At 47.0% G+C, this 84,896-nt stretch carries 61 protein-coding genes and 1 CRISPR repeat array; of the genes, 32 read left to right on the plus strand and 29 right to left on the minus strand.

Annotated elements, in window-relative coordinates; genetic code table 11:
• Positions 1-264 precede the first annotated feature (264 nt).
• Entirely contained in the window at positions 265-1,005 is a 741-nt protein-coding gene (locus QUA02_RS05865) for an HAD family hydrolase (RefSeq protein WP_333025994.1), read from the plus strand.
• A gap of 154 nt (positions 1,006-1,159) precedes the next feature.
• Here the strand turns inward: QUA02_RS05865 and QUA02_RS05870 are convergent, their stop codons facing one another.
• Both QUA02_RS05870 and tsaD read right to left on the minus strand, forming a co-directional pair.
• Positions 1,160-1,651, minus strand: a complete 492-nt coding sequence (locus QUA02_RS05870) for a GNAT family N-acetyltransferase (RefSeq protein ID WP_333025995.1) — start codon at positions 1,649-1,651, stop codon at positions 1,160-1,162.
• A gap of 130 nt (positions 1,652-1,781) precedes the next feature.
• Positions 1,782-2,855, minus strand: a complete 1,074-nt coding sequence (tsaD, locus tag QUA02_RS05875; protein WP_333025996.1) for a tRNA (adenosine(37)-N6)-threonylcarbamoyltransferase complex transferase subunit TsaD — start codon at positions 2,853-2,855, stop codon at positions 1,782-1,784.
• A gap of 330 nt (positions 2,856-3,185) precedes the next feature.
• Here tsaD and QUA02_RS05880 point away from each other — a divergent pair, with 330 nt between their 5' ends.
• The 5 genes from QUA02_RS05880 (at position 3,186) to QUA02_RS05900 (ending at position 6,567) form a co-directional block, all read left to right on the plus strand.
• Entirely contained in the window at positions 3,186-3,674 is a 489-nt protein-coding gene (locus tag QUA02_RS05880) for a Photosystem I reaction center subunit III (protein WP_332985161.1), read from the plus strand.
• Between the two features lie 119 nt (positions 3,675-3,793).
• Positions 3,794-3,922, plus strand: coding sequence for a photosystem I reaction center subunit IX (psaJ, locus tag QUA02_RS05885; RefSeq protein ID WP_333025997.1), 129 nt, complete (start codon positions 3,794-3,796; stop codon positions 3,920-3,922).
• Positions 3,923-4,238: 316 nt separating this feature from the next.
• A complete protein-coding gene (locus tag QUA02_RS05890) occupies positions 4,239-5,051 on the plus strand; it encodes a carbon-nitrogen hydrolase family protein (RefSeq protein WP_333025998.1) in 813 nt (270 codons plus the stop codon).
• Positions 5,052-5,560: 509 nt separating this feature from the next.
• A complete protein-coding gene (gene ilvN / locus QUA02_RS05895; protein WP_096828017.1) occupies positions 5,561-6,079 on the plus strand; it encodes an acetolactate synthase small subunit in 519 nt (172 codons plus the stop codon).
• Between the two features lie 122 nt (positions 6,080-6,201).
• Positions 6,202-6,567, plus strand: coding sequence for a four helix bundle protein (locus QUA02_RS05900; RefSeq protein ID WP_333025999.1), 366 nt, complete (start codon positions 6,202-6,204; stop codon positions 6,565-6,567).
• Between the two features lie 71 nt (positions 6,568-6,638).
• Here QUA02_RS05900 and QUA02_RS05905 read toward each other — a convergent pair whose 3' ends face one another.
• Complete coding sequence (locus QUA02_RS05905; RefSeq protein ID WP_333026000.1) at positions 6,639-10,169, minus strand: sensor domain-containing protein; 3,531 nt, start codon at positions 10,167-10,169, stop codon at positions 6,639-6,641.
• 135 nt (positions 10,170-10,304) lie between these two features.
• On the opposite strand from QUA02_RS05905, the gene QUA02_RS05910 reads away from it, so the two are divergent.
• Together QUA02_RS05910 and QUA02_RS05915 are read left to right on the plus strand one after the other, a co-directional pair.
• Positions 10,305-11,306 (plus strand): zinc-dependent alcohol dehydrogenase family protein, encoded by a 1,002-nt coding sequence (locus QUA02_RS05910; protein WP_333026001.1) that lies wholly within the window; start codon positions 10,305-10,307, stop codon positions 11,304-11,306.
• 33 nt (positions 11,307-11,339) lie between these two features.
• The gene (locus QUA02_RS05915; RefSeq protein WP_333026002.1) at positions 11,340-12,503 is read left to right on the plus strand and encodes a patatin-like phospholipase family protein; all 1,164 of its coding nucleotides are present in this window, start codon (positions 11,340-11,342) and stop codon (positions 12,501-12,503) included.
• A 272-nt stretch (positions 12,504-12,775) separates the two neighbouring features.
• Here the strand turns inward: QUA02_RS05915 and argJ are convergent, their stop codons facing one another.
• The 4 genes from argJ to QUA02_RS05935 form a co-directional block, all read right to left on the minus strand.
• A complete protein-coding gene (gene argJ, locus QUA02_RS05920; RefSeq protein ID WP_333026003.1) occupies positions 12,776-14,017 on the minus strand; it encodes a bifunctional ornithine acetyltransferase/N-acetylglutamate synthase in 1,242 nt (413 codons plus the stop codon).
• A 312-nt stretch (positions 14,018-14,329) separates the two neighbouring features.
• On the minus strand, positions 14,330-14,470 hold the full coding sequence (locus QUA02_RS05925) for a hypothetical protein (protein ID WP_333026113.1): 141 nt from the start codon (positions 14,468-14,470) through the stop codon (positions 14,330-14,332).
• Between the two features lie 60 nt (positions 14,471-14,530).
• On the minus strand, positions 14,531-14,725 hold the full coding sequence (gene gifA / locus QUA02_RS05930; RefSeq protein WP_006631905.1) for a glutamine synthetase inactivation factor IF7A: 195 nt from the start codon (positions 14,723-14,725) through the stop codon (positions 14,531-14,533).
• Positions 14,726-14,838: 113 nt separating this feature from the next.
• A complete protein-coding gene (locus tag QUA02_RS05935) occupies positions 14,839-14,970 on the minus strand; it encodes a hypothetical protein (protein WP_333026004.1) in 132 nt (43 codons plus the stop codon).
• Positions 14,971-15,481: 511 nt separating this feature from the next.
• Here QUA02_RS05935 and QUA02_RS05940 point away from each other — a divergent pair.
• Both QUA02_RS05940 and QUA02_RS05945 read left to right on the plus strand, forming a co-directional pair.
• Positions 15,482-15,676: a hypothetical protein gene (locus QUA02_RS05940; protein ID WP_333026006.1), complete on the plus strand. Its 195-nt coding sequence runs from the start codon at positions 15,482-15,484 to the stop codon at positions 15,674-15,676.
• Positions 15,661-15,993 (plus strand): type II toxin-antitoxin system PemK/MazF family toxin, encoded by a 333-nt coding sequence (locus QUA02_RS05945; RefSeq protein ID WP_333026007.1) that lies wholly within the window; start codon positions 15,661-15,663, stop codon positions 15,991-15,993. The genes QUA02_RS05940 and QUA02_RS05945 overlap by 16 nt, the downstream gene beginning before the upstream one ends.
• Before the next feature lie 140 nt (positions 15,994-16,133).
• On the opposite strand, the gene QUA02_RS05950 is transcribed toward QUA02_RS05945, so the two are convergent.
• Positions 16,134-16,577: an aspartyl protease family protein gene (locus tag QUA02_RS05950; protein ID WP_333026008.1), complete on the minus strand. Its 444-nt coding sequence runs from the start codon at positions 16,575-16,577 to the stop codon at positions 16,134-16,136.
• A 1,057-nt stretch (positions 16,578-17,634) separates the two neighbouring features.
• Here QUA02_RS05950 and QUA02_RS05955 point away from each other — a divergent pair.
• Both QUA02_RS05955 and QUA02_RS05960 read left to right on the plus strand, forming a co-directional pair.
• Positions 17,635-21,015: a PAS domain S-box protein gene (locus tag QUA02_RS05955; RefSeq protein WP_333026009.1), complete on the plus strand. Its 3,381-nt coding sequence runs from the start codon at positions 17,635-17,637 to the stop codon at positions 21,013-21,015.
• A 4-nt stretch (positions 21,016-21,019) separates the two neighbouring features.
• On the plus strand, positions 21,020-22,159 hold the full coding sequence (locus QUA02_RS05960; protein ID WP_333026010.1) for a hybrid sensor histidine kinase/response regulator: 1,140 nt from the start codon (positions 21,020-21,022) through the stop codon (positions 22,157-22,159).
• A gap of 95 nt (positions 22,160-22,254) precedes the next feature.
• Here the strand turns inward: QUA02_RS05960 and QUA02_RS05965 are convergent, their stop codons facing one another.
• Positions 22,255-23,436 carry an NAD(P)/FAD-dependent oxidoreductase gene (locus QUA02_RS05965; RefSeq protein ID WP_333026108.1) on the minus strand — a complete coding sequence of 394 codons (1,182 nt, stop codon included), beginning with the start codon at positions 23,434-23,436 and terminating at the stop codon, positions 22,255-22,257.
• 211 nt (positions 23,437-23,647) lie between these two features.
• Between QUA02_RS05965 and QUA02_RS05970 the strand changes: the two genes are divergently transcribed.
• Both QUA02_RS05970 and QUA02_RS05975 read left to right on the plus strand, forming a co-directional pair.
• Positions 23,648-23,926 (plus strand): hypothetical protein, encoded by a 279-nt coding sequence (locus tag QUA02_RS05970; RefSeq protein ID WP_333026011.1) that lies wholly within the window; start codon positions 23,648-23,650, stop codon positions 23,924-23,926.
• A 51-nt stretch (positions 23,927-23,977) separates the two neighbouring features.
• A complete protein-coding gene (locus QUA02_RS05975) occupies positions 23,978-24,514 on the plus strand; it encodes a DUF2231 domain-containing protein (RefSeq protein ID WP_333026012.1) in 537 nt (178 codons plus the stop codon).
• Between the two features lie 451 nt (positions 24,515-24,965).
• On the opposite strand, the gene cutA is transcribed toward QUA02_RS05975, so the two are convergent.
• From cutA to QUA02_RS05990, 3 genes are all read right to left on the minus strand, one after another.
• Positions 24,966-25,298 carry a divalent-cation tolerance protein CutA gene (gene cutA / locus QUA02_RS05980; protein ID WP_333026014.1) on the minus strand — a complete coding sequence of 111 codons (333 nt, stop codon included), beginning with the start codon at positions 25,296-25,298 and terminating at the stop codon, positions 24,966-24,968.
• A gap of 52 nt (positions 25,299-25,350) precedes the next feature.
• A complete protein-coding gene (locus QUA02_RS05985) occupies positions 25,351-26,247 on the minus strand; it encodes a pentapeptide repeat-containing protein (RefSeq protein WP_333026016.1) in 897 nt (298 codons plus the stop codon).
• 384 nt (positions 26,248-26,631) lie between these two features.
• Complete coding sequence (locus tag QUA02_RS05990) at positions 26,632-29,148, minus strand: VIT domain-containing protein (protein WP_333026017.1); 2,517 nt, start codon at positions 29,146-29,148, stop codon at positions 26,632-26,634.
• Positions 29,149-29,463: 315 nt separating this feature from the next.
• Between QUA02_RS05990 and QUA02_RS05995 the strand changes: the two genes are divergently transcribed.
• The 3 genes from QUA02_RS05995 to QUA02_RS06005 all read left to right on the plus strand — a co-directional run bounded on the left by QUA02_RS05995 (position 29,464) and on the right by QUA02_RS06005 (position 33,068).
• Positions 29,464-30,420 (plus strand): Rpn family recombination-promoting nuclease/putative transposase, encoded by a 957-nt coding sequence (locus tag QUA02_RS05995; protein ID WP_333026018.1) that lies wholly within the window; start codon positions 29,464-29,466, stop codon positions 30,418-30,420.
• Between the two features lie 105 nt (positions 30,421-30,525).
• Complete coding sequence (gene pyrG / locus QUA02_RS06000) at positions 30,526-32,184, plus strand: CTP synthase (protein WP_333026020.1); 1,659 nt, start codon at positions 30,526-30,528, stop codon at positions 32,182-32,184.
• 458 nt (positions 32,185-32,642) lie between these two features.
• Positions 32,643-33,068, plus strand: a complete 426-nt coding sequence (locus tag QUA02_RS06005; RefSeq protein ID WP_333026021.1) for a hypothetical protein — start codon at positions 32,643-32,645, stop codon at positions 33,066-33,068.
• A gap of 239 nt (positions 33,069-33,307) precedes the next feature.
• On the opposite strand, the gene QUA02_RS06010 is transcribed toward QUA02_RS06005, so the two are convergent.
• The 4 genes from QUA02_RS06010 to QUA02_RS06025 form a co-directional block, all read right to left on the minus strand.
• Positions 33,308-34,204 (minus strand): ROK family protein, encoded by an 897-nt coding sequence (locus tag QUA02_RS06010; RefSeq protein WP_333026022.1) that lies wholly within the window; start codon positions 34,202-34,204, stop codon positions 33,308-33,310.
• Positions 34,205-34,281: 77 nt separating this feature from the next.
• Positions 34,282-34,782: a hypothetical protein gene (locus QUA02_RS06015; protein ID WP_333026023.1), complete on the minus strand. Its 501-nt coding sequence runs from the start codon at positions 34,780-34,782 to the stop codon at positions 34,282-34,284.
• A gap of 56 nt (positions 34,783-34,838) precedes the next feature.
• On the minus strand, positions 34,839-36,041 hold the full coding sequence (gene mltA / locus QUA02_RS06020; protein WP_333026025.1) for a murein transglycosylase A: 1,203 nt from the start codon (positions 36,039-36,041) through the stop codon (positions 34,839-34,841).
• A gap of 13 nt (positions 36,042-36,054) precedes the next feature.
• Positions 36,055-36,312, minus strand: a complete 258-nt coding sequence (locus QUA02_RS06025; RefSeq protein WP_333026027.1) for a hypothetical protein — start codon at positions 36,310-36,312, stop codon at positions 36,055-36,057.
• 260 nt (positions 36,313-36,572) lie between these two features.
• On the opposite strand from QUA02_RS06025, the gene QUA02_RS06030 reads away from it, so the two are divergent.
• A complete protein-coding gene (locus tag QUA02_RS06030; RefSeq protein WP_333026029.1) occupies positions 36,573-36,848 on the plus strand; it encodes a hypothetical protein in 276 nt (91 codons plus the stop codon).
• A 586-nt stretch (positions 36,849-37,434) separates the two neighbouring features.
• Positions 37,435-40,746 carry a carbamoyl-phosphate synthase large subunit gene (gene carB, locus QUA02_RS06035; RefSeq protein WP_333026031.1) on the plus strand — a complete coding sequence of 1,104 codons (3,312 nt, stop codon included), beginning with the start codon at positions 37,435-37,437 and terminating at the stop codon, positions 40,744-40,746.
• 111 nt (positions 40,747-40,857) lie between these two features.
• Here the strand turns inward: carB and QUA02_RS06040 are convergent, their stop codons facing one another.
• Both QUA02_RS06040 and QUA02_RS06045 read right to left on the minus strand, forming a co-directional pair.
• Positions 40,858-41,097 (minus strand): DUF6737 family protein, encoded by a 240-nt coding sequence (locus QUA02_RS06040; protein ID WP_333026033.1) that lies wholly within the window; start codon positions 41,095-41,097, stop codon positions 40,858-40,860.
• A gap of 52 nt (positions 41,098-41,149) precedes the next feature.
• The gene (locus tag QUA02_RS06045; protein ID WP_333026035.1) at positions 41,150-41,752 is read right to left on the minus strand and encodes a Uma2 family endonuclease; all 603 of its coding nucleotides are present in this window, start codon (positions 41,750-41,752) and stop codon (positions 41,150-41,152) included.
• 266 nt (positions 41,753-42,018) lie between these two features.
• On the opposite strand from QUA02_RS06045, the gene QUA02_RS06050 reads away from it, so the two are divergent.
• From QUA02_RS06050 to QUA02_RS06075, 6 genes are all read left to right on the plus strand, one after another.
• Entirely contained in the window at positions 42,019-42,681 is a 663-nt protein-coding gene (locus tag QUA02_RS06050) for a vWA domain-containing protein (RefSeq protein ID WP_333026037.1), read from the plus strand.
• 138 nt (positions 42,682-42,819) lie between these two features.
• Positions 42,820-43,605, plus strand: coding sequence for a PP2C family serine/threonine-protein phosphatase (locus QUA02_RS06055; RefSeq protein WP_333026039.1), 786 nt, complete (start codon positions 42,820-42,822; stop codon positions 43,603-43,605).
• A gap of 150 nt (positions 43,606-43,755) precedes the next feature.
• Positions 43,756-44,490 (plus strand): hypothetical protein, encoded by a 735-nt coding sequence (locus QUA02_RS06060; RefSeq protein WP_333026041.1) that lies wholly within the window; start codon positions 43,756-43,758, stop codon positions 44,488-44,490.
• Positions 44,491-45,048: 558 nt separating this feature from the next.
• Positions 45,049-46,041, plus strand: coding sequence for a ribonuclease III domain-containing protein (locus tag QUA02_RS06065; RefSeq protein ID WP_333026042.1), 993 nt, complete (start codon positions 45,049-45,051; stop codon positions 46,039-46,041).
• Positions 46,042-46,073: 32 nt separating this feature from the next.
• Complete coding sequence (locus tag QUA02_RS06070) at positions 46,074-46,811, plus strand: Uma2 family endonuclease (RefSeq protein ID WP_333026043.1); 738 nt, start codon at positions 46,074-46,076, stop codon at positions 46,809-46,811.
• Between the two features lie 194 nt (positions 46,812-47,005).
• The gene (locus QUA02_RS06075) at positions 47,006-49,123 is read left to right on the plus strand and encodes a helix-hairpin-helix domain-containing protein (protein ID WP_333026044.1); all 2,118 of its coding nucleotides are present in this window, start codon (positions 47,006-47,008) and stop codon (positions 49,121-49,123) included.
• Between the two features lie 279 nt (positions 49,124-49,402).
• Positions 49,403-59,285: a CRISPR direct-repeat array (repeat unit 37 nt; unit sequence GCCGGAAAAACCCTAAATCCCTATCAGGGATTGAAAC).
• Between the two features lie 408 nt (positions 59,286-59,693).
• On the opposite strand, the gene QUA02_RS06080 is transcribed toward QUA02_RS06075, so the two are convergent.
• On the minus strand, positions 59,694-60,794 hold the full coding sequence (locus QUA02_RS06080) for a precorrin-8X methylmutase (RefSeq protein ID WP_333026045.1): 1,101 nt from the start codon (positions 60,792-60,794) through the stop codon (positions 59,694-59,696).
• A gap of 308 nt (positions 60,795-61,102) precedes the next feature.
• Between QUA02_RS06080 and QUA02_RS06085 the strand changes: the two genes are divergently transcribed.
• Together QUA02_RS06085 and QUA02_RS06090 are read left to right on the plus strand one after the other, a co-directional pair.
• Positions 61,103-63,016, plus strand: a complete 1,914-nt coding sequence (locus QUA02_RS06085) for a heavy metal translocating P-type ATPase (RefSeq protein ID WP_333026047.1) — start codon at positions 61,103-61,105, stop codon at positions 63,014-63,016.
• 297 nt (positions 63,017-63,313) lie between these two features.
• Complete coding sequence (locus QUA02_RS06090; protein ID WP_333026049.1) at positions 63,314-65,374, plus strand: elongation factor G; 2,061 nt, start codon at positions 63,314-63,316, stop codon at positions 65,372-65,374.
• 93 nt (positions 65,375-65,467) lie between these two features.
• Here the strand turns inward: QUA02_RS06090 and QUA02_RS06095 are convergent, their stop codons facing one another.
• The 6 genes from QUA02_RS06095 to petP form a co-directional block, all read right to left on the minus strand.
• Complete coding sequence (locus QUA02_RS06095; RefSeq protein ID WP_333026051.1) at positions 65,468-65,857, minus strand: HEPN domain-containing protein; 390 nt, start codon at positions 65,855-65,857, stop codon at positions 65,468-65,470.
• Positions 65,854-66,522 (minus strand): hypothetical protein, encoded by a 669-nt coding sequence (locus QUA02_RS06100; RefSeq protein ID WP_333026052.1) that lies wholly within the window; start codon positions 66,520-66,522, stop codon positions 65,854-65,856. Before QUA02_RS06100 ends, QUA02_RS06095 begins: the two co-directional genes overlap by 4 nt.
• Before the next feature lie 20 nt (positions 66,523-66,542).
• Positions 66,543-69,149 carry a CHAT domain-containing protein gene (locus QUA02_RS06105; RefSeq protein WP_333026053.1) on the minus strand — a complete coding sequence of 869 codons (2,607 nt, stop codon included), beginning with the start codon at positions 69,147-69,149 and terminating at the stop codon, positions 66,543-66,545.
• Complete coding sequence (locus QUA02_RS06110) at positions 69,146-69,604, minus strand: hypothetical protein (RefSeq protein WP_333026054.1); 459 nt, start codon at positions 69,602-69,604, stop codon at positions 69,146-69,148. Before QUA02_RS06110 ends, QUA02_RS06105 begins: the two co-directional genes overlap by 4 nt.
• A 213-nt stretch (positions 69,605-69,817) precedes the next feature.
• Positions 69,818-70,912, minus strand: a complete 1,095-nt coding sequence (locus QUA02_RS06115; protein ID WP_333026055.1) for a Get3/ArsA fold putative tail anchor-mediating ATPase NosAFP — start codon at positions 70,910-70,912, stop codon at positions 69,818-69,820.
• 235 nt (positions 70,913-71,147) lie between these two features.
• A complete protein-coding gene (gene petP, locus QUA02_RS06120) occupies positions 71,148-71,348 on the minus strand; it encodes a cytochrome b6f subunit PetP (protein ID WP_333026056.1) in 201 nt (66 codons plus the stop codon).
• A gap of 670 nt (positions 71,349-72,018) precedes the next feature.
• Between petP and QUA02_RS06125 the strand changes: the two genes are divergently transcribed.
• Positions 72,019-73,122, plus strand: a complete 1,104-nt coding sequence (locus QUA02_RS06125; protein ID WP_333026057.1) for a FecR family protein — start codon at positions 72,019-72,021, stop codon at positions 73,120-73,122.
• A 471-nt stretch (positions 73,123-73,593) separates the two neighbouring features.
• Positions 73,594-75,408: a CHASE2 domain-containing protein gene (locus QUA02_RS06130; protein WP_333026058.1), complete on the plus strand. Its 1,815-nt coding sequence runs from the start codon at positions 73,594-73,596 to the stop codon at positions 75,406-75,408.
• Between the two features lie 182 nt (positions 75,409-75,590).
• On the opposite strand, the gene glsA is transcribed toward QUA02_RS06130, so the two are convergent.
• Entirely contained in the window at positions 75,591-76,517 is a 927-nt protein-coding gene (gene glsA / locus QUA02_RS06135; RefSeq protein ID WP_333026059.1) for a glutaminase A, read from the minus strand.
• A gap of 370 nt (positions 76,518-76,887) precedes the next feature.
• Between glsA and QUA02_RS06140 the strand changes: the two genes are divergently transcribed.
• Positions 76,888-77,247 (plus strand): hypothetical protein, encoded by a 360-nt coding sequence (locus tag QUA02_RS06140; RefSeq protein ID WP_333026060.1) that lies wholly within the window; start codon positions 76,888-76,890, stop codon positions 77,245-77,247.
• Here the strand turns inward: QUA02_RS06140 and QUA02_RS06145 are convergent.
• Complete coding sequence (locus QUA02_RS06145) at positions 77,244-78,236, minus strand: YdcF family protein (RefSeq protein ID WP_333026061.1); 993 nt, start codon at positions 78,234-78,236, stop codon at positions 77,244-77,246. The genes QUA02_RS06140 and QUA02_RS06145 overlap by 4 nt on opposite strands.
• A 353-nt stretch (positions 78,237-78,589) precedes the next feature.
• A complete protein-coding gene (gene pap / locus QUA02_RS06150) occupies positions 78,590-80,077 on the minus strand; it encodes a polyphosphate:AMP phosphotransferase (protein ID WP_333026063.1) in 1,488 nt (495 codons plus the stop codon).
• A 708-nt stretch (positions 80,078-80,785) separates the two neighbouring features.
• On the opposite strand from pap, the gene QUA02_RS06155 reads away from it, so the two are divergent.
• A complete protein-coding gene (locus tag QUA02_RS06155; protein WP_333026064.1) occupies positions 80,786-81,745 on the plus strand; it encodes a GNAT family N-acetyltransferase in 960 nt (319 codons plus the stop codon).
• A 120-nt stretch (positions 81,746-81,865) separates the two neighbouring features.
• Positions 81,866-83,050: a flagellar assembly protein H gene (locus QUA02_RS06160; protein ID WP_333026065.1), complete on the plus strand. Its 1,185-nt coding sequence runs from the start codon at positions 81,866-81,868 to the stop codon at positions 83,048-83,050.
• 70 nt (positions 83,051-83,120) lie between these two features.
• Here the strand turns inward: QUA02_RS06160 and QUA02_RS06165 are convergent.
• A partial coding sequence (locus QUA02_RS06165; RefSeq protein ID WP_333026066.1) for a calcium-binding protein occupies positions 83,121-84,896 on the minus strand: 1,776 nt, incomplete at its 5' end.

The raw sequence follows: 84,896 nt of genomic DNA on the forward strand, positions 1-84,896 counted from the left end.
TGTTAAATGCCTCGCATAAAGTTGGTCAATAGCCTTCATAGCCTTGATTTCGCCTCTCGACAATTAATCCACCCTGCCTAACCCCCCTTAATAAGGGGGGGACAAGAGTACGATCGGGCATCTCGTAATAGTTAAGGTCCGATCCCCCCTAGCCCCCCTTAATAAGGGGGGGACAAGAGAGTTATGTTGCGCTAAAAACAATTGCTAAAAATAGCACAATATGAGACCATACAAAAAAATATAAAAATTACGGAGTTCAGATTCTTGGTAACTATTAAATGTCGGGGCATTACCTTCTCGAATATCCAAGCCGTAATCTTTGACAAAGACGGCACTCTAGAGGATTCTCAAGAATTTTTGAGACTTTTGGGGATGAAGAGAGCGCGCCTCGCAGACGCTCAAATTCCCGGCGTTGGAGAGCCTTTACAAATGGCTTTCGGCATCGAAGGTGGCAGCATCGACCCCACAGGCTTGCTAGCAGTCGGTAGTCGCAGGGAAAATGAGATTGTGGCGGCGGGATACATCGCCGAAACCGGCAGGGGATGGTTGGAATCTTTAACTATTGCGCGCCGCGCTTTTGATGAAGCTGACGAAATGTTTAAAAATAGTGCTGTTTCTCCTTTATTTGTCGGCAGTTTGGAAGTGCTGAAATATCTTTCGTCAGCGGGTTTGAAGCTGGGAATTCTTTCGGCTGCTACGACGGAGGTTGTGCAGAAGTTTGTGAAACACCACGCATTAGCTGACTGCATTCAGTTAGAAATGGGAGTTGATTCAACGGTTCATAAACCAGATCCGAAATTGTTTTTGCAAGCTTGTGAGAAACTTGGAGTAAATCCCGCCGCAACTTTGATGGTAGGAGATTCAGCGGGCGATATTCAAATGGGTAAAAATGCGGGCGCGGCTGGTTGTATCGGGATTTGTTGGGGAAAGGCCGAGGTTAGTCACTTGGAAAAAGCTGATGTGGCGATCGCATCTTTGGATGAAATTAAAATTTTAGCAGATTGAGCAAACATCACATCAATTCCGGTTGTACCGGAATGATATAGAGGACACGGCAGTGCCGTGTCCCTACCGAAAATAATAATATTGTAGGGACACGGCATTGCCGTGTCCTAATTTTGGCTAATAATCCCGATGCTACCGGAAACGATATCAGTTCCTACAAACAACGCAAACCCAGAATTACGACATCTCTTTCAACGCCGTCAAGTTCGGCGATTTGCGGCAGATATCCCCACCGCTGAAAGCCAAATTTCTCGAACAATCTTAAACTCGGCTGATTGTGTGCAAAAATTATGCCTATGAGTGTTTTAAGTTGCAATTCAGGACTCCGCACAATTGCCGATTGCAATAATTTTTGTCCGATTCCGCAGCGTTGGCGATCGGGTGCGACGTAGATGCTAACTTCTGCTGTATGCTGATAGGCTGCGCGTCCGTAGAAAAGCTGAAAACTCAGCCAGCCAACAATATTTTCTTCTGATTCGATTACCCAAATGGGCAACGAATTGGGGGAGTGTTCTCTGTACCACGCGAGGCGGCTTTCGACTGAGACTGGTTTTAAATCTGCTGTGGCCATTCTCCCTGGTATTGCTGCGTTGTATATTTTGACAATTGCTGGCAAATCGCTTTCTACTGCATCGCGGATTTTCATCGTTTGGTTGACGGTTGACAGTTGACGGTTGACGGTTGACAGTTGACAGTTGACAGTTGACGGTTGACAGTTGACAGTTGACGGTTGACGGTTGACGGTTGACGGTTGACTGTTAACTAATGACTAATAACTAATGACTCTTGTACAGTTCCATAATATCGCTGACAGCCATCCGCGAATTTGCTCCCAAAGTCAGCGGTGATGTGTGTCCTCGCTGCAAGTGTTCTGCCGCCGCACAGCCGATCATTGCTGCATTGTCTGTACAATATTTTAATGGCGGAAACAATACCCGCAAGTTGTGTTTTGCTGCTGCCGTTTGTAAGTGTTTTCGCAGTCCGCTGTTTGCTGCAACTCCGCCACCGACTACAATAGTGTTAAGTCCGAAATTTATGGCGCAGTCGATCGCTCTTTTTGTTAAACCCTTAGCTACAGTTTCCTGAAAGCTGGCCGCAATATCATTAATTGTAGAGGCAGGCAAGATGCCTTGTTCACCCACATTGTTATTTTGTTTTTTGAGTTTCTGCACTAATTGCAAAACTGCTGTTTTCAACCCGCTAAAACTGCTGTCGTAGGGATGGTAGCCGCCTCCCGGCAGCGAAATTCTGCCTTCTGGTAGAGGGTATGCTTGGGGATTGCCAAGGGCGGCCAATTTGTCAATCAGCGGCCCGCCGGGATATCCTAGCTGCAACAGTCTCGCAACTTTATCAAAAGCTTCACCGGCGGCGTCGTCGCGCGTTTGTCCTACAGTTTCGTAAACCCCGCAATCTTTGACGTAAATAAAGCTAGTGTGTCCCCCGGAAACTAACAAACACAAAAACGGCGGCTGCAAGTCGGGTTCGCTAAGGTAAGAAGCGTAGATGTGCCCTTCGAGGTGGTGGACGCCTAAAAAAGGTTTTTGATGAACTATTGCCAAGCTTTTCGCCGCTGTCAGCCCGACTAACAATGCACCTACTAAACCGGGGGCACAAGTCGCTGCAATGCCGTCAATTTCTGACCAACTGAGGTTTGCTTCACCGAGACACTGGGCAATTACCTGATTGAGCATTTCTAGGTGACTCCGCGAAGCCACTTCCGGTACTACCCCGCCATACTGCTCGTGGATTTTAATTTGCGATGCTACAACATTGCTGCAAACTTGACGATTCTTAACAATTGCTGCTGCTGTTTCGTCACAACTTGTTTCGATTGCGAAAATGGTTGCCATTAACTGGTAATTTTATTTGATAGGTTAGCTATTGCTAGCTTAACTAATTCGGCGCAAGTCCCCTGCTATACCTGTACTCAGGTTATTGTTAAGGGATATTTGCCCGATCGACAGGTAAGACCATCATCGAATGCAAGGAAGGAATATCCTCGCGGTATTGCTAGCTCAGCATTGACCTATGAAAACGGGAATCCCTCATTCTATTGGGCTTTGCCGCATCAATGATGGATAATTTACACTGTCAACAAACACGATAATCTGGATTCCAGATCGGCAAGTTGAAATGCTTGTAAAAAAACTTATTGTTTTGTAACAAAAGGAAACAATTCCATGCGACGATTGTTTGCTGCAATTTTAGTGTTGAGTGTCTGGATCAGTTTTGCTCCAGTTGCTTCGGCTTACAATTTAGTGCCGTGCAAGGACTCTCCCGAATTCAAGGAACTGGCTAAAAATGCGCGTTCTACGAATGGCGACCCGGCATCTGCGAAAGCGCGGTTCGAGCGCTATTCTCAAGCTTTGTGCGGCCCGGAAGGATACCCGCACTTAATCGTAGACGGCAACTTGAGCAAAGCAGGGGACTTTTTGATTCCTAGCATACTGTTCTTGTATATTGCTGGTTGGATTGGTTGGGTGGGCCGTTCTTATCTGCAAGTTACCAAAAAATCAGCAACCCCAGAGGAAAAAGAGATTATTATCGACGTTCCTTTGGCAATCAAATGTATGCTGAGCGGCGTTTTATGGCCTCTGGCAGCTCTCACATCAATCACCAGCGGTGAAATGTTTGCCAAGGACGACGAAATTACTGTTTCCCCCCGCTAAAATTGGGAAATGGAGAAGAGCTAATAGCTAACAGTTAAGTAATTAACTAGAAATTAGCAATTAGCGCGCTAGACCGATCGGCAATTACCAACTGTCTCAAATTTTCAGGAGCAGAATTCATGCAATACTTTCTTAAGTTTCTCTCGACCGCACCAGTATTGGCTATCCTTTGGATATCAATTCAAGCTGCGGGTTTGATTGAATTTAACCGCTTTTTCCCAGACCTGCTTTTCCATCCGATGCCTTAAGATTTGAGGGAAATTAGGTTGCAAAACCTATGACGGTTGATGGTTGACGGTTGACGGTTGACGGTTGACGGTTGACGGTGGAGAAAAAAGTTGAGAGTTTTGAGTTTTGAGTGATGAGTTACAGGTTAATTTAAAGCTCAAACATCAAAGCTCTCAAACCAGATTAGTTGGTGCAAGACCAGCGAATAAATGGGGAAAAAACCAAGAATCTCAACTATTTAGTGCTCAAATTAGTTGCCAATGACTAATGACTAATGACTAATGACTAATGACTGATGACTAATGACTAATGACTAATGACTAATATTGTGAATCGATGAAGTCTTATCTCGCCGCAGCAATTCAAATGACTAGCTTGCCTGACCTGCAAAAAAATTTGGTTCAGGCAGAGGAATTAATCGACCTGGCAGTGCGTCAAGGTGCGGAGTTAGTTTCCTTACCAGAAAATTTCTCGTTTATGGGAGAAGAGGAGGAAAAAATTGCCTCTTCAGAGGCGATCGGGCTCCAAAGCGAAAAATTCCTCAAAACGATGGCCCAGCGGTTCCAGGTAACGATTCTGGGCGGCGGATTTCCGGTGCCGACGGAGGGAGGGAAGGTATACAATACTTGTTTGCTGGTAGACCCAAACGGTACTGAAGTGGCAAGGTACAAAAAAGTACATTTGTTCGATGTGAATGTGCCAGACGGCATTACTTACAGGGAATCGAACACTGTGAAAGCTGGTGAAGATTTGCCACCGGTTTATGTGTCGCCGGAGTTGGGGACGCTGGGACTTTCTGTGTGCTATGACGTGCGGTTCCCGGAAGTGTACAGGCATTTGTCGTACAAGGGGGCGGATGTTTTGTTCGTGCCGGCGGCGTTTACGGCTTACACTGGCAAGGATCACTGGAAGGTGTTGCTGCAAGCTAGGGCGATCGAGAATACTTGCTACACGATCGCCCCCGCCCAGACTGGACACCACTACGGCCGCCGTCAAACTCACGGTCACGCGATGATTGTAGACCCTTGGGGTGTGGTTTTGGCGGATGCTGGAGAGGAACCGGGAGTGGCGATCGCAGAAATTAATCCCGATCGGCTAGAACAAGTCCGCCGCCAAATGCCGTCGCTGGAACACCGGGTTTTTCTGTGAAGGAATTTTGAGACCAATTGGTCTCAAAATTTCAGTCCCCGTCAGGGACAAGACCTGAAAACTTTTTATTCGATGGAGTAATTGTGTAGGTTCGTACACAAAAAAACTTAGATCGCGTGCGTGCGATCGACAACAATAAGCGGGTGGGGGCGGATTTACGCTGATCTATGAGTGATATTGTCGATCGGACGTGACTCTGGCCCCCACAGCTTAAATATATTGTTTTTTCCCGCAGATGAACGGCCAATAATATCAAATCCCTTAGCATCGGAATAGTAAATTTGAGTTCACTGTTCACGGCGTTGAGTGTTCACGGCGTCAACAGTCAACAGTCAACAGTCAACAGTCAACAGTCAACAGTCAACAGTCAACAGTCAACATCATTCCGGTGTAACCGGAAATGATATAACTCGCGATAAAATATCTAAGGCAGGTTCAATGGGCGTGCACTTCTGCTAAAAGGCGAATTGGCGAAAGTAGAATTGCACGAAATGCGTCTTTTTGGAGAAATGAAACACACTCTTTCGGTTTTAGTTGAAGATGAAGCGGGTGTCCTCACTCGAATTGCTGGTTTGTTTGCTCGTCGGGGTTTTAATATTGAAAGTCTGGCCGTCGGCCCGGCGGAGCAAGTGGGAGTGTCTCGGATTACGATGGTTGTACCGGGAGATGACCAGATTATCGAGCAGTTGACCAAGCAACTGTACAAGTTGATTAACGTGCTTAAAGTTCAGGATATAACGGAAATTCCCTGTGTGGAACGGGAGTTGATGTTGCTGAAAGTTAATGCAGCTACCGGGACGCGATCGGAGATAATTGAGTTAGCTCAGATTTTTAGAGCGCGAGTGGTGGATATTGGTGATGATACGCTGACATTGGAAGTTGTGGGAGATCCGGGTAAAATGGTGGCGATCGTCCAGGTTCTGAATAGATTTGGGATTAAGGAAATTGCTCGGACTGGTAAAATTGCCATGACGCGGGAGTCGGGAGTAAATACTGAGTTTCTTAAGTCTTTGGAAGCGAAAGTTTAAGGAAGTTGACTGTTGACGGTTGACGGTTGACTGTTGACGGTTGACTGTTGACGGTTGACTGTTGACTTGTATTTATGGGTCATTAATCAATTGTTAGCTATCAATTGTTGAAAGGAGTTAATATGGAAAGCTTTCAACAGCTACAAGTTTATCAATTAGCTGAAAAAATATCAAACGAAATATGGTTTATTGTTAAAAAATGGGACGAGTTTACGAAGGATACGATGGGCAAACAAATAGTGCGATCGGCTGATAGTGTTGGTGCTAATATTGCAGAAGGACATGGACGTTATAGCTGCCAAGATAATCAGCGTTTTGTGAAAATTGCCCGAGGTTCCTTAAACGAAACAAGACACTGGTTAAGACTTGCCTACGCCCGCAATCTTTTAACTCAAGAACAGAGCGATCGCCTGCATCCCTTATTAAATGAACTTTCACCAAAACTTAATGCCTATCTTAACTCACTAAAACAAAAACCCAAAAGTTAATAATCAACAGTCAACAGTCAACAGTCAACAGTCAACAGTCAACCGCTAACAGTCAACAGTCAACAGTCCAATTACCATTCAGGTTGACTTTCTATCAAAAGTGTGGCGGCGATGCTGTCTACCGCCTTCGAGAAAAAGTATCCCTGTCCGTACTCGCATTGCAGGGCTCTGAGTAAATTAAGCTGTTCGATGGTTTCGATTCCTTCAGCAATTACATCCATACCTAAATGACTGGCTAAAATTAAAATAGTCTGTACAATCGCTTCGTTTCCTTCATCTTCAGTCATGCGGCTGACAAAAGCTCGATCGATCTTTAAAGCGTCAGTGGGAAAAGTGTGCAGGCGACTCAAAGAAGAATAGCCCGTGCCGAAATCGTCAATATATAATTGAATTTCTAAACTTTTCAATTCCGCTAGGATAGCGGCTGCTGATTCCGCATTTTCCATGATGACACCTTCAGTAATTTCTAACTTTAAAGTCCGGGGGTCAAGCTGAGTTTCTTGTAAAATTTCGCGAAGGCGATCGATTAAATCCGGCTGTTTAAATTGTTGGTTAGAAAGGTTGACGCTGACAGTCAGCGGCGGAGTTTTTGGGAATTTTTGGTGCCACTGGTGGATCTGACGGCAAGCCGATCGCATCATCCACCAACCAATAGGTACAATCAATCTAGTTTCTTCTGCTACTAAAATAAACTCGCCGGGAGATACTACACCCCGCTGGGGGTGAGACCACCGCAGCAGCGCTTCAAAACCGCTGATTCTACCGCTTGTTAGAGAGACGATGGGCTGGTAGTAAAGCCGAAATTCCTGAGAGTCTAGAGCGCGCCGCAAATCGTTTTCCAGTTGCAAAAGGGCGACGGCGCTAGTGTGCATACTTAAGTCAAAAACTTCGTGGCGAGCTTTGCCCAATGCCTTAGCGTGATACATGGCCGCATCTGCATCTCGGAGCAATTCTTCCGGTCGATCGTACAATATTTGGAATGGAACCAGGGGAACTGGGGAGTCGGAAGATAAGCAAGACAAAGAAGTTTCCCGATCGATATTTTCCAGATTTCCGGGGCTCAACAGTTCGCTGCTTTCCCTTGGAGGCTGCCGCAAACCAGAACAAACAATGCCAATGCTAGCACTGGTAAAAACTTGATATTCGTTGAGGTAAAAAGGCTCTGCCAGTTCCGCTTGCACTCGTTCGGCAATGTGCGTCGCATCCTCGATGTTTTTGATATTTTCCAGCAAAATAGCGAATTCGTCGCCGCCGAGACGGGCAACGGTATCTCCAGCGCGCAAACAGATTTCCAGGCGCTGCGCGATCGCGATCAGCAACCGATCGCCCACTAAATGCCCCAAACTGTCGTTAACAACCTTAAAGCGGTCGAGATCGATAAACAGCACCGCAAACAAAACTTCGGGACGGCGTTTTGAAAGCTCGATCGCGTGTCCCAAGCGATCCATAAATAAAGATCGGTTGGGCAAACCCGTTAGCATATCGTGCAAAGCATCGTGTACTAACTTGTCTTCTGCTATTTTGCGGAGGGTAATATCTTCGACAGTGCCTTCGTAGTAAAGCAAATTGCCGCCAGCGCCGCGAACAGCCCGCCCGTTCTCGGAAACCCAGATGGCGGTTCCGTCAGCCCGGTAAACTTGAGACTCAAACTCAGACACAAAACCGTCTTTTTCGATCTCGCGCAAAAACTCGCTGCGGCGGTTGGGATCGACGTAGAGTTGGCGGTCGATGTCGCGGATGTTTGCGATCAGTTCGGCGGCCGAGGAGTAGCCGTAAAGTCTGGCCAAAGCAGGGTTAGCGCTGAGGTAGCACCCCTCGGGCGTTGTCTGGAAAATGCCTTCGCTCGCGTTTTCAAAGATGCTGCGGTATTTCTCTTCGGCCTGTTGCAGCGCGAATTCTGCCTGCTTGCGATCGCTGATATCGGTCAGCGTACCGAGATAGCCCAGAACTTCCCCGTTTTTGGCAATTTCCGGGACTGCTTGCCAAAATACCCAGGTTGTGAGGTCGCCGTTGCAAAAGCGGTACTCTAACTTACAAGGCAACTTCTCTTTGACAGCGCGATACCACTGGCTCAAAACGCGCGATCGGTCTTCGGGATGCAAACTTTGCGCCCAACCTTCGCCCAGTGCCTTTGGCGCAGTCAGTCCCGCCATCTCCAAAAATCGCTGGTTGACGTACAAGCAATCTCCAGCAGCGTCGGCGCGGAAAATCCCGACCGGCAGTATTTTTGCCAAGGTGTAATAGCGATATTCGCTTTCTAGCAGCGCGCTGGCAGCTACTTTAGTTTCCGTGATGTCAAACATTGCACCTTGAAGGATGACGGACTTGCTTGCTTCATCGCGAACTGCGATGGCTCGATCGCGGAACCAGACAACTCGGCCGTTGCGGGCGATCGCGCGGTATTCTGAAACCAGCGGCCCGTCGCAAAATATCTCTTCTCCACAGGTGAATTTCTGTGTGGCGTTTTCAACTAACACGCGGTCGCGGTCTTCTGGGTGAACGAGTTTCAGCCACAGGCCGGGGTCTGCCCGCCATTCAGCTACAGAATAACCGAGAAAAGTCTCGATTTGCGGGCTGATGTAAAGTTTGGCAGCGTTGCGGTTGAGGGGAGAAATGTAGGTGACAGCCGGCATTTGTTCTACAAGGGCGCAGTATTTCGCTTCTACGGTGCTGAGTGCTGCTTCTAGGCGCTGCCGCTCTAATTCGGCGGCGGCCCGTCCGGCAAAGATGCTGAGAATTAGTCGGAATTTGGCAAGATGTGCTTCCAGCAAGGGTCGATCGTGGAAAATACAAATAATCCCTAAAGGTTCGCCGTAAGAATTTTTGAGCAAGGCTCCCAGGAAACTGCGCGCACCTGTAACAACCTGTCTGCGGTCTTCTGGGAAGGTTTCCAGGAGGCCGTCTGGACAGGAGTACATTGCCTGCTCGAACACCAGCGCTTCGGGAGTATTGGCGGTGTCGCATTCAAAGTTTGGCTGCCGTTGTCCGCCGCTCCAAAAACTGATAACTTGCAGTCGATCGGGATTAGCATCGGCGCGTTCGATCGACTTAATCAATTTGGAAGCAACGGCGCTGCGAACTCCGAGTGCTGAGGCTAAGTGACGAACTAAGGCGTCAAAGAATTCTGCTCCCCCGGGCGAGTCAGTACCTGCTAGGATGTCGCCCAGCAAGTCTTCTTCTAATTGCCCGGAAGCGCTGACTTTGGGAGGGCGAGATCGATTTTCCCCGATCGAACCTTCCATGCTCAGACTTATGATTTTGCTCGTTGCAGGTCCGACAAGAGGCAAAGAATTCACAGTTGAGCGCTGTTGCTGGCCGCGGAATAGAGCGTCGCCAATACCTAAAACTTTACCCAAGAAGCTGTCAGATTGCCGCAACAAATTTGAGTTAGGGAAAATCAAAAAGTTTTTCCTAATTTTTAATCCTGTAGATAAATCGTCGGGGTTTAATTCTGGCCACTGTTGTTGTTCTTGTCCCTGCTGCAGACTGGGGGGCCTTCGCTGCACTTTAAGATAAATCGCGATCGCCAAGGCTAAAGTCGCCGATAATCCTAGAAGGTATGCAAGAATCTTAAAGTAAAGGAATAAATCTAGATCGAACATCGATTAGCACCGCTCGACAATTGTTGTAGTTACCTGAAGCAAATCTCTTTAAAAATAAGTAAGTATCGTCACAAATGAGTAACGCATACAAGGTAGGATCGCAGGTGAAGGCGACAATGCAAGTTAATAACAGCTATGAAAGCGATCGTTTTTGAAACTCCCGGAAGCCCGTCCGTATTGAGACTGCAAGATATCCCCGCTCCTACTATACAAACAGAAACTGAAGTTTTGGTACGGTTGCGGGCAGCGGGAATCAATCCCATAGATACTAAGTTGCGATCGCGCGGCACTTTTTACCCCGAGAAAATTCCTCACGTTTTGGGGTGCGACGGTGCTGGAGTCGTAGAGGCTGTCGGTGCTGCTGTGCAAAGTTTCCAAGTCGGAGACGAGGTTTTTTTCTGCAATGGGGGTTTGGGCGGGTCGATCGGTACTTATGCTGAGTTTGCCGTTGTAGACGAACGTTTTCTCGCCCTCAAGCCTGCTGCTTTAAGTTTTGCTGAGGCTGCGGCTGGGCCGTTAGTTTTAATTACAGCATGGGAATCGCTGTACGATCGAGGGCGCTTACAAGCCGGCCAAAAAGTGCTGATTCAAGCCGGTGCCGGCGGTGTCGGCCACGTCGCGGTACAGTTGGCTTCGTTGCACGGTGCTGAGGTTTGCACGACTGTTAGTTCTGAAGCAAAAGCCGAATTTATAGGGCAGTTGGGTGCAGATTTAGTTATTTTATACAAAAATACCGATGTTGTCGATGAGGTTTTGACTTGGACTCAAGGACAAGGAGTTGACTTGGCTTTCGATACAGTCGGGGGAGAAACTTTTTACCAAACTATTCCGGCTGTGAAAATTTATGGAGATTTGGTAACAATTTTGGAACCCGACCCGGCTTTGGGCAATTTGAAAACAGCGAGAATCCGCAATCTGCGAATTAGTCTGGAATTAATGTTAACACCGATGCTGGAAGGTTTGGTGGAGGAACAGCAACAGCAGGCTCATATTTTGCAGCAGTGTGCTCGTTTGTGCGATCGCAACTTGCTCAAAATTCACGTCAGCCAAACTTTCCCCCTGGAACAAGCCGCTTCCGCGCATGAATTGTTAGAAACAGGTTCTGTTACCGGGAAAATAGTTTTGCTAATTTCCTAAATCTCAAATCCTAAATTTTAAATCTAAAATCGCATGACTGACAGCAAACCCTATTCGATACTTTCCTGCGACGGCGGCGGGATTCGCGGCTTGATATCCGCCATTATCCTAGAAAGATTGGAACAAAAACTCCGGCAAAAATTCCCCAACAAACAACTGAGAGATTATTTCGATTTAATAGCAGGCACGTCAGCGGGAAGCCTGACTGCTTGTGCTGTAGCTAGAGGCATCAATGCCAGCCGGATTAAAAAACTTTATCTGGAAAGGGGAATTGAAATATTCCCTCCTTTCAATAATGTATTTAGGAGTTTTATCAACCGTCTGGCGCTCGGTTTTTTCACCCAGCCCATCTACGACGGCATCGGATTGAGACAAGTTTTGCAAGCATTATTCGGTCAAGGCGAAATCAATTTTGAAAAATTGCCACAACCGATAAAACCCGAAAACTTGCCAGCCAAACCTTTACTATTTCAAGACTTGCCCAAACCAGTCTTAATTACGAGTTACGACACTTACAACCGGCAACCCGTTGTGTTCAAGAATACCAAAGTTGCCCACGAAACAATCCCCGTCTGGGAGATTTGCCGATCGTCCGCAGCCGTACCGGTAGCCTTTCCGGCGCACATAATGACCAACCCAGAATTCCTGAAAAACTGGCAGGAAGAAGGCAATCAAATCCCCGTAGCGGGCAGTATCAGAGGCATTCCGTTAATAGACGGCGGATTTGTGGCCAGCAACCCGGCACTTTGTGCGATCGCAGAACGCTTGAGGTGGAATACCAACCCGCCAGCCAATCCGAAATGGCGACAAAATCCTGCTAGCCCGTGGCGCGATACAGTGGATATCAAAGATATTGTCGTGACATCTTTAGGCACCGGTCAAAACGTGAAACAAATCGGCATTGTCGAGGCGCAAAGTTGGGGCGCTGGAGAATGGATCAATCCGTTTAACGGGATTCCGATTCTCGATGTATTTTCTGACGGTTCGTCGGACGGCATCATCTATATTATCAATCAATTAATGGCTGCCAAACAACAGATTCGGTTTCAGCCGATTTTATCTAAGAATTATCCGGCTTTTAACGCTAACCCGCAATTGCTTTTGGAAATGCAGCAAGAAATTGAGAAGTCTTTTTTGACGAATAAGCAGGAAGATGAAAAGCTCAATAAGCTGGTCGAAGTTCTTTTGTCTCGTTAAATTTTAAGAAAAATAAAAAAAATTGCCTTTTTTTTACGGCCAAACACTTGACTTTGAATCTTTAATAAAGTACCATTAGATAATGGAAGTGGTGGCAAAAATATTATTTTTTCACCACTCCTATTATTTAAATAATACTCCAAGAAATCAACTAAAGTCAATAGGTAATCCTTCTTTTTTAGGGCCGATCGCTTATAGCGCAGAGTCAGCGATTTTTGATAGTTAGAACCCCGACTGCTTGAAGAAGTCAGGATTCTAACAGAAAATGACGATTAAGTCGTATACTCCGCATTAATCTTCACGTAGTCGTAGCTCAAATCGCATCCCCAAGCTTTCGCAAAACCGCCATTATTCCCGACGCCAACCTGAATTAAAACCGTGTCTCCCTTCAAATATTCGCCCGACGCCGCCGCTTTCATGTAATTACTCGCAGCAGATTTATCAAACTCCTTCGGTTGCCCGTGTTCCATCATCAAAAAATCCCCCAATTGAATCCGCAAATTCTCTTGATCGAAAGGTACGCCCGCACGCCCAGCCGCCGCCGCAATTCTGCCCCAATTCGGATCGCGTCCGAAAATAGCGGCTTTCACCAAAGAAGAACCGACAATTGTTTTGGCAATTTTACTCGCAGAAACTTCATCCGGCGCGCCGCTAACTTGCACTTCCACCAAACAAGTTGCACCTTCGCCGTCGCGGGCGATCGCCTTTGCCAAATGCACGCAAACTTCTGTCAGCATCGCCTCTAATTTTTCAGCATCCGGGCCCATCTCGGTAATTGCGGGCGTCCGAGATTGACCGTTCGCCAAAGCAATTAGCGAATCGTTGGTACTGGTATCGCCGTCAACAGTAATTTGATTGAAACTCCTGTCAGCCGCCCGACTCACCATTTCCTGCCACAAATGCGACGACACTGCTGCATCGCAAGTTACAAATGCTAGCATTGTTGCCATATTTGGATGAATCATTCCCGAACCTTTGCAAATGCCGCCGATACGCACCGGTCGATCGCCAAACATGGTTTCCAGGGCGATCGTTTTCGGCACTAAATCAGTCGTACAAATAGCCTTAGCAGCCGCATCGGAACCAGTTTCTGAAGCCTCAGCAACTAATTTCGGAATTCCCGCCCTCAGCGGCTCCATTTTAATCCGCTGTCCGATTACTCCAGTGGAGGCCAAAAGAATCGATTCGGGAGGAATATTCAGCGCTTCGCCCAACAATTTCGCGCTTTCGATGGCATCTGCCCAACCTTCAGAGCCAGTAGCAGCATTAGCTTGTCCCGCATTGCACAAAATTGCTTTGGCACTGGGTTTAGCTTGCAAGCGCTGGCGGCAGTAGTCCACGCAAGCAGCCCGGACTGTGGATGTGGTGAAGACTCCCGCGGCGATCGCATCCACCTCTGACAAAATTAAACTTAAATCCGGCAAGCCTGAAGGCTTCAAGCCCGCTGTAATTCCCGATGCTCGATACCCTCTCGGTGCTGTAATTCCGCCGTCAATTACTTTCCAGTCCGACATGATGACCTCCCTAGTAGCCTTGTCTTCTATTGAGAGGGGATTATATCATTTTAGTTTTTAGATTTTAGATTGCGAATAACTGACTTTGTAAGGGTTCTTCCTTTTCTGGTTCCCCGGCTATGGGTGGAAATGCAGTTAAGCGAGGCTCTGCCTCACTTTTTGTGTTTAACCAACCCAATAAAATTAATCGCGACTTCCTCGAAGAGTGCTAGAACTCAAGAAGAAGTCGCGACGGTTTTGTAACTAACATGATTAATTTTTAGCTGGCAAACAACAAACTCGATTCAACTGTCTCACCGTTGAAAAAACGAGTTATTTGCGATCGATACTCGCCTGAGAACCAGCATCTAAACCAACTTCAGCAGCCACACGGCTCAGCATGGATTCCTGACGGTTTTTGACGACGTGTTGGTGGCGCATCATCAGGCTGCGGGCTTGTTCTTGAGTTGACATAACTGGTTTCTCCAAATATAGGTAATAACTTTTTAGGCAATTGGGGAATTTGAGCTTGGTTTAGCTCATGGTGGCGTTGCTGCGATCGTAACTGGCTTGAAAGCTGGGCTGCGGTTTGCCTTGAATGTGACCCCAGTAGTGCGTATCTTCCATCCCGACTTCGGTGGCGGTGCGGTTGAGCATGGACTGCTGCCGGTTCTTCACCAGTTGGTGGTGGCGCATCATCAGAGAGCGAGCTTGATTTTCGGTAGACATATGCGGTTCCTTCGTGTTGCTTGATTAAATTTGGGCTGGGCTTTTGTTCCCTGTTTTTAATATAACAGATAATTCTGTATCTAAAGCTACTAAAATGAAATTGTAATAAAAATTTACATAAGGGCGGTGCGATCGAGGGTGCGATCGCCCTTCCCGACAAAAACACTCGCAACCAAAAGGGATCTCGATCTTTGTGGAATGGCGATCGCAGACCGACTCGACGGTAACAGTTGTAGAATAGACATACTAGGCAAGCGCAAAAAGTGAAAACCAGTAGTCCTGATACTAGAGTCTGCAAAGCCCAACGCTAAGCGAGTCGAGACAACTGGCGATCGCCATTTCAACGACAGCTTCTATGGCATACTCAATAGCCGCGCGGGTAACGAGGGCGATGCGGATGCGATCGGGTAGGTAAGCGAGGATGGATCGATCGTCAGCAGCAAATAATTGCTCCTTGTTAGCGGTCTGGATGGATCTACTTCTCAGTCGGAATTTGGCGGGCTGCTTGCGGTTGTCCGTCGGTCATTCGATTTTAGATTTTAGATTTTGGATTTTGGATTGACCCCACGAATAAATTCGGGGGCTTGAGGATTTTAGATTTGAGATGCTTTCGATTGATTCCACGGATAAATCACGTGGCGGGGACCATCAAGAAATTCTTGGTCATGAACATTGGGAGCGATCGCAACTGAGCGCTGCTAATCTCAAGGATGCTATCATAAATTAATAGTTACTATGGCTTTATAGGTAAATGACATGAACGCTAAAGAATTGCTCCTTAAAGAAGTGGATAATATTCCAGAATTTATATTAGAAGAAGTTTGGGATTTTCTGCAATTTCTCAAAGAAAAGTATGATAAAGATAAGTTAGAAGGAAGCCTCCTCAGCGAATCTTCTTTGCAAAAAGACTGGTTAAAGTCAGAGGAGGATGAAGCATGGCAGAATTTGTAAAAGGTGATGTGATAGTTGTTCCGTTCCCATTTTCAGATTTAACACAAGCCAAGCGCCGACCGGCTTTAGTCATAGCAACTTTGGCAGGAGACGATATAATTCTTTGTCAAATTACTAGCCAGAGAATCGCCGATCGCTATGCTATTACCCTTGAAAGTAGTGATTTTAGCGAGGGCGGACTTAACCAAACTAGCAACATTAGACCTAATCGCTTGTTTACCGCTGACAGAGGAATTATACTTTATAAAGCTGGTAAGCTTACACCTGAGAAGTTGAACGAGGCGATCGCTAAGATAGTTGAAATTATTCACCAGTAGTTCTCTATTGTCAAGCGTTCCTCTACTCAAAATGACGTTTGACTGCATTGTGTTGTGCGATCGCACCTTTTGACTCATTCCAAAAAAGCGATCGCCCTTCCCATCCCCATTCATGCGATCGCCCGACGGGAGAATAACAGCTACATAATTGTCAAGTAAGTATCTACAGATTCGGAGGGTAAAACCCTTAAAGTTTGGTTGCGCAGATCGGGTTCTAATCCCAGAGCTTCTAGAGGAATTACCCCGATTAAAGCATCTCGGCCTCCCGGTAATTGCAAACATTCAAAAGTGCCTTCTCGACCGCATAAAGATATTTTAGCATCCTGAAAGATGCGTGCTTTGCTAAGTCCTGTGGCGGTGGCGACATCGACTTCTTTGAGTAGTTCAAGACCGAGTTGTGCGATCGCAAAAGCTGGTAAGCATAATGTAGTTGCACCGGTGTCTACCAAAACGTTATCTAGCGTGAGGGAGCGTATTTGCTCGGTTGGAATGAATCCTCGTGCAGCAGCAGACTGGTCGGCACGATTTGTAACGGTCAGCGTTGTTAAAACTTTACCCATTGATTGGTCGGAAGTTGCGTACATTGCGATCGATCCTCCTCCTTCTCTGTATTTTAAATTATGGCACGTTTGGCATCTGGTACATATAAAAGCCGATCGCTCTTCCCTGCAAAAACACTCGTAACCAAAAGGGATCTCGATCTCCACCCACAATTACAATGATTAAGGAGTTATAGGGAGTTTGTCAGGAGTTATTGGGTTTGATTGAGCGTCATAGTTGGGGCCAGATCCCCGGCGTCTCCCGATCGAAGCAGGGTGGATTTATTGTCACAGAATAAATGTATCGTAGAAGAGGCGAGCGGGTCTGACCCAGGGGAAAACTATCCTTACTCCGTGCATCATTAATCAATTTAATTGAAGCACTTAAAGCAGTGCCAGACCATCGACACCAGAGAGGAATTAGACATCCTCAGCGGCTGATACTGACGAGAAGGGAGCATCCCATTTTTGCTTTTAGCTCGTGGACGGTTGCATCAGAATAAAATATTTGGATCGTATTCAGTGCGAGCGTCTCGCTCGCGATCCCTACCGTTCGCTATGGACGCTCGCACTCCTAAAAAACGCTTTTTACCAAATTGGGATGCTCCCGACGATAATTTTATTAGGCAGTTGTACGACGGGATATTGGGGGTATAAGTATGAGGGTTGATTTTACAAAAAATCATCGAGCAACTCTCATAAAACTGTTCGACCTTCCGTCAAATATTCGCTTCCCGTCAGACTCAACTTTGAGAAAGGCAATTCACTCATTAGATTTTGAGATACTTGCGGTTCTTTTTAATATATGGTCACAACAGACATTACCTGTCAATCCTGGAGAATTGATGGCAATTGATGGAAAAAGCATCAAAAGTACCTCAGTAGCCGGAATTCCTATGATATGATATAATGTCCGCTAAAACGACGGCAATCAAATAGGTTCGCAGTGAGGATTTTAGTTCTCATAAAACTCGCTCGGACTGAAGTCCTTACTACTTGGCTTATAACGGTTATTTTACAGGAAATGATATGACTTGTGACTGCTGGCCGCTCGGTAAAAGTGTTGCTAAAGTTAATTAGGAATACTTTTAGGTCAAGACTTATGGAACTTGCTAAGTTGCCGGCAAATTTACGATCGCCCGACGAAGTTGTCGATCGCCATCCTGTGACGGTTGCGCCCTCAACATCGCTCGCAGAGGCGATCGCCCTGATGCGTCGGGCGATCGACCCTTGTCGGCTGCCGAATTCACCGCCGCACTCAAACGCAACGGTAAAAGCATCGATTAGTTGCGTCTTAGTTGTCGATGAAAATCAGCTAGTCGGACTGCTAAGCCCGGGAGATGTGCTGAACTTAGCCGCCGCCGAATACGGATGGCAAGGCATGAAAGTTGCCGACGCAATGACACGGAATTTAATTGTTTTAAAAGAATCAGAATTTACAGATATTTTGACCGCATTTAAGCTATTTTGTCAATACTCGATCGATTGCTTGCCAATTGTGGACGAACGGGGTCAGCCCGTAGGTTTAGTCAGCGAAAAAAGGATACGCCCAGCAATGTATAGCTGGATGGAGGCACTGCACCAAGAAGCGGCAAAACTCCCGGAACAATCCGAACTGTTAGACGGCAATTGTGAACTAGAAAAACAAGTCAGCGATCGCCAAAATGCCGAAAATGCCCTGCGGGAGAGCGAAGCCCGCTACCGGGCAATTGTGGAAGACCAAACCGAACTGATTTGCCGCTACCTCCCCGACAGCAGAAGGACATTTGTCAATCAAGCTTACTGTCGTTATTTCGGCGTGCAACCAGAAGACTTGCTCGGTAACAGCTTCCTGCCGCTGATTTTAGAGGAAGACCGAGAATCTTTTCTGGAGCAATATAATTTATTATCTCCCGACAAGCCTTTTTTTACTTCCGAACACCGAGTAATTTTGCCGAGCGGGGAAATTCGCACTCACCAGTGGATCGATCGGGCAATCTTTGACGAAACAGGACAAATCGTCGAGTATCAAGCTGTGGGTCGAGATGTAAGCGATCGCACGCTTGCAGAAACCGCTTTGCAAGAACTCAACGCAGAGTTAGAACAGCGAGTCCAGCAACGCACTGAACGCTACAAACAAGCCGTATTAGCAGGTAAATTGACCGCAGAAAAACTGCAAAACTCCGAAGCCGAAATGCTGGCGCTGTTTAATGCCATGACGGATATGGTGCTGGTTTTCGACGCAAGCGGCCACTACCTCAAAATTGCCCCTACGCTTCCCGGACTGCTGTACAAACGGGCTCCTGAACTGCTGGGCAAAACCCTCGCCGAAGTCTTCCCGGAAGCGGAAGCTAATTTTGCCCTGGGCTACATTCGCCAAACTTTGGCAACTCAGAAAACCCACAGAGTTGAATACAGCCTGGAAATTGAGGGCAAGTTAATCTGGTTCGATGGCAGTATTTCGCCGCTGGATCTCGATCGGGTGATGTGGGTCGCCCGAGACATTACCGCTCGCAAACACGCAGAAGCTGCACTGCAAAAGAGCGAGGAAAAGTTTCGCAACTTATTTGACGATGCTCCGATCGCGATCTGTTTGGCAAGCGTGCGCGACTACCGCACGATCGAAGTGAATGAAGCTCACCGCCAGATGTTAGGCTATAGCGATGCGGAGTTGGCTACCATGACCTTTACTGACCTCACGCATCCAGAAGATTTACAAGCAGATGTGGAGCAAATTAAGCAGTTGGTGGAGGGCAATATTCCTCGCTTCCAAATGGAAAAACGCTTGATTAAGAAAAATGGCGAGTTGATGTGGGCCAACTTGACGGTGACACTGATCCGCGATCGCGAGGGCATTCCTCTCTACAGCATGGGGGCGATCGAAGATATCAGTTACCGCAAGCGAGCAGAAATGGAATTGCAACAGTTAAAAGAACGGCTGCAATTTTTGCTCGCTTCTAATCCGGCGGTAATTTTTACAGCCGCACCGACGGGGGATTTTTGTACTACTTACATCAGCGACAACGTTAAGACAATCGTTGGCTACGACCCCCAAGAGCTGTTAGCAAATCCTAAGTTTTGGGCGAGCCGCATTCACCCTGAAGATCGGCCACAATTTCTAGTTAAATTTTCTGAATTGTCCGAAGGTAAAAATTGCATTAGCGAGTACCGCTTTCTGCACCGAGACGGACTTTACCGCTGGCTGCGGACGGAACTGAAACTATTGGTTGACAGCAGGAGTCTTCCGATCGAAATTATTGGTTATGCCGCCGATATCAGCAATTCTAAATACGCCGAAATCGCTAGGGGGCAGCAGTTCGAGCAAGAACGGCTCGTGGAGGCGATCGCCCGCCGCGTCCGCCAGTCTTTGCAATTAGAGGAAATTCTCAACACCACGGTTGCGGAACTCCAGCAAGTATTGTTAGCCGATCGAGTTTTGGTTTATCAAATTTTACCCAAAAAGGGCGGGCGAGTCATTGCTGAAGCCGTGGCAGAAGGATGCAGCCAACTCGTGAATAGATATTTTGGGGAAGATGCTTTTCCGCCTGAAAGTTATCAGCTTTATTTGCAAGGGCGAATTTGTGCGATCTCCGAACTAGATGACCCCTGCATTACACCTTGTATGGTGGAGTTTATGAAACAGATTCAAGTTAGGGCAAAGTTAGTAGTGCCGATTATTCAGCACAGCCAACTTTGGGGATTGCTGATTGCCCACCAGTGCTCGCGCCCCAGGGATTGGCAAGAATGGGAAATCAATTTATTTCAGCAGTTGGTGAATCAATTGGCGATCGCCATTCAGCAATCTCTACTCTACCAGCAACTGCAAGCTGAACTGAGCGATCGCAAACAAGCGGAAGCAAATTTAAAAAACTCCCTCAAAGAAAAAGAAATTTTGCTCAAAGAAATTCACCACCGCGTCAAAAACAACCTCTGCGTAGTTGCCAGTCTGTTAGAATTGCAATCGAACACAGTTGCCGACCCGCAAATAGCCAAAATGTTTGAAGAAAGTCAGAATCGTCTTTATTCTATGGCTCTGATTCACGAGAAACTGTACCGATCGACCAACCTGGCGAAAATTAATTTTGGCGAATATCTCGAAGATTTGGTAAGTAGCTTGTTTCACTCTTACAATATTAGCGACAACCGAATTCTGTTGCAGGTATTAGCTGAACCAATTTCCCTAAATCTTGAAACCGCTACTCCCTGCGGTTTAATTGCCAATGAATTGGTTTCAAATACCCTGAAACACGCTTTTCCTGATGGCGCAAATGGTACAGTTAGTGTAGAATGCTATCAAACGAGCGATCGGGAAATCCACCTTTTCGTTAAGGACAACGGCATTGGCTTTCCTCAAAACTTAGATTTTCGGAAAACTAACTCGATGGGGTTTCAAGTTGTCTGCACTTTAACCGAGCAGTTAGAAGGAACCATCGAACTGTCAAGACAAACCTGCACAACATTTCACTTAAAATTTAACGAATTAAACTACTCTCAAAGGTTGTAAAACTATGAATTGTCCTGAAAAATTAATTAGTATCTTGATTGTAGAAGACGAACTATTAATTGCTAAAAATTTATCCCACAAATTAGAAAACTTGGGATATCAAATCGCCGACATCGTTTCTTCAGGAGCCGATGCCATCCAACGCGCAGGCGAAATGGAACCAGATTTAATCTTAATGGATATAGTCATCAAAGGCAACATTGACGGCATAGAAACAGCAGCAAGAATTAATCAAGAATTAGATATCCCAATTATCTATACAACTGCATACGCCGACGACGAAACTTTGCAGCGAGCCGAAAATACTGGTTCTTACGGCTACCTCCTCAAACCTTTTAAAGAAAGAGAACTGCACGCCACCATCAAGATAGCGCTGAGCAAACATCAAGAAGCAGTTAGTATGAAAAAATTAATTGCATTAGCAGCAGCGAAAAGCGAAAACCGATCGCGCTTTATTTCAATGGCATACCACGATTTAAACACTCCTTTAACTACCATACAGCTATCGGCTGAAATGCTGGAAGATAGCGAATTGCAGAGGACGCCAGGAACGAGCAATAAAAATGTCGGTCGCATAAAAAAAGCCGTCAGCAATATGAGTGGATTGCTGGAGGATATTTTAATGCTCAGCAAAGCAGAAGCCGGCAAACTTTCCTTGAATGTAAATCCGATAAATGCCACGGATTTCTGCACCTGTATTTTAGAAGAACTGCAACCGATCGTCACCGACAAACATCTCCTAACTTTCCGTGCCCCAACAGAGCCGCTGCACGCTAATCTCGATGCTAAACTACTGCACCACCTCCTGACTAATTTGCTTTCAAACGCCCTTAAATATTCCCCAAACGGCGGCAATGTCAGTTTAGAATTAAGCTGCGAAAACCAGCAAATAATTTTGTGCGTTCGAGATGAGGGAATAGGGATGACAGCGGAACATCAAGGAAAACTATTTCAGCAGTTTGAACGGGGTGCTAATGTAGGCAAAATTAAAGGATCGGGTTTGGGACTCTGCATTGTCAAACACATCGTTGACCTGCACGGCGGTACAATAAGTGTGGAAAGTGCGATCGGTAAAGGTACTACATTTATTGTCGCGCTGCCTTTTTTAGTCATGAGTCATGAGTCAGTAGTCATTAGTCATTAGTCATTAGTCATTAGTCATTAGTCATTAGTCATTAGTCATTAGTCATCTATCCTTCATCCTTCATCCTTCATCCTTCATCCTTTATCCTTCTTCCTTTATCCTTCTGCTATAAATCGATCGGGAGACAAAAGCTCGATCGCCCTATCTTCTTCTCCCCCCGCCCAATTAGCAAATCGCTCAGCCAAAGCAGGTACAATAGCCAAAGGATTGCTGAGACCCGAAAAAACGTGCAATCCAGGTCGAGATCCAATCGGCCCCACTACGGGCAAATTATCAGCGCTAAATGCCACAATACAATCGTGCCAAGTTGCCGGTAAACCTGCCAAATCAGGCAAAACCTTGCCGATTCCTGCACGAATTGCCGTTTCGCTGGTTTCGCGATCGACTTTAGCATTCAAATCGCTCAAAGTGCGAGACAATTGCCCGATCCGCAAACTCCCATCATTAAATTGAATTGCACCCGAATCTAAACTTGGCGACAGCAACTCTTTACCCGGTTCATCCCAAAGAAAATCCACCTCAATTCTACTCGATTCAGCTTCCAATTCAAAACGTTTTAATAGCGCAGGCATCACAAAAGTCCTGAGTTTCAAATCCACAGGTGCTGTTGACAAAATCTCCGCGCGAGTAAAATAAACTCCCACAGAAATACCAGCCAGCTTCAGCAAACTCCGACTCCAACCTCCAGCACAAACAACAGTATTTTCGCCACAATAAATTCCCTGCGCCGTCTTGACTCCCGAAATCCGATTTCCCTCTTCTATAAACCCAATTACTTCAGCAAATTCTATTGTTCCTCCCAACCGCAGAAACCCTTGACAGTAAGCTTTATTTGTGGAAGTCGGCGAAATGTGACCGTGACGCACCCTCAGAGCTCCGGCGATCGCGCTTTTATTCAGCAAAGGTTCCAACTCGCCAGCTTCTGCAACGCTCAAAAGCTGCGGAACAATCGCAAAATGCGCGTAATTAGCTGCTACTTTTTCCGCATCAGTACCCGCATCAATTGTCAGCAACAAATCCAACTCGCGAAACTCAGTATCAGCATCTAATTGGGTCGATAAATTGCGGTGGTGTTCGATACCTTCCCGACACAATTGACGAGTTAAATCAGTCGTCCCAGACCAATAAGCCAAGCCACCGTAACTAAAACGAGTCGCATTTTGCATGGTAGCATCTCGTTCCAAAAGCAGCACAGCAAAACCTTTTTTTGCCAGTTCGTAACTCAGCGCCGCACCCGTAATGCCGCCGCCGACAACAATCCAATCGTAACTTTTCATGAGCAATTCAAAGGGACGGAAAATATCATGCTTCGATTTTAGCTTAGGTTTTTTCGCAACAAGCCGAAAATCCTCTTCCTGTAGGTAGAGGCTGCCTGCGATCGCCCTAACTGAAACTTCCACCCGTCGGGAGATGTTTGTGCAGGGAGATTTTTCGTTCAATAGTAGGAATTAGAGTCAGCAAAAAATTAGAAATACCAGAGAGGTTTTTATGAGTATCGACAAACCAGGCAAAGATATGGAGCGCACTGTCAATCCGGGCGATCGCATTTCCGACGAACCGCAAACCATCGAAGAAAAAGCCCAGCAACTGGCAGTAGATAGCGTGCCAGACATCACGGGAGAGGTTGTTACAGTTCCAACTTATGTGATCGTAGAAGAAGCAGACGGGGAAAAGAAAGCTTTGCACCACGTCAAAGATGCCGACGAAATTTCCGACGTAATTCGGCAGGCCCGCGTTGACGAAAATGGCGAGCGGATTTGGGATTAAGTTCACTCCAATAAAAACGGGTTTGTTGTACAAAAGTTATCTGTAGAAATCATGGAAACAAATCAAAGAAATAGTACGCCCTATCCCAATATTCCGCCGATTCTCGAAAGTGACGACACAGAGTATCGCGATGCCGGCATTACAAGTACAGTTTCAGTTGCCGGTCATCCCCTTCACCCAGTGCTGATCGTGTTTCCGGTAGCCTTTTTAGTAGGAGCCGCCGGCACGGATATCGGTTATTGGCTGACAAGCGATCCTTTTTGGGCGAGAGCTTCGGTTTGGCTGATCGGTTGCGGTTTTGGTGCGGGGATTTTGGCGGGAATCACGGGCTTTTTAGATTTTTTCAAAATTAAAAGAGTGCGCGATCGCAGTGCCGGTTGGTTGCACATGGGCGGCAATGTGGCGGCTTTGGTACTTTCCCTGATTAACCTGGTGTTGCGACAAGGAAATCCGGCGGAGCCGATCGTATATACAGGTTTAGCAATTTCGATCGTCGTGGCAACCTTGCTGGGCATTACAGGCTGGTTCGGCGGCGAACTAAGTTTTCGCCACAAAGTTGGCGTCATCGGCCCTAGCAGTCATAATTAATAGGTTTCTGAGCGTTTGTAGTAGGGACTTCAGTCCCTCTTCATATCAAATCCGGTAGCATCGGAATTATAAGAGTGCGAGCGTCCTCGCTCGCTACCTATATAGCGAGCGAGGACGCTCGCACTCTTGTCGATCGAAATATATAATTCCAATGCAACCGGAAACGATATCATATCAATTCCGGCTGCGCCGGAATGATATAGAGGACACGGCAGTGCCGTTTCCCTACTCCAGATTAATGGTAGGGACACGGCACTGCCGTGTCCTGATTTCGGGTTATATTAATTCCAATGCAACCGGAAACGATATCATTGGATAATTTAGGACTAAAGTCCGGGAGTATCCCATTTTTGCCTTCACAGGAGTGCGATCGTCCCGCTCGCTAGAAATACGCAAGCGAGCGGGACGCTCGCACTCCTAAAAAACGCTTTTTACCAAATTGGGATGCTCCCTAAACTTCTGACTGCAAACTTAAAGATTTGCCGATCCAATTCAGATAAGCATCGCTGCCAGCGATAATAGGAATAGCAATAATTTCGGGAACTTCATAGGAATGGAGTTCCTGAACTTTTGTTTTTAAAGCCTCAAATTTAGCCAAATCAGTTTTAATCACCAACTGCCACTCTGACTCGGCATGAATCTCGCCTTGCCAAGTATAAATCGAGCGAATTGGCGACAAACTCACACAAGCAGCCAGCTTGTGTTCAACTAGAGATTTAGCGATATTCTCCGCCTCCGCCTCCGATGCCGCAGTTACCAGCACCACCCCAAAATTAACAGTCATAGTTATTACTTATTCAGTCAACAGTCAACAGTCAACAGTCAACAGTCAACAGTCAACAATTAATTTCTGCAACTTCCCAAGAATTGATTTTGCCCGCCGCAGCCAAGGAAAAATAGCGCCTAGTAGATTCCGGCAAAATAGCTCCCGCCAACAAAGCATTATCTAAATTAGCTCCTATTAACGTCGCCTCGCTCAAATCTGCTGCCATCAAATCAGCTTGACACAGCTTTGCCCAATTCAGATTTGCCCCTCTCAAACAACTTCCCCTCAACTTAGCCCCGGTTAAGTTTGCTCCCGCCAATTTCACTCCCCGCAACTGAGCCGCGCTGAAATTCGCCCCCGCCAAATTCGAGCCTTCCAAATTAGCTCCCATTAGTTTAGCTTCGCTCACGTTGACGCCGCTCAAATCTGCACCGCAGAGATTCACCCCTGTCAACTGCGCTCGCCGCAAACTGACTCCGGTTAATTGAGCTCCAAAAAGTTTTGCACTGTTGAGCTTTGCACCGTAAAGGTTTGCCCACTTAAAATTAGCTCCCGTCAGATTCGCGCCCAGCAAGTTAACTAATTGCAAGTCAGCGCTGCACAAATTGGCATTCCACAACACAGCACCCCGCAGGTTTGCGCCGGTTAAAGTTGCGCCGCTTAACTTTACTCTCGGCAATTTTGCTTTTACCAAAAAAGCTCCGCTGAGATTGGCTTTTGTCAAATCTGCGCCTGATAGTTGGGTTTCGCCCATTTTGGCAAAACTTAGATTTGTTCTTTGCATCTGTGCGCCTTTGAGTGTTGCTTTGGTGAGAAACGCTCTGCTGAGGTTCGCCCCGGAAAGATTAGCTCGCGAAAGGTTGACTCCGATTAAGATTGCTCCGCTGAGATTTGCCCCGCCCAGATCGGCTCCAGTAAAGTCTCTTTGTCCTTTTTCGTAATTGTTGAGCAGTTCGCTAACTTCCATAGGGCGTGATACCTTCTCTGATTGGGGAGTTCGATCGAGAAATCTTTACTCTTAAGGTTGTTTCAGAAATGGAACTGTATTAGGAGTTATACCGTTTGAGGCAAAGCCTGAAACGGTATAACTCCTAATAACATCACTTTCTGTTTAAAGGCAATCTCTTAATAAAGATTTTATATCTTCCTCGCGGTAGCGATCGCCCTTTCGGTATTTTTGAATCAAAAGTTAATGTTTCGTGACATATAGCCTTTCTCAGTAATATGAGGTACTATCTGGCATTGGGCATTGGGCATTGGGCATTGGGCATTGGGCATTGGGCATTGGGCATTGGGCATTGGGCATTGGGCATACCTCACTTTCTTGAGAACCGCTATAGATAGTCCTTCCTTAACGATCGACAGTAATTCGCAACTTCAGGCGCAGCTTGCCCTTCAATCCTGCGGGAGGTTGCCAGGAACTCAAAGCCCTCTTGAGAGTCTCTACGGCGTCTGTTGCTTGCAGCGTCGATGTTTGAGTGTCGTTAGCGAAGCCCTCGAAGAGGATCGCCGCTCGCGCCACGCGGCCGTCTTGTACCGATAACTCCCACACCGTTTCACCGCTAACCCCCGCCGGGAGATTAACAGATTGCAGGTATTGAGTCAAAGCGGCGATCGCCCCGGCATCCAACCCTTCGGCACTGACTACTTCCCAGCGAGAAGCTTTTGACTGCTGGGGTTGCAACTCGCCGTAACCTCGCGGCCGCGCCACAGCAGGAGCTGGACTCACCGGTAGCGGGCTGCCGATCCCGCCAAAGTTGCGAGTGCCTCCCCTCGTTGATTCGGCTCTCTCCGAATCGAAAATACCCTCATAGCTGACACCCTGCGGCAATTCCACAGGCACTTGCACGCGGCGACGAGATCCATCTGGTTCGACTCGCACTTCTTCGCTCACAGCTACAAAAGCCGTGTATTCCGACAGCAAGCGATAAGTCAGAGCAGTATTAGTCACAGCTTCCACCAAAGATTTAGTCTCGGCACCAAACATTTGATTCATTAAATCTTTAATGCGCGATCGACCCCAAAGTTGAGCTACCGCCGGATTGCCAAAATCCGTAGCGGTTGCTGAGACTGAAGTAGACTCCCGCTGCCGCGCGCCGCCGGCTTGAGCAAAATTGACAGGTAAAATCTGCTCGTAAGCTTTGCCGCCTGCAAGAGTGCCGCGGATGCGAAGTTGGCCGTTAGCTCGATCGGTCTTTTTGCCAAACAAAACCAGCGGCTGACTGGTAAATAAGTCTGGGGGCGCGATCGGATAAATCTCCGGTTTTTCCCCCATTCCTTCCCAACTAATTTGAATATTAGTCAATACCGGACTATTAATTTGACGGAAAAACTTTTCTGCCGCTTCTGCTGACGGTTCATCTTGACGAATTACTTGAGACGTGCCTCTTCCCACTTGGGCCAAACGGTCGATCAAAAACCGATTCACCGAACCGCCGACGCCAAAACTATAAAGTCGATTTCCCGGTTTCAGACTCCGCTGAACCAGCGCAAGCACTTCTTTTTCATTGCCAATGTAACCGTCAGTAATTAGTACAATACTCCGCAGCCTTCCCGTTGCCGCTGCCGGAAAATTCATCACTGTTTGAATGCCGTTAAGCAGTTCTGTGCCGCCGTTAGCCTGCAACTTTTCGATATAATTAATGGCGCTTTGTCGGTTGGCAGCCGTATTTGCTAAAGGAGTTGTTGAAAGCGCTTGCGCAGTGTTGGCAAAATCAATAATAGTAAAAGTATCGTTGGGATTCAGCCCTTGAATGAAGCGGCGCATCAACTCCTTAGATTTTGCCAGCGGTTCGCCCTGCTGAGAACCGGAAGTGTCCATCAGAAAGACGACATCTTTAGGTACAATTTCATTAGTTTTGTAGTTTAAGGCCGGAATCAGATAAGTAGCAAAATGACCGCCCCGCTTGTCCGATTGAGTCAAAATAGTTGCCCGAGTATTTTCGCCCGCCACTCGATAGCGCAGAATTAAATCTTTATTGGGAATTGTGTCAGAGTTAGCTAATTGGACTCGCACAATATTGCCGCTGCGGTCAGTTGTAATTTGATGGGAAGTAGAGCGGACATCGCCGATCGCAACTCCGGCATCTATTTCTACTGAAACACCGATATTGTGACCCGATCGCGTTCCTGGAGGCAAGACAGGCGGGTTAATGCGATCGGCATCGGTCGTATTTCCCGAAATATAGCGAGGCCCTACCACCATAGGAAACACAAATTCGTAATCGCCGCCGGCAAACTTGAGACTTTCCGTGTAGCGAATCGTAACTTCAATTTTTTCTCCCGGTTTGATATTAGCGAGAGACTGAGTAAAAATATTATCGCGTTCTTGTTCCAACAAACCCGCAGTCCGGCCTTGCTGTCTGGCTTTTTGGTAAATTTCCACAGCTTCATCGCGGCGTTTGATATCAGCTTTAATAGTTCGTGAGCCGATTTTAATTTCCATGTCATCCACCGCCGCTTCGTCGGGCAAAGGAAATACATAAACAGCTTCTAAAGATTCGGGAAAAGGATTTTCAAACTTCTGAACAACTTCGACGCGGGAGATATTGCCAGCAATTTTGGCTTTAACTTCAGTTTGTTTGAGAGGAAAGACTTGTTCTCGGGCCGTATTTTGAGTTTTGACGAACAAACCGCCGACTGGACACCTAGTTTGGGGCGATCGTCCGTCATTGCAATTAACATCGTTACTAGCGAGGATTTTCGGCGACAAAGACGAATAATTTTCCCCAGGAGCTTGTGCCCGGGCCGCATTTGGAGCGAGCCACGCGCCGCACTCGTTAGCGAAGCCCTCGAAGAGGATCGCTGCGAGCAATGCGATACCAGCAGAAAGCAACCGTTCGGGGGATATAACGCAGACAAACTTCATAGCTGTTTTTTCTCTTCAGATTTGAGATGCTTTGTTTACCATGACCTTACCATTGGCGAAACGTTCCTGAGTTAGCTTTTTGGGAAATGACTCAGGGCTTGTGCCGATTTTAAATTGACTCCACAGGGGCTTGAGGGGGCTGGAACTTTTGTTTGAGCAATCATGGCTCTGGCCGACTCCTGTCGCTGGCTTGCATCCGTATTTGGGTGAGGTCGGTTGGGGCGATCGTCCGCGAACCCTACCTAGAAGATTGTATGATAGTTAAATAAATAGCTCTAACCGAAACCCCTCAAATCCTAATAAATTGTAATTACCATGAATTTTATCAACCCCAAAACCGACTTTGCCTTTAAAAAAATCTTCGGCTCTGCTGACAGTAAAAACATTTTAATTAGTTTCTTGAATGCGCTCCTTTACGAAGCACAGCCCGTCATCGAAGATTTAGAAATTATCGACCCCTATTTAGCTCCAAACATTAAAGGGATCAAAGATACTTACTTGGATGTTAAAGCCAAGATTACTGGTGACAAAACAGTGATTATTGAAATGCAGGTTTTGAATGTAGAATACTTTCAGCAGCGGGTTTTGTATAATGCAACTAAAACTTATTCAATGCAGCTAAGCACAGGAAGTGGTTACAGCAAGTTAAACCCTGTGATTGCTCTGACGATTACAGATTTTAAAATGTTTGAGAACATGGATACAGTGATTTCGCACTTTACATTCAAAGAAAAGACATTTTTAGTAGATTATCTAGCGGATCAGTTTGAGTTGGTGTTTGTGGAGTTACCAAAATTCAACAAGGAACTAGATGAATTAGAAACCTTGACAGATAAGTGGATATATTTCATGAAAACAGCTCAAGCTTTACAGTCTGTTCCAGAAGAATTGGGAAATGTAGAGGAACTGAAACAGGCTTTTATAATTGCCAGTACAGCGAATTTAAATGCTCAGGAATTAGATGATTTAGATAAGCGAGAAATGTGGATTCAAGACCAGCGTGGCTCCATTAGTCTAGCTACCAAAATAGCCCTCGCAGAAGGTATCGAACAAGGTATCGAGCAAGGCATCGAACAAGGTATAAAACAAGGGAATTTGCGATTAATTACTCGCCAGTTAGAACGCAGTCTAGGCGCGCTGTCTTCGGATACCCAAACCCGCATCGGTCAGTTATCTGCTGAGCAATTAGAGAGTTTAGGAGAGGCTGTATTAGACTTTACCACTTTGTCAGATTTGACAACTTGGTTGCAAGCACATAACAATCCTCAATGATAGGTCAAATGGGTGTAGGGGCAATCCCCCGCGGTTGCCCTTATGGATTACCTATGTCACATTTGAGTCTGACCTGACATTGAAACATCTAGAGTCGAAAATCCTATGAGCAAATTTGTGTTTGTGACCGGCGGCGTGGTTTCCAGTATCGGCAAGGGGATTGTCGCTTCCTCCCTCGGGCGCTTGTTAAAGTCGCGGGACTATTCTGTCTCGATTTTGAAGCTAGACCCCTATATTAACGTTGACCCCGGCACTCTAAGCCCGTTTCAGCACGGGGAAGTGTTCGTGACTCAAGACGGTGCAGAAACCGATTTGGATTTGGGGCATTACGAGCGTTTTACCGATACTTCCATGTCTCGCCTCAACAGCGTCACCACGGGTTCCATTTATCAAGCGGTGATCAATAAAGAACGCCGCGGCGAGTATCAGGGGAGTACGGTGCAGGTGATTCCGCACATCACTAACGAGATTAAAGAGCGAATTCACCGAGTAGCAAAAAATACCAATCCCGATGTGGTGATTACGGAAATTGGCGGAACGGTGGGAGATATTGAATCTTTGCCGTTTTTGGAGGCAATTCGCCAGTTTCGCAAGGATGTCGGGCGGCAAAATGTGGTGTATATGCACGTCACGCTGATACCTTGGATTCCTTCGGCTGGGGAGATGAAAACTAAACCGACTCAGCATTCGGTGAAGGAATTGCGCTCGATCGGCATTCAACCAGATATTTTAGTCTGTCGGTGCGATCGCCCGCTGTCTTTGGGCATGAAACAGAAATTGTCGGAATTCTGCAACGTCCCCGAAGAATGCGTCATCACCGCTCAAGATGCTAAAAGTATCTACGAAGTACCTCTGATGATGGAACAAGAAGGTTTGGCCGAACAAACCATCAATTTGCTGCAACTCGAACCGCGGCAACCCGATTTGACTCAGTGGCAAACTTTAGTCAACCGACTTTACAGTCCCAATCACAAGATTGATATTGCTTTGGTGGGCAAATACGTGCGGTTGAACGATGCTTATCTTTCGGTGGTCGAAGCTTTGCGGCACGCAGCAATCTCGATCGGCTGCGACCTAAATTTGCACTGGATTAACTCAGAAGATTTAGAATCGGGAAACCTCGAAAATTATCTCAAAGATATCAACGGCATTGTTGTGCCCGGAGGTTTTGGGATTCGGGGAGTTGACGGCAAAATAGCGGCGATCGAATATGCCAAACACCACAAAATTCCCTTTTTGGGATTGTGTTTGGGGATGCAGTGTGCTGTGATTGAATGGGCGCGCAACACCGCCCAACTAGAGGATGCCAACAGCGCTGAATTTGACCCCGATACCGCAAATCCGGTAATTAATTTATTGCCAGAACAGCAAGATGTAGTCGATTTGGGCGGTACAATGCGACTGGGTTTGTATCCGTGCCGCGTCAACCCAGACACCCTAGCTTTCAAACTTTATCAGAAAGAAGTGATTTACGAGCGGCACCGCCACCGGTACGAATTTAACAACGCCTACCGCAATCTTTTCTTAGAATCAGGTTATGCAGTCTCCGGCACATCTCCCGACGGCCGATTGGTAGAAATGATCGAATTGCCCAACCATCCCTTTTTCATAGCCAGTCAATTTCACCCCGAATTCCAATCTCGACCTAGCGCCCCCCACCCCTTGTTTCAGGGGTTTATCCAGGCGGCCAGCAGCCAGGGCAAGCAGAATGTTTTAGAAGCTGAGGCTTTCGACTTGGTGGCTGGGAAACTGGGAGGAAGCTGATCTCACATCCTGTCCGATCGATTAGTTCTGATATATTGGATGTCTGTAGGGGCGGGTGAGTGAACACAATATTCAAATCGGGCAGACAATCGAGATTACAAAACCCGCCCAACCCAACAATAGGACTTGATTGGGGTCGCACTTACCGGACATGATATCGGGCAGCATTCTCAACGAGTGTAAAACCTCACCCCCCGACCCGCTGCATAGGGGTTGGGGGGCTAGTATCCGAAGGGAGAAGGCAGAAGGTAAAAATGCTGATATTTTTACTTAACTTTTTAGCTGGGATTTCAACGGTGATACCAGTTTCAAAAAAGAATGCAACTGTAGGCCCGCGATCCAAGCCCCGATAGTCATCAGTCATGCCCAATCTAAAATCTAAAATCTAAAATCTAAAATGGTATGAGTTGTCAAACTATCCTAAAATACCAGGAAACGCAGGTTTGAGGAGGGTTTTTGTGGCTTACTGGAGCAAATTTACTTATGAGAAAAGTACATACATAATTGACCTTGACACTATTAGTGCTTTTTCTAGCGAACTGGATAACAAGCGTATCACATTTTGGCTCCCTAATAGCAGTCAGCCGATTATCCTCAATCCCCAAGGCAATTATGAGGCTTACAAGCAAGTTCTCGATTACCTCAAAAAAACGATCGACCGCAATTCTAAAGGTTCGTGGATTAAAATTAATTATGACCGCAAAGAATTTGCGATCGATATGAGTCGAATTAGCTCTTTTTCTTGCGAACAGAACGGTCGGCTAATCAGCTTTTACCTGCCTGACAGCACAACTAATATTATTCTGATGCGCGAAGGCAACTCGGACGATTATCAAAGAATTCAGGAATACATTAAAAATACGACTGGGCACTCTCTGCCGTGAACAAGTCATTAGTCATTAGTCATTAGTCATTAGTTAGTGGCTGATGGTTAGTTGTTATTAGTGAGTGGTTAGTCGTTAGTGGTTAGTTGTTATTTTTCTTATATTTCTTATTATTTGTTGGTTCCAGTTCCCAATGCCCAATGCCCAATTACCAATTACCAATTACCAATTACCAATGCCCCATGCCCGATGCCCCATGCCCAATGCCCCATGCCCAATGCCCCATGCCCAATTACCAATTATCCATTCCCGCTATATTGCATAAAAGCTAATTTTGCTGCGCCTACCATGCCTGCTTGATTGCCCAATTCAGCAACCAATAACTGCAAATCTTCGCGAGAACTCGGCAGCACCCGCCGCTCAATTTCTTCTCGAACAGTCGGCAAGAAAAATGCTGCACCTGCACTAATTCCGCCGCCGATAATAATAGCTTCCGGCGTCAAAATATAAATTATACTTGCTAAACCGATACCGAGATAGCGCCCGTAATTTTCCCAATATTCTAAACCTTTGGCATCTCCAGATTTAGCTAAATTTGCTAATTCTATGGGTTCTAAACCAGTTTCGCGGCGGATTGCTTGCACGGAAACGTACTGTTCTAAAGAACCGCGATTGCCGCTGTTGCACTCCGGGCCGTCGGGATTTATAGCAATCAATCCTAGTTCTCCTGCCGCGCCTAGATGCCCTGCAAATAGTTTGCCGTCTAGGATAACTGCACCGCCGACTCCTGTACCTAAAGTTAGTAAAATTAGGTTTTTAAAGTGCCGTCCCGCACCCAACCAAGCTTCTCCTAAACCGGCACAGTTGGCATCATTTGCTAATATTGTCGGCAGTCCGGTTTTGGCTTCCAACCAGTCAGCTAAGGGGACGTTATGCCAGTTTTTGAGGTTAATTGCGACTCTGGCTATTCTGCCGGCGGCGTCTGCGGGGCCTGGTGTTCCAATGCCGATCGCACATACAGCATTTTCTTGTGGATTCAGTTGTAAAATAGCATCGGTGATGGCGGCTAAAACGGCTTCAGGCGTTGCCGGTTGAGGAGTTGGGACAGTTAAGGATTGGTGACAAATGCCGTCTTCGCTGAATCTGCCGAGTTTAATTGCGGTGCCACCTAAGTCGATGCCGATTACTTGTGTCATTCGATTTGGGATTTGGGATTGGGGACTTGGGATGCAAGGATATTCTATTCTAACAAGCAATTGATATTTGTAGCAATTTATTCTTCCCCAGAAAAACCCAAACCATCACCAACAAATACTGCCTCAATAACATTCCCATTCCCAACATCATCCTCAACAATCGGTAGCGGAAATCTTGCTAATATCTCCCGGCTAACTTTTCTCGCAACATCTCCCAATTCCCCGTCACGAATTCTACTCAATAACAGCAGCCGCTGCGCCAATTCCTGAACCGATTCGACCGCATCCGCAGCGGCGACATCCCCGCCGCTTTCGCCCTCTAATAATCGAACCCCAAATCGGCGCAGCCAAGCGGCTAATTCCGCATCTTTGAGGCGTTTTGCAATTAGAAATCCGGCGACATCTCCTCTACTCCAGCCTTGATTCACTCCTTCGAGAATTTCCATGAATTTCGCCTCGTATTCGGCGTCTGTCAGGGTTGGTGGAAGGGGCTGTTGGTGGGCTGGGGGATGGGATGGTTGGGTTTTGAACAATCGCTGAATTAGTTGTTTGATGAATTGCCAAATTTTGTTTAGCATTTGAGTTGGGGATTTTTTAACCGCAGATGAACGCAGATGAATGCAGATAGTTTTACCTACTTTAAAAGCGGATAATACAGTTCTCCAGTTGAGTTGATATAACCGGCCCGATCGCCCGCCGAGTTTCCCGTCCCCATAAATACATCAACTCTGCCCGCGCCTTTGATTGCACCACCCGTATCCTGATCCAAAACATACCGATTTACGGCACTTTGTTCGAGTTTTCCCGCCGCATTCGGATAAGGCAATTTTGTGCTAATTAATGCTAGCGCGCCCGGTGGCATTAAGGCTTTGTCGGTGGCGATCGACCTTTCGGCAGTTACGGGCACTCCAATGCTGCCAGTCGGCGGTGCTCCGTTGGTTTCCCGGAAGAACACAAAGCTTTGATTTTTCGGCAAATACTTGTCCATTTCCGCCGGAAAATTGGTGAAATATTCGGTTAATTTGGGCAAAGTTAACTCTTCTAAACTAAACTTGCCGTCTTTAACTAATTCTCGCCCGACACCTGTATAACTCTGACTGGTTTTGCCGGCGAAACCCACTGTCATGACTGCGCCGTCTGTTAGCTGCAATCTTGCGGAACCTTGAACGTGCACGAGAAATGCTTGGAACCGATCGCGCAACCAAACTAATTCTAATCCCCGCAGCAATCCTTTGCTTGCCTGCAAAGCATCTGCGCCTTCCAACTCCAATCTCGTCGGGTGAGGTTTCGGCCAAGAACCCATGTTTGGCGGCACGCGGTACAGGGGATAGCGGTATTCGGAATTCGGCGTGCGAGATGCGGAGTAAGTCGGCTCGAAATAACCCGTAAATGCAACTGTTCCTTTGCCGTCTTTGCCCGTGGATTTGTAAAAAACAAATTCGCGCTTGACAGATTCCTGGAGTTGTGCAGGGGTTGTGGAACTGACAACTAATTGGCGGAATCGATCGAGGGAACGGCGAACTCGATCGCGCGTAATTCCTGCGACCCCATAGCGGCTGTAAGCACTTGCAGCGCCCTGGGAGTCGAGATAGCGGAGGCTGTTGTCGATCGACTTTAACAGCAATTCTTTATCTCCGGCTTTGCCCTGAACGCCCCAGATTTGAGCGTCAAGCCCGATCGACTCCAATTCACTCGCTTGTAACTGATTTGCACTAATTGGTTGCAGCGACGGAACTGCAACGGCGGGCACCGAAAAAGCGATCGCCAAAACGCAACAGGCGATCGCCAATAATTGATATCTAAAAATCTTGCTCAATTTCCAATCTTTCCTACTCAATTGATAACTTTCCTTATTCCTCGTATCGCTCGATGCTAGAACTAAATATCGGTTCTACGCGAATTCCAAGAACGCTGGTAGGCCGAACAACCATGTATTCGCCTTGAATATTTTTGATCGGGACATTGAGAAATTCTGACGAATCTTGTTTGGGAACCAGGGTTTTGCTGTACCACAGTTGAAAATCTTGCAGCGTTGCGAAACGGATTTCTTCGCGGTGGCCGCCCTGAAGCAGCAGGTGCACGGAATATTCGCTGGGAGTTCTAGCCATATTTGTATTTTAGATTTTTGATTTTAAGCTTTGAGAACGATTTCATATTTTACCTGATACTTGACACATTCCATGATGTCGAGCATCTTAATATTCTCGGAGACCACCCTCTCGGAGGCAAAAAGCAGTAGCTGCTACCTAAACAAACATCACACTGAAAAACCCGGTTTCTAAGTCTCCTAATAGTTTGAATACCAATTCTCAAAAGCACCTGAAATCGGTAGGGACACGGCACTGCCGCGTCCTTACCGCACAGCCCCGTGTCCTTACCGCACAGCCCCGTGTCCTTACCGCAGCTAAAGGTTGAGCGAGATGGGGAGATAGGAGGAGAGGATCGCCCAAATTCCGAATCAGCAGCATCCGAACAGGAAGTCGTGCGAATCGCGGTTGTCAGTTCCCGCAAGACCGTGTTAGAAACCATCCACACCTTTTACCGGCCTTGTTTTGCGGCCGTTAGCGATTGGAACCCGCCACAGCGAGGTGCAAAGCCGGGACAATTTGTCAGCGTCCCGATCGGCCGATCGCGCAAAGCCTAAAAATTGGATGAAATACCGTAGGGACACCGCATTGCCGTGTCCTCCTTTTGGGGTAGGGACACCGCATTGCCGTGTCCTGTTTTTGGGGTAGGGACACCGCACTCCCGCCGTGTCTTCAATTCCCGCACATTGCTGGATCTAAGATTGTCACATCCGATCGGCCGATGGCGTCGGGCACCCGCCCGCAAGCTACGGGAAATTTCATCATCCACTCCGGTTAATTTCACCCGTTCCCCACAATCAGGACACGCCACTGCCGTGTCCCTACAATGATTAATCCGGCAGAAGACACGGATTGTGTATTTTAGAACACGATTTGACCGCAACACTTAAAATAGTCTGGATTTACCGATCGAGTGTACCCTTTTCCAATCAATATTTCTGGTTAGCTGGCGGTGTCTGCCAGCCGGAGTCGCGAGGTTCCGCTTCCAAAATGCTGATAATAGTGCACAATTTCAAATTAACAACAAAACTTGCACTATTTTGAGTAAGCTTTTGGTGGAACAGCTCAGAAAGCCTGTTTCTAAGACTGATGCAAAAATGTCGAGTTAATCATTAATCTTGTCCAATTACCAATTACGAACCTATGCCCCGTCGCCAAGACTTAAAAAAGATTCTTCTCATTGGTTCCGGCCCAATTGTTATCGGCCAAGCGTGCGAGTTCGACTATTCGGGGACGCAAGCTTGCAAAGCTTTGCGAGAAGAAGGTTTTGAAGTAGTGTTGGTGAATTCCAACCCTGCAACAATTATGACCGATCCAGAAACTGCCGATCGCATTTACATCGAACCTCTAACGCCCGCCATCCTCGAACAAATCATCGCCAAAGAAAAACCTCAAGCAATTTTACCGACAATGGGCGGTCAAACGGCGTTAAATTTAGCAGTTGCACTCGCTAAAAATGGCGTTTTGGAAAAGTACAACGTCGAGTTAATTGGCGCTAAGTTGCCGGCAATTGAAATGGCGGAAGACAGACTTTTATTTAAGGAAGCGATGGCGCGAATTGGCGTCGCTGTTTGCCCTTCGGGAATTGCCAACAATCTCGACGAAGCCAAAGCAATCGGGCACCAAATCGGCAGTTATCCGTTAATTATTCGTCCTGCTTTCACAATGGGCGGCACGGGAGGCGGCATTTCTTACAATCAAGAAGAGTTTGAAGAAATGGCGCAAGGTGGCGTTGATGCTAGTCCGGTATCGCAAATTTTGATCGAACAATCTTTGATTGGTTGGAAAGAGTACGAACTGGAAGTGATGCGGGATTTGGCAGATAATGTGGTGATTATTTGTTCGATCGAGAATCTCGACCCGATGGGCGTCCACACTGGCGATTCGATCACCGTCGCGCCGGCTCAAACTCTCACAGACAAAGAATATCAGCGCCTCCGGGATGCTTCGGTGAAAATTATCCGCGAAATCGGAGTGGAAACTGGCGGTTCTAACATTCAATTTGCCGTCAATCCAGTCAACGGAGATTTCATCGTCATTGAAATGAACCCCCGAGTTTCCCGTTCCTCCGCCTTGGCCTCGAAAGCAACGGGTTTCCCCATTGCAAAAATGGCGGCAAAATTAGCGGTAGGTTACACCCTAGACGAAATTTCCAACGATATCACCAAGAAAACTCCGGCGTCTTTTGAGCCGACAATTGACTACGTGGTTACAAAGATTCCCCGATTTGCCTTTGAAAAGTTCCCCGGTTCCGAACCGACTCTGACAACGCAAATGAAGTCAGTTGGGGAGGTAATGGCGATCGGGCGAACCTTCAACGAATCTTTCCAAAAAGCGCTGCGGGGATTGGAAACCGGTCGCGCGGGTTTCGGGTGCGACAAACCGGAAAAATTGCCGAGTTTGGAACAAATTCGCGCCGGATTGCGGACGCCAAATCCCGATCGCATTTTTACAGTTCGCCACGCGATGATGATGGGAATGTCGGTGGAAGAAGTCTTCGAGCTCACAGCAATCGACCCCTGGTTTTTGGATAAAATGCAGGAATTGCTGGAAGCTGAGAAGTTCTTGAAACGGACTGCGCTCAAGCAGTTGACAAAAGAGACAATGTTTGAAGTAAAGCAGTTGGGATTTAGCGATCGCCAAATTGCTTACGCCACCAAAACATCGGAAGATGAAGTCCGCGCCTACCGCAAAGAGTTGGGCGTAGTGCCGATTTACAAAACAGTTGATACCTGTGCCGCTGAATTTGAAGCGTTTACACCCTATTACTATTCCACCTACGAAGTGGGCGCGGCAATTTGGGACTTGGGCGATGAAGAAAAGAAGATTTCACCAGTCAGTCACAGTCTCGCGCCGGAGTCAGAAGTTTTGCCTTCTACCAAGCGAAAAGTGATGATTTTAGGCGGCGGGCCGAACCGGATCGGACAGGGGATTGAGTTTGATTACTGTTGCTGTCACGCTTCCTATTCCCTAGGGGAAGACGGGTTTGAGACAATTATGGTCAACTCGAACCCGGAGACGGTTTCGACAGATTACGATACCAGCGATCGCCTGTATTTTGAACCGCTGACAAAAGAAGATGTTCTCAACATCATCGAGGCGGAAAATCCCGAGGGAGTAATCATTCAATTTGGCGGACAAACGCCGTTAAAATTGGCACTTCCTTTACAAAAGGCTCTCGAAAATCATCCTGACGTACAAACAAAAATCTGGGGAACTTCGCCGGATTCAATTGATACTGCTGAAGACCGAGAAAGATTTGAAAAGATTCTGCGGGAGTTGGATATTCAGCAAGCTGTTAACGGTTTGGCGCGGAGTTTTGAGGATTCTTTAATCGTAGCTCAACGGATCGGTTATCCGGTGGTGGTGCGGCCGAGTTACGTGTTGGGCGGGCGAGGAATGGAAATTGTTTATTCCGATGCAGAATTGGAACGCTACATGACTTATGCCGTACACGTAGAACCGGATCATCCGATTTTAATTGACAAGTTCTTGGAAAATGCGATCGAGGTCGATGTAGATGCGATCGCCGATACTACTGGCAATGTCACAATCGGCGGTATTATGGAACACATCGAAGAAGCGGGAATTCACTCCGGCGACTCTGCTTGTTCTATCCCTTACCAAACGCTTTCTGACGCAGCTTTGGCAACAATCCGCCGCTGGACGATAGAATTAGCAAAATCCCTGAAAGTGATCGGGTTGATGAACATTCAATTTGCCGTTCAAGGGGAAGAAGTTTTCATTTTGGAAGCTAACCCGCGCGCTTCTCGAACAGTACCTTTTGTCTCCAAGGCGATCGGAGTTCCGCTAGCAAAAATCGCGTCGCGAGTCATGTCCGGTCAAACTCTGGAAGCTTTGGGTTTTACGAAAGAGATTGTACCAATTCACGTTTCCGTGAAAGAGGCTGTGCTACCGTTTGCCAAATTCCCAGGGACTGATACTTTGTTAGGGCCGGAAATGCGATCGACCGGCGAAGTAATGGGGATTGACACAGATTTTGGCAAAGCATTTGCCAAAGCTCAACTCGGCGCGGGACAATTAATGCCGCTGTCGGGAACCGTGCTGGTTTCTATGCGCGAGCGCGATAAACTAGCAGTTGTACCGGTTGTCAAGGAATTTTTGGAATTGGGTTTCAAAGTAGTAGCAACTCACGGCACCCGCAAAGTTTTGCGAGAGCAAGGTTTAGACGTAGATTTGGAATTGAAACTGCATGAAGGACGGCCGAATTTGTTGGACTCGATCAAGAATGAGAAAATCCAACTAATTATTACCACGCCTTCCGGCGAAGAATCCCGCGCCGACGGCATCTTTATTCGCCGCACAGCTTTGACTTACAAAATTCCGATTATTACGACAATAGCCGGTGCTAAAGCCACAGCAGCGGGAATTCGATCGCTCAAATCCAACCCAATGGAAGTAAAAGCAATTCAAGACTATTACCCGCAAACCTAGACTGCGAAACACTTAAACGTAGGGTGCTTATGGCGCACCCTACATATAGAGGTTATGCGTCGAGGACTTCAGCGCACCTTACCCGCAACGTAGGGTGCGCGCCACCCAAACCTAATCTGCATCGGAATCCAAAACTCCGCTAGACAGCATCAACCTCGGCCAAACTAACAAGAAAAAACCCATCCAAGCCAATAAAGGAATCGCGACTAAAACAGTTATCCAAACAGTTTTTAACAAAAACCAACTACCGGTAATCAGACTCGTACCTGTCAAAAGAATCGACCAAGGCTGACACCACCAAGGTTTGTAACTCCAAGGACTAACAGGTTTTTGTTCAGAAACAGTTTTCATATTTGCAGTAATTTTGTATAGATAATAACAGAGTTAGGTTAATTAACCTAATTTAAACATTCATCACCTGTTCGGCTGTCAGCGTTAATTCTGGAAAAGTCCGCGACACAATTCGCTCGCTGCCCTTAAATGCAGTTCTTTGATAGTTACCCTCTGCATCCAAAAGGTGAACAAATATAGTTGGAAGTTTGGGATTTCCCAGGAATTCCCTACTGCCAATTGCTAAATAATCGACAATCCAATACTCAGGAATTCCGAGGCGCTGATACTCGTCCAGTTTGTCGATATAATCGTCATCCCAATTCGTCGATGTTACTTCCACTGCCAATTGAATTGGTTCTCGCAAAGCAGCATAAGCAGAACGGTTCGAGCGCCACAATTCGCGATCGATTACGCTGACATCCGGTCTCCGCCCTTGTTCGATTCCGGCTTTAGTTACAGTTCTGATAACTGCTGTAATGTTGACTACATAATTCAAATTCAGTCGCCGGATTTCATCATTGAAGCCAAATAACATGAAATTAGCAACATCATCATGATTTCTGGTTGCATTCATCTCTACAATTTCTCCATTTACCAGTTCATAGCGTCCATCTTCTGGACATTCTAGAAGGAATTGGTCAAAAGTTAATTTTTGTGTGACTGTTGCAATCATAATATTTACCCTTATTTTCCAGGAATACTATTAGCCTATATTAGCACAGGCAGGAATGAATTTGTTTTTTTGACCGCCGATGAAGGCGGATGAGCGCGGATGAATAAAAAATCGATCGCCCTTCTGATATTTGACACTGATATTTTATACTTATGTTTCGCGCAAATGGTAAAATGCGATCGCCCTAGCAATTTGCACTTAAATATGTTACTGAGGTAAAGTAACAAACCTAAAAAATCGAGCCACTCCAAGGTCAACCCCGAACCATGAGACTAGACGAAGCCGTAGAATTTGCCGAAAACCCAGAGCCGCGGTGTCCCTGCGTCCTCCTGCTGGACACCTCCGGCTCCATGCAAGGCGCACCCATAGATGCCTTGAATGAGGGGCTGGAAATCTTTAGGAATGACCTAATTAAAGACGAACTAGCTAAAAAGCGAGTCGAAGTCGCGATTATTTCATTTGACAATCATATCAAAGTCGTGCAAGACTTCGTGACCGCCGACCAGTTCGAGACACCGCTGCTGACAGCTCAAGGACAAACCCACATGGGCGCCGGCATTCAGCAAGCACTAGACACCATTGCTGCCCGCAAATCCGAATACCGCAACAACGGCATTACCTATTACCGCCCGTGGATATTTATGATTACCGACGGCGAACCTCAAGGCGAATCAGACGATGTTGTGGAAATAGCAGCACAGCGCATTAAAGAGGAAGAAACTAACAAGCGCGTGGCATTTTTTGCAGTGGGAGTCGAAGGTGCTAATATCGCCCGTCTCGCGCAAATTGTCGAGCGCACGCCTGTAAAATTGAGAGGATTAGACTTTCGAGAGATGTTCATCTGGCTGTCGGCTAGTATGCAGAGAGTTTCTCACTCAAAAATTGACGAACAAGTCGCACTGCCGCCGCCCGGATGGGGAACTGTTTAGTTATTAGTCATTAGCGATCGATCGTTGGTGATTAGGCGTAAGGTGCGCATTGCGCACCCTACACAATTAGGGATAAACAAACCCGCCCTGAGTTTCCATATTTTTGAATTTACGAAGTTTTGAATTAAAGAGTTATTAATGGAGAATTCATCATTTAATTGGCAAGTTGTAGCAGCATCGGTGACTGGTACGAGCCACGAAAAACGATCGCAGCCCTGTCAAGATGCCCACTGCTGGCGCCTCTTGCCGAACGGTGTTTTGGTGGCAGCAGTTGCTGACGGCGCGGGTTCGGCAACACTCGCAGAAGTGGGGGCGAAAATTGCTGTAGAAGCAGTTGTGGAAACGATTTGCCGGCAACAGGAAATGCTGCCTCAAAATGACAGCGAATGGCAGGTATTCTTGAGTGCATCGCTGCAAGTTGCGCGGGCGCAGGTGGAAGCAGAAGCGGCAGTGCGGGAAACGGCGGCGAGAGATTTAGCCTGCACTTTAATTGCGGTTGTTGCTACGCCGGAATTAATTGCTGTTGCTCAAATCGGCGACGGTGCAGCGGTAGCGGGTGACAGTGCAGGAAATGCGATCGCCCTGACAGTACCCCCCTGCGGCGAATACATCAACGAAACTATCTTTTTGATTTCGCCAAATGCGATCGAAACAGCGCAATTTCAGGTACTGCGGGAAAAACTGCGGCACTTGGCCGTTTTTTCCGACGGCTTGCAAATGTTAGCTCTCAAAATCCCGGAAGGTACGCCGCATCAGCCGTTTTTTGCGCCTTTGTTTCGGTTTTCTGGCGAACCGAAAGAAGAGGAAGACGCCAAGCAGCAGTTAGAGTCATTTTTGCGATCGCCCCGAGTCTCCGAACGCACCGATGATGACTTAACTTTATTGTTAGCAACTTTTGGGAGTTCGCAGGCACTGGACAATTAAAAATAGACTGTTGGCAAAAGCGAACATCCATCTGAGTCAATCGGCGTTTATCTGCGGTTAAAAATTCCCGCTGCTGAATTTTGCCACAAGTCTAATGCGTTCAACTGAGCCAGCGGTGAAAATTTGGTGCGGTTCTATAATAAAATCGAGGTGTCACACAATTCTGCTTTAGTCTGTACAGTAGGTCGTCGTTTGCAAGCACAAGAGATTAAGGATAAGCTCAACTCCCTAATTAGCGAAGCAGATCCAATAGATCCGAGTTTGGCGAGAAGATTGGATGAAATCAATCGCTGGGTGAAAGATGTTAAACCCGGTTCGCTAACTGCTAAAAAATTTGTGATGGCTTTTTTGCTGCAGCTTATCCGAGATTCTCAGGTTTGGCTGGCGGTTCAATCTCTACCTTCGGAAAGAGAACAAAAAGCCGCGTTTGAGTTAATGAGTCCGGGGGAAAGGTATTGGTACAGCTATCTATTTCCTAAATGGCTGAGCGAAAGCGATCGCAAATTTTACATCTGGAAACAAAAACTCAAGACCGGCGAATTCGATCCGGCTGACGATATCGTGATTCGCGCGATCGCTACCCGGATTGTCGAACGCCAAGGCACTGTTTTGTATCGCTATGTTGCGGATCTTTCTATGGCCACCGATTCGATCGTTAGCAACCGCCAACAGCAGCCCCTCTGCATTCAAGTTACTACTCTTTCCGATCAGTTTTCTGAACAAAAATATCAAAATTGGCAACAAACTCTTCAAGGCTGGGGGATTGACAGAGGACTATTTTTAAGTTATGATACAAAAGATGCAAATTTCCTGAACCAGTTAGTTAATATTGCATTATATAATAGCGATAATTTGCCCGCAGGTCGTTACCTCAAGTTCCCTTAAATCAACCCGATCTGCTGCTGAGAATAGTCCGACTGCTAAAAACTCGGTGAACAAGAAATTTTGAATAACTTACATATTGCAGAATTCTCGACAATGCCACAAACTTAACCCTCAGACCGCTTGCCGCAACAGGGAAGGCTACGCCAAGATTTTTCCTCCCTTTTTCTATTTCACCGGAGGGGTCTGGCAAACTGCGGCAACAGGTGTCAATTGAATGTCAAACGTAGTATCGGTCTGCTGTTTGAGTATGAGACCCTCGATCCCCCCCTAGCCCCCCTTAATAAGGGGGGGACAGGAAGCACTCAAAGTCCCCCTTCTCAAGGGGGATTTAGGGGGATCGAGATTCGGCTATAAACGAGAGATATAAAGGTTTTTAGGCGATTGTTGACACGAAGAACAACAGGTGCTGCGTAATTCCTGGCGGGCGCAACGGGAAGATTTACCGAAACAATCAATTTTGTAAATAACTAGCAACAGGCAGTGTAAATTAAATTGAGATTTGATTGAAGCGCGGTGAAGTTGTTGGAAATAAAATCAAATTACATCAAAACCAATACTATGACATTACAAGGTACAAACACCGTTGAAAACAACTTGCAAAAAGTCTGGGAAGAACTGGAAGCAGCCAGGAAAATGCAGGAGGATTGGATAAATCACGGGGTAGATTTTGTAGATTTGTATGTGGAAGATGCGGGCGGTGATTGGTTGGAAAAGTGGGGGAAATGTGAAGAAGAATTAGAGCAAAGAATAATTGAAAATATAGATGTTGAAGAAGTCAAAAGGGCGATCGGCATTTCCGACTTTCAGCAAACAGAACTGCTGGAAACTGCCTTGATTCACCGTTGCGATCGCAGCCAAAACGAGTCTCCCGCTGGGCAAGAAGTTAAGCACAAACGGCTGTCACTGTTAGGCGGAGCGATTTTCGGTGCTGTTGTTACCGATCGCCTGTACCGCGAATATCCCGACCTCGACTGCGATGCTATCTCAACCTTAAAAGCTCGTTTAGCAGACCATCAAAAACTCTCGGAATTTGCACAAACTTTGAACTTGAAGGAACTCAGTTTGCGCGTTTGGAGGGGGAAAGCAACAGACAAAATCGAGTACAAGAGATTTTTAGGTGAGACTTTTGAGGCTTTGTTTGGCGCGATTTACTTGGAGTTAGACCGCGATTTTTTCCGTGCGGGAAACTGGCTGGTTCAGCAGTTGATTGAACCGACGATCGGCGAACATCTCGATCTAACTCAGCAGTCGAAAGGTACGCTGGAAAACGAGATAAAACGGCGGGAAATCCTGGGTGCGGATATTTTAAATGCGATCGCGATCGACTATCTGTACAACCGCTTTCCCGAGCGCAACAGCAGCCAGCTAACCCGCTGGAAAAATATGTTAGCAGCCAAAGAGATTTTTCCCAAAGACTTTAAAACAAAATTAGGCAGTCATTACCTGGAATTGGAGAGCAATTTCTCGCGTACCCGCGACTGGCTGGTGGATAACTTCATCAAAACCGCAGTTGACGAACTGGAAGAGGAAACAGGCGATCGACTAAAATAAAATCAACTCCTAAAAAAAATAGGAAAACAGGAATGGTTACACAACTGCAATCTCCCGACAAATCAAATATCATCTACCCCGATGATAACGGCGAACCGATGTCAAACAATACAGATCAGTTTCGATTAATCGTTTGGATTAAAGAAAATTTAGAATTGCTGTTTGCAGACGATCCGAATTTTTTCGTAGCCGGTGACTTGGTTTGGTATCCGGTGGAAGGCAATAACAAACTGTCTCAAGCCCCAGATGTGATGGCAGTTTTTGGTGTCCCCAAAGGATATCGAGGTTCCTATCAACAGTGGTATGAAAATGATATTGCGCCACAAGTCGCATTTGAAATTTGGTCGCCGGGAAATCGTCTGACTCCGATGATGCAAAAATTTCATTTTTACGAACGCTATGGTGTGGAAGAATACTATTTGTACAATCCGCAAACATTGCAACTGGAAGGATGGTTGCGGGTTGAGTCACAATTGGAAGCGATCGAACAAATGGACGGTTGGATCAGTCCGAGACTGGGAGTGCGGTTTCAATTATCAGAAACAGGACTCGAAATGTTCGGGCCCTCTGGAGAACGGTTTATGAGTTTTGTGGAACTCGATCGACTGCGACAGCAAGCCGAGGCGCGGGCCCAACAAGAACGGCTGCGGGCCCAACAGGCAGAAGTGCTGCTGGAACAGGCAGAAATGCTGCTGGAACAAGAACGATCGCGATCGCAAGCTTTGGAATCAAGACTCCGAGAAATGGGAATCGATCCCGATCGATTGTGAAGGAAACTGCAAAATTGAACTATCGTGGAACAGGCCCGAAAGCCTGTTGCTGAGTTTTCAAGGGCGGGCTAGGAGGGTCCACTCCACAATAAAATAGAATTACGGATTTATCAGTGGGGTCACTTTCTTCAATTCTTTAATCCAAAATCTAAAATCTCAAATCGATTGATGCCCCCATACCCTAACCGAATTCTATGCAGTTGCAGCGCCAATTTAGCGGACAACTGATCGCCATCGACACCAACACCGCGATCGCCAGCGGCGGTGAAGGTCGCATCTACCCGATCGCCCAAGACTCGTCCCTTGTAGCAAAAATTTACCACAGACCGACAGACGAAGACGGCGACAAACTCACAGTCATGTTCAGTATGCCGCCGGATGCGCCGATCGCCGAACCGGGACACGCCTCAATTGCTTGGCCTCTAGATTTGCTGCATACTGTCGGCGGGCGAGAAAAAATCGTCGGTTTTGTGATGCCGCGCGTCAAGAAAGCGCTGCCGGTACACACTTTCTACACACCCAAAACCAGGCGCGAACAAAAACCGCTATTTAACTATCTTTACCTCCACCGTACCGCCCGAAATCTCGCCTCGGCTGTAAACGCCCTCCACGTCAGGGGTTACGTCATCGGCGACGTAAACGAGTCGAACATTCTCGTCACGGATACGGCTTTGGTAACGCTGGTAGACACCGATTCGTTTCAAGTGCGCGATCCTTATACAGGTTACGTTTATCGGTGTCCCGTGGGGAAACCCGAGTTTACGCCGCCGGAATTGCAGGGGCAGACTTTCCGCGATATTGATCGAGCTCCCGAGCACGATTTGTTCGGTTTAGCGGTATTAATTTTTCAACTGCTGATGGAAGGTACACACCCGTTTTCGGGAGTTTATCTCGGTAGCGACGAACCGCCGTCTTTAGAAGCGAGAATTCGATCGGGCCACTTCCCCACAGGTACGAAGCGGATTCCCTACCGCCCGATGCCCGCAGCGCCGCCTTTTGAGATGCTGCATCCCCGGCTGCGGCAGATGTTTGTCCGCTGTTTTGAGGAAGGGCACGGCAATCCGGCGGCGCGCCCGGATGCGAAAACTTGGGTGAATGCGATTCGGGAAGCGGAAGATGCTTTAGTTACTTGCAGCAAAAACAGTCAGCATAAATACGGAACTCATCTGAGTCGGTGCCCTTGGTGCGATCGGGCAAAACTCCTCAAAGGCCGCGATCCGTTTCCTTCGCGGCAGGCAGTCAGCAACGGATTGCACTTGCAGCCTGCGAAAACCAAGCGTAAAAAGCCCCAACCACCGCCCGTCGTGAGGGAGCCCGCAGTGCGCCGGCTACAGCCCTCGACGGGGCTGCCGCGCCAACTCGGCCAGTACCAAGTGCCGCTGCTACCGATGCCGATGTCTTCTCGGAGTCGGACTCCTGCGCCTAGGGCTCCCGTTGGCAAGTTTGAGCGCATTTTTCAGGATGCTGGTTGGGGAGGTGTTTGGGGAAGTTTGTGTTTGGCGGCGGTGGCGGGGGTTGTTTCGGCAATCGCTGAGGGCGGCGGCGCTATTTTGGGGGCGATTTTTGTGGGTTCGATTTGGGGCAGTTTTTTTGGGATGATGTGGGGCATTTTTACTTTGTCGCCGAACCAGATTTGGCGGAAGTGGGGGGGAGTTTTGGTGGGGGCGGCTTGGGGGGCTTTTTTGTTGGCGGCGATCGCGGGTGCGGTGTCTGGGGCGATTAATAACAATCCGGCGATCGGGGAAGCGATTTTGTCTGGCGCGGGGGTTGGTACTGTCTGGGGCTGTGTTTGGGCTGCTTGCAAGCCTCCTCTGGCGATGCCGGTGGGGAAGGTGTGGGGCCGGCGGGGAGGGTATTTGGGGGCGGTTTGGGGAGCGTTTTTGGGGACTGTGGCTGGTGTTTGTTTGGGGGCGGGGTTGGTGGTTTGGCAGCAATATAACGGTCAGATGCGTCCGGTGAACGAGTTTGCGGGTTTGTTGCTGGGTGTGGCGATCGTGGCGGCGGGTGTGGGTGCTGTTGGGGGTGTGGTTTCTGGGGGGTTGTTGGGTTTTTGCGGGTTTTCGCCGAAGCTGCCGGTGTCGTTTCAGCCTTCGGGGATGAAGGGTGGGACTTTGGGGGCGATTTGGGGCAGTTTTTTGGGGACTTTGGCGGGTGCTGTGTTGGGTGGGGTGGTGTCTGGGATGTTTCCGGCTGTTAGCGCTGGGGTGCCGGTGGAGTTGGGGCCTGTGGCGGGGGCGATCGTGGGGGCTGGTTTGGGGGCAATTTGGGGGGTGGTTTCGGGTACTGTTTGGGGGGCTTTGGGAAAGTGGTGATCTGGTTGAGGTGTGTTTTTGGGTGGAAAATCCGTGAATGGGTAGGTGTAAAAATCGAGGTGTTAAATTTTGGGGCTACAATCTATGTGCTGCAAGAGTTTGAGGCTCTCTGTCTGAAAATATGATTCACGGAAAGTCTGAAAGCATTACAGGATAACGCTTTGGGGTGAGTATGAAAAATTGGGTATTGACAAGTCGCAGGCTGAAATGGTACTTTTGTTTTAGATTCACGGAACTGCACCTTGAAAACTAAATACAGCAAGGCTTCTGGAACGGGCGGCCGGAAAAACCCTAAATCCCTATCAGGGATTGAAACAAATGGCTAGGTCTTTGGTCGTTCGGTTTTATTTCGCCGGAAAAACCCTAAATCCCTATCAGGGATTGAAACTAAGGATTCAATTCTGGAAAAACTCGGAGTTAATTGCGCCGGAAAAACCCTAAATCCCTATCAGGGATTGAAACTAAATCATCGCTGTCCCCAAGTGCGACAGGAGGAAGTGCCTTTAAGCCGGAAAAACCCTAAATCCCTATCAGGGATTGAAACAGTTATGTCGTCCCCTAGAACTTCATCAACAACACTGCCGGAAAAACCCTAAATCCCTATCAGGGATTGAAACCATGGCGGCTGTAATCTCGGTATCGCGGGCTATTTCGCCGGAAAAACCCTAAATCCCTATCAGGGATTGAAACCCGAACCCTTGGATAATAGCGAGGAGTACGAATTGCCGGAAAAACCCTAAATCCCTATCAGGGATTGAAACATCCCATCAGTAGTGCAGGGTACGATCGAGACAGAGGCCGGAAAAACCCTAAATCCCTATCAGGGATTGAAACACGTTTAAGAGGTACGGCATGGATCTAATTTTCTATGCCGGAAAAACCCTAAATCCCTATCAGGGATTGAAACTATTAAACATCCCAGTAATTCTGCCGCCGACGCGCATAACGCCGGAAAAACCCTAAATCCCTATCAGGGATTGAAACTTACAAAACACATGATTATATTCCAGATAAAAAGTGCCGGAAAAACCCTAAATCCCTATCAGGGATTGAAACTTCGATTATGAAGGGAGCTATCTAATTTTTTCTAGCCGGAAAAACCCTAAATCCCTATCAGGGATTGAAACATAAAAAAAATCAACAAGTGGCAAGAGCGGAGCTGGCAAGCCGGAAAAACCCTAAATCCCTATCAGGGATTGAAACGCACTCCTCAATATCTGCCGCATCCTCCTGATTTGCCGGAAAAACCCTAAATCCCTATCAGGGATTGAAACTGGGCGGCAAGGCGACTTTATGCGAGGTCGGACAGTCCCGGCCGGAAAAACCCTAAATCCCTATCAGGGATTGAAACGACTTTTTTGAAAGCCTTTGCTAAGCTTGAATTGCCGGAAAGCCGGAAAAACCCTAAATCCCTATCAGGGATTGAAACCCCAAGTCTCTCCAGCCCTACCAAGGTATTGACCCAAAGCCGGAAAAACCCTAAATCCCTATCAGGGATTGAAACGGAGCATATGAGGGTGCACCGGGAATTGCAGTCCGCCGGAAAAACCCTAAATCCCTATCAGGGATTGAAACCCGCCCTGGGTTCCCAAATATCTCCAGCCCTACCAAGCCGGAAAAACCCTAAATCCCTATCAGGGATTGAAACAAAAAACAGCTCTTGCAAGCTATCCCATTATGCGCCGGAAAAACCCTAAATCCCTATCAGGGATTGAAACTTTTTGCTTGACTTGGGTTGCGTTTCCGCTTACGCCGGAAAAACCCTAAATCCCTATCAGGGATTGAAACGCCAGAATTTTTCTGAAGTTGGCAAGGGGAAGCCCCGCCGGAAAAACCCTAAATCCCTATCAGGGATTGAAACTTTTGGGAAGGATAGGCACAAGATTCCGAAACCTCTCGCCGGAAAAACCCTAAATCCCTATCAGGGATTGAAACTTATTGTTTCTCATCAGGCATATTTGCTTCACCGCGCCGGAAAAACCCTAAATCCCTATCAGGGATTGAAACTTCATGAATGACTGGCGACATATTAACAATTGCGCCGGAAAAACCCTAAATCCCTATCAGGGATTGAAACAAAGGTCCTCAACAATCATCTTAGGAGCTAATTGGGCCGGAAAAACCCTAAATCCCTATCAGGGATTGAAACGAGAACTTTTTAGAAAAAGGAACTTCATCAAGCGGCCGGAAAAACCCTAAATCCCTATCAGGGATTGAAACGGCATTTTTCGATTTTTGAGCTGCTAATTGAGATGCCGGAAAAACCCTAAATCCCTATCAGGGATTGAAACCGATTGGCTTTATGGAATCACTGAGCAATTGCATGGCCGGAAAAACCCTAAATCCCTATCAGGGATTGAAACTGCACCCTGATACAGTCGCGGTGCGCTATTTGCTCCAGCCGGAAAAACCCTAAATCCCTATCAGGGATTGAAACATTGGTATCCCAAAAGTACCGGACGTGCTGTGTGGCGCTGCATAGCCGGAAAAACCCTAAATCCCTATCAGGGATTGAAACAAGTAGGATTTGAGCCGATTCCTTGCACGCCGCCTGCCGGAAAAACCCTAAATCCCTATCAGGGATTGAAACTCTTACCTTTTAACTCAAGTAGAAGGTAAAACTAAAGCCGGAAAAACCCTAAATCCCTATCAGGGATTGAAACTAGTCAAGCTTGATTTACGCATAACTCGCGAATGTAAGCCGGAAAAACCCTAAATCCCTATCAGGGATTGAAACCTGATACGGCATTTTTTAAAAAATATCAGTACGGCCGGAAAAACCCTAAATCCCTATCAGGGATTGAAACAATGTAATGTCCGATTTAGCTAAAATCCGGGCGACGCCGGAAAAACCCTAAATCCCTATCAGGGATTGAAACAAAGATTGAAGTGGCAGACGCGACCGTACACAAGAGCCACGCCGGAAAAACCCTAAATCCCTATCAGGGATTGAAACAACCACATCAGCCGTGATAGCGCGTTCCTTAATCACGCCGGAAAAACCCTAAATCCCTATCAGGGATTGAAACTTGATGTATCTCGTTGGGCTAATTCTGGCTGCTCTAGCCGGAAAAACCCTAAATCCCTATCAGGGATTGAAACGCTAATCAGGAATCTAATCACTCAATCAACTTTGCCGGAAAAACCCTAAATCCCTATCAGGGATTGAAACTTGGAATTTATTTCCTGCTTCTACTTATCGTGGTTTAGTGAGCCGGAAAAACCCTAAATCCCTATCAGGGATTGAAACAAAAAAAATTACACTTCGCAGTGCCGCAATGCTCGCAGCCGGAAAAACCCTAAATCCCTATCAGGGATTGAAACTTGAAAGAAAGAAATCATCTTTGCAAGATGCTCGCGAAACGCCGGAAAAACCCTAAATCCCTATCAGGGATTGAAACCCGAATATCAAACTTATTGGAATCTTGACTAAACGCCGGAAAAACCCTAAATCCCTATCAGGGATTGAAACTCACGTCCCCCTTCCCAGCTCAAAAAATGCGACAGAGCCGGAAAAACCCTAAATCCCTATCAGGGATTGAAACGCCATTGATGAAGCTGTACAAGCGCTTCAAGCTTTACGCCGGAAAAACCCTAAATCCCTATCAGGGATTGAAACTGCGACACCCTCGCCGGATTCCTCTTCGGTTCTTTTGCCGGAAAAACCCTAAATCCCTATCAGGGATTGAAACTGTTACAGCACTCAGCACGTGCGCTACTTCTGGGACGCCGGAAAAACCCTAAATCCCTATCAGGGATTGAAACTTTTTTCGCCTTTGCGTTCCCAATTTTGTGCTAAGCCGGAAAAACCCTAAATCCCTATCAGGGATTGAAACTACACTTTTGCCGCCAAGTACAGCAGCAGTCGAAAGCCGGAAAAACCCTAAATCCCTATCAGGGATTGAAACGAACTCACTTGTATTATTTTGGCGCTGAATCAACCGCCGGAAAAACCCTAAATCCCTATCAGGGATTGAAACACTTGAACCATACTTTTAAGATATAAGTGGTATCCTAATAAGCCGGAAAAACCCTAAATCCCTATCAGGGATTGAAACCACCCTGCTGCTGACCACCACCGGGCAAGGTGGGCCTATCAGCCGAAGCCGGAAAAACCCTAAATCCCTATCAGGGATTGAAACCGGATTGACTATTTCGAGACCGGCCTGCTTAACAGGCCGGAAAAACCCTAAATCCCTATCAGGGATTGAAACGGTATAAGGAGAATCGCAAGTAATGGCTGCTACTAAAGCCGGAAAAACCCTAAATCCCTATCAGGGATTGAAACCACAAAGCACACCGCAAATATGAAGGGGCGGTGGCCGGAAAAACCCTAAATCCCTATCAGGGATTGAAACAAAGAGGGATGTGGGGTTTTGGCGTGCGATAATGCCGGAAAAACCCTAAATCCCTATCAGGGATTGAAACAAATATTTGAGCTGCTACCATTCCTGACAGTAATGCCGGAAAAACCCTAAATCCCTATCAGGGATTGAAACCATGATTCTCAATCGTTGCACACCGAGACTTTTGCCGGAAAAACCCTAAATCCCTATCAGGGATTGAAACATCCTGACTTTGATAATTACCTGGATGCAACCGATGGCCGGAAAAACCCTAAATCCCTATCAGGGATTGAAACATCGGCTTGGAACCACCTATATGTTCCCTGCTTTACGCCGGAAAAACCCTAAATCCCTATCAGGGATTGAAACATTATCCTTGCGAAGATTACTGGTTTTTTGCGTGCATGGCAAGCCGGAAAAACCCTAAATCCCTATCAGGGATTGAAACCGGCTTGAGGCACTGTGATTTGGTATTTCGGAGGCCGGAAAAACCCTAAATCCCTATCAGGGATTGAAACGTAGTCAAGTCCGTCTCCCCAGCCGGATCTATCCGCCGGAAAAACCCTAAATCCCTATCAGGGATTGAAACTGAGTTGCCAAAGAGACAGTATTTCCGTGCCCCAGCCGGAAAAACCCTAAATCCCTATCAGGGATTGAAACTTCGGAAGAAACAGCACAAAGCTTGTGGAGTAACGCCGGAAAAACCCTAAATCCCTATCAGGGATTGAAACAAATTTATTTGTCCTTTTAGTGCAGTTTTTCTGGCCGGAAAAACCCTAAATCCCTATCAGGGATTGAAACTTTTCTCAAATGGTAATCCAATTAAGTTTCGCAGCGCCGGAAAAACCCTAAATCCCTATCAGGGATTGAAACGTAGTGCGGCGGCTGGTGCAAAGGCTTCGATCGCAGCCGGAAAAACCCTAAATCCCTATCAGGGATTGAAACTATACGCTCCGAGCTGTCAAAGTTGGACGCTTCGCCGGAAAAACCCTAAATCCCTATCAGGGATTGAAACGCTTCTTTCTCATCGGTTTCCTCCAAGTAATTAGCCGGAAAAACCCTAAATCCCTATCAGGGATTGAAACTCGCCAAAGGGGTTGGGATCGATACCTTCGTAGGCCGGAAAAACCCTAAATCCCTATCAGGGATTGAAACAAAAAAAATTGTTCTCAGGTCAGGAGCCGCCCTGCCGGAAAAACCCTAAATCCCTATCAGGGATTGAAACTGAAGGCGCGGACGGGGGCTTGGTACAGGAAAGCCGGAAAAACCCTAAATCCCTATCAGGGATTGAAACAAAGGTGCTTATGCTAAGAGCATCACCCGCCACGACGCCGGAAAAACCCTAAATCCCTATCAGGGATTGAAACCATTTACCCGGGCCCCGAACCAATTACGAACGGAGCCGGAAAAACCCTAAATCCCTATCAGGGATTGAAACTTGGCGGAAACCCCGCCAGCGAAACCCATTAACCGGGGGTTAAGCCGGAAAAACCCTAAATCCCTATCAGGGATTGAAACGATGAAGGAATTAGCTGCTCTTTCTATTGATGAGCCGGAAAAACCCTAAATCCCTATCAGGGATTGAAACCAGCCTACCCCGGCTGAGCAGGCATATCTTAATAAGCCGGAAAAACCCTAAATCCCTATCAGGGATTGAAACCCGAAGCAACGGGGCGAATCCCCTCTAAATCCGCCACGCCGGAAAAACCCTAAATCCCTATCAGGGATTGAAACTGGCTGGACTTTATACATTCTTAGAGGAGATGGGCCGGAAAAACCCTAAATCCCTATCAGGGATTGAAACATAAAAGACTCAGAAGTTGTAAAAGACTCAGACAGCCGGAAAAACCCTAAATCCCTATCAGGGATTGAAACAAATAATACAAAAGCCCCAGCAGTGCTCTAACACGCCGGAAAAACCCTAAATCCCTATCAGGGATTGAAACAGAAGCTTGTGTAGAATGCCAACGCGCCAATTCGCCGGAAAAACCCTAAATCCCTATCAGGGATTGAAACCAGAAGGCAAAGCAGAACACGGAAGAGAAGAACTGCCGGAAAAACCCTAAATCCCTATCAGGGATTGAAACTGAATCGTGGGCCGGGGGGAGCAGCCGGGCTATGCCGGAAAAACCCTAAATCCCTATCAGGGATTGAAACTTAAGGCAACTTTGCCAAAGGCTAATCCACTTGGCCGGAAAAACCCTAAATCCCTATCAGGGATTGAAACATCGCAGTCCAAGACTACCAGCCAGCGCCCTTTGGGCCGGAAAAACCCTAAATCCCTATCAGGGATTGAAACGGCGACCAAATCTTCCACTGGGAATTCAATGGCTGCCGGAAAAACCCTAAATCCCTATCAGGGATTGAAACCTCGGTGGTAGGATTATCGGCAACCCTAAACTCATTGCCGGAAAAACCCTAAATCCCTATCAGGGATTGAAACATAGATTTCGCGTATGCACCTTTAATATCGATTTCCGGCAGGAAAAACCCTAAATCCCTATCAGGGATTGAAACCTTGCAGTACAGTCGCGCGAACACTTTATCAGTGGCCGGAAAAACCCTAAATCCCTATCAGGGATTGAAACATCAAAATACGTATATCAAGCCCACGTAACGCCCCAGCCGGAAAAACCCTAAATCCCTATCAGGGATTGAAACAGGAATTGCGCGGATTAGATTAGAATTAGATGTGCCGGAAAAACCCTAAATCCCTATCAGGGATTGAAACTACGAATCTCATATAACGCCCCACAAGTCCGGGCCGGAAAAACCCTAAATCCCTATCAGGGATTGAAACCTTCGCCCCTTATGCCTTGTTCGCGTTGAATCGCGTAAACGCCGGAAAAACCCTAAATCCCTATCAGGGATTGAAACACAGCTTGATAATTAAAACATACCTTGTTCAAAGCCGGAAAAACCCTAAATCCCTATCAGGGATTGAAACATGCACTTGCGGCTCATCCGCATCGACTACTACAGCCGGAAAAACCCTAAATCCCTATCAGGGATTGAAACTGAAAATTTTCGGTGTCATTTGAATTTTGCAAAAATCCAGCCGGAAAAACCCTAAATCCCTATCAGGGATTGAAACGTCATTAACAAGGCATCGGCTGCTCGGTCGAGACATTTTAGCCGGAAAAACCCTAAATCCCTATCAGGGATTGAAACTCCCTTCCCAATTGATCTCATTCTCTCCTGCTGCTTCGCCGGAAAAACCCTAAATCCCTATCAGGGATTGAAACTTCAATCGCATCCATGCCTCACTCGCTGGCTTAGCCGGAAAAACCCTAAATCCCTATCAGGGATTGAAACTCGGGAAACACCCCGATAAAAAAGCCAGCAAACCGCTAGGGCCGGAAAAACCCTAAATCCCTATCAGGGATTGAAACGGATGCGCGACCCCCATCAAATTAATCCAAGTAGCCGGAAAAACCCTAAATCCCTATCAGGGATTGAAACATTGGCTCTGGGGTATTTGAATGTGTGGGAAAATACGGTAGCCGGAAAAACCCTAAATCCCTATCAGGGATTGAAACCACTTTGGGGAAAGAGCGCCGGAACATGCTCAAACCGAGCCGGAAAAACCCTAAATCCCTATCAGGGATTGAAACGGCGACCAGATATTCCATTGGGAATTTAACGGATGCCGGAAAAACCCTAAATCCCTATCAGGGATTGAAACGCTTGCTCTGGGGTATTTAAATGTGTGAGAGAACGCCGGAAAAACCCTAAATCCCTATCAGGGATTGAAACTTTTTATTGACTTTTGGGGGAGCCTTTGGTAAGCTTAAAGCCGGAAAAACCCTAAATCCCTATCAGGGATTGAAACGCAAGAGTGGGGGTAGCAATCACAATGTCATAGAGGCCGGAAAAACCCTAAATCCCTATCAGGGATTGAAACTGCCTTCCTGCTAGCACATCACCGCGACCAATTGCCGGAAAAACCCTAAATCCCTATCAGGGATTGAAACATCGGTTCTGCCACCGATACAATTCCAGTTTTGAGCCGGAAAAACCCTAAATCCCTATCAGGGATTGAAACCCACTAGCGGCGATTTCCTGATCGATTGGCACTAGGCCGGAAAAACCCTAAATCCCTATCAGGGATTGAAACTAGGTTTCAGAAAACAAACAGGGTTTGCAACAAAAAACTCACGCCGGAAAAACCCTAAATCCCTATCAGGGATTGAAACATGCCAGAAGAGTTGCTTGAGTTTAATTATCCTGTGCCGGAAAAACCCTAAATCCCTATCAGGGATTGAAACAGGCTTCCCGCTGAAGCCACGCAGTGCAACCCATTGCCGGAAAAACCCTAAATCCCTATCAGGGATTGAAACAAAATCTGATCGTAAGCTCGCTGTTGTTCGCGCTCATGCCGGAAAAACCCTAAATCCCTATCAGGGATTGAAACAAGCTTTTCGACTCTCGTAGCTTCTCTCTCAATGCCTGCCGGAAAAACCCTAAATCCCTATCAGGGATTGAAACGAACTTATCGACGCCCCGATCACCCGGGGATACCTTGCCGGAAAAACCCTAAATCCCTATCAGGGATTGAAACAAGCGATTGAGCGATACTGCGATCGAACTCTAGACCGCCGGAAAAACCCTAAATCCCTATCAGGGATTGAAACTAAACCAGTACACAGCAAAAATTCAAAATATTTTGGGCCGGAAAAACCCTAAATCCCTATCAGGGATTGAAACCACAGCCCTCACAAGGCTCCAGTGAAGCTCTTTAAGCCGGAAAAACCCTAAATCCCTATCAGGGATTGAAACAGACACCAACTCGCCTTTAAATTGCCACATGGCGACGCGCCGGAAAAACCCTAAATCCCTATCAGGGATTGAAACCCAATTCAAGTGCTTTTTGGCGCATAACCGAATCAATAAGCCGGAAAAACCCTAAATCCCTATCAGGGATTGAAACCTGGCCATTGCGACCGGAGTGGGCTGAGGCGTGGGCCGGAAAAACCCTAAATCCCTATCAGGGATTGAAACAAGTGGGGGAAGAAGTGATGCGTCGCGCCGAAAGAGCCGGAAAAACCCTAAATCCCTATCAGGGATTGAAACCTGGCTCCAGTGGGACTACGAATTCTATGCAATCCCCGCCGGAAAAACCCTAAATCCCTATCAGGGATTGAAACCCAGGGGAGTAGGGCAAAGCGTCGGCTCGATAAGCGCCGGAAAAACCCTAAATCCCTATCAGGGATTGAAACCGGCCCGGCGGGGAGCGGGACATGAAACGCTAATTTGCCGGAAAAACCCTAAATCCCTATCAGGGATTGAAACGCTGCTGAAGAAATAATCCGGGCATCGGCGCGTGTTGGCCGGAAAAACCCTAAATCCCTATCAGGGATTGAAACACTACTACAGCGATCAGGATATAGTGCAGATTTATGCCGGAAAAACCCTAAATCCCTATCAGGGATTGAAACCCATGTCTGCGGCGGGAACCTCTGCGGCTTCCGTGAAGGCTGGCCGGAAAAACCCTAAATCCCTATCAGGGATTGAAACCCACGGGAACCCGGATCGATTGAGTGGGAACGCCATGCCGGAAAAACCCTAAATCCCTATCAGGGATTGAAACTGCCAGTTCCAAACGAAATACTTGGTTTTATACAGCCGGAAAAACCCTAAATCCCTATCAGGGATTGAAACTCTATATAATTAAAACAAGGAATGCGCGTGCGCGTGATAACGCCGGAAAAACCCTAAATCCCTATCAGGGATTGAAACTAAATAAAAATCAACTTGATTCCTATTTTTAAGTTTCAACGCCGGAAAAACCCTAAATCCCTATCAGGGATTGAAACTGGGTAAAGTTTGCTAAAATGAAAATGTGATTTCAAGCCGGAAAAACCATATTTCCCGATCTAAGGCTTGAAACCCTTTATTAGAAAGCTTTCGCCTCGGACAATGTAGCGGGAAAAACCATAAATCCCGATCGGGGATTGAAACAAAGTACAAGCGCGCTGCAAAAAACCTAAATTCCTATCAAAGATTGAAACTAAATCTGCTATGATATAATTTGCGGTTGCACTCAGACATGACTGTTAACTGTGAGTTAAAAAACTGAAAATTACGCTGATATTTGTTGCCAGCTTGACTCCACTTTACCAAGACGGACGATGAAGCGCGGATTTGAGATCGTTCCGGCGCACCCAGAATTGATATGAAAAAGCAAAATACAAATTAAGCCACAACCAACCTAAATCGCATCTTCACTTAAGATGACAGTGACAATTCGGCTTTTCAATCAAAGACTCAACCAAAGCATTCAAAGCAACCGCCGCCAACAACCCGCCGCCAAAAGTCCCCACAGTCGTAATATAAGGCACGCCCGATCGCACTAACCGCCGTTTCGCCACCGGAGAATGACTAAAACCGATCGGCATTCCAATTACCAAAGCCGGTTGCAGTTGCCCACTCTCGATCGCCTCGCAAACAGCCATCAACACAGACGGCGCATATCCTATTACTAATATACATCCTTTTTCCAGTTTCAAAAACTTTTCAAACCACTCTCGCTGCTGCCAGAATTCCTGTTCCGCTTCCGCCGCAGCATTGATGTGCGGGTCATCAATTAAAGTTTCGATACTTGTTCCCAAATGCGCCAATCTTGTCCGATCCAAAGCAGCAAAAACAGGCGGCACATCAGCCACAATTTGACACTGATTTTTCAAAGCTTCCCGCGCCGATTGAATCGCAGTTTCGCTCAACTTCACAAACGGCAGCAGCGAACAATCTCCGCAAGCTAACACCAATTTTGAAAGCAAGTCTACCTCAATTTCCGAGCGATCGCCCAAATCCGGCAACAAATGCTGCAACGACTCCCCAAACGCCTCCGGGTGAGTGTGCGCCCCCGCATCCCAACCCTCCCAAAGTTGTTCCAACTCCTCCAACCCCCCCTCAGTTTCCGCCTGCAACAGCCTTAATTGCGCCAATGCGCCCGCTAGCACCGCTTGACAGGAAATATCCCGCCCCAGCAATCCTTCCAGCGCCGAAGCCGTTTCTCTGAGGCGAACAATTTGCTGAATTACCGACAGATATTGCTGTTGGAGAGTCGCCATCAGCGCGTCAGGCGAAGCATCCGCGTCTGTTTCTAACAGTTTGCGGATGTGAGACAGTTGAAAGCCTTGCTGCTTGAGTGCGACAATTTTTTGCACTCTTTGCACATCGCTGCGGGTGTACAGTCTGTAGTTAGAGGTCGATCGCACCGCCGGAGATAGCAGCCCCAAAGCGTGATAATGTCGCACCATCCGAGGGGTAATTGTGCCTTTTACCGCTTCTGTAAGTTGTTTGATTGTCAGGTATTCTTGCATGGGATTTTGGGAATTTTGGGATTGTATATTTGGGTTTCTGATTCACCCAGAGTCCTAGGAGTGAATCAATTCCCCGTCTCATAGCAGAAGTCGGTTTTAACCGACTGAAACATTAAATTCAATTCTCAGCTATCTTCAGTCCTCTTTCAGAGGACTTGCGCTATGAGACAGAGATTTCAATCCCTGTCGGAATCTGGGACTCAACGAGGGGCGAGTTGATGCTGGATTTATTTTGGTTTCACTCTTGACATTGACATTAATGTCAAGGTTTAGGGTAAAGGAGTCATCTACCAACTCAAATTTCCCCAATGACTCCCAATTCCCTCCCAATCTCTCGCATCTCTCGCCTCGCCGAAGAACATCCCGACGCTTTAACTGCCGCCCTGTGCGGAATTCTAGTAATCTTGGGTTCGCTAGCCCTGCAATTCGGCTGGCTGGGTGTAGCCGTGTTAATCTTACCCGCAGCTTATGTTATCGGCGGCTATTCCAGCACCCGCGAAGGCTTAACTACGCTTTTTCAAGAACGCGAATTAGATGTAGATTTGTTAATGATTGTCGCTGCTTTGGGCGCGGCCGGTTTGGGGCTGTGGCGGCAAGAATATCATTTAATTGTTGACGGTGCGGTGTTGATTTTAATCTTTGCAATTAGCGGCGCCCTTGAAGGTTATGCTATGCAGCGGACTGAACGCAGCATCCGCAGTTTGATGAGTTTGACTGCGGATACTGCTAGGGTGGTAATGTACGGCGGGGAACGGGAAGTTGCGATCGACAAATTGGAAATTGGCGATTACATTTTAGTCAAGCCAGGAGAAATCATCCCCACAGATGCGATAATTATTGAAGGCTACAGCGCGATCGATCAAGCCTCGATTACCGGCGAATCGATGCCCGTGGAAAAAACCAGGGGCGATGAAGTCTATGCAGGTACAATTAACGGTGTCGGCGCGCTGAAACTCGAAGTTCATAAAACTCCAGAAAGCAGCTTGATTCAGCGAGTGATTCGGCTAGTCCAAGAAGCGCAAACAGCAGCGCCGCCTTCTCAAATGTTTGTGGAAAAATTCGAGCGCGGTTATGCCAAATTAATTGTCGGTTTAGGCTTGCTTCTCGCAACTTTGCCGCCCTTTGTTTTGGGCTGGAATTGGGAAGAGACAATTTATCGGGCGCTGATTTTCCTAGTAGTCGCATCCCCCTGCGCGCTGATGGCTTCGATTATGCCGGCGCTGCTTTCGGGAATTGCTAACGGGGCGAGACAGGGGATTTTGTTTAAAAGCGGCGCGCAATTAGAGATGATTGGTAAAGTCAGGGCGATCGCCTTTGACAAAACCGGAACTCTCACCACGGGAAAACCTGAAGTTATCCAAATTGTACCAGCAGCCGGATATACTGAAACAGAAGTTCTGCAATTGGCTGCTGCTTTGGAAGCTCATTCCGAACACGCGATCGCCCAAGCAATTGTCAGCGCCGCCCAGCAGCAACAGTTACAATTGTCAACCGCTACCGATGTACAAGCAAAAATCGGCCGCGGAATTGTCGGCAAAGTCAACAATCAAATCATTGCGATTGGTAAAGCCGATTTTGTCGAAGCAACTTCCGAATTGAGTCAAATCAGCCAGCAGTTGCAAGCCGAAGGTAAAACTGTTGTTTGGGTGGCAAAGGGCGATCGCCTTTTGGGAATCATTGCAGTAGCAGATACCCTCCGCCCCGAAGCAGCAGCAACGGTAAAACGCTTGCAAAAATTAGGCGTAGAACATATAATTATGCTAACCGGCGACAACGAGCAAACCGCTCAACACATCGCCCGCCAATTAGGCATCAATGAAGTGTACGCCGAACTTTTGCCAGAAGACAAAGTGCAGGCAATTAAACAACTGCAAACCCAGTATCAAACTGTAGCAATGGTAGGAGACGGCATCAACGACGCCCCCGCCCTCGCTCAAGCTTCCGTCGGCATTGCGATGGGAATTTCCGGCAGCGATGTTGCTTTAGAAACTGCTGATATCGTATTAATGGCAGATAAGTTAGAGCAACTAGCTAAAGCAATTAGTTTGGGCCGCCGCGCTCAAAAAGTTGTCAAACAAAACATTGTTTTTGCACTCAGTTGCATTGTGCTGTTATTGGCGGCTAATTTTTTCGGAAATATCACCATGCCTTTCGGCGTCATCGGTCACGAAGGGTCTACAGTAATCGTAACTCTGAGCGGTTTGCGAATGCTGAGAAATTAGACCAATCGAGACAGAGGAAGAGTGAGATCAAATCCGCTCTTCATCGGAATTATTAGTCTCTCTCTTCTCTTCCTCTGCGTTCTCTGCGTTCTCTGCGGTTAAAAAATCCAAATATTAAGAAAAACTACAATTTGTGTTTTGGTCGCTCAAAACACGCTAGGGTCAAAAGTATTAAATCATACCAAAACCAGAAGTTGCTCGAAAATGCAATAAAAATTAACCTAGAAAAAGTCTAGAAAATGGTATTGAACTGATTGCACCAAGAGCAATGGAAACAAGTTTTCTGTTGGAGGCAATATGAACGAAAAAGTCCTTGGGGCCGCGCGGAACGTTGCAATTGTTGGCCCTTATTTAAGCGGTAAAACCGCACTGCTCGAAAGTTTGCTGTCGGTGACAGGGACAATTACTCGCAAAGGAAATGTCAAAGATGGCAACACAATAGGTGATAGTTCGCCGGAAGCGCGCGATCGCCAAATGAGCGTAGAAGTAAACGCCGCCACCGCTGAATATGAAGGCGTCCGCTTCACATTTCTCGACTGTCCGGGCTCGGTAGAATTTGCCCAAGAAACTTACAATGCGCTGATTGGTGTGGATGCGGCGATAATTGTTTGCGAACCCGTTGCCGATCGCACTTTAACCCTCGCGCCACTGTTTAAATTCCTAGATGATTGGGAAATTCCCCACCTAGTTTTTATCAACAAGATCGATCGCGCGTGCACAGACGAAACAACCTGCGGTAGCAACTTCACCGAAGTGCTCAACGCGCTCAAATCCGTTTCCAGCAGACCAATTGTACCTCACCAATACCCGATCGGCAAAAACGAACACATCATCGGTTTCATCGACTTAGTAACCGAACAAGCTTACCACTATCACTCCGGCGCACCCGCAGATCCAGTCCCGCTTCCCGAACACCTCAAAGCACAAGAAAGCGCGGCGCGACAGGAAATGCTGGAAGAATTGGCGAATTTTGACGATCGTTTACTCGAAGAATTGCTCGAAGAAATCAATCCCGACGCCGAAGAAATTACCCGCGATTTGAAGATGGAATTAGGCGCAGATTTAATTGTGCCAGTATTCATCGGCATCGCAGAACAAGATTTCGGCGTGCGGCCTCTGCTGGAAGCTTTGCTGAGGGAAGCGCCGACACCGGAAACTACAGCCGATCGCCGCAGCATTATACAAAGTGAAAACACAGTTCTGGCTCAAATCCTCAAAACCTATTACACGCCGCAGGGAGGCAAACTATCGTTAGTGAGAATGTGGCGGGGGACGCTGGCAGACGGAGCAATTTTGAACGGGGTTCGAGTTAACGGTTTGTACCGCTTGACCGGCCAGCAAACGCAAAGTTTGCAGTCTGTCAGCGCCGGGGAAATTGTAGCTTTGGGAAGGCTAGAAGGCTTGAAAACAGGCGATGTGTTGGGATCTGAGGAATTATTGCCAAAAGCCGAAATCATCTCCCCTGTCTACGCACTGGCGATCGTCCCAGAAAAGCGCAACGATGAAGTTAAGCTGAGCTCCGCTTTAGCTAAATTGCTAGAAGAAGACCCATCTTTAGTCTGGGAACAGCACGGCGACACTCACGAAGTTATACTTTGGGGTCAAGGTGAAATTCATCTGAAAGTAGCCTTAGACAGGTTGCGCCGCAAGTATAACTTGCCGATGGTAACTCACTTACCGCAAGTGCCGTACAAAGAAACCATCCGCAAACCAGCATCTTCCATCCACGGGCGCTACAAACACCAAAGCGGCGGACACGGACAGTTTGGCGACGTGTACCTCGACATTCAACCGCAGCCGCGAGGCGAAGGCTTCAATTTCACCGACAAAATAGTCGGCGGCGTCGTCCCAAAACAGTACATTCCCGGCGTGGAAGTGGGAGTGCGCGAGTATTTGGATCGCGGCCCGCTGGGTTTCCCGGTGGTAGACGTAGCGGTGACGCTGACGAACGGTTCCTACCATTCCGTTGACAGTTCCGAACAAGCTTTCAAGCAAGCGGCGCGTTTGGCGATGCAGGAGGGAATGGCGAAGTGCGAACCGGCATTGCTGGAGCCGATCGCCAAAGTTGAAATTTGCGCTCCGAACGAGTGTACATCAAAGGTGTTGCAGTTGGTCAGCGGACACCGCGGCCAAATTCTCGGCTACGAAGGTAAACCAGACTGGAAGGGATGGGATGCAGTTTCTGCTTATTTGCCGATCGCCGAAATGCAGAATTTGATCGTAGAATTGCGATCGCAGACAATGGGTGTAGGATTTTTTCATTGGGAGTTCGATCGATTGCAAGAAGTACCGGAACCTTTAGCGAAACGGGTTTTGCTAACAACTGGCGGCAATGGAAACGGTAACGGTAAAAGTTAGGTAATTGTCTTAAAAAACCCGGTTTCTTGAATAAACCGGGTTTTTGCAGGAGTTGCCATTAAAGTTTATTGCGATCGATTCCCATTTGCCGGATTATTCAGTTAAGTTACTTAACAATGCAATAATATTGTCAGCTAGCTTTAACGCAGTTCTCGCTTCTCTTTGTAAGTTAAATATAGTATCTTCATAATCAGCTTTATTCCTCATTGTTCTCAAGCGACGTAAATCTTGGCCTATCTCTTTCATTATCTGGGATTTGGATTGATTGTCCTGGAAGTATTTAGCTACATATTGATGCGGATTAATACCATGAGCTTTATTGCCCGATAGTTGCGGATCTTTTTTAATGTCGCGCAAGTAATTTCGTGCTAGGCAAAACGCAGAATAATATGCTCTACTTACAGCAGAACGCAATTTTGCATCTTCACTGGTTTCAACTAGCTCTTTTGCTAAATTAAAGTATTCTGACCAATCGAATTTCATTCCCACCCCAAGTCAATGTTTAGTATATTGTTAGGAATGACAAGACTCGCGTCTAGCCACCAAGTGCGATCGAGATTTTTTAACTTTGCAAAAGCTTCCTCGACTTCGAGTTTGGTGTAAATGGTAATCCACAGCGATCGCCAGTTGGCAATTTCTGGATCGGTTTTCACTTCCAAGCCTAATATTTCCGTAGGAAATAGTTCTCTAATCTTAGAATGAGCTTCTAAAATCAAAAGTGCGATCGCTTCTTGTTCGATGATGATTTGAAAACTTTCTATAGGGTTTTCAACCGCGTACAGGCTTTTGATTTTATTAAAAGATGCAATTAAATTGTCAAAGGCTTTAGCTATTTCAGAGGGATTCTCGACTTCTCCTGGTGGCTGAGGAAAGGAAGGGCTTAAATTTATAGCGTCGGTGCTGTAAATGCTGTCACTTGTCTCGTTGTAGCGTTTGTCTTTTGATTGTGCTTGGTACTGCTCTTTTAAGTCGAGGCGTTCTCTTGTGTAAATTTCGTTGATAGTAGTGTTTTGTCCGGCTAATTTTTCAAAAGCTAATATCGCAGAACTTATGATACTATCTTCCAACTCGCCAAGTTGAACAGATGAATCTAGTTGAGCTAAAGTAGCCCCGATGGCTTGTAGCCGAATAATATCTGTTGCTTTCATAATAGTCGATGGTTGGGAAGTTAGGGATTAACTTTACCAGTAATTGTGAAACCTGCCCAGTGGTAGAGATCGGCATAAGGAGGTTTGTCAGATTCAATTTTAGCACAATCTCTGCGGATGAGGTTAGCTTCGTCTCTCAAATCTTGACTACAACGGGAATTGTCTTTCGTTATTTCAGACAATTCCAGATACCAGTTGGATAGTTCGCTGTAAGTAATAGTTCGGAGCCATTTTTGCGCTTCTTTGAGGGCTAGTGCCGGATGCAACTTATTTTGGCAACGCTGTTCGTTGAGAATTTGATAGAATCGAATCATCATTAAAGCGCTAGATATCTCATCAACTATCCAGAGAGTGCTGAGGGCGTAAACAGCACCCGCAGCTAAAAAGCTGCTGGCTAAACCGACAAATTCATCTATCAGTTCTTCTTTTCCTGTTATGCCAGTTTCGCAAGCGGAAAGGCAGACTAGATAATAGCTTTTTAAATCGAATTTGGCGATTTCTTGTGAAGTTAGGGGCTGTTTGTTTTTCAGGATTAGCGCTGACTGGGACGGCTGTTTTGTGTTGTGGTAGGCGTGACCTGTAAAATGGAATATGTCAGCAGCTTGTTGCAAAGCTTCTTTAAGATTGTCTGTGGTAGCTTGTGAACTGGGGATGGTATTGCAGTTAAGGTGAAAATTCGCGATCGCGGGCGCTTCTATTTCCGCAAAAAATAATCGATCGGGGCTTTCTACCAACAGCAGAGACATTGAAGGTGAGGATTTTCTGTCTAGTCTGTCTATCCCAACTTGGATGCTGGGCAGATAAGTGATAGTGAAAAGATTATCGGAGAATAAAAAGTGCAGTGGCAGCAGGTGCAAGTCGCGGTGGGGAATTAAGATTAAGTGTTGGATATTGGTGAGGTGGGTACAAATTTCGGGAATTTTGAGGATGTCAGCGAGTTGTTGCAATTGCGCTGTCATTGACTCGCGCCAGAAATGGGATTCTTTGCTTTGCTGTTTGCTGGTAGTTTTACCGTAATTTTGATAGTTGGTTTTCCAGTTTTTCAGCCATTTTTCTAAACTCTGACTGTTGTCCTTTGGGAATAAGTCGCACAGAGGTGTGGAAATAACTTCAAACTTGTCTGGGGTAATGATAAAAGCAGTCAGGGAAACTGGGCTGAGATGCCAGTAAATAATCGCCGTTTCGGTGTTGTTTGCTAGTAATTCTTGGATTTGGGGATAAGTTGGGCTGGCGGTGCGGTTTTGCCAACCTGCGCGCATCCATTGCAGGCAAAAGTTTTTCCTGGCTTCGGCTTTTTCCAGTGCTTTTACATTGTGGCCAGACTCGACGAGGGTATCGACTTCTAACTGGTAAAGTCCGGCAAATTTGCGCTTGAGTCGCAGTTTTATTTCGGGGTGAGTTTCATCGTCTAAAATTAATTGTTCTAGCAGGATAGTAGCTTCGTTAAGGTACTCGCTGGCTTTGGGATCTCCCAAGCTGCGACAGACGGTAATTAAGTCTTGCAATACTTCTAAATAAGTTTCTGGGATCAGGGGTGATTTCAAGAATTCGCGGGCTTGTTCGTAGCTGGCTTTGGCTTTGTGGAAAGATTCAAAATAAGTGGCTATTTCTTTGCCGTGTTCGTAGTGTACCCGGCCTTTTTGCTGGTGCAATTTGCCGCAAACGAGCCGATAGTCGTGGTTACTGGGCTGATATTTCTGTAAGCCTTCACCCCAGTTTTGAATGGCTTCAGTGTAGCGCCCTGAGAGTAAAAATGCCCAACCTCGATTGAACCAAGCTGGGCCGTATTGATCGCTTGTAATTTCTAAGGCTTTATCGAAGGCTGCGATCGCCTCATTGTTGCGGCCCAAATTTTTTAGGGCAATGCCCCGCCCGTTCCAGGCAGTGTGGTATTTGGGGTGAATTTCTAAGGCTTTATCGAAGGGTGCGATCGCCTCATTGTTGCGGCCCCAATCATTTAGGGTAGTGCCTAGCCCGTTCCAGGCCTGGTGGCATTTGGGGTGAATTTCTAAGGCTTTCTCGAAGGCTGCGATCGCCCAAGAGTAGCGGTCCAAACCATTTAGGGCATTGCCCAGCCCGTTCCAGACAATGTGGGATTTGGGTTCAATTTCTAAGACTTTCCCTAAGACTGCGATCGCCTCGTTGTAGTCGCCCAACCCTCCTAGGCTATTGCCCAGTCCATTCCAGGCTTTGTGGAATTTGGGGTGAATTTCTAAGGCTTTCTCGAAGGCTGTGATCCCCTCTTTATAGCGGCCCAAACAATTTAGGCTAGTGCCCAGACCGTTCCAGGCATCAGGGAATTTGGGGTCAATTTCTAAAACTTTCTCGAAGGCTGCGATCGCCTCTTCATGCTGCCCTAAATTTACTAATTCACACCCTAGATTATACCAATGATCAAGCAAAACCTTCTTGTTGCCAGATTGAAGTGCTATTGCTGTGTAATAATTGGTTGTTGCTTCTTGATAACGACCTAATCTATCTAGCACCTTGCTGCGATTAATCCAAGCTTCGTGGAAGTCAGGCTTAATTTCTATAACTTTGTCATAGCAATCAAGTGCGCTTTCTAAATATCCCAATTCATAGCGATCAACTCCTTGGTTAAATAATGCTTCTACCTCTTGACTCATTTCTGTCTTTCCCTTACCAACAATCGAGTAATAATATTTTCATTTCCAACAGATGAATCATCTGTTGGAGTCGGGTTTAAACTCTCCCCAGTTAACAATTGCCTGCCGATATTGCCAGCAACCTCACTGATTTTCCCGCAATTTGCCGCACCCAGCCGCACCATTCGCTCACCCAATTCTAAATTCGTTTCCGGCGATACCAGCAACCAGTCTCCAAATTCTTGCAGCCAGTTTTCCCACTCAGCATCTTTGATGTTGCAGCCGATTAAAAAGCCTTTAATATCGCCCCGACTCCAGCCTTGTTCAACACCCTCTAACAGTTGCAAAAATTTCTGTTCGTATTCCCCAAAAGTGCGAATCGGAGTTGGCTTTGGCGGTGGGGGTGCTCCTTTGCGGAAATGTCGCTGAATTTGTCGCCACAGATTGAGGATGCTTTGCCAAATTTGTCCGAGCATTGGCTGGGTGGGTGAGGTGTTGTTGGAGATTGTAGCATAAGCAACGGAGGACAGGGCAATGCCGTATCCCTACCCTCGATTAATTGTAGGGAAACGGCACTGCCGTGTCCTGACTTTGGCCGCGGAGGATACGGCATTGCCGTCTCCCTACCCACATAATTTTCGGGAAACTAAGGACTTTAGTCTTTACGAGAAACGATCTTCTTCCTTACCCTAAAAAGAAATAATCAAGTAACCATTCAGGAACTTAGCACCAGTAACAGATTTCCCAGTTAGCGCCGGAGGCAGCAAAATATTGCGCCGCTGATCGCCTGCTTCGATCGTCACTTCCGGCCCCGATTGAATCAATTTAATTTCTTTCTTGTCAAACCCAGGCAAAAACAAACTAACTTGACGCTGTGCAATGTTTATGTCGATCGGCTTAGGAGCTTTTGTCGCCTCACCAAAATCTGGCAAAGCATCGATTAGCGGCTGCCAATTATTATCGCTGTGCGCCGGTACCGAAACCGCCGCCAAAGGTTCAAAACTCGCAGCAATCGTTTCTGTAACCGCTGCTTGATTGACAATTACACCGCCAACAGTCAAACCAACTTGTTGAGAACTTCCCCAAAGATAGCGGGCCGTGGCGATCGCGCTTGCATCCGCAGTCGTCACCAAAAAAGCCGCCGTGCGGTTCGGATCAGCCAGCGCTTCCTTACCCTTATCCAACAGATTATCGACTTGCTTAGTAGATTGAAAAGCATTATCTCCCGACAAATCCACAGTCAACACCGTACTGACAACCGGTTGAATAAAAGGCGACAGCGCTTTACCCAAATCCGAATCTACCAAAGCTTGGCGGAACCTGCGGATGTACCAACTCAGAATTTCCGGCATTCCCAGCATCCGCAGCGTATCCATCCCGCCGCTGCCGTCGTAAACAATGACATCATATTGTTTGCTGTCGTCGCATTCCCGAAGTTCGTTCAAAGCCAGGGCGCTGTCCATTCCCGGCAAAACTCCTAATTCTTGGCCGTAAACTTCCTTAAAAAAGGGCGTGCGGACATATTGAGCTTCCAACTTTTTAATTTCGTCCCACCTGCGTTCCAGCAGCGGCGCGCTTTGCACCTGTACTGCTTTGAAATTGGGGGCGATTTCTTGCGGGGTGGAAGTTAGCCCAGTTCCCAGCAGGATGCCCAATCCCGGCCCCGGATCTTGCCCTAGCAGCAAAACTCGCTTGCCGGCGGCCGCATATTTTTTAGCTGTTGCGATCGCGATCGTGCTGCGGCCAGTGCCGCCTTTGCCCAAAAATGTCAAAATCAAAGCCATTTTCTGTTCTCACTGCCAAAGCTTACTCTTTAACATTTAAGCGCAACCTTCAGCCAGAGTGGGGGAGTGGGGGCAGTTGTCAGTTGTCAGTTGTCAGTTGTCAGTTGTCAGTTGTCAGTTGTCAGTTGTCAGTTGTCAGTTGTCAGTTGTTATTGGTAGCAGCTAACAACTCACACATCAGGAATCAGAAAGAACCACTACCGACTGCCCACTGCCCACTGACAACTGCCTTCTGCTAAACGGGTTCTAGCTCATCTTCAAAGAACCAAGTCGCAAAACCGTCAAACTTGACAACCACGCCTACTCCGCTACCGTCAACCATTCTGAATCCGTCAACAGTACCTACTGGATTCTCCTTTATCTTGCCCACTATATTTGGAGGTATCCGATCTCTGAGACGGCGCACCTTAACTCTCTGACCTACTTCTATTGCCACGGAAATTGTTCTCCTGCTCTATATAACCTATATACAACTGTTTATTTTACAGTTTGCCGTCTACTTCGGAACAGCAACGCCAGCAGGCGATCGCTCCCTATGATTTTCCCTCGAAATTTCCACCAACTTTTCCTAAAAAACGTTATTCTAGTCGGAGTTGGTCGATCGTGTACCTTGATTCGCTTGGGTTTGCCTCATCAGGTTCCACAGCGGCAAGCTCAACTCCCAGACTCTCGCGCACCGCGAAGATAATTATTTTTTATCGCTTCGCAAAAATAATCTTTTTATTAATTGTCACAACTACAGAATTTATCCCAAATTAGTCATCCTTCCGGCAGAAGCCAAAAAGCATTCAGAAGCAGTAATTAATTTTATGTTTGCTATATATAAATCTGCGATCTCTAAAGTTGACCTCTGCTAAAATCCATACTGCAAAGGACTTTGACTCGGGCTGGCCAAATTTCCCGAAGGTCAGATTTTAGTAAACTGCCATCTTGTAACAGTTTACTAAAATCTGAAAATAAAAAAAAGATTTAATGCTAAAATTTCAGGTTGAGAAAGTCTATTTTTGCTGTTGTCTTACGGCATAAAAAGTGGAACGCTTGCCGGATTTAGGGTGCCCAAGAGAGCAAATGAAGTCAAGGAACTTCAAGATCACAAAATTGAAATAATGAATAAAATTTTTACGTGCTGGCGATCGACCCAAATTCCGCTCCTAAGTTTATCGTTAGCTGTGTTCGCCTGTCTGCCGCTCGGTCGTGGGACGATCGCCAGTCCGCTCTCTCCATCCCCCAAACAGCCGTCGAACACTACTAAAATTGTCTCGGTCGATCGATCGCCAGCATTCGCAACAGAGTCACAGTCTCCAAAAAATCCGGCAACAGTGGCGGCGAATTCATCCCCAGCAGAGACAATAAAGGCTCAGGGAACAGCCGCCGGGCGATCGATCGCAATCCAAGAAATTCGCGGTACTGTGACGTTTAAAGGGCGGCCGGCCGTCGTGGGCGATCGGCTGGTCGCCCCCGGAGACGAAATCATCACCGGCCCCGATTCCACAGCCCGTTTAGCGATCGACAACAACACCGGCATCGTCGAAGTTGCCGAAAAAACCGCAGTCAGAATATCCAGTCTCTCAGGCGCAGGCGGCGAAAAAGACACAGCCATTTTTGTCAGCAGGGGGCGAGTCAGATTGTCGATCGGCAGAAATGCTGCGACAACTCCCGCAGCCAACACCTCAACAATTATCCCGCCGCACCAAATAGCCGCCCTAAATACCTTCAGCGGGCTCGGCAAATCCAGTCAAATTGCCCAACAAAAAAGTTCTCCCAGAACCGCCCCAGTCAGGGTTGAAACCCCAGAAGGCGTTGCCGGAGTCCGCGGCACATCCTTCGGCGTCAGCGTCGGCAACGGCAAAACCGCAGTCGAAACTATTGAAGGTGCAGTCGCAGTATCCGGCAGCACCGACTCGGAACTAGTTGTCAACGGCGGCAACGCCACGACAATTTTCTCTCAAACCCCGCCCGTGGCGCCCTCAGCAAGCCCTCGCCTAGCTCAACTCAAAGTCCGCAGTTTGTTGAGACTCAGCGGCGATATCTATCGCCTCAGCGGTCAAATTAACCCGATCGACACAGTTTATGTCAACAACGAAGCGATTAAGATCGATCGAAATGGCAACTTCAAAATCCAAGGGATTTTACCTCCAAGCCGCCGCCTCAAAATCGTAGTGCGAGGCGCGTCCGTCAGAGAACTGCATTACGAACTCGCAGTTCGCTAAACAACCTATCTACGAGTAATGTACGCGGGCAGTCTCTGAGGACGTGAGTTAGATCGCAAGTCTTATTTGAGTTGATTATTTCCTGTAGGGCGAAGCATTTCGCGGTGAAACTCCGTAAGCTCAGGCGCATCTAAATCTTACAGTCAAGTTTGATGCAATTCTTGTGGGAGGTCCTGCTCGCCCAAAAAACAATTTAGATGCCCAAGAGATTCGTCAAAATAAAGAAACTTTGCGCCCTTACGGTATTGTAAAACTTCATGACCAAAAATTTTTTGATGGTACCCGCCACGTGATTTATCCGTGGAATCAATCCAAAATCTAAAATCTAAAATCCTCAAGCCCCCGAATTTATCCGTGGGATCAATCCAAAATCCAAAATCTAAAATCTAAAATCTAAAATCTAAAATCGAATGACTCGCACTTTTCTCTAAGGTCGGACTCGAATGTCAATTATTGCGTCAAATTAATTACATGAAGTTCAAAGAATGGATTGAGCATCTCAAACAAAATCAACTTCTCAGCATCCGCCAATATATAACCACAAATCCTCCCTGGATGACAGGGGCTGTAGTAGGTATTATTTCTGTAGCCATGCTGCAATTGGGAATGTGGAAGCCGCTAGAATATTTGGGATACCAAACGCTATTTGAAATTCGCGAATCGGGTATATTACCAAATCCCGGATGGGATTCTAGAATTGCGGTAATTGCGATCGAACCGCAAAGCTTGCAGGAATACGGTAAATTTCCTTGGCCTCGCAACCGCTACGCCCAACTGCTAGAAGCGCTGAAAAAATCTCCCCCCACAGCAGTTGGTTTTGACATTCTTTTCCTCGATCCAAGTCCGAAAGATGATATTTTAGCCGCTGCGATCGCCGCCAACGGCAAAGTTGTACTCCCTAGAACCATTAAAGAAGAACCAGTAGCATCTTTAAAAGCAGCCGCCGCAGGTGTCGGGCACATCAGCCAGGAAGCCGATAGTGACGGTATTAGCCGCAAGTCAAAAATCTTTCTCAACGGGATTCCTAATTTCGGTTTAGCAATGACTCACAGGTACAATGCTGCTAATCCCCAAGATCCAGTATGGCTCCCACAGTCCAAAAATAAGCAGGAGAAAAAAGTCTGGGTTAACTGGCCGGGGAAAACAGAAAATCTACCTACCTATGCTTTTGTTGATGTCGTAGAAGGTAGAATTCCCGCAGATGATCTGACCGATAAGTTAGTTTTAGTGGGGATAGTTGCTAGCGGTTTCGACCCGATCTCTTCACCTCTCAACAAGACTACGGCTGGGGTTTATTTATATGCAGCGTTGGTTGACAATATTCTGAATCACCGCTTGCTGCTGCGGCTGCCGGCACTGCTAGAAATTTTGTTATTGTTGGGGATTGGCCCGCTTACTTCTTGGGTTCTGTCCAAGCGAGGTGTTAAAGAAAGAATTGCGATCGCTCTCGGTTTGCCTGTTGTTTGGATTGTGGCTGCTGCTTTGTTATTTGGCTTCTATTTTTGGTGGATTCCCATTGCCGGACCCATCGGCACCCTCATTTTATCCGGCACTGCTTTGCAACTGCGGGAACAGCACGAAAAGCAGCAGTTGATGAGGTTATTTGAAAAGCACGTCGCTCCCGAAACAGCTCAGCTTATTTGGAAACGCAAAGCTGAGATATTTGAACAGGGAGAACTCGAACCTCAAGAACTTACAGCAACTGTGCTTTTTATGGATATTCGCAGTTTTACTTCTATTTCGGAAAAAATGCGGCCGCGGGATTTGCTCACCTGGTTGAACAATTATTTGGAAGCGATGACCAACTGTATTATGGATCACGGTGGCGTTGTAGATAAATACATCGGTGATGCAATTATGGCAGTTTTTGGGGTGCCTTTTTGCCATAGCGAATATGCAGAAATTCAACAAGATGCTTTGAATGCAGTTGCGGCTTGCATTGCGATGCACGAACGGCTGCACCAACTTAACCAGCAGCTTAGAAGCGAACGCAAACCTTTAATTAAGTTTGGCATCGGTTTGCATACCGGACAGTTAGTTGCTGGCAGCGTCGGCGGTTCCCGGCGTTTGAATTATTCTGTGATCGGCGATGCTGTCAACGTTGCTGCTAGATTGGAGGCGATGAATAAGGAAATTGTTTCTGACAGTCCTTTTAATTTGTTGGTGACGGGGAGAACTTTTGCTTATGTGCGCGATCGCTACGAAGGTCAAAAAGTAGGATCGATTCAATTGCGCGGCAAAAAAGAACAGACTGTTGTTTATGCTATTTTGGGCGAAAAGCATTAGTCAGTTGTCAGTTGTCAGTTGTCAGTTGTCAGTTGTCAGTTGTCAGTTGTCAGTTGTCAGTTGTCAGTAGAGAAAATTACCTTTTTTCCAATTCCCCATTAGACATTCCCAATTTCCATTAGACATTGCCAATTCCCAATTCCCCATTCCTAATGACTAATGACTACTGACTACTGACCAATCTAATCAAATACGCTCAGCCGCAGAGTTTTAGCTATTTGTTCCAATAGAAACAAGCCGCCGACAGAATTTCCCTCTTTGTCCAAGGGCGGACTGTAAAAGCCGATCGCACCTTGACCCGGAATTACCGAGAGCATTGCCCCGCTAACTCCCGACTTAGCCGGCAGTCCCACCCGCAGCGCAAAGCGGCCCGATGCTTCATACAAACCGCAAGTTGCCATCAGTGCTTTGACAGTGCGGCAGTTTTCCCCCATTGCTCGATCGCCACTATTTACCAAAACCATCCCCAGCTTAGCTAAATCCTCCACAGTTCCCGACAAACAGCAGACGCGATTGTAAGTTTCTAAAGCAATTTCCGCATTTTGAATATAACCCGATTCTACGATTTTTAAGGCAAGATTCCAATTATTTTGATTCGGGTTTTCCTTCACTGAATCGAGCATTAACTCGTCAACAAATAACTGACTGTTTGCCTGTTGATTCAGCCAAGTTCGCAAATTTTCACAGCGCGCCGCAGCATTTTGACCGGGAATCAAAGACGCTAGGGCGATCGCGCCGCTATTAATCATCGGGTTTCTCGGCTTTCCTTGGTCTATTTCGAGTTGAGTTAAGGAATTGAAAGGCAGTTCCGAAGGCTCCCAGCCAACGCAGTCAAATACCATTTTTTCGCCCAATTCGCACAACAAATAAAGCAGCACAAAGGGCTTGACTGCACTCATCAGCGGGAATGTTTGAGCAGTGCTGCCCCAGCTCAAAATTTGACCCTCAATTGCCCGAATTTGCACGGCAAACCTTTGTCTGTCTGCTTGTGCAAGGAGAGGTATGTACGCGGGAATTTGACCGGATTTACTGCGATTAATTGCCTCTGTTGCCCATGCGGCCAGTTGTTCTGGTTGCAGGGAAGATAGTTTGCTGGTGGATATTGTCAAATTAGATAACTTATTGGTTTAATCTAAAATAAAGTGCGTTAGCGAAGCCCTCGAAGAGGATCGCCCGATCGAGATCACAAACTTTTCCATGCCCGATTTTAAAATAAATCTGACCAAGAAAATTACTTTGCATAAAAACCTGCTATTTGCCCAGATAAATAAGTAGCAGCTTCCAGGCAAAGTTGTTTCCCGATCAACAACCAGCACTAGCTCAAAAGGGCGACCGATGGTGATTTCCCTGCCCCGTTGTCAGGGCAGGGTGCTTCTCTAACTTAACTCTCAAGGGAGAAATTCGCAATCCTTTCCGGATACCCCCCGAACCTCTGAGAATTTACCATCCAACCGAATCTACCAAAATCAGGATAAAAAAATGCCAGAAGCACCAAAAGCAGAAGCACCAAAAGCAGAAGCACCAAAACCAGCTCCGCTGACTTTTAAGGGTGTGTGCAGCGACGGAGTTCTAAAAGGCAAAGAAATTGAAGGCAAACTAGACATCAAAATCAACGTCGAGTCCGTCAAAGCTAAAGAGGCGCCGGCCCCCAAAAAATCCGAGTGGGAGCCAGTTATCTTTTGGGTATTGTTTGCTTTCATGGCAAACTTGATTGTCGGCGACCCCGCCGGAATGAGAAAATACAACTCCCCACAAAGGTCTGATTCTCATCAGATGTTAAACCAATCTGGGGAGCAGTCGCTGTTGCCTAAGAAAAACACCAACAACTCGCCGCTTTAGGCCCTGGGAGACTGCCAGCCGCGCAAATAGTAATAAAAAGACCCGAAATATTCCTCGAATACTCGCGTCGTAGTTACCAAAGCTTCTGCACGAGGCAAAAAATCTCCCGCGTCTAAGCGGAGTCTGGATTTCCCTCCTGATGTGGGTTGATAAGTGTAGAAGTCGGTAGCTCTAGGAATCACCTGAATTCCCATATTCGCAAATGCTAGGCTGGCACGGCGCATCTGAATCGCAGATGTTACCAGAATTACTTTGCGCCCGACACCGCGGCCGTCGAGTATCTTTCTGACTTCTTCAGCACTGGTGCGTATGTTGCTGCCGTTATCGTCGAGAACAATACTGCTGCGGGGCACGCCCATGTTGTTCGCAAGCAAAGTCTCGATATCCTTAGCTTCGCCAACATAACCCTCCAACTCGGGCCTCGGGCCAGCGGTAACGATGACCATAGGTGCCACTTTTTTGCTGTACAAAACGGCAGCATAGGGCAGGCGATTGCCTGTATCTGTCAGTTGAATGGCGACTCGGTTAGCTATATGAGGCCTAGTAGTTCCCTTGCCCAGCAGGACGATCGCCGCGGCTGTTTCGTCGCAGCAAACTGTGCGGGAGGCCGCCGCAGCGTCCCGTTCTGCTTGGTCGGCGAACCAGTAAGCTACAACTGGCATACTCGAAAGGATCAAAACTAACAGCGCTGCCAGGATCATTCTCGGCGCCGGGTTGCGGATGCCCCCGTTCGTGATCAGCGCCGATGCAATCACCAGCAGCGTGATCGAAAAACCTAACGGCGTAAAGAAGAAGGCTATTATGCCGAAAATCGCTGCTCCGACTGGTGTGTCTGGCGCAAAAAAAGCCAGGAACAAAAGGCTGATCAGCAGCAAAACGCGCAGCCGGTCTAATAACGGATTGTCTTTGCCTCCTGATTGATCCCACCACGATTTGAGCAGTGAGAACAGGAGGAATAGAAATAGAATGCGAGCTAACAGTTCTGGCATCTTGCAATATTCTGTGTCTTCATAAATTAGTACAGAAGTTTGGAAACGAGCGCGAATTTAGCTGCGGGAGGAAATACGGGCATCGGTGGGTTTTTAACTTTCGCCAATAACGCAGTCCGATCGCATTTATCCTGATGCTCGATTCCGGCCAGCTATCAACCATTGGTTGCAGGGTGAAACCCGCTACTTCCAGTCACAGATTGCTGACAGTTAATTGGTAATTGATAACTGGTAATGGTTGATTGGTAATTGGTAATGGATCGAGTACACCGCAGGTGGAATTGACAATTCAAGCCTGCTTTGTTCTGCCTACTTTTGTCCCCATTACCTGTTACCCATTCACCAATCCCAATTTATCGGCGCTTCAGTTGATTCCGAATTGCCTGCGTTACCGTTTGAATTACTTTAACACGAGCATAATACTTGTTATCGGCCGCAATTAGCGTCCAGGGAGCACGCGGCGTGCTGGTGCGCTGAATCATTTGATTCACCGCCACTTCATAATAATTCCACTTTTCCCGATTTCGCCAATCTTCCTCGGTGAGTTTGTATTGTTTAAATGGATTGTTTTGCCGCTCTGTAAACCGCTTTAGTTGCTCGTCAGGACTGATGTGCAGCCAGAATTTAACTAAGACGCAACCGAAACTGGTGAGTTGCTCCTCAAATTCGTTGATTTCCTGATAAGCTCGGCGCCATTCGGGTTCGGCGGCAAATCCTTCGACTCGCTCGACCAGCACTCTACCATACCAACTGCGATCGCAAATGCTGATTTTACCAGCCGTTGGCAGCCGCTGCCAGAACCGCCAGAGGTATGGGTGGGCTTTTTCTTCCTCTGTCGGGGCCCCAAAGGCATTAACGGTGTAACTGCGGGGGTCTAATACGTCCGTCAAGCGTTTGATCGCTCCTCCTTTACCGGCGGCGTCCCAACCTTCAAACATCACTAACACGGGGATTTCTTCTTCGTAAATGCTTTGTTGCAGTTTGCCAAAACGGGTTTGTTCCTCGCGAAGTTGCTGTTTGTATTCGTCGGGCGACAGCGATTGAGTTAAATCTACTTGGGCCAGCAAGTCGGGTTCGGTAGGTTGCAACCTTTCTTGAGGTGGCACTTTCACGGGTGCAGATTGCATCGGCAGTCTGTCTAAGGCTTCTGTAATTGTCGCTGCCATTTGCGTTAAAACTTTGACTCTCGCCCACCGCTGACAATCGCCTTCTACTAGCGTCCAAGGTGCGGGGCCCGTGCCAGTTTGGGCTACCATTTCTTCGGCTAAAGTTGTGTATTCTTGGTATTTTTTGGCTTGTTTCCAATCTTCGGGCCGCACTCGCCAAGCTTGTAAGCTGTCGTCTTCTAGTTTTTTGAGGCGGTGTTTGAGTTCTTTTTTGCTGAGGTGAATCCAAAATTTGGCAATTGCCGCGCCGTCATCTACCATCTGCCGCTCGAAAGCATTGATTTGCCTGATGGCTGTGGGTACTTGGGCGTCGGAGAGTCGATCGAACAACCGGTCTTCTAGAATATGAGTGTACCAACTGTGGTAGAAAAAACCAATTTTGCCGCGGGCGGGGATTTTCTGCCAAAACCGCCACAGGAAAGGATAGCCCATTTCTGCATCTGACTGCGGCCAAATCGGGTGTACCGCAAACCCCCGCGGGTCCATGTACCCCACCATTTTTTTGACGAGGGCGCCTTTGCCGGCGGCTGCCCAGCCTTCGAGTACGATGATTGCGGGCAGTTTTTTTTCCCAGCAAGTTTGTTGGAGCGATCGCAACTGCTGCATTAAAATTTCGATCTTGGCATCGTAGGTTTCTTTGTCCAGGGAAATATCTAAATCGAGGTTGTCGAGCATATTTACCTCATATAAATCTGAAAAAACAGTTTAATGTTAGTTTAACGTTTGGATAAAATTAAATCCCCAACTCCGGGAAAAACGTTATAAAAATTACAGTTACGGCTGGTTGAAAGCACGATCGCACCTGCCCTCAAATGGCAGCCTCGTTAATACTAGCAAGATTCCCTCAATTTCAAACTTGCCAAAAAAAACGGCTCAGGTTATAGTTGAAATAGGTAACTTTTAAATAAGTTCAACTTCTCCCCTCCCCCGATCGGGCGAGTTAACAGGAGGAGGCAAAAATCCCTGAAAAAGGATTTAGTGTAAAAGAGAGCAAAAGTAAAAATCAACTACCCGGTGGGGGTGACAACTTCTTTACTTAGCTGTAGAAACTTTATTCAAACAATAGTTACTTAAGCACCAAGCTTGGTAACGAAAAAGAGCGCGACTCATCGACATCCAGCCATAAACTCACATATAAAACTAGCCCGGAAGGGCAAACCAATTTTTATGATTGCCTAATTAGATAAAACCTGAAAGCCTGGGTGATATAAACAGGTTTCTGAGTTTTATCGACACCACAATAAATCTGCATTACATCCGCGTTTATCCGCATTCCGAAGCGGTTAACAATCAAAAAATCGGATTTTTGCCAGAAATTCACTGTACTTGTTTGCCAATACCAATTAAGAGGAACAGTCCGAAATTACGGATTGCAAGTTTTCTATGAATATCTTAACAACACGCTCCTACAAGGGTCAAACTGACTGGTGCGCGATCGCCAATTTAATCGATGCTTGCGAAGCAGTCGATCGCCTCGGCGAAGAAGTATCAGCAACTGAACTCAAGCTAATACTTGATGCACCCAAACTCGACAAAGCCCGCGACGTGCAGTTGTGGGAAGATGGTAATTACAAACTCATCGGTTTGTCACTCCTAGATATGCCCGATTCTCAGGATGAAATAGACGCTTGTCTGTGGTTTTACGTGCATCCAAATCTGCGTAGCAAAGGTTTAGAAAAAGAGATAATTAAGTGGGGCGAAAAGCGGCTGCGCGAAGTCGCAAAAGAACGGAATTTGCCCGCGAAATTGCGTACCTACAGCCGGGAGGATAAAACAGATGAGATGCGGCTGTTAGAGAAACAGGGCTTTGAGGTCGATCGCTATTTTTGGACAATGGCCCGATCCCTCGCTGAACCAATACCAACACCCGAATTTCCCGCAGATTTTGCACTAACCCACGTATCGGGAGAACAAGACATCCAACCCTGGGTAGAGATGTTCAACCAGTCATTTATCGATCACTGGAATCACCACGATTTAACTGCGGAAACCGTGCGCTACTGGATGCAAGATCCGAATTATCAGCCGGAATTAGACTTGATTGCTGTTTCGGGCGATCGCAAATTTGCAGCTTTCTGCGACTGTCAAATCAAACCCCAAAAAAACGCCCGCAGCGGCACAAAAGACGGTTGGATTGAATTGTTGGGTACGCGGCGCGACTTTCGGAAAATGGGTTTAGGAAAAGCGATGCTGCTGGCGGGTTTGCACTCCTTAAAAGCGGCGGGTGCAAATACAGCTAAACTCAGTGTCGATGCTGACAGTTTGACGGGGGCGACAAAGCTTTACAAATCAGTCGGTTTCCGCCCGATGGAAACTTGGATCGAGTGGGCTAAGACAGTGTAAGGGAATATTAGCCCGGAGTATTTGTGGCGATCGCCCTTTTCGATCGATCGGGCGATCGTCCTTTTCTTATGTCGCGCACATTATGCTAGGATTAACTGATAAAAAATCATCCTAATTCCTATGACGCGATTCATTCACGATCGCTTTGCTAAAGAATACCTAGAAGAACTGCTTTCACCGCTCGGAACAGTTAAGATCGGTCGCGATGTGACTTCGGAAGTCCGAGAAATCGATGTTTATTTCACTCCAGGTACCGCAATTCCCGAATACTCCTCAAGCCTGGGATTGTTGGGAAAAATGGCTGACACAACTGCAATTTTTGAACCGTTTCGCAATCCGATAACTGTCAGCGAAGTCTTGAGCTGCATGAGTAAGTTATGGGATTTGCGAGGTGAATTGGAGCGGCAGGCGAGAAGAGAAAATACTCGCTATGATGAGGATCGGTTGCCCCGAATGTGGATTTTGACACCCACAGCATCGAAAGCGCTGGTGGAGGGTTTTGGTGGGATACCAAACCCTGAGAATTGGATCGAGGGAATCTATTTTTTCCCGGAGCACTGGCGAGCAGCAATTGTGGCGATTCACCAGTTGCCAGAAATCCCAGAAACCCTGTGGTTGAGGATTTTGGGGAAAGGGAAAGTACAGCAAAGGGCGATCGGGCAATTGAGTGCTTTAGCAACGGACGATCCGTTGCGGATTATTGCGCTAGAATTATTGTATCGTCTACAGTCACATTTAGTAGTCGAAACCCAACAGGAACCTGAGCCAGAAGAGCGGGAGTTAATTATGGCGATTCGCTACGCGATGGCTACGCCTCACGCACCACTTTTTCAACAACAAATACAAGCAGCACAGAAACAAGCGAGAGAAGAAGGACTAGAACGAGGACTAGAACGAGGACTAGAACGAGGACTAGAACGAGGACTAGAACAAGGACTCGAACGAGGCAGACAAGAACAGCAGCGCTTAATCTTAGAAAATTTTCTGCGAGTTAGATTTGGAGAATTAAGCCAGAGAATGACAGTGTTTTTATCTCCAATATCCAAGTTTCCTGCTGCGGAATTTACGGTGTTGTTGCTGGCAATATCGATGCTAACAGTTGATGAAGAAGGGCGGGAACAAGCTGTAAGATTATTGGCAGAGAATGTCTTGAGAATGCGCCAAAATGAATTGGGTGATATTCTGCCTACAGCCATTACCAATTTACTAGCATTGCCTGTGGCAGAATTGACATTGTTGGTAGAACAACTGTCGCAGTTATCGGCTGATGGATTGAGGGAAAGGTTAGGGAAAATCCCTGAATAAACCTGTTTGAGTAGCTATAGAGTGCGATCGCCCTTTTGTACTTAAGGGCGATCGTGCTTTCATTCCTTCCCTAAACCAGCATGAAATTAGCAGATGTTATCAAAGAAGCACTCACCCCAGCAATAACACCTAACTCCTCTCCTGTCAAGGCATTTTTGATGAGAGTTCCCTGATTATTTTGAGTTATCGCTAACTGATTAAAACTCAAACCTCCGGTTAGTGCGATCGAATCTTGACCGAGGGTAAAATCAGCGATCGTGTCAAATCCTCGATCGGCTTTTAAGACAAAAATATCGTTGCCGCTACCGCCAATCAAACTATCATTGCCCAAATCTCCGTAAAGAATATCGTCACCTTGACAACCAGTGAGAGTATCGTTATCTTCGCCTCCATAAAGAGTATCATTTCCTTCACACCCTGCCAGAATATCTGCTTGTTCGTTACCGCCGATTAAGTCATTACCTTCGCCACCGCAGATGGTATCCGAACCTAACTGTCCAAACAGGTAGTCATCACCTTGACTACCAAGCATGATGTCGTCACCTTTGCCTCCAAATAAGGTGTCATTATCCTTGCCACCATCGATGAAGTCATTATCTTTATCACCAAGAATGATGTCATCACCTTCGCGGCCATTTAGGGAGTCATTGCCTTTGCCTCCAAAGATTAAATCGCTGCCAAAGTCGCCAAGAATGATGTCGTTTCCTTCATCTCCATAGAGGATGTCGTCACCTTTGCCACCGCTGATAAAGTCATTGCCTTTGTTGCCGTTGAATATGTCGCGACTCTCACCGCCGTATAAGTTATCATTCCCAGATTTGGCATCTAATATATTGCCGCTGTTGCTGCCGAGAAATTCATCGTTTTGGGCAGCGCCTATTTGAATTGCCGACACACCGAGTATGGTGTTTTCAACAGAGTTAGGTTGGTTTAAGTTGGGATAGGCAATGTCATCGCAGATACAGTCATCGTTGGGAATGTTGTTGGTTGTTGGTGTTGGCGTTACCGATGGAGTCGGTGTTGCTGTGGGATTAGCGAAGAGGATGATGTCGCTTGGTGAAAGAGAATTAGCTTTGATAGAGATGGTTTGACCATTCCCTAAATTTAAGACTAAACCGGAGGGGGTAGATTGTAATGCGGCGAGAACTTGTTCGGGTGAGGTGAAACCGAAGGCAGCATCAAGTTGTAATTTATCTTCTCCAGGGGTGAAGTCTAAAATCTGGTTTTGTCCACCGAAAGTACCAGTTCCGGGACTAAAGATGAAGGTGTCATTGCCAACTCCTCCGGTGAGGGTGTTGTTGCCAACTCCGCCATTTAGGATGTCATTGCCAGCGCCACCATCAAGGATGTCATCACCACCGCCACCGCTGAGATTGTCTGGGTTGCCCGTACCTGTGAAGTTGTCGTTAAAGGGACTGCCAATGATAGTGATGGGTTGAGTGAGGTTGCTGAAGTTTTGGGTAACGCTGTTGGGAGAGGAGGCATAGTCGAAGAAGTTGGTGGGTGTTGGCGTTACCGATGGCGTTCCCGATGGAGTGGGGGTTCCCGATGGAGTGGGGGTTCCCGATGGAGTTGGTGTTCCCGATGGCGTGGGTGTTACCGATGGTGTCGGTGTTCCCGATGGTGTCGGTGTTCCCGATGGAGTCGGTGTTCCCGATGGCGCGGGTGTTCCCGATGGCGTGGGTGTTCCCGATGGCGTGGGTGTTCCCGATGGAGTCGGAGTTCCCGATGGAGTTGGTGTTCCCGATGGAGTTGGTGTTCCCGATGGAGTTGGTGTTCCCGATGGTGTTACCGATGGTGTTACCGATGGAGTTGGTGTTCCCGATGGAGTTGGTGTTCCCGATGG

The organism is Microcoleus pseudofavosus SVA1_A4 (genome assembly GCF_036700565.1).
Taxonomy (GTDB): Bacteria; Cyanobacteriota; Cyanobacteriia; order Cyanobacteriales; family Microcoleaceae; genus Microcoleus.

Bases quoted from the DNA above. Each gene is read 5' to 3' on its own strand.
- argJ (WP_333026003.1), bottom strand. From the start codon at position 14,017: ATGTCGGACTGGAAAGTAATTGACGGCGGAATTACAGCACCGAGAGGG.
- QUA02_RS05940 (WP_333026006.1), top strand. From the start codon at position 15,482: ATGAACGCTAAAGAATTGCTCCTTAAAGAAGTGGATAATATTCCAGAA.
- QUA02_RS05915 (WP_333026002.1), top strand. From the start codon at position 11,340: ATGACTGACAGCAAACCCTATTCGATACTTTCCTGCGACGGCGGCGGG.
- QUA02_RS05870 (WP_333025995.1), bottom strand. From the start codon at position 1,651: ATGAAAATCCGCGATGCAGTAGAAAGCGATTTGCCAGCAATTGTCAAA.
- QUA02_RS06145 (WP_333026061.1), bottom strand. From the start codon at position 78,236: ATGCCAGAACTGTTAGCTCGCATTCTATTTCTATTCCTCCTGTTCTCA.
- QUA02_RS06065 (WP_333026042.1), top strand. From the start codon at position 45,049: ATGACATTACAAGGTACAAACACCGTTGAAAACAACTTGCAAAAAGTC.
- QUA02_RS06050 (WP_333026037.1), top strand. From the start codon at position 42,019: ATGAGACTAGACGAAGCCGTAGAATTTGCCGAAAACCCAGAGCCGCGG.
- pyrG (WP_333026020.1), top strand. From the start codon at position 30,526: ATGAGCAAATTTGTGTTTGTGACCGGCGGCGTGGTTTCCAGTATCGGC.
- QUA02_RS05935 (WP_333026004.1), bottom strand. From the start codon at position 14,970: ATGTCTATTCTACAACTGTTACCGTCGAGTCGGTCTGCGATCGCCATT.
- QUA02_RS06015 (WP_333026023.1), bottom strand. From the start codon at position 34,782: ATGCTAAACAAAATTTGGCAATTCATCAAACAACTAATTCAGCGATTG.
- QUA02_RS06140 (WP_333026060.1), top strand. From the start codon at position 76,888: ATGCCAGAAGCACCAAAAGCAGAAGCACCAAAAGCAGAAGCACCAAAA.
- QUA02_RS05990 (WP_333026017.1), bottom strand. From the start codon at position 29,148: ATGAAGTTTGTCTGCGTTATATCCCCCGAACGGTTGCTTTCTGCTGGT.
- QUA02_RS05905 (WP_333026000.1), bottom strand. From the start codon at position 10,169: ATGTTCGATCTAGATTTATTCCTTTACTTTAAGATTCTTGCATACCTT.
- pap (WP_333026063.1), bottom strand. From the start codon at position 80,077: ATGCTCGACAACCTCGATTTAGATATTTCCCTGGACAAAGAAACCTAC.
- QUA02_RS05910 (WP_333026001.1), top strand. From the start codon at position 10,305: ATGAAAGCGATCGTTTTTGAAACTCCCGGAAGCCCGTCCGTATTGAGA.
- QUA02_RS06090 (WP_333026049.1), top strand. From the start codon at position 63,314: ATGAACGAAAAAGTCCTTGGGGCCGCGCGGAACGTTGCAATTGTTGGC.
- QUA02_RS06070 (WP_333026043.1), top strand. From the start codon at position 46,074: ATGGTTACACAACTGCAATCTCCCGACAAATCAAATATCATCTACCCC.
- QUA02_RS05945 (WP_333026007.1), top strand. From the start codon at position 15,661: ATGGCAGAATTTGTAAAAGGTGATGTGATAGTTGTTCCGTTCCCATTT.
- QUA02_RS06040 (WP_333026033.1), bottom strand. From the start codon at position 41,097: ATGAAAACTGTTTCTGAACAAAAACCTGTTAGTCCTTGGAGTTACAAA.
- QUA02_RS06025 (WP_333026027.1), bottom strand. From the start codon at position 36,312: ATGGCTAGAACTCCCAGCGAATATTCCGTGCACCTGCTGCTTCAGGGC.
- QUA02_RS05960 (WP_333026010.1), top strand. From the start codon at position 21,020: ATGAATTGTCCTGAAAAATTAATTAGTATCTTGATTGTAGAAGACGAA.
- QUA02_RS06055 (WP_333026039.1), top strand. From the start codon at position 42,820: ATGGAGAATTCATCATTTAATTGGCAAGTTGTAGCAGCATCGGTGACT.
- QUA02_RS06160 (WP_333026065.1), top strand. From the start codon at position 81,866: ATGACGCGATTCATTCACGATCGCTTTGCTAAAGAATACCTAGAAGAA.
- QUA02_RS06115 (WP_333026055.1), bottom strand. From the start codon at position 70,912: ATGGCTTTGATTTTGACATTTTTGGGCAAAGGCGGCACTGGCCGCAGC.
- QUA02_RS05995 (WP_333026018.1), top strand. From the start codon at position 29,464: ATGAATTTTATCAACCCCAAAACCGACTTTGCCTTTAAAAAAATCTTC.
- QUA02_RS05900 (WP_333025999.1), top strand. From the start codon at position 6,202: ATGGAAAGCTTTCAACAGCTACAAGTTTATCAATTAGCTGAAAAAATA.
- QUA02_RS06155 (WP_333026064.1), top strand. From the start codon at position 80,786: ATGAATATCTTAACAACACGCTCCTACAAGGGTCAAACTGACTGGTGC.
- QUA02_RS05970 (WP_333026011.1), top strand. From the start codon at position 23,648: ATGAGTATCGACAAACCAGGCAAAGATATGGAGCGCACTGTCAATCCG.
- QUA02_RS05955 (WP_333026009.1), top strand. From the start codon at position 17,635: ATGGAACTTGCTAAGTTGCCGGCAAATTTACGATCGCCCGACGAAGTT.
- QUA02_RS05985 (WP_333026016.1), bottom strand. From the start codon at position 26,247: ATGGAAGTTAGCGAACTGCTCAACAATTACGAAAAAGGACAAAGAGAC.
- QUA02_RS06075 (WP_333026044.1), top strand. From the start codon at position 47,006: ATGCAGTTGCAGCGCCAATTTAGCGGACAACTGATCGCCATCGACACC.
- QUA02_RS05925 (WP_333026113.1), bottom strand. From the start codon at position 14,470: ATGTCAACTCAAGAACAAGCCCGCAGCCTGATGATGCGCCACCAACAC.
- tsaD (WP_333025996.1), bottom strand. From the start codon at position 2,855: ATGGCAACCATTTTCGCAATCGAAACAAGTTGTGACGAAACAGCAGCA.
- QUA02_RS06125 (WP_333026057.1), top strand. From the start codon at position 72,019: ATGAATAAAATTTTTACGTGCTGGCGATCGACCCAAATTCCGCTCCTA.
- QUA02_RS06010 (WP_333026022.1), bottom strand. From the start codon at position 34,204: ATGACACAAGTAATCGGCATCGACTTAGGTGGCACCGCAATTAAACTC.
- QUA02_RS06100 (WP_333026052.1), bottom strand. From the start codon at position 66,522: ATGAAAGCAACAGATATTATTCGGCTACAAGCCATCGGGGCTACTTTA.
- QUA02_RS06045 (WP_333026035.1), bottom strand. From the start codon at position 41,752: ATGATTGCAACAGTCACACAAAAATTAACTTTTGACCAATTCCTTCTA.
- QUA02_RS05965 (WP_333026108.1), bottom strand. From the start codon at position 23,436: ATGAAAAGTTACGATTGGATTGTTGTCGGCGGCGGCATTACGGGTGCG.
- psaJ (WP_333025997.1), top strand. From the start codon at position 3,794: ATGCAATACTTTCTTAAGTTTCTCTCGACCGCACCAGTATTGGCTATC.
- QUA02_RS06110 (WP_333026054.1), bottom strand. From the start codon at position 69,604: ATGCTCGGACAAATTTGGCAAAGCATCCTCAATCTGTGGCGACAAATT.
- QUA02_RS06080 (WP_333026045.1), bottom strand. From the start codon at position 60,794: ATGCAAGAATACCTGACAATCAAACAACTTACAGAAGCGGTAAAAGGC.
- QUA02_RS05890 (WP_333025998.1), top strand. From the start codon at position 4,239: ATGAAGTCTTATCTCGCCGCAGCAATTCAAATGACTAGCTTGCCTGAC.
- QUA02_RS05880 (WP_332985161.1), top strand. From the start codon at position 3,186: ATGCGACGATTGTTTGCTGCAATTTTAGTGTTGAGTGTCTGGATCAGT.
- gifA (WP_006631905.1), bottom strand. From the start codon at position 14,725: ATGTCTACCGAAAATCAAGCTCGCTCTCTGATGATGCGCCACCACCAA.
- QUA02_RS05950 (WP_333026008.1), bottom strand. From the start codon at position 16,577: ATGTACGCAACTTCCGACCAATCAATGGGTAAAGTTTTAACAACGCTG.
- QUA02_RS06130 (WP_333026058.1), top strand. From the start codon at position 73,594: ATGAAGTTCAAAGAATGGATTGAGCATCTCAAACAAAATCAACTTCTC.
- QUA02_RS05975 (WP_333026012.1), top strand. From the start codon at position 23,978: ATGGAAACAAATCAAAGAAATAGTACGCCCTATCCCAATATTCCGCCG.
- cutA (WP_333026014.1), bottom strand. From the start codon at position 25,298: ATGACTGTTAATTTTGGGGTGGTGCTGGTAACTGCGGCATCGGAGGCG.
- QUA02_RS06105 (WP_333026053.1), bottom strand. From the start codon at position 69,149: ATGAGTCAAGAGGTAGAAGCATTATTTAACCAAGGAGTTGATCGCTAT.
- carB (WP_333026031.1), top strand. From the start codon at position 37,435: ATGCCCCGTCGCCAAGACTTAAAAAAGATTCTTCTCATTGGTTCCGGC.
- QUA02_RS06085 (WP_333026047.1), top strand. From the start codon at position 61,103: ATGACTCCCAATTCCCTCCCAATCTCTCGCATCTCTCGCCTCGCCGAA.
- ilvN (WP_096828017.1), top strand. From the start codon at position 5,561: ATGAAACACACTCTTTCGGTTTTAGTTGAAGATGAAGCGGGTGTCCTC.
- QUA02_RS06095 (WP_333026051.1), bottom strand. From the start codon at position 65,857: ATGAAATTCGATTGGTCAGAATACTTTAATTTAGCAAAAGAGCTAGTT.